Below are 111,374 nucleotides of genomic sequence, written 5' to 3' on the forward strand. Positions count from 1 at the left end.
AACGGCACCTGAAAACACAGGTGAAAGAACGCTGCCGAAAGCGGCTGTGGAATGATCGAGTTCCCTTGCCAGAGCAGGGTATCGGGGGTAATTCTTCGAGGGTGACAGTCGATCGGGCGCAGACATCCTCGCGCCGGCGCAACTGGGAACAACTACCCGCGGCGACCCGGGCGGCGGTCGAAGCGGTGACCGGTCCGGTCGCGCGGGCGAATTCGGTGATCGCCGGATTCAGCAGCCAACTCGCGACGGTGATCGAGACGGCCGAGGGCCGGACCTTCATCAAGGGTGTGCCGCAACGAGATCCGGAGGTCTGGACCCAGCACCGCGAGGCCGCGCTGGCTCGTCACGTGACTCCGGTAGGCCCGAGGTTACGGTGGCAGATCGCGGCCGGCGGGTGGGATCTGCTCGGATTCGAGTTCATCGCAGGACATTTCGCGGACTACCGCGTCGACGCCGATCTCGCCGCCACCGCGGCCGCGATGTCCGCGCTGAACCGGCTGCACCCGCCCGCCGAGGTGGAACTCAAGGACGCCGAGGTCCGCTGGGGCGCGTATCTCGACGACGACGCCGATACCGCGGTGTTCGCCGGTGACGCCCTGCTGCACACCGACTGGAACTACAGCAACGTCATCATCGACCATGCCGAGGCCCGGCTCGTGGACTGGCCGTGGGCGACGCGGGGTGCGCCGTGGATCGACCCCGGCTGCTGGATCGTCTGGCTCGTCTTCGCCGGCCACGATCCGGCCGCCGCCGAGTCCTGGGCCGCGCGGGTCCCCGCCTGGCACTCCGCGTCCGAACGCGACCTGCGCATCTTCTCCGGCGCGCTCGCCGCGGAATGGACCGCGACGGCCAACCGCAGTCCCAACGTGTGGACCCACGGCCTGCGCGACGCCGCCCGCCGATGGGCCGCCCACCGTGGCCGGTGAGCGGCGCCGGCCGCCGGGCTAGCGGCGTGCGCCGCCGGCCGCGGCGATCACGCCGTCGAGATGACTCGCGGTGATCTGGCGGGCGGCATTGGAAACGGCGGTGATCATCGCGCTGCCGAACGCGCCGTGCCGATCGAACAGGGTCGCGGTGCCGGCGGCGATTCCGTTGCGGCTCAAGTGATTATCGGCCTCAAGACCGATGTCGGCGCCCTCGGGCATGCGCACCAGGGCGAGCGTCAGATCGGTGTTGATGAAGCCCACCCCGGCACTGGACCAGTTGGTCACCATGCTGGTCTGCTCGGCGGCCATCGCGGCCACCACGAACGGCGAGGGCCGCTCCCCGTCGACCACGTTCACCGGATGCTGCCAGCTGCGTTTGCGGCTGCCGTTCTCGTGTTCCGAGGGCACCCGTGACCAGTGCGCCGAATCGTCGCTGTGCCACAGCGGCGCATTCGGCAGATCGGAGGGAGGCGCCACCTCGAGCGACGGCGGCACCGGCTGCTGCTCCCGGGTCCAGATCTCGCCCGGCGGTTGCTCGGACGGCTGCAGGAAGACCACCGAGGCGCGTGCCGCGGGTTCGCCGTCCTGGATGACGACCGCATCGGCGAGCCGGATGCGCTTCCCGTTGCGCACACGAGTCGTGGAGACCGACAGCTCGTGCATGCGCGCCGGCTTGAACAGGTCCACGGTCAACCGCGCCGGCACGAAGCCGTCGGTGGCGTGCTCGTTGTCGAGAGCTCGCGCCAGCAGCCCGCACAGCGCCGGCCCGACCACCTGATCGGCCGACCACTGGCTGGCCGCCATCCGGTTCGGGGTGAAGCCCCCGCCGTCCACCGCGAAATATCCGTGCGAGCTGTCCACCGCGCGTGCCTGTCTCCTCGGGTCGCCGCCCGTGAGCACCGCGGGCGGTCACCGTCGGCGACAGCCCGCGCTCGCCCTCGGCGACTGATCTTGCTGGTCCAGGCAGATATAGCACGGTAACGAGAACCGGTTCCACGCCGGGGCCGCTGCGCGGGACACCGCCGACACGCTCGGCAGCGCTTTCGATCAAGATCGGCGTGTCGTTTTCCGGCGCCGATACCATATTTTTTCGGCGAGGGAACCAGCCGTCCGGTCCGTGTGGAAACAGTGCAGCAAGCCACCTGCCCGCTCCGGCCGGCGTGCCGGTCGGTATATCACCCCCGCTATGGGAATCGGCGCCGGATCACCTGCCCGACTGAGGGCTCCCGCGAAGGTCGGCAGCAACCCGTCAGCAGCCGAAAACCGGCCCCTGACCGGGGATTCGATGTTGCAGATGTGCTTGCATCTGATCTCGCGGCCACCCTAGACTCGGGCTGCAAGGCAATGCAGGGGACTACCCGTGAGCCGTAGGGTGAACCGGAAGCCAATTTTCGCTGAAGGAAACCATGCGGCCTGGCGTCAGGGGCGTTCGTATGAACCAGCCAATGGGCCTCGGTCGGCTCGGAGTGATGGACAGGAACCGGACCGGGCATCACAACAATTCGCGGGAAACCGCAACATCTTTCGTCATCAGTGCGGTCGAGTCCACCGGCGCGGCCACACGCGACGATTTCGATATCGATCGCATCGTCACCACCGCGCACGCGATGGTGAACGATTGGGATTTCGACGCGATGCAACCGGAAGCTTTCTGGCGCATCGCATCCAGTTGCATCAAACAATAGATCGGGACGGAAGTGGTAGCCGCCGACCCTGGGGTCGGCGGCTACTGCTGTCTTCGAGGCATTGCCGTGTTCGAGGCATCGATCGATCGCAATGCCGGATCGGCGGGTCTAGGCGGAGTCGGACAGGCCGGCCGCGGCCTTCTTCATCATCTCCCGCGACCGCTCCGGCGGTTCGGCCTGCACACTGAGCCGGTCCATGACCTGGCGGTAGAGCTCCAGATCTTGCTGGCGATCCAGATACAGTGCGCTGGTGAGCTGTTCGAGATACACGATATCGGGCAGTTCGGGTTCGGCGAAGCGCAGCATCGTGAACGAGCTGCCCGCCGCCGCGTGGCCGCCGGCCGCATACGGCAGCACCTGGATGGTCACGTTCGGCTTCATCGAGACCTCGACCAGGTGCTCGAGCTGTGCGCGCAGCACCTGCTCACCGCCGATCGGCCGGTGCAGCACCGCTTCGTCGAGGACTGCCCACAGCGTCGGCGCTCCGGAGCGGTCCAGGATTTCCTGGCGCTTCTTGCGGAGTTCCACTCGGCGAGCGGCCTCGGCGTTCTCGTGACCGAGCGCCACCACCGAGCGGGTGTACTCCTCGGTCTGCAGCAGACCGGGAACGAGCTGTCCTTCGAAGGTACGGATCGACTTCGACGCGTGTTCCAGACCCAGGTAGGTCTCGAACCATTGGGGCAGCAGATCGTTGTAGCTGTGCCACCACCCCGGCTGGTTCGCGCGGCTCACCAGATCGAGGAACATCTCACGCTCTTCGGCGTTGTCGACGCCGTAGAGCGTCAGCAGATCACGAACGTCGCGTTCCTTGAAACCGGTGCGCCCCAACTCGAGTCGGCTGATCTTCGCGTGCGAGCCACGGATGTGCTCGCCGGCCGCCTCACGCGTGATACCGGCGGCTTCCCGCAGTTTGCGGAGCTGTCCGCCGACCGCGATCCGAAGCGCTGTCGGACCGCGTTCGGCGACAAGCGAATCCACACGGCCGATCCGGACGGGCTCTGCCATCATGAGGTCTACTCCGATGCTCGACGATCACCGGCAATGAGGGTACAGCCATCGAGAGCAGCTGGTCGAACATCAGGAACTCTGCCTCGTCGCGTACCGACACCGCGCCGAGTGCCATGCTACCGCCGATCAGGCCAGATCGTCGAACTCTCCACTCTTCGCGCCCCGGAGGAACGCGTCGATCTCGGGGCGGGTGTAGACGAGCACCGCTCCCTCGGGATCACGCGAGTTGCGCACGGCAACCAGGCCATTGGACAAATCGGCCAATTCGACACAGTTCCCGCTCGGATTGCTGAACGTGCTCTTGCGCCACGCGGCTTCGGACAGGCGGCCGGCTGTGGTGGCAGTGGAATCGGTCATGACTGTCTCCAGGGTTCGTGGTGGCCGAGCTCGGCAGCAGGGGCCCACACTCGGCGATCCGGATTGATCGAGCTGATGCCTATCTTCAGCTCTTGCATATGTTCGAGCAAATGTACTTGCATTTGAAACCGACGCTTTGAACGATAGCACGGGGGTTGGCTCGGATCGAGCCCTCCGGAAAATCGCAAAAAACCAAGGGCAACAAGGGCTTTTCCATCCTTTTTCGATTGACTCGTCATCTTTCGAACCGGCCTCCGAGCACCCGAAAACGGTGTCCGACCGGTCGGTTTCGGGCCTCGACCGGGGCGGATGGCACATTCCCAGCCGATCCGCACACCGAATGCGACCGTTTCGGTTACCGTCTCGCGCACCCGGCATCGGCAACCGCCGGACGGGACTCGAGCGTCGGAACCGGGAGCAGGAGGGAATCGGTGCCGCCAAGACAGCAGCAGCCGTGCCGCGAGCGTGAGATTCGGACCGATATCCCGCACACCGCGCGGATCTGGAACTACTGGATGGGTGGACGGCAGAATTACGAGGTCGATCGCCGGGTCGGCAGCGCGGCAACGGAACTCGATCCCGGTATTTCCGCCTTGGCGGCCGAGAGTCGCCGCTTTCTCCGGCGCGCGGTCGAACATCTCGCCGGCGACCTCGGGATCACCCAGTTCCTCGACATCGGCGCGGGGCTGCTCGCCACGGACAACACCCACGAGGTCGCGTGCCGGCGCAATCCGGCGGCCCGGGTCGTCTATGTGGACAACGATCCGCTGGTGCTCACCCACGGCCGGACGCTGCTGACCGATCCGCGAGCCGTCTATCTGGATGCGGATCTGCGCGAACCGGATCGGCTGTTCGCCCGTGCCGCAGACATTCTCGATCTCGACCGTCCGGTCGCGGTGATGTTCATGGGCGTGCTCGGCCACTGCGAACGCATCGGCGAACTCCGCGCTGTCGTCGCCGACTCGATGGCGCGGGTCTGCCGCGGCAGCTACCTCGCCTACTGGGACGGCACCACCGACAGCGCCGATTTCGTCCGGATGTGCGCGACCTACGAAAACGTCACGGCCGTACCGTATTTCCCGCGCGACCATTGCGAGTTGCGCTCCATCTTCTCGGAGCTGGAGTTGCTCGAACCGGGCTTCGTCCCCCTGACTCGATGGCGCCGGCCGGCCGGCGAACCGGTGCCGACCGTGCCGGTGTCGGGCTACGGCGCGGTGGCGCGCAAACCTTGATCACCCCTTGGGGCACAACACTTCCGATCACCGACGAGTGTGCAGATGTACTTGCATTTGCTCCTTGCAGCGCCGTAAACTCGACCGCACGACATGGCCGGACCACGCCGGAGCAGGCAGGCCGGAAGCAGCGGAAGGCCGTGCCGAAAAGTTCGCTTCCGCAATCTTTCGCCAACGGTCGAGGGCATTCCATGAACCAACTGCTCCAGCATTCCGGTACATGCGATCACGGCACATCCGAGCACCGCACGTCCGGCGCCGATCAGGTCGGTGACTGCGCCACCGAACCCCGGGAACTCACCTACCCCCGCGCCCGCGCGATTCTCTACGCACACGACCGGCACCTGTCGTGCCGGCAGTGGATCGCCGCCGCGGCGTATCTGTCCGCCGGACTCGACGACGAGTAGATCGCCCCGCGTTCGCCACCCCCGTCAAGACGGCTGAACGCATCGAAACCGGTCCCCGACAGCGCGATTCCGCACTCGGGTTCGCAATCGCCTGTCACCAGGACGAATACGCGCCCTACGATGGTGGTACCCGCACCACACCATCTTGTGGAACGAGGGCATCATGATCCTTCTGGCGATGCACGACGTCATAGTGGCCCAGGTCGGCAACCCGACGCCCGAGACACCTCCGGCGGCGGACAAACTCCTGAAACTGGTGCGCTACTTCACCTGGTTCATGCTGCTGTCGGGGACCAGCGCGATCATCTTCGCCGGCGGCCGGTTCGCCTGGGAGAAGTGGAACGGCGGCCCGCTGGAGTCACCGAAGATGGTGGCCGGGGCCCTCGTCGGCGGCCTGGTGGCCACCAGCGCCGGAACCTTGATGAATTCGATTCTGGCGCAGTGATTCCCGACATTCCGGACGATTCACCCGGAACCCGTGTGTTCCGGACCCCGCCTCCGGACGCCGCCCCAGTAGGCTGAACGCGGACCACCGGCGGATCCGGTGCCGTCCCTCGGTCGAGATGGGAGGCTCCGGTGGCCGGCAGGCGGACCGACACACGGGACCGAATCCGCTCGGTCGCGATGGAGCTGTTCTCCGCGAACGGTTACGAACACACCTCGATCCGGGAAATCGCCGATCGGCTCGGCATCACCAAAGCCGCGGTCTACTACCACTTCCGATCCAAGGAAGACATCGTCGTCAGCCTCGCCGACGATCTGCGCAGGGGCATCGACGACCTGCTGGCCTGGGCCGCCGACCAACCGCCCGGACCCGGCACCGGCCGCGAAATCCTGCGCCGCTACGGCGCCGTGCTGCACCGCACCGGGCGGGAGATGACCCGGTTCATGTACGAGAACCAGCCCGCGTTCCGCCGGCTCGGGGTGGGATCGGACCTGCGCTATCACTTTCGCGCGGTCGCCGACGCGATGACCGCCCCCGACCACGAACCCCTGGCGGTCTTCCATGCCCGCCAAGCTCTGCTGGCCATCTCATGGAGTATCGGGATGATGGGCGACGTCGACCTGACCGACGAGCAATGCCGCCGGGCGGCAGAGGATATCGCGCTGGCCATCTACGAACGGGCACAATGAGAGCCTGATGAAGGCCGGCCCGAGGACATCATGAATACACGCGTAACCCTCCTGGCCGCTGCGATACTCGCGGCGCCGCTGCTGATATGTGGGTGCTCCCACCAGAATTCGTCACCGGTGAGCCAGGCGGCACATCCGGTTCCCATAGCCCACCAGGGCGCCCCCGCGGTCGGCCCCGGCCCGTCGGGCACCTACACCGTCGCCGCGCAACCGGCACCCGGCAGCTGCCATTTCGGCAAAACCGCTGACGGACAGCCACTTCCGGATCCGCACTGCACGCCGGGGGCGACCAATCCGAAGGTCACAGCCGAAACCGTCAAGTCCACGATTTGCGTAGGCGGATACACCCAATCCATCCGCCCGCCGGCGAGTATCACCGACCGGGAGAAGAAGGCGAACGCCGAATCCTACGGTTACACCGGCAATCTGCACGATGCCGAATACGACCATTTGATCTCGCTGGAGCTCGGCGGCGATCCGAACGATCCGCGCAATCTGTGGGTCGAACCGCCCTCCCCCGACCACAAGGCCGGGTCGGGGCCGAACAACCCCAAGGATTCGGTGGAGAACAAACTGCATTCGCTGATCTGCTCCGGCGCGGTCGGCCTGACCGACGCGCAGAACGCCATCGCGGCCGACTGGACCACCGCGTTGGCGGCGGTCGGCCATCCGGACGGAAAGTAGGTCAGCTCACCGCGGATGCCCGGCGGCGGCCCAACCGGTTCACCACCGGGTATCCGGCGCAGACGACCACCGCCCACCCCAGGCCGACCGCCAGCGCGGTCCGGCCGCTGTCGGTCCAGAACAGCAATACGACGACCAGTCCGAGGAAGGCCAGTGCCAGCACCGAGCTGACCGGCGCCCCGGGCAGGCGGTAGTCGCTGGCCGGCAGTTCGCCGCGGCGCACACGGGCCCGGTAGATCATGTGGCAGACCAGGATCATGCCCCAGACGAAGATGATGCCGATGGTCGACACCGAGGTGATGTAGTTGAACGCCTTGTCCGGGGAGACCAGGTTGACGATCACGCCGATCACCATCATCGCCGCCGAGAGCAGGATGCCGGCGAACGGCACCCGGCGATTGCTCAGCCCACCGAGCGCGACCGGGGCCTCACCACGCAGCGAGAGACTGCGCACCATACGGCCGGTCGAGTAGATGCCGGAGTTGCACGACGACAGCGCCGCGGTCAGCAGCACGAAATTGATGATCCCGGCAGCCCCCGGAATACCGATCTGCTCGAACACCTCCACGAACGGGCTGCGCCCGGAGTGGAAGACCTTCCAGCTCGACACCGACATGATCACGATCAGCGCGCCCACATAGAACAGACCGATGCGCAGCGGGAGCGAATTGATCGCCCGGCGCAGGGTGCGGCGCGGATCGGCGGCCTCGCCCGCGGTCACACCGACGAGTTCGACGCCCACATAGGCGAAGAGCACGATCTGCAACGCCAGTAGCGCTTGGCCGAATCCGTTCGGGAAGACACCGCCGTCGGCCCACAGATTGGTCACCGTCGGATCGGGGGCGTGGCCGAAACCGAAGATCAGCACGCCGATACCGATGGCGATCATCGCGACGATCGCGGTCACCTTGATGGTGGAGAACCAGAACTCACCCTCGCCGAACAGCTTCACCGAGATCAGGTTCGCGGCGAACAGCACGCCGAGCACGACGAGTGCGGTGACCCATTCCGGGATCGCGAACCAGTACTTGATGTATTTGCCGGCGACGGTGATCTCGGCCATGCAGGTCGCCACCCACACCGCCCAGTAGGTCCAGCCGGTGACGAAGCCGGCGAAGCGACCGAGGAACTCGTGCGCGTATTCACCGAAGCTGCCCGACACCGGCCGGTAGGTCAGCAGCTCCCCCAGCGCGCGCATGATCACGAAGATCGCCAGGCCGGCGGCGAGATAGCACAGGATCAGGGCCGGACCGGCCTGTTCGATGGCCCCACCGGATCCGTAGAACAGTCCCGTGCCGATCGCCCCGCCGATGGCGATCATCTGGATGGTTCGGGGGTTGAGGCCGCGCTGGTAGCCCTCTTCACCCGCGGACGCGAGGGCGGGCGCGTCCGTCCCCTCGGGTTTGCGGTCGGTCGTCATATCGCAGCACCGTACCGGGTCGGGGCCGGGGCGCGACCGGTGCAACCGTGCAGTGAACTAGTTCACAGCTCTTGCCGCCTAATAGTTGTGGGCGCACAATCATTGTGTGTCTACAACTGTTTCCGGGCTGACGCCGCGCCACAAGACGATCGTGCTGGTCACCTGCTGCCTGAGCCTGCTGATCTCGTCGATGGACGCGACCATCGTCAACGTCGCGATTCCGACGATCCGCAGCGATATGGCCGCGCCCCTGTCGCGGCTGCAGTGGATCGTGGACGTCTACACCCTCACCCTGGCGAGCCTGCTGATGCTGTCGGGCGCGACCGCCGACCGCTTCGGCCGCAAGCGCATGTTCCGGATCGGGCTGAGCATCTTCGCGCTGGGCTCACTGCTGTGCAGCGTCGCTCCCGATATCGACATGCTGATCGGGGCGCGCTTCATCCAGGCCATCGGCGGCTCGATGCTCAATCCCGTCGCGATGTCGATCATCACCACGGTCTTCACCGGCCGCGTCGAACGAGCGCGAGCGGTCGGCGTCTGGGGCGCGGTGGTCGGCATCTCGACCGCGATCGGCCCGATGGTCGGCGGCGTGCTGATCGACGCGCTGGGCTGGCAGTCGGTGTTCTGGATCAATCTGCCGATCTGCGCGGTCGCGCTCGTGCTGACCACGCTCTACGTCCCGGAATCGAAGTCGCGGACCGCACGCGGAATCGACCCGCTCGGCCAGGTGCTGGCTGTGGTGGTGATGTTCACGCTGGTCTTCGGGCTGATCGAACATCGCCCGGAGATCTTCGGCATCACGGCCGTGGCACTGGCCGGATTCCTCTACGCCGAACGGCGGCACCGCTCGCCGTTCATCGACCTGCGGTTCTTCCGCAGCGTGCCGTTCGCGGCGGCCACCGTCACCGCGATCTGCGCGTTCGCCGGACTGGGGGCCTTCCTCTTCAGCGCTTCGCTGTATCTGCAAGGCGTACGGCATTATTCGGCTGTGCACACGGGACTTCTCTACCTGCCGATGGCGCTGGGGATGCTGATCTGCTCGCCGCTGTCGGGCCGGCTGGTCGGCCGCTTCGGCACCCGGCCCTCGTTGGTCGCCGCCGGAATTCTGATGACGACGGCCGCGGCGCTGCTGACCACGCTGCGACCCGATACCCCGGTCTGGCAGCTGGTCGTGATGTTCGCGATCTTCGGCGCCGGTTTCGGCACCGTGAACCCGCCGATCACCACCGCCGCGGTCAGCGGGATGCCGATGGATAGGGCGGGCGCGGCCTCGGCGGTCGCCTCGACCAGCCGCCAGATCGGCGTCAGCGTCGGAGTCGCGCTGTGCGGGCTGCTGTCCGGGGCGGGACTGTGGTGGGTGGTGGCCGCTCTCGCGGCGGGCGTCGGGGTGCTGGGCATCGCCGCCAATACCGGATGGGCACTGCGCTCGCGTGACCGGATCGCGCCCCTGCTCGAACACAAGGAGCCCGCCCGTGTCTGACGACGAGCTCACCGTCGCCGCGGAGCCGACGCCCGACGAGGTCTGGCGCGTGCTTACCGATGTCGTCAAGGACACCCGCGACACCTGGAAGCGCGCGGTGGTCGATCGAATGGGCATGCCGTTCAGCAGATTCCGCGTGTTGCGGCGACTGTTGCCCGGTCCGCTGCCGCTGAAGGAACTGGCCCGGGTGGCCACCATGGACGCGCCGGCCACCACCGTGGTGGTCAACGATCTCGAGGCCCGCGGTCTGGTCTCGCGCGAAACCGCTCCGGACGATCGGCGGCGCAAGCTGGTGACCATCACCGATGCCGGGCGGGAGGTGATCGCGCAGGCGATGGCCACTCCCGATCCGCCGCCGCCCACGCTCACCGCGCTGTCCGCCGAGCAGTTGCGCACCCTGCACGATCTGTTGCGGCTGCTCTAGGCTCGGGTCGTGGCCGAAGAGACAACACCGGAGTGGGCGCCCGGCCTGTCGTCGGGTTTCGAACTGGGCACCGACGGGCCCCGGGTGATCATGGTCGGCATCGATGGTTCGGATGCCTCCTGGCGCGCGACCGCCTATGCGGCCGGATTGGCCCGGCGTCAGAACTCCCTGCTGGCAATGGTTTACGTCCAGCCGTGGATGGCCATGGCCGGCGCCTACGGCGTCGACGTCCAGGGCGCGACCGCCGAGATGGCCGAGGATCTGGCCCGGCAGGTACGCGAGCACGCGGAGAAGGTCAAAGACGTCTACCGCACCCGCTGGAAGTTCATCACCCGCCGTGGCGATCCGTTCACGGTGCTGGCCGAGGCCGCCGACGAATTGAAGGCCGACGGCGTCGTGGTCGGCGCGTCCGAGAAGGCCGGGCATCGAATTATCGGCTCGGTCGCGGTGCGTCTGGTGAAAGCGGGGCGCTGGCCGGTTACTGTCGTGCCCTGAGCTCCGTCGGCGTCCCGAAGTGATTGGGACGCGGCATCGGGGGAACCCGCCGGAACGAGACCGTTGAGGAAAGGGTTTTCACTATGTTGATTCGCCGCCTTGCCCGACCGCTGCTGGCATCGGTGTTCGTCGTCGACGGAGTCGACACTCTGATGCATCCCGAGCCCCGGGCGCAGGCCGCCACCACCTTGGTATCCCATGGGGAACAGCGGCTGCCGGATTCGGTATCGGCCAAACTGCCCTCCGATCCGGCGAAAGTGGTGCGGATCAATGCCATCGTCCGGGTCGGCGCCGGAACGCTGCTCGCGCTGAATCGCGCGCCCCGGCTCTCGTCGCTGGCGCTGGCGGTGACCGTCATCCCGGCCACCGTGACCGAGCAGGACTTCTGGAACGAATCGGATGCGCAGCAGCGTGCCGCCAAGCGCACGGCCTTCCTCAAGGACGTCGGTCTGCTCGGTGGCCTGCTCATCGCCGCGGCCGACACCGAGGGCAAGCCCTCGCTGGGCTGGCGGGGTCGCCGGGCCGCGCGTAAAGCCGCCGCCGCCCTGCCGTTCACCGCCGCCACCACCGACACGGTGCGGGATCGCCTGCAGCAGCAGGCCGTCCGCGGCCGGGAACTGGCGGCGGTGGCCGCCGACAAGGGCGCCGATCTGGCCTCGGTGGCGCAGTCGCGCGGCGCCGAACTCGCTTCGGTGGCCCAGTCGCGCGGCGGTGAACTCGCCGAGGCCGCCCGCGAACACGGCACCGAATGGGCGGAACTGGCGCGCAGCCGAGGCGCCGATTTGGCCGGCACCGCTCTCGACCATCGCGGCGAGTGGGCCGAGCTGGCCAAGCGACGCGGCGCGGATCTGGCCGAGGCCGCCCGCGAACACGGCGGCGACTGGGCCGAGCTGGCCAAGCGCAAGAGCGCGGAACTCGCCGACACCGCGGGCGATCACCGGGGCGAATGGGCCGAGATCGCGAAGCACCGCGGCAGCGAATGGGCCGAAGCCGCCCGCGAGCACGGTGGCGAATGGGCCGAGGTGGCCAAGCAGCGCGGGTCGATCTTCGCGCGCCAGGCCCGCAAGCGCGCCGAGAAGGCGGCCGAAGCCGCCCGCGAGCGTGCGGAGAAGGCCGCGGAGACGGCTCGCGAGCGTCTGGCCGAAGCTCGAAACGGCAAGTGACACATCGTTTCTCACCGGCGCCGGATCAGGCGCCGGTGAGAAACGCCGTCATCGCCGCGGCTACGGCATCGGGTTGATCGAGCATCGACAGCACGTACGCGTCGTCGATCTCCACCAGCCGGCCCGCGGGCAACAGTTCGGCGAGGCGGCGCCCGTGGTCGCGGGGCATCGGCGCGGCCTGCGGGGACCACAGCACCAGCGCACGTCCGGGGAAGTTCCGCAAGGCTTCGGTATCGGCGATCAGCTGCGCGGCCGGTGGCAACACCCGGCCATATTTGCGCACGTCCCGGCCGATATCCGGATTTCGCAGGGCGGGTTCGGTCCAGCCGCGCATCAGTTCGTCGGGTACCGGATAACGCGCCATCTGCCCGTAGATCAGCGACGAGCGGCGCAACAGCCCGATGCGCAACTGACGCAGCACGATCGGTAGGCCGCCCGGGACGCGCAACGCCAGCACCGCCAGCTTCCCGGGCAGTCCGGGCGGGAAGTTGTCGAAGGCCTCGCACGGCAACACGATCAACTGGGCGACCCGTTTGTCGAGGCCGTACGCGGTGAGGAACAGCCCGCCGCCCCAGTCGGAATGCACCAGGGTGACCTCGCGCAGGTCCAGTGCGTCGAGGAAATCGGCGAGCACCACGTTCTGGCCGCGCATACTCAGATCCGCGTCCGCCCGCATCGGTTCCGGATGAGAGCCGAGCGGCAGCACCGGCCGCACATAGCGAAAACCACTGGGTAGCAACGGCATCACCCGGTCCCACACCGTGTGATCGATGAGCAGTCCGTGCAACAGCACGACCGGCGGCCCCTGGCCCTCCTCGGCGTAATGAATCGGACCGGCGGGAACTTCGACGACCGGCATACCCCTGTCACCTCCGCATCGGAATCGCGCGACGACGCTGTGAACAACGCGTTCACCTTGTAGAACGTTCGCTCTAGAGCGTGTGTTCTAGTATGGGAGGATGTCCGAGACCGTGTCAACCCCGACCGTCGAGCGCATCGTCACCGCGACCGCGGAACTGATGCGCCGCCAGGGCTACGGCGCTACCAGCGTCAAACAGATCACCGCCGCCGCGCGGGCCCCGATCGGGTCGCTGTATCACCACTTCCCGCAGGGCAAACAGCAGATCGCGGCCGCCGCGCTGCGTACCAGCGGCGCCGCCTACATCCAGCTGCTACCGCTGCTGATGGACCCGTACCCGGACCTGCGGGTGGCAGTGGTGGCTGCGTTCACCGCCGCCGCCGAACAGATCGAGCAGTCCGGCTGGATGAACATGTGCCCGGTCGGCACGGTCGCGGGCGAGATCGCCGACAGCGAACCGGCGTTGCGGGAGGTGACCGCCGAGGTGATGCAGTCCTGGATCGACCAGGGCAGTGCGTACTTCCGCGAACGCGGACTGCCCGCCCCCGCGGCCCACACGTTCGTGATCGCGGTCCTCGGCGCCCTGGAGGGTGCGTTCATACTCAGCCGCACCCTGCGCTCGACCACCCCGATCGAATCGGCCGGGCAAGCGATGGCCGCCTATCTCGACATGCTCACCGAAACCCACTCCCCCGCAACGATGTCCGAGGGATGAACCAACCGATCAGCCCACGCTGAATTCGGCCGTGGTGCCGGTGAACGGAACGGCGGCGTCACCGTCGCGGCGGTCACCGCGGTATTCGATGCGGTAGCGCCCGGTTTCCGCGTCGGCGGGCACGGTCCAGTGGATGGCGATCCGCGAGGCCGCGGGCTGGCCGGGCGGGCGCGACCAGTGCAGTTCGGTGCACCAGTCGTTGTCGTCGAAGACCGCCCGCCATTGCTCGCCCTCGGCGCGCTGCACCTCGAAATAGCTTCCGCCGGTGTGCAAGTCGTTGGCCGGGTGGGCACCGCAGAACTCGACCGTCACCGTATCGCCGTGACCGTAGCCGGGCTTCGGCCCGGTGATCACCTCACCGAATGCGCGCCCGGTCATCGGCACATCGGCCGGTACCGGCGGCAGCAGATTCGGCTGCACGCCCGCGGTCCAGTCCAGCGGGGCCGGGCCGCGGCCGAGGTCGACGCGTGCGGCCACCGCACGGGCCAGCCGATCGAATTCCTGCACATAGGCGGGCAGGGTCCAGCGGCCGAACAGCGTTTCCCCGCCCTCGTACTGCTGGGAGGCGTATTCCTCCGGCGTGGTCACGTAGCCGCAGTACCCGTTCGAATAGCCTTGCAGCAGAACGTTTTCCAGCGGGACCGCCAGGGCGTGCGCCACCACCCGCCGGATCCGCAACCCCGAGACCACCGTGTATTCCGCCGGCCCCGAGGCCAGCACCAGATCGCCGATCCGCAGAATCTGGATCGGCACCGTCAGCGGGACCCACGGGCGCGGCGGCAGCACACCCAGCGGCGCCACGATCAACTTGGGCGCCTGCACATCCCGCATCCACTGCTCGATGGGGCCGTCCAGTCCGCCCAGCGCGGCGACGACCGGATCCGCATCGCCTTCCTGCAGGAACGACAGCTGGGTCTTCCAGTTGTCCTCCGAACTGGTCGCGGCGGCCGCGGCGCCCATCATGGCGGGCGCGGTGCGGGCCGGTTTGCCGTCCGGCGTGTAGGACCCGTCGATGGCGGTATCGGCCATGTTCAGATAACGCAGCGCGGCGTCCACTCCCCCGCTGCGCATCGGCCGCGCCGCATCGAAAGCCGCACGGCCCGCGCGATATTGGCGCTCGCCGATGAGAGAACAGTTGAGCCGGTTATCCTCGGTGGGCCCCGACGGATGCCACGGCGTGAGTCCGATATTCGGCGTCATATCACCGGCGTTGGTCTGCGCGAACGCCGCCACGAAGCCGGGCTTTCCGGCGCCCGGACGCACTCCCATCTCGTCGTGCTCCCAGCGGTAGCTGGCATAGCCCTTGTTGTCGGCCGAGATGAGCGTATTGGCGTCGGTGAGCGATGTCCCGTGCGTCGCGAACCAGGTGATCGCGCCGATGTCCTTGCCGCCCTGCCGCAATCGCAGCACCGTCACCTGCGGATCGATCGCATTCGGGAATGCGGCCTTGTCGTCCGGCGGGTTCAGGTCGAAGGCCACCCGGGAGCGGTTGGCCGAGGCGTCGTGCAGTTCGCCGTGCCCGAGCGACAGCGTGCCCGGCGCCAGATTCTCGTGCGCCGCCACCAGCGCCGCGACGATACCGTCCACCTCGGCTTGATGGGAATTGTTCTGAAAGCCGTATGCGGCAAGGGAATAGGCGTATTCGCGAGCGGTGCCACCGCAGGAATTGTGATTGTGGGTGGCGTTCAGGTTGACGTTGCGCTCGGTGTACAGGGCACCGAATCGCTGGGCCAGCCGCTGCATCACGGCAAGATGGACCGACTGGAACAGGCATGCGATATCCGCGTTGACGAAGGCCACCCGCTCGCCACTGGCCCGGTCGACCACGATGTAGGCGCGCGCCCAGGTCCGCATGAGCAGCCCGGTCGCGACCTGGTCGAGTTCGGAGTAGCCCATCATGCCCTGCCCGGCGACCGCGCCGGTCACATCGGCGATGCCGGCGCCGACCAGATATCCCGCCTCGTCGCCGGTGACCCGGATCGGTGCCGCCCCCGCGGAAGCGGTGGCACCCACTCCCGCGGCCACGGCCGCGGTGAAGGTGCCGGCCAGCATCGATCGCCGGGTAAACGTCACTGATCGCTCCTTCGATTCCGGCCGCCACGCTGCGACCGCCTCCTCCAACCGTGTGCACCGGAGATTACTGGTCACTCGTCCAGTACGCCAGCCCCGATTTCCCCACCGGGCCGGGTTACTCGATGGGCGCGGTCAGCGGCAGTGCGATCACCGAGGTGCCGACGTGCACGGTGAACGGACCGGGTTCGGTGTCCCAGCCCGCGTCGGTCCAGTGCTGAAAGGCTCGCTGCGGCAGTGAAATTCGCACCCGGCGCACCCCGCCCGGTTCGGCGGTGACACTGGCGAACGCGGCCAGCCATCGCACCGGCCGCTCGATCGCACTGTCCTCACGGGACAGATAGACCTGGACGACCTGCTTACCGGTCCGCTCGCCGATATTGGCCACGGTCACCTCGACGTCGTGGCCGTCCACCGCGAGATCGCTCAGCTCCCACACGGTGTAGCCGAGTCCGTGGCCGAACGGATACGCCGGCTGCACACCGGCCCGCAGCCAGGCGCGGTAGCCGATGTGCACGCCCTCGTCGTAGCTCAGGGTGCCGTCGGAGTCCGGCGTGGTGTCGCGGACCGGCACGTCGGCGAGTTCCTTCGGCCAGGTGGTCGGCAACCGGCCGCCGGGTTCGGCCGCGCCGGTCAGCACGTCGGCCAGTGCGGCGCCGAATTCCTGACCGGGGAACCAGGACAGCAGCACCGCGGCCACGTCGTCACGCCACGGCATCTCCACGGGGGCACCGGAATTCACGACCACCACGGTGCGCGGATTGACGGCGGCGACCGCGGCGACCAGGTCGTTCTGACGGCCGGGCAGCGCGAGGGTGGCCCGGTCGCGCCCCTCACTCTCCAGCTGTTCGGTAGTGCCGACGACCACCACGGCCACCTCGGCCCGGCGCGCGGCCTCGACCGCCGCGGCGAATTCCTCCTCGGGCGCGCGTTCCGGCCGCGCCACGACCAACCCGACGCCCAGGATCATGCCCAGCCCCGCGGCCGCCGACGCACCCGATCCGACCGTGATCCGGACGTCGACCTCCTGGCCGGCGGCGAGTTCGCGCGCCACGCGGCGTTGCGGCGGATCCAGCAGTGCCGCAACGGGATCCGAACCCTCGAAGGCGATATCGGTGTCGATCACGGTCGCGCCGTCGAGCTCCATCACGCAGTGACCGAGCGCCGCGACACCGAGCTGCCACTCGCCCGCCACATCGGCGCGCAGTCGCGCGCGCAGTTCGATCGCCGACGCGGCCGCCGCGTGCGGATCACCGAACAGCACCAGCCGGCCCGCCGTGCGGTGCTGGGTGTCGAGGACACGCTCCCCGTCCAGATAGCGCAGGCACAGCCCCGGCGTCCCGGTGGCCGGGTCGGTGACCAGGTCCAGCGGCGCAGGTATCAGGTCGTCACCGGTGCGCACCCCCGGCGTGTGGGTGACCGGCAGCACCGCCGACAGACCCTCGACCGGCGTGACGGTGTGGTCGGGGATCACGGTCGCGCTGCCGCCGCCCATGTACCGCGGCTGCCCGGCAGCGGGCCCCAGCAACGCCACCGAGGTCTGCGGCGGTAGCGGCAGCACACCGTCGTTGTGCACGAGCACCATCGCGGCCGCGGCGGCGCGGCGCACCAGATCGTGGGCCTGTGTGGCGGTGAAGTCGGGCACCGGCTCGGGCTCGTGCGGGGACAGGGCGCCGACGCGCTCGGCGAAGCGCAGGATGCGCCGGACCTTGTCGTCGATCGCGGACTTCGGCACGGTGCCGGCCGCGAGCGCGTCGGCGAGGGCCGGACCCCACAGCGGCGACGGGCCCGGCATGCACAGGTCGGTGCCGCGCGCGGCGCCTTCGGTACTGCGCACGGCGGTCCAGTCCGAGACGACCACGCCGTCGAATCCCCAACTGCCCTTGAGAGGTTCGTCCAGCAGCGGCGATTCGGTCATGGTGATTCCGTCGACGCTGTTGTAGGCGGCCATCACCATCCACGCCCCCGCCTGCACCGCGCGTTCGAACGGATACAGGTACAGCTCGTGCAGGGCGCGCGCGGCGACGCGGACGTCGACGGTGAACCGGTCGGTCTCGGAATCGTTGGCCACGAAGTGTTTCGGGCAGGCGGCGACGCCGTGTGCCTGCACCGCACGCACATACGCGGCCGCCATCTCCGCGGTCAGCATCGGGTCCTCGGAGAAGCATTCGAAATGTCTTCCGCCGAGCGGAGATCGGTGCATGTTCACGGTGGGCCCGAGGACGGCGTAGACGTTCTTCTGCCGGGCCTGCGCCGCGATCAGGGCCCCGATCTCGGTGAGCAGGTCCCGGTCCCAGGTGGCGGCCAGCGCGGTTCCCGACGGCAGGCTCGCCGAGGGATCACGTTCGTCCCAGTTCTCGCCGCGCACACCCGACGGCCCGTCGGATACCGGCATCTCGGCGAGGCCGATCGCGGAATCCCCGGCCAGACGGAACATTCCGGCTCCGGAGATGAGTCGTAGTTCGGCCGCCGGATCCAATTGCGTTGCCAGCTGCTCGATCCGGTCGTGCATCGGCTGCCCCGTTTCGTCTCGACTGCGCATCGGCCTCGACGCTACGGGATATCGGCGGGTCGGCGCCGTATTACCCGGCGCGCGTCGGGGTTAGCGCAACCGCAACCGGACCATCGGCAGCGTATCGACCGGCGCGCCGGTCGCTCGTTCGATCACCGCGCGCAGGTTCTGCCAGGCCCGGGGGTGGTCGTGGATGTAGTGCGCGAGCGCCGCCGCCGATTCGGCCTCGGTCATCGCCGTAGCCGTCGCGGGTACCGCGCGCCGGGTGCCGACCCACAGCCGGACGTTCGAGTCGGCCTGGATGTTGCGGTACCACTGGGCGCGCGTGCCGAAGCCGGACACGATGACGTACTCGCGGGCCCCCGGGTGGTCGACCACCTCCAGCACCACGTGCCGCTTCGCGCCGCTCGTGCGGCCGATATGTTCCATCATCAACAGCCGGTGCCCGAAGACGAATCCGAGACCCGCGCGATACAGCCCGATCGGGGCGCGGACCAGGATCCTGGTGTGCAGTGCCCGCGCACCCGGCCCTGCGGCGAATTCGGCGAATGCCATGGTGATCTCCTAGTCGACAGTGAACCGGGGCCGCTCGTCGCCCGAGTCGCCCCGCACGCCCGCGATCCGCAGCAGCGGCGTCCCGAGGTCGAGTGCGCGGGTTCCGGGGTCGATGAGGCGATGCAGAACCAGGCCGTCCAGCGCGGCCACCAGCACGACCGCGGTCGCCTCCGGATCGGGGACGGATTCGTCGGCGCGCAGCCGGGCGGCGATCGCGGCGCGGAATTCGGCGAGTACGGCGGCCAGGCCCGCGCGCAGCCGGTCGTGCCGGGTGGCGGCGAGCAGCATTTCGCTGAACACCCGGGTATCGGTGTCGGTGTCGTCGTAGCCGCCGATCAGCGACAGCAGTGCGGTGATGCCGGCCGCGGTGTCGCCGAGCAGGTCGGTGGGCACGTCGTCGACCAGCCGCCGCATCATCCGCAGCGCCGCGTCGATCAGCAGGTCGTCCACCGATCGGAAGTGATAGTGCACCAGCCCGGCCCGCACCCCGGCCCGTTCGGCGACGAGCCTGGTCGTCACCGCTCCCCAGCCGCGTTCGGCGATCAGTTCCGTCGCGGCGTCCATCAGCCGGGCCCGCGTCTCGCGGCCCTGTTCTTCCGCGGTGGCCAACGCACCCCCTTGGTCGTTCGCCTTGGGCGAATGACCAAACTATACCGCGACGGTGGGAACCTCCACAAGAGGCCGTCGACCCGCCGTGCGCCACGCTCGCGGAGTTGGTCCCGGGTCAGGACGGTGTGATAGGGAATTGTCGTGTCATGCACCCCTTCCGTTCATCCCCTCTACACCGCCGCGCCGCCATGCCCGCGACGGTGACGGAGGCGGCCGTCGATCGCGCGCGAGCGCTCGGCTACCGCAGGGACCTGGACGGATTGCGCGGACTGGCCATCGCGCTGGTGGTGGTGTTCCACATCTGGTTCGGCCGGGTGTCGGGCGGGGTGGACATCTTCCTGGTGCTGTCGGGCTATTTCTTCACCGGTTCGCTGCTGCGCCGGGCCGAGTCGAGCGGTGAGGTCGGCATCGGCCTCACTCTGCGGCGCACCGCCCGCCGGCTGTTGCCCGCGCTCGTGGTGGTGCTCGGCGCCGTCGTGGTCGCGACCGTCACGCTGCGGCCGTACACGCAGTGGGGTGATCTGGCCGGCCAGACCCTGGCCTCGCTGCTGTACTACCAGAACTGGCGGCTGGCGACGACCTGGTCGGACTATCTGGCCGCCGATCCGTCGGTGAGCCCCCTGCAACACCTGTGGTCGATGTCGGTGCAGGGGCAGTACTATCTCGCGGCCCTGCTCGTGGTGGCCGCCACGGTATGGGTGTGCCGGGGACTCGGGCGCGAGCGCGCGATGCGCCCGGCGCTGGCCGCGGTGATCGTGGTCGCCGCGCTCGCCTCGTTCCTGTACGCCGCGCAGGGTTCGGCGACCCATCAGGGCTGGAACTATTACGACAGCGCCGCGCGGGCGTGGGAACTACTGGTCGGCGCCGGATTGGCACTGGCCGCCGCCTCGCTGCGCGTGCCGCGGGTACTGCGCGCGGTGCTGGCGGCCGCGGGCCTGCTGGTCGTCGCGGTGGGCGGCTGGATCACCGACGGGGCGAATCAGTTCCCGGGCCCGCCGGCGCTGCTGCCGGTCGGTGCGGCCGTGGCGCTGATCCTCGCCGGCGCCGGGGTGGGCGCCGAGGAACAGCCGCGGCTCACCCGGATGCTCGCCTCGCCTCCCCTGGTCCGGCTCGGCGACCTGGCCTACTCGTTGTATCTGTGGCATTGGCCGTTGCTGATCTTCCTGCTCGCCGAACGCGGCGGCTCCCGCGCCGGGGTGGCCGGCGGTGCGGCGGTGATCGCGGTGTCCCTGGGGCTGGCCTACCTCACCCATCGCTATATCGAGCAGCCGCTGCGCCTGCGCCCCCGGCAGGAGACCACCGCGCCGGCGTTCGGCCCCCGGTATCGCCGCACCGCCGGAGTCGCCCTGTCGGTGACGGCGGCGGTGGTCGCCTCGGCGGCGGTCACCTGGAGCGCGGTCGTGCAGACTCATCCGCCGCGGGCGGTGGGCGCCCTCGACCCGGTGCAGTATCCCGGCGCCGAGGCACTGGTCGGCGGCGCGTCGGTACCGCAGGCGCGCATGCGGCCGACACTGTACGAGGCGCCGGCGGAACTGCCCCGCCCGACCGTCGACGGATGCATCGCCGACTGGGATCACCGCGAGGTCGTCAGCTGCACCTACGGGCCGGCCGATGCCCAGCACACGCTGGCGGTGGTCGGCAACTCCCACGCCGAGCACTGGATGCCGGCGCTGCAGCAGCTGGCCGAGCAGCACCATTTCAAGATCCTGGTGCATCTGAAGATGGGTTGTCCGCTCACTCTCGATCAGAACGCCATGTACAAGGGCGAACCGAATCCGGACTGCCGCGACTGGTCCCACGAGGTGATCGACCTGCTGGGCAACGAGCGGCCCGAGTGGGTCTTCACCACCGGCACCCGGCCGGTCGACGCGGGCGGCGACGAAACCCCGCCCGACTACCAGGACGTCTGGAAGGCGTTGTCCGACAAGGGAATCCGGGTGATCGCGATCCGCGACACCCCATGGCTGCGCCGCGACGGTGTGCGCTATCGCGCCATCGACTGCCTGGCCCGCCACGGCGATCGGATCAGCTGCGGAATGCACCGCGCCGATGCGCTCTCACCGGTCAACCCGGCCCTCGACGCGGCCGCAGCCTTCCCGAACGTCTTCCCCATCGACCTCACCGACGCCGTCTGCGAACGAGACGTCTGCCCGGTGGAAATCGGCAATATCCTCGTCTACCACGACGAGCACCACTTCACCGCGAGCTTCGCGCGGTCGCTGGCCCCCGAACTCGGCCGGCAGCTCAGCCCCCTGCTGGGTTGGTGGTGAACAGCGAGGCCAGCGGTGGACGCTCGGCCGACGACACCGGACTCGTCACCCGCCGCCACCCCGCCGCCTCGGGCCGGAACTGAGTCAGCCCCACCCCCGAATCGGGAATGTCGAGGCGCGCGAGCAGGGTCGCGATGATCTGACGGCTCATCACGGCCAGTTCGTGGGTCGGCCGGTTGCGATGAATCCGGATCCCCAGATCGACCTCGTCGATCGCCGCGCGGCCGTAGCGGTGCAGGGTGTCGAGCAGGATGCCGATCTCGACGCCGTAACCGGGCGCGAACGGAACCGCGGTGAGCAGTGCGCGGGTGGCGGCGTATTCACCGCCGAGCGGCTGCCGCACATCGGCCACCTCGGGAGCGAGTGCGGTCAGCAACGGCCGGGCCACCAGCTGGGTCACCCGCCCGCCGCCGTCGGTGTCGCCGTGCGGATCGTCGCCGAGCGGCCGGCGATAGAACCCTTTCACCAGCTGAATGCCCGGATCCCGCAGCAACGGCGCCACCAGCGCGGGCACGAAGCCCGGGTCGGGATCGTGCAGGTCGGAATCGATGAATACGACGATATCGCCGGTCGTCACCGCCAGTGACCGCCACAGCACCTCCCCCTTGCCGGCCCGCACCGGCACTCCCGGCAGCGCCTCCTCGCGGGTGTACACCGCACTCGCACCCGCGGCGCGGGCGCGGGCGATGGTGTCGTCGGTCGAGCCGGAGTCCACGACGACCAGTTCGTCGACGAGTCCGCCGATCAGATCCCGAATCGAATCGATCACTCCCGCGATGGTGGCGCGCTCGTTCAGGGCCGGGATCACGACCGACACGGTCCGGTCGCCTTTGGCCCGGATCAGGTCGTTCACGCCGACATCGTGTGCGGAAGAAGCGGTTCCGGCGGCGGGTGCGGCATAGGTCATCGATATCTCCTCAGATACCCGGGTCCAGAATGTCGGTCGTCAGCTCCGGCCACAGCCGCGCCCAGGTGTCGCGCGGCTCGGCGCACCGCCAGATGGTCACATGGGCGTCGATACCGGGGAACCCGCGCGGATCGTCGAGGCGCACAAGGGGCTCGACGGTGGAAAATGTTCGGCGCAAACGCATTTCGGCAATGTCGGTATCGACATAGATGATCGTGGTGGTGCCGGGTGGCGGGCGGCCGAACTCCGCGAAACCGCGATCGGGACTGTAGACCGGCGGCAGCCCGGGCGGCCCGAAACGATCCAGCGCCGCTGCCTGCCAATAGGTGCGGGTCAGTATCGCGGTCCGGGCGTGATCCGGACCGGCTCGTTCGACGGCCAGCGCCGCGCCGGCGACGAGGGTGTCCCAGCCCGTAGTCCCCGAAACCCGCATGCGCGTGGATAATTCGGCGCGCGTGGTCACCGGTCGCGGTGGGCTGCCGGACGGCAACAGCAGCACCACCGCGAGCGCGATGACGATCGACACCGTCGCGGCGGTGAACGCGGCGGCTCGCGACCATCGCACCGGAAAGCGCTCGGCCAGCACACAGGCGCCCGCCGCGAACAGCACCGGCAGCAGCCCGGCGACGTAGTAGGGGCGCCCGCCGGTGACGGCCACGAACAGCACCACGACGCAGGTGGCAACCGCCAGGAAGCGGTGGACACGCAAGCGGCGACTCGCGAAACCGTAAGCGGCACAGCCGATCAGCACCACACCCAGCACTCCGGCCATGGTCACCAGCTGCACCGGCAATCCGGCCGTGCCGCCCGTCGCGGCATGCTGCTCGTCGCGGATCACCGCCCCCATGGCCAGCTGCGGCCAGCCGTGGCGCTCTTGCCACAGCAGCGCGGGCGCCGCCGACACGGCCGCGATGGCGGCGGCGGCCCACAGTGCGGGCCGGCGCATGAGCTCACGCGGTCCGCAGCAGGCGATGCCGAGGGCGAGGGCGGCCACGACGACGGGCAACAGCAGTTTCACCTGTAGATCGATCGCCGCGACCACTCCCGCGATCAGCAGCAACCGGTCCACTCGGGTCCGCACCCAGCGCGCCGACAGCCAGGCGAGAACGGCGACGGCCGTACTGTCGAGAGCGAACGTCGACAGCGACGCGGTCTGAGTGACCACATACGGGCAGCACGCGTATCCGATCGCGGCGAGAATCCGCGCGGCGCGGCCGCCGCCGAACTCCCGCGCCAGCGCCGCGGTGACGACGATCGCCGCCACTCCGGCCAGAATGGCCGGCAGTCGCAGCACGGTCGGGGAATCGGGCGCGACAGCGTGCGCGGCACGCGCGAGCAGCGGAACGAGCGGTCCCTGATCGACGTATCCGGCGGCCGGATGATATCCGGCGGCGACGAAGTACAACTCGTCGCCGAACCAGTCGTACCGCGCGGCCCGGGCCACGAGGATCGCTGCGGTGAGCACCGAGACCACACCGACCCATATCGCCGCTCTGTACCGTGAGACCGTTTCCGGCACAGGGTCTTTCAGCACGCACCTCGCCGGTCGACGGCCCGGTGCGATCCGAGGTGTCACAGTAATGCGGCATCGACCCGTTCGGCGCCGGTCAGAGCGATATCGCGGCACAGTTTCGTCAGGGTCGAAAGGTAGTGCGCCACGGCCTCGTGCGCACGCGGGGTATCCGGGAACACCATGCTCAGCTGGGTGACGTCGGGGAAGCGGTTGATCCACAGGTAGACCTCGCTGGAACTGGCCCGGTTGCCGTACAGTCCGCCGTTGATGCGGTCGAACATCTCCGCGCCAGCCATCCGCCGCACATCCACGTAGGAGACCATCGGCGCGGAGAAGCCGAGCCGGGTGCGGATGCGCGGATCGTCGGCGGCCAGCTCCAGCACCCGGTGCACGCACACCTGTGCCAGCTCCTTCGCCGCATCGGCCTGAGCCTGGGCGCGGCCCACCAGCGAGGTGAACGTCTCGTCCGGCCGCACCGCCACCGCGACCGGCACCAGACTGGTGTACCAGCCGATCGCCCCCTGCTCCCCCGGAGTCGAGCGAGTGTTGACCGGCGTGAACACGAAATATTTGTCCCTGCCGGTCAATTCGTATTCGGTGAGCGCGATCGCGGCGAACACGCCACCGAGGAATTTCCCGCCGAAGTCCTGGCACACCTGCTCGAACCGCAGCGCCTCGGCCTCCTCGAACAGCGGCACGGTGATCTGCGCGCCGCGAGTGAATCCGCTCGCGCCCGGCGCCACGCCGAGGTCCATCGGGAACGACGGCACCGCGCCGCCGTGGCGGATCAGCAACTCCAGCCAGCGCTGCACCGGCGCGGATTCGGTGGTGAGCTCGGCGTTGTAGCCGAGTTCCCGCGCACAGTAGGCGAGGTGCCCGTCGACCGGTGCGATGGGCACCTGTCCGCCGGACAGTTCGTTGCCGTAAAGCAGCAGCAGATCCACGCACGACAGCGCCTGCCCCACACCGTCGGTGTGCAGGTGGTCCACGGCCGCGTAGACGGTGAACGAGTCGCCCCGATCGATCACACCGAAACCGAAACAGTCCCAATCGAATACGTCGCGCGCGTGGCGCTGCACATGGTCGCGGACGGCGTCGCTGTCGGTGATCTCGCCGTAGTCGCGCGGCTCGAAGTCGATATCGGCCGGGTCGGCGACGTGGCGCGCGATCCGCTCACCGGGCTCGCAGGAGAACCAGCTCCAGAAGGTGTCGTGGCGGCGGGCGAACGCGGTGATCGTGCGGGTCATGGCGTCGCGGTCCAGCGGGCTGGGAAAGTCGAAGGCGATCATGCACAGCCGGGACGCGCGAGATCCGCTGTCGCGCTGCCGATATGCCGCGCGCAGATATTCGCGCTGCTGGTACGACGGGCCGACCGGGTGCTCCGGGGCGGCCAGGACCGCCGCACGCGACTGCGACGTGGGTGCCCAGGCGATCAGTCTGCCGGGCTGCGGATGCCAATCGTCGAAGAAACCGAAACCGACCATGGAAACCCTCGTTTCGTCCAGATGTGACGACGCGCCGGCGCCGGCCGCGCCGCCGAATCACGCGGACCGAGTCAACGGCACCCGCGCCGATCCGCCAACCGTCGCCGTGGAAGTTTGTGACCTTCCCCAGATCCGGTCGAGTCCGATAGGCCGTCGGTCCCAACAGTCGGCGCGACACCTTGCGACCGCCACCTTCGCGGGCCTACCTTGACCGCCGTCCAGTCCCGCCGAAACGAGAGAGGTAGGCGGATGATTCGCCGCTCACTGCCCACCGCCCTGCTGGCGTCGGTGCTGACCGCGGCGCTGTGCGCGGCACCCGCGGCGGCCGACGATCCACCACCCGCCCCGGTGAGCATCGCCGCGCTCACCGCCGCCGCCGAGCCCGCCGCCGACGGCGCCCACCTGCTCGGGGTCGAGCAGGAAGCCGACGGCATGCTGAATCTGCGGGTGCACTCCGCGGCGATGAACCGCGAGATCGAGGTGAAAGTCCTTCGGGCGCCGGACGGTTCGGCGCCGGCGCCGGTGTTGTATCTGCTCAACGGTGCCAGCGGCGGTTCGGAGGCCAGCAGCTGGCCCGAGCAGACCGATATCGTCGATTTCTTCCGCGGCAAACAGGTCACGGTCGTGACCCCGATGGGCGGCAACGGCAGCTATTTCGCCGATTGGCGCTCCGACGATCCCGTACTCGGCCGGCAGAAGTGGTCGAGTTTCCTCACCGCGGAGCTGCCGCCGATCATCGATTCGGCCTTCCACGGCTCCGGAGCGAATGCGGTGGCCGGTATCTCCATGGCCGGCACCTCGGTATTCCAGCTGGCCCTGGCCGCGCCGCAGTTGTATAGGGCGGTCGGGTCCTACAGCGGCTGCGCGCGCACCAGTGATCCGCTGGGCCAGGCGTTCGTCGACGGTGTGGTGCTGCGCTGGCGCGGTGATCCGCTGAATCTGTGGGGTGCGCCGGACGATCCGCTGTGGGCGGCCCACGATCCGTACGTGAACGCGGATCGGCTGCGCGGGCTGGCGATCTACGTCTCGACCGGCAACGGAATTCCCGGCCCCTTGGACAATCCGGACGGGCCCGGAATTCACGGCAATACCCGCAAACTCATCGAGCAGCTCGTCTACGGCGGGGTGCTCGAGGCCGCCACCCACAACTGCGCGATCGCGCTGCGGGACCGGCTGACGCAGTTGAACATCCCCGCGACATTCGACCTGCGCGCGAACGGCACCCATTCCTGGGGGTACTGGCAGGACGATCTGCACCGCTCCTGGCCCCTGTTCGAGCAGGCTCTGAACCGCTAGCCCGCCGCCGCGATTCTCCGTGCGGCGGAGACTGTTTCGCGCACGTACTCGGCGCGCTCGGCCGCACCGACGGCGGCACTGAGCGGGCCGATCTGGACTTCCATCGCCACCCGGTCGCCGTCGAGGACCGGGACCGTGAGATAGCTGATCGGCAGTCCGCGATCGCTGTCGAGATCGGCCCGGCTGTGCGCCGCGCCGCCGATCGTGGCCAGCAGTGCCAACACCCGCTCACGCAACGCCTTGTCCGCGGGACGGTCGGACAGATGGTCGACCACCTCGGCCAGCACCCGCAGCGTCGGCAGGCTGACCGCGTCCAGCCCCCACGCGCAATATCCCAGTGCGCGAACGGTTTCCAGCACCTGCTCGAATTCGGCCCGGCGCTCGGGTGGCGCCTGCTGCAACCACGCGCGTTGCGCGGGCAGGCCGGCGTGGGCCAGTACGGCCGCGCCGGCCGGGGGGCGCAAGGGAATTCGGGTGCCTGCCTCGATGCCGGCCGGGATCAGACCGGGCCCGCCCGCCACGGCGACGAAGATGACCTCACTGCCCGCGATGGACGTAAGGGCGGCACCGCAGCCCACGCGTTCGGCCAGCCGGCGCAGCTCCGCCTCGAGGCGGTCGTGATCACGCAGGCGATCCCGCAGCCGCCCGCCCAGCACCAGCAACGCCGGACCGGGCTCGTAGCCGAGATCGGGAAGCCGCCGGACCCAACCGGTTTCTTCCAGGGTGCCCAGGATCGCTCCCATCGTGGAACGGCTCAATCCCAGCGTATCGGCGATTTCGGCCGAGGTCAGCGCGCCGTCGTGCGCGGCGAGCAGTTCCACCACCGACACCACCCGCCGAGTCGGGGGCGAGCTTTCGGCCCGTCCGGTGTTGCCAGTCGGCACGAGGTCTCCTAACCTGTCGCGATACGAATAATTGAATCATTCGATACGAATAATCATATCGAGGAGTGCTTGTGCGACGTAAGGGCTTTACCGGGGGCGCGGTCACCTCGATCGCGGCCGCCGCGGCGGCGATACTGACCATCGGCGCGGGTACCGCGAACGCCGCGTTCGGCCCACCCCCTCCGGTCGATCCGTATCTCGGGCCGGTCGGCACCGCCACCATGCACGGCGATGCGGAATCCTCCGACAGCACTCGGCTGCCGGGCGTCGGTACCGGCGCGGTGAACGCACAGTTCCGCGAACTGGCCGCCGCGTGCCCGACCATTCTGCAGGGCGCCGACGGCATGCCACAGGCGTTGTGCACCACCGTCACCGACCGTTCGCCCAAGATATTCCTGCTCGACCCGAACAACGGTCAGCCGCTCACCTCGCTGTCACTGCCCAAGGGCGGACTGCTCGGCGGGGTCTATGCCTATCTGGACAACGCCGACCACATGGTGATGGTCGACGGTGACGACAATCTGGTACGGGTCGCGCATACGAAGGAGGGCAACGGCTGGAAGCTGGCCATCGCCTCCTCGACGCCGCTCGGCGCCGCCGTGACCGGCCACTGCGGCGGGAACGGCTGCGACAGCGTCGCCTCGCTGATGCCCGATCGCGACGGCCGGGTGTGGTTCGCCACCGCCAACGGCGCGGTGGGCGCGGTCGACCCGAAAACCGGCTCCGCGCAATCGATCACGCTGCCCGGCGAGCACGTCGACAACAGCATCTCGACCGCCCCGGAGGGCACCGCGGTCACCACCGATCACGCCACCTATCTGTTCACCGCGGAAGCCGCGGGCACTCCGCACCAGGTGTGGCGGCAGCCCTACGATCGCGGCCCGGCGCGCAAACCCGGGCAGCTCAGCTGGGGCAGCGGGGCCAGTCCGACCTTCTTCGGCCCGCGTGACGGCACCGATTATCTGGCGATCACCGACAATGCGGTGCCGCAGGAGAATCTGCTCGTCTACGACACCCGCACCGGCCGCCAGGTCTGCTCGGTGCCCGCGGTGGACGGCACCGAGAACTCGCCGATCGGCTCGGGTAACAGCGTCTTCGTGGCGAGCACCTACGGCTATCCCTATCCGGCGCTGCCCGACAACGCCGGTCCGAGCGAACCGGACAAAGCCGATTTCACCGGCGGCATGGTCCGCATCGACGTGAATGCCGACGGTAACGGCTGCACCCGGAAATGGAGCAGCGATGTGAAATCCGCCGCCGTCCCCCGGCTTTCACTGGCGGACGGCAAGATCTACACCGTCGCCCGCAAGAATCGGATCGCCGGCATCGATACCGGCAGCGCCGGAGCGGTGATCGACACCTATCACCTCGTCGTGATCGACGCGGAAACCGGCACGGAGAATTCCAGCCGGTTGATCGGCACCAGCACCGTGCACGACACCCTGCAGATGGTCGGCACGATCGCGCCGGGACGCGTGCAATACCAGGGCACCACGACCGGACTGTTCCGGATCACACCGAGCTGAACGGGAATTCGACCGCGCAGGGGCGAGACCGCTACCGGTCTCGCCCCTGCGTTCTTTCGGATCGCTCGAAGATTGCTACTGTGGTTGTCCGGTACGCGCGATCGTCTACTAAATGCGTACGTACATAGTCGAATAGTCGCAGCGATGTCCGGAATCCGCTCGGCCCATTGGCTTCTCACGTTAAATGCTTATTACGCAGCTGTATCCGCTTGGTTAGCAACATTTCTCAACCGTAAACGTTTCTGCGTCGCACCTTTACGCCCGGTTGGCACTCGTTAATCTCAAGTTCGCGCGATCCGGATAATCCGGATTTCGCACCGGCAGCGGATAATTCGGCAATTCTCCCCCTGGAATTCCCGATCGCTCGCCGCCTTATCCGATCGACCACGATGAGGATCCGATGAACAAGACCACCCGTTTGGTCTCCGGCGCGACCATAGCTCTGATGGTGACCGGTGCCGTAGCCACCACCGCCACCACTGCCAACGCCGCCACCGGCACGCCCGCGGCCCCCGCCGCCGGCGCACCGATCGCCGCCGACCCGTTCACACTGACCACCGACATCCTTCCGGGCGTGCGCTACACCAGCAACACGCAGGACGGCTCGGTCAGCATTCAGACCGGACTGGGCTCGCTCACCACGGTGGGCACCCAGTTCCAGGTCAAGGACGGCAACGGCGCCCTGGTCGCCGGTACCGCCCTGGCCACCTCGCCCAAGGCCGAACAGGCCGCCACCGCACCCGCCTCGCTGCCCGAGACCCAGCAGGCGGCCGCCGAGCAGCCGGCGCCCCAGTCGGCCGCCGTCGAACAACCGGTCACCTCCGCCCAGCCGATCTATACCCAGGACGAGTTCAACTCCGCCCTGAGCGTGGCCGCCACCCAGTTCGGGCTGGCGACCGGTATCGGCAGCCTCGCCGGCGGCGCGGTGGGCGGCATCACTGGCTGCGTGCTCGGCGCGACGATCGGCTTCGCCCTGGTGCCGGAGTTCTTCCTCGGCAGTGGCGCGGCGGGCTGCCTGGTCGGCGCCGGACTCGGTGCCACCGTGGGTCCGCTGATCGGCGCCGCCATCCTCGGCGTGCCGGTCGGTATCGCCAGCGCGGTGCAGATGTACAACACCCTCAACGCACCTGCTCCGGCCGCCTCCTGAGTCGGCTCTCCCACCCTGTGGCCCCGTCGTTCCGGCGGGGCCACAGCCGTTCCCGGGGGCCGGGAATGGGTACTATCCCGGTACGTAGTCGATGGTGGAGAGGTGCGATGGCACATCGTTTCGGGGATCTGGAGGCGGTGGTGATGGACCGCATCTGGTCCGCTCCCGACACCATCACCGTGCGGACCGTGTTCGAGGACCTGCTGCGCAGCCGGGAAATCGCCTACACCACGGTCATGACCACCATGGACAATCTGCACCGCAAGGGCTGGCTGGAACGCGAACGCGACGGCAAGGCCTATCGCTATCGAGCGCGCCTGAGCCGCGAACAATACAGCGCCCAGCTGATGCGCGAGGCGCTCGGCGGCGGCCGCTCCGATCTGGTGCTCGCCCATTTCGTCGAGCAGATCTCCGACGACGACACCGCCGCGCTGCGCAAGGTGCTGCGCCGCGCGAAAACCCGCAATGCCCACACCGAGCAGCCGGGTACCGAGGTCGCCGAGTGACCCTCGCGCTGTGCCTGCTGGGTTATTCGGCACTGGTCTGCGTTCTCGGCCCGCCGATCCTGACCCGGCTCACCGCGCACGGCAGCGTCCCCGCGCTCGGCGTGCTGGCCTGGCTCACCGCGATCGCCGCCGTCCTCGGCGCCTGGGCGGCCGCCGCGGTGGCCCTGACCGTGCAGGTCGCCCACACCTGGGATCTGCCGATGGCCCACCTGTTCGACGACTGCTGGGTCGCCGTACACGCCACCGCCGACGGCAGCCACGGTCCGATCGCGCAGTTCGCCGCGCTGATTTCGGCCCTCGCGCTGATCGGATTCGTCGTGGTGCGCGGCGTGCGGGTGATCGGTGCGGTGGTGCGCGCGGGACGCAGCAGCGCCCGGCACGCCCGCTCGGCCTCGCTCATCGGGCGGCGACTCGACGACGCCGGCGCGGCCGCGGCCGTGGTCATCGATGCGCCGCAGCGGGCGGCCTACTGTGTCGCGGGGCGACCCGGGACCGTGGTGGTGACCAGCGCCGCGGTGGCCGCGCTGGATCGGCCGCAGCTGGCCGCGGTACTCGCCCACGAGGACGCGCATCTGGCCGGGCGGCACCATCTGATCCGGGCGTCGACCCGCGCGCTGACCATCACCCTGCCGCGCATTCCTTTGTTCGCCGCCGCCGACGACCGCATCGCCCAGCTGCTGGAAATGTGCGCCGACGACCGCGCGGCCGGTCGCCACAGCCGCAGCGCCGTCCTCACCGCACTGCTCACGCTGTCCGGAGCCACCGGGGACGCCGAGATCGGCTCGCTGCTCCCGGATTCAGCGCTGGGCACGAGCACACTCGCCGTCGCCGACCGGGTGCATCGGCTGGTGCGCTCCGAGTCGCGCACGACGCGCGCCGGCCGCGGAATTCCACTCGCGCTGTTCGCAACAGCGGTCGCCGCGGTGCCGGCCTCCGGATATCTGCTGGTGCATTTCGGGATGGCAGGCTGTCTGCCCTTCGTCCACTGACACGGCGCGGGGACCGGCCCATTCGAAACCGGTCCCCGCGCAGGGTCGTTCAGTTGTAGACGGCGCCGAACGACGGGACGGAGATGGTGCCCAGCTGGTACTGGAAACCGTCGGGGTTGGCGTCGGAAACCGGAACCGGCCACCGGTGCCACAGCGTCCCGTACACCGCGGCCACCACCATCCCCGCCCCCGGATCGAAAACAGGGGTGCGGATGGTGGTGTCCACCGGCACGTCGTTGTGTTCGATCAGCGTTTGGGTGCCGCTGCGCCCGTTCGACAGGTTGTACCAGACGACCTGCAGATTCGCCCCGCCCTGATTCGGGGCGATGGTGCCCGGCCCGCCGAAGAAGCCGAGGCGGAAGCCGTCGTAGTTCAACGCGATTCCCGACCCGTAGACGCCGGGGCCGGTGCCGCGCCCGATGTCGGATTGGGCGGGTATCTGGAACGGCTGGGCGGGCAGCGCCGCCTGCTCGACGGTCGGTCCCGCGGCGAGCAGCCGATCGATCGCCTGTTCGGCCGCCGGATTCCCGGCCGCCGCCGCGCGCAGATGGGCGGTCGCCGCGGACCAGTCCACGGCAGCCGGTTCCGCCGCGACGGGACCGGCGAACACCGCGGCCGCCGCCGCTGCTGCCGCCGCTGCGGCGGTGAGACGATGGGTGACACTCAGTCGACGCATAACCAGTTCTCCTCGAGTATTCCGGTACAGCTTGCTGAGAAATTGCGATATATCCTGTCACCGTAGCTTTTTCATCCCCGAGTGCGCGGGTGCGGCGCGCTGCAATCGGGCGGCGAGTTCGCGGACATGGTCGGCGACCTCGGGCGGGGAGTCGACGCGGAAGTCGCAACCGAGCCGCAGCAGCCGGAAGACCAGCCACTGCATGGTGTCGGCCTCGGTGCGCAGCCGGCAGGTGTGGTCGTCGACTTCCTCGACCTCGCCGAGCGCAGCCGCGGACGCGCGGATATCGTCCGCCGGGGCGAACACGGTGACCTCCGCGCGGTACACCGGTGCGAGCGAATACAACGAATCGCGGACGTAGGTGGCCGCATCCTCGGCGGGCAATTGCCGTGCCTCGGTGCGCAAGCCGATCGCCTGCGGATTCTCGATCCGGTCGATCCGGAAGATCCGCCAATCGTCGCGCTCGCGATCGAAGGCGACCAGATACCAGCGCTGTCCCGCAGCCACCAAACGATGCGGGTCGACCAGCCGCCGGGTCCGCGCACCGACGTTCGAGCGGTATCCGAACCGCAGTTGTTCCCGCCCGCCGATCGCGGCCGCCAGCACCGTCAGTATCCCGGTGTCGACCGGCGAATCCGATGCTGGGGCAAGGGTTTCGGTGGCAGCGCTCACCGAGCGGACCCGGCTCCGCAGCCGGGTCGGCAGCACCTGCTCGAGTTTGGCGAGCGCACGCACCGCCGCCTCGTCCGCACCGGGCAGCGCATGCGCGGCGACGGTCCGCAGCCCGATCGCGGTCGACACCGCCTCGTGGTCGTCGAGCAGCAGCGGCGGCATCGCCGTGCCGGCGGCCAGCCGATATCCGCCGTATACCCCCATCGTCGCCTGTACCGGATAGTCGAGTTCGCGTAGCCGATCGATATCGCGGCGCACGGTCCGGGGACTGACACCCAGCCGCTGCGCCAGCTCGCTGCCCGACCACTCGCGCGGTGTCTGCAGCAGCGACAGAAGGGTGAGCAGGCGCTGCGTCGTATCGGTCACCACGTCATTCTGCCCCGGAACTAGGACAGTTTCCGACCGTTATGTGCGACGCTCGCCGAGCGCGTGATCCGCCACGTCGCCGGTTCAGCGCTGGGGACAGCGACCGGTCTGCGGCAGAATGCCTGTGCCGCAACCTGATCGGCAGGTCGCGGCACAGTGGAGGCGGGAATGACCGAGGAAATTGTGGGCCGGCATGCCGAGGTCGAGGTAAACGGTTCACCGATGACGGTTTATCTGGCGCGGCCGGTGCGCGGCGGCCGGTTACCCGTGGTGCTGGTCGGCGCCGAATTGTGGGGTCTGACAGCCGAAGTGCGGGCGGTGGCCGACCGGGTGGCCGCGCTGGGATATGTGGCGGTGGTCGCGAATCTGTATCACCGATGCGGACCCGAGACCGCCACCGGCCTCACCGAATCCGACGAGAACCGGGCGCGGGCCTTCGAGCTGCTCGGCACGCTCACCCGCGACGGCGTGGAGGCCGATCTGCGTGCGGCCGTGGACTTCGCCCGCGAGCAGGGCGACGGCAGCGACACCACCGGCGCTCTCGGATTCAGCCTCGGCGGGCACATCACCTACTTCGCCGCGACCCGGCTGGATCTGGCCGCCGCGGCGATCTTCTACCCCGGCTGGCTGCCGGTGGCCGGTACCGCGCTGAGCATCCCGGATCCGCTGCTGTCCTACACCTCGTCGATCGCCGAACGCGGCACCCGCCTGCTGATCCTGCTGGCCGAACGTGACCACGTGATCGACGCCGAGCAGCGCACGGCCATCGACGCCGCACTCTCGCAAGCGGGAGCGGAGTACGAACTGGTCGTCTATTCCGGCGCACAGCACGCCTACTTCTTCCCGGGGCGGCCGGTGCACGACGCGGCGGCCGCGGCCGATTCCTGGCAGCGCGTGACCGAGCTGTTCGCCGCGAGGTTGGGTTCGGCGACCGATGAATTTCCGGCGCGCGCCTCGTCCTAGGAGCATGCAGACACAGATCCTCAGTACCCCCGAGGCCGATCTCACCTACGACGTCCGTGGTCCGCTGCCCACCGCCGACGGGCGCGCGCCGCTGCTCATGGTCGGCCAGCCGATGACGGCCGACGGTTTCGCGACCCTGGCCACCTACTTCCCCGATCGCACCGTGATCACCTACGACCCGCGCGGGCTGGGGCGCAGCGTGCGCAAGGACGGGCGGGTCGACCATTCGCCCGTCGTGCAGGCCGAGGATCTGCACGCCCTCATCGAGCAGGTCGGTGGTCCGGTGGAGATCTTCGCCAGCAGCGGCGGAGCCGTGACCGCGCTGGCCCTGGTGGCCGCGCACCCCGGCGACGTGACCACACTCGTCGCGCACGAGCCGCCGATCCTGCCGGTGCTGCCCGATGCGGAAGCGGCCCGCCGGGCACAGATCGCCGTACGAGATGTGTACGAGGCCAAGGGATTCGGCGCGGCGATGGCCGCCTTCATCGCGATGGCATCGTGGCAGGGCGAATTCACCGACGAATTCTTCGCCCTGCCCACCCCCGACCCGGCGCAGTTCGGCATGCCCACCGAAGACGACGGTTCCCGCGACGATCCCCTGGTCTCGGATCGCTCCTGGGCGGTCAGCGGCTACGTCCCCGACGCCGCCGCACTGACAGCGGCCCCCACCCACATCCTCATCGCGGTCGGCGAGGAGTCTGCAGGCGTACTGACCGCCCGCACCGCAGCGGCCACAGCCGCCCTCCTCGGACAAGAGCCCACCGTTTTCCCCAGCCACCACAGCGGTTTCGTCGGCGGCGACGCCAGCTATGCGGGTCAGCCGGAGGCTTTCGCGAAGCGGTTGCGAGAGGTACTCGACGCCCACCGCTGATTCGAAAACCGTTCACGGCGAGCGCTTTTACGATCACGCGATCTCGCCGTGGCGGTCTCGTCGCCACCGCCCGCGCTCAGTTACTACGCGCTCGCACACGGTCAGCAATCGAGCTGAATGACCGCTCCTGCCGATGAGGGCGAACCCTCGGCGGTGCTCGATCGGCGGCGTGCGGCGTGTGGTCGGTCCTATCTTCGGCAGCCGTCGAGTAGCAAGCGGAGCGTGAGGCGGGGGTCGTAGTTCGGGTCGGTCATCTCGGCGCCCGCGCAGATGTCGCCAATGGCGCGCATCAGTTGGTAGGCAGTGAAATCTGTGGTGACCTCGCCCGCGCCGCGGGCGGCGGTGAGGAGGTTCTCGAAGACGGGGACCAGGCGGTCCAGGAACAGGGCGTGCAGGGCGGTGATGCCGTCGGGGTCGCTGCGCATCGCGGCGGCGAGCCCGTGTTTGGTCGCCAGGAAGTCTGCGAAGAGGTCCACCCATCGGCGCAAGGCTGCGAAGGGTGAGGAAGCTGTCGCGAGGAGAGCGGGGCCGGCCTCGGCGCAGGCGTCGACCTGATGACGGTAGACGGCCGCGACAAGGTCTGCGCGTGTGGGGAAGTGCCGGTAGATCGTGCCCATGCCGACCCCGGCCTCGGCGGCGATACGGCGCACGGGAGCGTCCACTCCGTCGGTGCGGAAGACCGCGGCTGCGGCGTCGAGCAGCGCTTTCGCATTGCGTTGGGCATCCGCACGTTTCGCGGTCGTCGGTGACGGCTCACTCACCCGTTGCTCCTTCCTCCGGCAGTACTTGCTAATCGGAACACCGCTCCGTATATTCGGAACAACGCTCCGATTAGGAGTTTAGCGTCCTCGAAGGGAATTTCTCATGTCCGCACCAACCACCCCGATCGTCAGCATCGAGCCCGTCACGCTGGCCGCGCCCGAGCGCGGCGTCGACCTGCAGGTCCGCGTGTCCGCGCCTGTCTGCGGATCCGGCCTGCCGATCGTCGTCCTCGCCCACGGCTTCGGCCAGTCCATGTCCTCCTACGACCCGCTCGTCGACCACTGGGCCGCCAATGGATTCGTCGTTGTGCAGCCGACTTTCCTGGATGCGCGGACGCTCGGCGTTACTGCCGACGATCCGCGGTACCCGGACATCTGGCGCATCCGCGTCACCGACGTCGTACGGGTACTCGACGACCTCGATCAGGTCTGCGCCGCGGTTCCGGGCCTCGGTGAGCGCATCGATCGTGAGCGAATCGCCGTCGCGGGGCACTCCTGGGGCGGGCAGACCGTGAGCATGTTGCTCGGTGCTCGCGTCCTCGGCGCGGACGGTCGGCCCGGTCCCGATATGACCGACCCCCGCGTGAAAGCCGGTGTGCTGCTTGCGACTGCCGGCCTGGGCGGGGACGATCTGACCCCGTTCGCCGTGGCGAACTTTTCCTTCATGAACCCGGACTTCGACGGTCTGGCCACACCGGCGCTGGTGGTCGCGGGTGATCACGATCAATCCCAGCTCTCGACCCGCGGACCCGACTGGTTCACCGATGTGTACACCCACAGCCCCGGCGCACAGAGCCTGCTCACCGTGTTCGGGGGCGAACACTCGCTCGGCGGAATTCACGCCTACAACGCCGCGGACACCACCGACGAAAGCTCCGAACGCGTCGCCCTGATCCGCGAGGCCGCCTGGGCCTATCTGCGCAGCACCCTCGGAATCGACACTGCCGCATGGGAAAAGGTGCAGGCCGAGCTGGCTGGAACCGCCGACCCGATCGGACGGATCGACCACAAGTGACGCCTGTCGCGCTGATCCCGCCCGCCGTCGCCGGCGCCGAGGTGGACAACCGCGTCGGCAGCGAGACGTCCGGCCATGAGCAGGGACATCCTCCCCTGGGTGAACTCTCGATATCCGAGTTACGGGAACGCACGGGGCCGGCGTCCTCGGCGCTGGGTTCGCCGGTCCGGCCGATAGCATCTAATCAAATTGTCGTGCAATGACATCGGCTAGGTTGCGGCAGCTCGATGAGCACGTCGAGCAGATCCAGCAGGGCCAGGGGCTCCAACCTCGATCGGCTCCCGAACGACCGGAACGCGGCAATATCGGATGTACTGAACAGTTGGGGAGAACGATCGGTCGAATATCTCCTCCCAAGGTCTCGGGGCGAGGTTACCTTCGGCCCTGGGGCGACTGCGGAACTGTGCCGACGATGGATCTATGACCACGGGATCCGGTGTCGGCCCCATGCTTATCGAGTCCGCGGTGCCGGCCTTCGACGCCGACCTGATCGAGCATCTGGTGGTGCACGCCGATCCGCGTGCGACCTATCAGGCAGCGCGCGACCTGGATCTGCTGAGCGTGCGTACGCCGCTGACGACGGTCTCGATGTGGGTTCGGGGGCTGCCCGCGCGCTGGAGCGGCCAGGCGGTCCCCCCTCCGCAGCGACTGGTGGTGGGTGAGGGCGTCGGGCTGCCGGGCTGGCTGCTGCTCGGCGAGATCCCGGGACGTGAGATCGCGTTCGGTGCGGTCGGCAAATTCTGGCGGCCGGATATCGAATGGCGCGACGTAACACAGGCGGACTTTGCCGGCTTCGCCGAGCCGGGATGGGGGAAGATCGCGGCGAACTTCACCGTCACCGGTTATGGCGAGCATGCCAGCCTGCTCGGCTACGAGGTTCGCACCGTCACCACCGATCCCGTATCGCGGCGGCGATTTCTGCGGTACTGGTGGTTGATCCGCCCGTTCGTGGCGCACATAATGCGGGCCACGTTGCGCACGATCGCTAAGGACGCCGAAACACGGGGGTGAACGGATATCGACCGACAGTCGTTGCGAGCCAGCGGATTCCGATCCCACGCTGACAGTTCACGCCCAGGCCTGATCGACCGAGCCGAGCCGGGCCGGCGGACCGCTCGCTCATCGGCATGGACAGACGTTCCATGGATGCCCAACGGCTCGAGTCGATCTCAGGCCATCGAGAGCGCAGAGGCCGTCCTCTCGACGTTGCGCTTCAGCACGGCCAGCATGCGCGCCTGCATGATCCACACCACCACGGGAAAGGCCCAGTCGTACATCAACCGCTCGAACCATTTGGGGCGGGCGGCTTGGTAGCCGCCGATGACCAGGCGGGTGCGTCGGCCAGGCAGCTCGGTCAGGCGAAAGCCCCAGAGCCCCTCCATATAGGCCGAGGGCCGCGGCCGGCTCGGATCGAGCAACTGCCCCCGGAGATCAGCCAGCCAGTAGAGCCCCAAGAATCGGTTCGGCTCGAGAGTTACCACCGCGTAAGAGGGGAGGCCGAGGCACTTCATTCGGTCCCCGACGCCGAGGCCCTGCCACTCCGGGTGAACCTCCCGGGCGCTGGGACGGCCCGCGTTGTCGAGGAGGTCCCAGGAATAGAAGCCTCCGCGGTCCCAACCCATCTGAACCAGCCACGGCCATACCTGCTCTGCCGGCGCCTCGATGGTGACGGCCATGGTTGCTCCCCGCTCGCCCTCAGGGACGAAGTCGCCACCAGGAAAGGGGCCGGCAACTTCGTCATCGGTCGCACCCCACGTCATCAGTCGAGGCGCCAGAAGGCGCCGGTAGGCCACCGTAGCCGCTATTCCCACTGCCGCGGCACCCGCGCTCCCGAGCACACCGGTCATACGACAACCATGCGACACCGTGCAGGCAGGCCACCAGGGCCAAATGTCATAGCGTTCGAGCGGACCCAAGATCTCGGTCGGCGACTCGGCACACGACGCCCGACGTGATACGTAGCCCCCGCTTCGAATACCGCGCCTCGATAATCGGATCGGCGCAATCCCCCTCGCTATCACCCGCCACGCCAAGAGGGACACTCTGCTGGCAGCCGGCGCCGCCGCGGTCATCTTCACCGACCACGACGATGTCGTCGAGGCGACGCACCGGTACACCGACGACGTCGGCGCCGACATCATCATGGATTCCATCGCGCCCGACACCATCTTGTCGCGAACGAATGCACGAGCAACGCCCGACAGACCTTCTCAGGCGCCGACACCATCGGCAGACGGCTGAGATATTCCTTGACAAGAATATTCTTCCAAGTGAATACTTAGCTCATGGATCAGATCTTCTCCGCCCTGGGCGACGGTGCGCGGTGGCGGATCGTCGAGCTGCTGGCCGAGCGACCTCGCTCGGTCGGGGAATTGGCGGAGGCGACCGGGTTGCGGCAGCCGCAGACGACCAAACATCTGCAGACGCTGGCTCGGGCGGGGGTGGTCACCGTCTTTCCGTTGGGGCAACGACGGGTGTACGCCCTCGAGGCGGGACCGCTGCACGAGCTGGCTCGGCGGCTGCGCGAGGTTGCGGAGACGGCCGAGGCGCATGCCGGCGAGCGGGACGTGGTTGCCCGCTACCGCGCGGCGATCGACGCGGAAACCGCTGCGGCGCACCGTGATCGGTGGGCAGACGGGCGGACGTTCAGCTTCGAGCGCACCCTGGCCGCGCCACGTAGCACCGTGTGGCGGCACTGGGTCGATCCGGATCTGCTGGCGGCCTGGTGGGCGCCGGCGCCCATGCGCATCACCGAATGCGTGCTCGAACCCGCGGCCGGCGGCCGGGCCGTCCTGGACTATCGCGACCCCGAGGGGCAGCGGTATCGCTCGAAGGGGCACGTGCTGGCGGCGGAGAAGAACGAACGCCTCGTCTTCGAACTGTCCGTCCTGGACGACGCGGGCGCGGTGGCTTTCACCGCCCGCTACACCCTCACCCTCACCGAGACGGCCGAAGGCACCCGGCTGCACCTGGCATCGACCATCACCGACACGACCGTCGACGCGGCCGCCTTCATCGCCGGAATCGAAACCGGTTGGGCCGCAGTCCTCGACAACCTCGCCGACGCCGTCGGCGCATCCATGTCCACCGAATAACCAGACGAACAAAGGAGCCATCATGAGCAGCACGAATGCCCGCAGAGTGACCGCCAACCTCAGCATCACCCTCGACGGCCGGTACCGCGGACCCGGCGGCCCCGCCGATATGGGCCCCATCGTTCGCTATGCGACCACCGAGGTCGCGCGCGATCACCTCACCCGGATGCGGGAGAACGCCACAACGGCGGTGCTGGGCCGGCTCAACGCGGAGGGTTTCCTCGGCTTCTGGCCCTCGGTCGCCGCCGACGACACCGCCGACCCGCGCGACCGCGGATATGCGAAGTGGCTGGTCGATACGGAGAAGGTGGTGCTGTCCCGGACGCTGACCGACGCACCCTGGGCCCGCACGCGCATCGTGAACGCCCCCGCCGCCGACGTGATCGCCGACCTGCGCGGCACCGGCACCGGCGACATCCTGGTCAACAGCAGCGCGAGCGTCATCAAGGACCTGCTCGCCGCCGATCTGCTCGACCGCCTGTATCTCATCGTCTGCCCCGAGATCGCCGGTGGCGGACCGCGCCTGTTCGACGACGGTCTGCCGGCGACGACATGGTCACTCTCCCACCAGGAAACGGGTGAACTGGGCGAGATGGCCGTCGTCTACGATCGCGTGCGCTGACTCGGGCAGCTCTCACGCACCGAGGGCGTCGGCGAACAGCGGCCACGAGGTGTGCAGGTCCTCCTGCCAGTAGCCCCAGGAGTGGGTGCCGGTCGGCCGGAAATCGAAGGTCGCGGGCACGCCGAGTTGCTGCAGGCGGTCGTGCAACTGGTGAGTGCAGAGATTCGTGACGCCTTCGAGTGCCGCACCGAAAACGAGTTGATAGGCGAGCTGCGTCGCGTCACCGTGTGCGCCCTGGAAAGTGTCGAGCGGTCCCGGGATTCCGGTGCCGGTGGAGACGTAGATCGCGGTGCCGCGCAAGCGATCCGCGTGCACGTAGGGGTCGTTGGCCGCCCACGCCGGATCCGTCGGCGGCCCCCACATGTTCACGGTGTTCCCCATCCGATTTCCGACCACGGCGTCGACGATCAACTGCCCCTGCGGGTCGCTGGTGCGCACACATCCGGAGTACGAGCCGACCGCCTTGTACAAACCCGGCGCGGCCAGTGCCAGCTGAAAGACCGACGTCCCCGCCATCGATATTCCGGCGATCGCGTTCACCCCGGTACCGCCGAATCCGGAATCGATGATCGGCGGCAATTCCTTGGTCAGGAAGGTGCGCCACCGCTGCCGGCCCAGCACCGGATCGTCGGCGCGCCAATCGGTGAAGTAGCTGCTGGCACCGCCGAACGGCACCACCACGTTGACCTGCTTGTCGGCGAAGAATGCGGCGATATCGGTGCGATCGGCCCAGCTGCCGTCGCTGATCCCGCCGTTGGCTCCGTTGAGCAGATACAGCGTCGGCGCCGGCCGGTCCGGGTCGGCGGCGCGAATCAGTTGCACGCGAGTCACATTGCGCATGGCCGCCGAGTACACGCCGATATCGAGGATCCGGTCGTCGCGCCGGTGGATGTCGCTGATGTGCGAACCGTCGGGTGCGCCGGCCTCGGGGGGATCGGCGATCGCGCGCTCGTTCGAGGCGGTGATTGCCGCCGCCACGGTGATCACGGCCGACAGCACGGCGACGGCACGGGCGATGCGCATTCTCGGCGGACGGCTGACCATCCTCGCACTCCGATCTCGACATGTGTTCGCGGCCCGACTCCCCGACGGCCGACCACAGTCAACGACGCCGGCCGCTGCCCCGGCACCCGATAGCGCGGAATTTGTGGCCATTACCAGACCGGGCGCGTCCGCGCTGGCATACGGGCCAAAGCCGGCGCGCGGCGATTGCCGGGTAGCACCGCGGCGGCCTATCGTCGGCGCCGGCGGTTCCGCGGTTTCGGACCCAGGAAAGGCGGCGCGTGAATTCTGCTGTGTTGCATGGGAATTCTGGTGTGTTGCAGGGCATCGGCCGCATTTCGGTGCGGCTGGCCGCGGCGCTGTCGATGACGGCCGGACTCGCCTGCGGTTCGGCCACCGCCCAACCGCCCGCCACCGCACCCGATTCGCCTGTACCCGCCTCGGTTTCGGCCACCCAGGCCCTGACGGACGCCCGTCCCTCCGCCGACGGGTCCGTCCTGACGACGGCCACGCCAGGTTCAGCACGCGCCCTCACGGTCACCGTCCATTCCGCGTCGATGAACATTCCGATCCGGCTGGAAGTGCTTCCGGCGCCGGACCGCTCGCGGCCGGCACCCACGGTGTACTTGTTGAACGGCATCGACGGCGGCGCCGACGGAAACTGGATCAACCGGACCGATATCGCGCAGTTCTTCGCCGACAAGCAGGTGACCGTAGTGGTGCCGTTCGGCGGCGCCAGCAGTTACTTCACCGACTGGCGCGCCGACGATCCGGTGCTGGGCCGGCAGCGGTGGACGACGTTTCTGACCGAGGAACTACCACCGATCATCGATTCCGGCTTCGGCGGAAACGGCAGGAACGCGATCATCGGAATATCGATGGCGGGGACCTCGGTCTTTCAGCTGGCACTGGCCGCCCCGGGCTTGTACAAGGCGATCGGGTCGTACTCGGGCTGCGCGCGCACCAGCGATCCGCCGGGTCAGCTCATCGTCGACGCGGTCGTGGGCGGCGGCAGGGGCAACACCGTGAACATGTGGGGCCCGCCGACGGACCCGGTTTGGGCGGCCAACGACCCCTACCTACACGCGGACCGCTTGCGCGGCACCGCGATCTACGTCTCCACCGGCACGGGCCTACCCGGACCGCTCGACACCCTCGACGGTCCCGGAATCCGTTCCAGCCCAGCGAAATTGGCCGATCAGATCCTCGTCGGCGGCGCCCTGGAAACCGGCGCGGTTCGCTGCACCCGCGAACTCCGCACCAGGCTCACCGAGCTCGCCATTCCCGCCACCTTCGACATGCGTCCCACCGGCACTCATTCCTGGGGCTACTGGCAGGAGGATCTGCACCGGAGCTGGCCGGTGTTCGCTCGGGCACTGGGACAGTGAGCCCACCCGAGTTCGGCGCGGACCCACCGCTCCGGTCCGGCCCGAGCACGGCGCGCGGGCGCTACGCTGCCAAGAATGGGTAGTTCCGCCGATTCGGACGCCGAACGCGGCCCGCAGGGCAAGCCGTCGGTCCCGGAGCCGATCGCGGCAGCCGAACGCGCGGCCTCCGAGTCGGCCGGCGCGCAGCACCCGCACGGGCGGCCGGGCCCGCGGTTCGACCGCAATTCTCCGTTCGTGATCGGCGTGACCGGCGGCCTCGGCGTCCTCCTCGCGATCGGCATCGTGGACATGCTGGCGACCGCACGACAGGCCCTCGTGCTGGTGGGTGTGGCGCTGTTCCTGGCGATCGGGATCGAGCCGCTGGTCGCCTCGCTGAATCGGCGCCGGTTGCCGCGCTGGGCCGCCGTCGCCGTCGTATTCGGCTGTGCCACACTGCTCGTCGCCGGATTCCTGGCCGCGGCGATCACACCGCTCGTCACCCAGGGCGGCGATCTGGTCGACCACGCCTCCGACCGGCTGCACGACCTGGAGAACCAGTACCCGCTGATCCGATCGTGGTCGCAGCGTCTGCACCTGGATCAGGAACTCGAACACGGCCTCACCGACAACCCCGAGCTGCGCCACGGTCTGCTCGGCGCCGGTGAGCGCGTCTTCGGCGTCTTGGCCAGCGCTTTGATCGTGGCGGTGCTGACCATCTACTTCTCGGCGAATTTCCCGCGCATCCGGCACAGCCTGTACCGGTTCTTCCCGCAGTCGCGCCGCCCCCGCGCCATCCTGCTCGGCGACGCCATCTTCGCCAAGGTCGGTGGATACGTCCTGGGCAATCTGCTGATCTCGCTGATCACCGCGATTGCCACGTTCATCTGGCTGACCGTGTTCTCGGTGCCGTACCCGCTGATCCTCTCGGTGCTGGTGGCTTTGCTGGACCTGGTGCCGCTGATCGGCTCGACGGTCGCCGGGCTGATCATCACCGCCGTCGCGCTGACCGTCTCGCTGCCGGTCAGCATCGCCACGGCCGGATTCTTCCTCGCGATGCGGCTGCTGGAGGACTACCTGCTCGTCCCGCGCATCATGGACCGCACCGTCCGGGTGCCGGCGGTGGTCACGGTGGTGGCGATCATTCTGGGCGGCGCGCTGCTCGGCATCCTCGGCGCACTGCTGGCGATCCCGTGCGCCGCCGCGGTGCTGCTCATCGTGCAGGAGGTGGTCTACCCGCACCTGGACGCCACCACCGAGCGGCCACCGGCCGGTTCCGGCGCGTAGGGCCCGAATCAGGCGGGCCGGCGCACCGGCGTGGACGCATCGCGGTCGGCGATGCTGAGCCGGGCGATCAACGCCGAACGCAAATACCACAATCCGGTGGTGCGGGACGGATCGAAGCCGGTCAGCTGGCCGATGCGGCGCAGCCGATAATCGATGGTGTTCGGGTGGATGCACAATTGCCGCGCGGCGCGCTGCCGGTTGAGGTCGGTGTTGAAGAAGACGTGCAGCGTTTCCAGCAGCTCGGGGTGGTCGTCCAGGGGTGCCAGCCGGGCGTCGAGGATGTCGCGGCCGATGCCGGGCCGGGTGAGCTGATACTGCAGCGCGAGTTCGGCGAAGCGATGCACTCCGGGCCCGCGTCCGAGCCGGCGCACCGTGTCGAGCAGGTCGTGCGCCCGCTGCGCCGCGGCCGGGACGTCGGCCGCGGCGGCGCCCACCATCGCGGCGGTCAGCGGCACGCCGGCCAGCTCGGACAGCCTGGCGAGCAGATCGTCCAATTCCGTTTCCGTGCAGGCGGTTTCGGGGATGAGCACCGTGCCGCCGTCGACCGAGAGCATCGCCAGCGGCTGATCGCGCAGCAGCTTCGCCAGCGCGGCCTGCACCCGCCGCAGTTTTCGGCGCGCGACCACGTTCCGGTCCAGCCGCGGATGCGTTTCGTCGGGATGCGGCGGAATCCACAGGGCGAGAACGTGATACCGCTCGGCGATCCGGATCCCGCATTCGCGCGCCAGCTTCGTGGTGGCGTGCCCGCCGAGCAACGCCGAGGTGAGGGTGTGCACGGCGGTGTGGTGTTCGACGGCGTCGGCGCGGCGCTCCTGGACGTAGACCTTGCTGACGGTCGCTGTGATCAGGTCCAGCAATTCCAGCGCGGTGGCGGTGCCCCGGACGACGAGTTCGGCATCGCTGGCCTTGGCCCGGGCGAACAGCAGGTCCAGTCCGGCCTTGAATCCCTCGTGGACCGCGTGCACGACCACCTCGATCGGGATGCCGGCGCGGCACCAGCGCGCGGCCGCGGCCCGCAGCCGATCGGTGCGTTCGGGAAGATCCCCGCCGTTGACCCGGCGGATCGACCATTCCACGCAGATCCGCGCGACGGCCGACACCTCACCGGACATCACATCGGCGGGCAGGGTGGTGAACGGCGCCACGGATCCGCCGAGGTGCAGGACCAGTTCCCGGGACATGGCCTGCGCGTCCCGCATGGACAGCGAGGTGGCGCGGCCGGACATCGCGCGCTCAGCACCGACCGTGCTTGCTGTAGTCACTCTGACCTCCTTGTCACGGATCGGTGACCAGGCGATATCGACACCGCCCGATCACCGGCCGTAGGTGTTACCTGATGGAACGGTAATGCGAGCCTCCGCTCACCTTCTACTCCGTTTTGGACATTTTCGACACCCCGCCGCATAGCCTCTGACCTGCTCGAATCGGTGACTGCACGAGCAGATCTGCACATTTGGCGACAAAATATGGGGAACCGCTCACTTTTTGCCCCACTCCCGTCGCCACACTCTCGCCGCCGGAGATCGTCGCCGGCACCGATGACTTCCGCGCGCTCGCGCCGTCGGATCGTGCAACAGGGACTTATCGGATCCAGGAGACATCATGCGCACGATCACGGCCGGCTTGTTCATCGCTCTCGACGGTGTCGTCGAGAATCCGCAGGACTGGCACTTCCCCTATTACAACGAGGAGATGGGCGCGGCGGTCGATGCCCAGCTCGGCAGTGCCGACACGCTGCTGCTGGGGCGCAAGACCTACGACAGCTTCGCCGACGCCTGGCCCGAACGCGAAGCCGCGGGTGGGCCCGACGCGGAGTTCGGCCGCAAGCTGGGCGACGCCCGCAAGATCGTGGTGTCACACAGCGAGCACACCTTCACCTGGCGCAATTCCGAAGTGCTGCAGGGTGATCTGATCGCCGGGGCGACGGCACTGAAGCGGGAATCCGGCGGTGATATCGCCATCTCCGGCTCGGTCTCGGTGGTGCGGGCACTGCTCGGCGCGGGACTGCTCGACGAACTGCATCTGCTGGTGCACCCGATCGCGGTGCGGTCCGGCATGCGCCTGTTCGACGACGCCGAGGCCACTCTCCCGCTGACTCTGCTTCGCTCGACCGCCTTCCGCACCGGCGTCGTCCATCTCGTCTACGGACCCGGACACCACCTCGAGGGCGACTACGACCAGGCCAAACAACATCTGGCCCACGACGAGGACTGAGCACCGCGACCGGGTGACGTACACCGATTGCGTCACCCGACGGGCGCGACGGCGTGGCCGACATCACCTACACCGCAGTCGCGACCTCGACCGCCGAGGGCCGCAACGGCGGTCGCGCGACCTCCGACGACGGCGCACTGGACATCACCCTGGCCGTGCCGAAGGCGCTCGGCGGCGCGGGCGGTGGCAGCAATCCCGAACAGTTGTTCGCCGCGGGCTGGGCCTCATGCTTCGTCGGCGCGGTCCGGCGGGTGGCAGCGGCGAAGAAGGTGACGCCGAGGGACCTGGCTGTGGTCGCCGAGGTGACCCTGCACCACGAAACCGAGCGCGACGAGTTCCGGCTCAGCGCCGCACTGCATCTGGAAGCATCCGGGATCGACCAGCAGACCGCGGACGAGCTCGTCGCGGGCGCCCATCTGGTCTGCCCGTATTCCAAGGCCACTCGCGGCAATATCGAGGTCGAACTCGACGCCACCGTGGCCTGACCGGAAGACCGCGCGGCGCAATGGCTTTCGCGCCGGGCGGTCCTCTCGGGCGAGCAGGGTCAGGCTCCGACCGTTTCGGCGGCGGCCGTGCGGTGCACCGGTGCGAAGCTCGACGCCGGCGGACGACGCAGCATCCGGGCGTAGGTACGCACGGAGGCGGGCCAGGGGTTGGTGATCGCGCCGCTGTCGTGGGTGTACCAGCTGGGCACATCCGCCGACCACACCGTGGTGGCGAGCGCGTCGGCCAGCCATGCTCGATACGCCGCCATCGCGTCGGCCCGCACCTCGATCGCCGCCGCACCGATCTCGTCGCGCCAGCGCAGGCAGCGCATGATGTAGGCGATCTGATGCTCCTTCATCGCCGGATTGCTGCCCGCCGGAGTGAACGAGTTGGGTCCGGCGATGAGGAAGGCATTGGGAAACCCCGGCACCGCCAGGCCCATGAAAGCGTCAGCGCCCGAACGCCATCGGTCCTGCAGAGACTGTCCACCACGCCCGCGCACGGTGATCGGGGCCAGGAATTCGGCGGCGCGGAATCCTGTCGCGTAGACGATGACATCGGCGTCGTAGCGTCCGCCGTCGGCGGTCACGACGCCGTCGCGGGTGATGCGGGCGATCGCCGAGGTGGTCAGTTGCACGTTGTCGCGACCCAGCGTGCGATAGAAGTGGCTGTCGAAGACGATGCGTTTGGCGCCGATCGGATAGTCCGGGGTGAGCCGTCCCCGTAGCACCGGATCGGCGACGGTGCGCCGAAGGTACTGCCGCGCAATCCATTCCGCGGGCCGGGCGGGCCAGCGGCGGTGCATGATCGGCGCCAGCAGCGAGTCGGCGGCCTGGTGCAGACCCCAGCGGTAGGCGCGCTGCGCCCCGGGCAGCCGCAGCGCCGCTCGCGTCGCCGGGCCGAATTCGGCGGCCGGTTTGGGAAGGATCCACTGCGGAGTGCGCTGGAATATCCGCACGGAGTCGGCCGTGTCGGCCAACGTCGGAAGGCATTGTGCCGCACTCGATCCGGTGCCGATCAGGGCGATCCGCTGCCCGCGCAGCTCGGCCGCATGATCCCAGTCGGCGGTGTGGAACGACGCGCCGCCGAATTCGTCGCGGCCCGGGATCTCCGGAATGTTCGGCCGATGCAGCTGACCGACGGCGAAGACCACGACATCGGCGGTGAACCGAAGCCCGTTCGCGGCCCGCAGTTCCCAGCACGAACCCGATTCCGAGTAGGTCGCCTCGGTGACGGCGGTGTCGGTGTACAGATGACCGGGTAGCCCTTCCGCGCCGGCGACGGCCCGCAGATATTCCAAGGTCCGGCGGCGCCCCGGGAATCGGATGCCGGTACTGCGGTACGGCGCGAACGAGAACGAATACAGATGCGCCGGTACATCACAGCTACATCCCGGATAGGTGTTGTCTCGCCACACGCCCCCCAATTCGGGCGATTCCTCCAGGATGACGAAATCGTCCATCCCCGCGCGCCGCAGCGCCGCTCCCATGCCGATCCCCCCGAATCCGGACCCGACGACGACCACTGTGCTGTGCAAGCCCTCTACCACCTCCGTGTGAGACGAGATACTCAGTAACCGATCGGCAACCTTACGTGCCGAGGGGCTGAATACCTAAATGCCCGATCGCACCGATGGAATGGCAGCCACCGAACTCGAGTGTCGATATGGACAACGTTCCAGATTGGACGCTTGATTAGTGTTGCGACGCGCCAGGCTTCCACCTATCCGAAGGCGGGTGTCAGACATACTCCCCGACAGCCGCGACCGCCAAACCGAGCCGACTAGCACATTCTTGGCTAATTTACTGTCGCTGTCGAGTTCTCCGCGAACGACGTTGCCGCACACGAGCCGTCGCACATGGTCGCTCGCGCCGCACACGCGCTCCCCCACTCCCGGTCCGAATATCTCGGCCCTGCAACATATTCCGGCACAACCGTTGCGCGGAGGTTTATAATCGCGTGGTTCGCACCGACGAGATGCCGCGCGGTTCGGCGGCGCCCACACCTACGGGGAGCTCAGCACATATGGCCATCGACGATCCGGCGCAGATCCGCACCGATATTCCGCACTCGGCGCGCATCTGGAATTTCTGGATGGGCGGCAAGGACAACTACGAGGTCGATCGCGCCGTCGGTGAGGCGAGTCTGCAGATCGATCCGGATATCGCGACCATGGCGGTGCAGTCGCGGCAATTCCTGATCCGGGCGGTGCGCCATCTGGCCGGCGAGGCCGGAATCCGGCAATTCCTCGATATCGGTACCGGTTTGCCGACGATGCAGAACACCCACGAGGTGGCCCAGAGCGTCGCGCCCGATGCCAAGGTGGTCTACGTCGACCACGATCCGCTGGTTCTCGCGCACGCTCGCGCGCTGCTGACCAGCACCACTCCGGAGGGTGTGACGACCTACGTCAACGCCGACTTCCACGAGCCGGAGAAGATCATCGCCGAGGCGCACGCCATCCTGAATCTGCAGGAGCCGGTGGTCGTCATGTTCATGGGCGTGCTCGGTCACGCCCGCAGTTACGAGGACATGCTGCGCATCGTTCGCACGGTGCTGGCGGCGGTGCCGTCCGGTAGCTATCTGGTGCTCTGGGACGGCACCGACGACAGCCAACCGTATGTCGACCTGTGCGCCGAATACGCGAAAACCGGTGGCACGCCGTATTATCCGCGCACGCGCGCCGAAATCGCCGCGGCCTTCGACGGACTCGAGCTCGTCGATCCCGGCTTCACCTGCATCACGCAGTGGCAGCCCGACTCCCGTGAGGTCGGCCGCGCCGCCGACATCGCCGCCTACGGCGGTGTCGCCCGCAAACCCTGACGGGCGTTCATCGAGCCGCCACCGCGCGCGCCCGCTCGATGACGCGCAGGGCCGCCACGGCATCGGCGGGGTCGACCGGTGGTTCGCCGCCGTCCAGCAGGGCGGCGGCGACCCCGGCGTAGAAATCCGGATAGGCGCCGGGTTCGCTGGGGGTCAGGCGCAGATCGCCTTCGGCACCGAGCTGACCCCAGTCGACGGGATCGACACTCCCCCACGACTGTCCGTCGCCGGGACGCCGACCGGCTCGCAGTGCCGCCTCCTGCGGATCCAGTCCGTAACACACATACCCGGCCTCGGAGCCGAGCACCCGCAAGCGCGGGCCCAGCTGTGGCGCAACAGCACTCATCCAGAGATGCGACCGCACACCCGAGGCATGGGTGAGCGCCACGAAGGCATCGTCGTCGGCCAGCACACCGGGACGGCGGGCGTCGAGCTCACAGTAGACGTCCTCGACCGGGCCGAACAGGTCGAGCGCTTGGTCGATCAGGTGACTGCCGAGGTCGTAGAGGATGCCGGCGCCTTCGTCGGCGCCACCGACCTCTCGCCACCCGCCCTTGGTGTGCGGGCGCCAGCGTTCGAAGCGGGATTCGAAGCGGCGCACCTCACCCAGCGCGCCGTCGGTCATCAGCCGGCGCACCGTGCGAAAGTCGCTGTCCCAGCGCCGATTCTGAAAGACCGTCAGCATGACGGGGGCCCGTCGAGCGGCCTCGATCATCGCCTCGCCCTCGACGGCGGTCAGGGCGAAGGGTTTGTCGACCACCACCGGCAGCCCGGCCGCCACGGCCCGCAGCGTCAGTGGTCCGTGGGTGCGGTTGGGGCTCGCGATCACCACCAGATCGATATCCGTTGCGGCGCCGAACAACTCGTCGACTGTTGCGAATACCCGTACGCCGGGGTGGTCGGCGCGCGCCTGGTCGGCTCGTTCCGGCGAGGAGGTCACCACCGCGGCCATCCGGAGCCGAGGGTCGGCGGCGATCAGTGGAGCGTGAAAGACCGCTCCGGACAATCCGTATCCGATCACCGCCACATTCACCTGCGCCATCGCCGCTCCTCGATTCGACTTCCGCTTGCGGGCCGACCATCACACCCGCGGGTGACCGGTGCCCGGCCCGCGACCATCACAACACGGCCGCGTACTGCGGCGCGGGGACGACGGGCCCGACACTCCGACTCACCGCTTCCCGACTCCGGCAGCCGATTCGGAGTCGGCGGAGTCGGACCCGACAGATCCCGACCCGGCAGAGTCGTCCCCGCCAGAGTCGGATGCCGCAAATCCGGCACCAGCAGATCCCGACCCGGCAGATCCCACCCTGGCAGAGTCGGATCTGACAGATCCGGCATCGACAGGTCCCTTCCCGGCCGCGTCGGCACCGGCAGATTCAGCACCCGGCGATTCGGCACCGGATCGTGCTCTGGAGGGCGCCCACACTGCGAGGATCGCCGCGACTACCAGAGTCACCACCCCGAGCACGAGGGTGGCCTGGTGCAACCCGTGCGCGAATGCGGATTTCGCTTGGTCCGCAAGCGGTTTCGCCTGCGGGCCGATGCGTTCGCTCACGGCCAGCGCGCCCGCGAGCGAGCCGGTGACGGGCCCGCGGATCGGTTCGGGAATCCGGTCGGCGATCTCGGCGATGCGGTGGCTGTAACCGGCCGCCAGCACGCTGCCGGCCAGGGCGATCCCCAGCGCGGCGCCCATCTCGCGAGCGGCGTCGTTCACCGCGGCCGCCACTCCCTGTTTGTCCGCCGGCGCCCCGTCCACGATCGCCGCGGTGGCCGGCGCCGCGGCCAGGCCGAGGCCGGTGCTCATGATCAGCAGCGGCCACAGCACATCCACGAACGTGCTCGCGGCCGTCAACCGCGACAGGCACAACAGGCCGATTCCGACGACGACCAGACCGACCGTGGTGGGCAGCCGCAGTCCGAACCGCTGCGCCAGCCACGGCGCGATCACCGACAGGGCCACCATCGGCACGATCATCGGCGCCATCGCGACCGCCGACAGCAGCGGCGAATAGCCCAGGATCAATTGGAAGAACTGCACGATCACCATGAACAGCCCGAACGAAACCAGGAACTGCACCGCCACCGACAGCGTCCCGGCGCCGAAACCCCGCCCGGCGAACAGCCGCACATCCAGAAGCGGTTGCTGGGCACGCAATTCGATCACCGCGAAGGCCGCGCCGACCGCCAGCCCGGCGACCACAGCGCCCAGCACCAGCGGATCGGTCCAGCCGCGTTGCGGGGCCTCGAGCGCCGCGATCACGATCAGGCCCACCGCGCCCGCCCCGCTCACCGCTCCCCAGGGATCGAAGCGCGCGCGCTCGCCGTCCTGCGATTCGGGAACGGTGCACGCCGCGACCGCCAGAATCGCACCCGAAATCGCCATCGCGAGCGTGATCGACAGCCACGACCAGCGCCACAGCAGCACTCCGGAACCCAGGATGCCGATGACCGCGCCGCCGCCGACCGTGCCCGCCCAGATGCCGACCGCGACATTGCGGCGATCCGTTTCCACCCCGGAGGTGAGCAGCGACAGCGTCGACGGCATCACCAGTGCCGCACCCACTCCGGCGATCGCTCGCGAGCCGATCAGCCATTCCGGGCCGTGGACCACCAGCGGGATCGCGGAGGCGATCGCGAACACCGCCAGCCCGATGATCATGACGATGCGGCGGCCGTAGCGGTCGCCCAGAGCGCCGGCCGGCAGTACCAGACATGCCAGCGCCAGCGTGTAACCGTCGATGATCCAGGTCAATTGGGACTGCGTGGCACCGGTCGCCGAGGCGATCTGCGGCAGGGCGGTGTAGAGCGCGGCCATCGACGCGACGACCAGCGCGACGGCCAGGCAGGACACCACGATCACCCATCGGGTGCGCCCGGGAACGAGCTCGGTCTTGGTTGCGTTCATCGCGCCTCCCGAGAAACGATACTTTCAGTTTCGCTATGCTACTCGCAGTATCGTTTCTGTCCCGTGCGGCCGTCGATCTTGCCGAGGAGGAATCCTGAGACCATGACATCGACTGCCGGGACGGGATCCGAGGACGATCCGCGCAAGGCGCGCTCGCGTCGCCGCCTCCTGACCGCCGCGGCCGAGCTGTTGCGCGACGGCGGACTCGACGCGGTCACCATCGACGCGGTGACGCGGCGTTCGGGCGTCGCGCGCACCACGCTGTACCGGCATTTCGACACGGTGGCACAGTTGCGTACCGCGACGCTGGAAGAGCTGATGCCGCCGGTGGTCGAGATCCCGGACGCGGGTCCCCTGCGCGAGCGGCTGATCGAACTGCTCACCCGGCAGGCCGCGGCGATCAACGACGTCCCGCTGCATCTGACCACGCTGGCGTGGCTGGCGACCGGGGACGCGCAGGCGCACGGCGAGGGCGTGCGGGCAGGTTCGCTGCGCACTCATCTGATCGACACCTATCGCCGCCCGTTCGACGAACTGTTCGACGACCCGCGGGCACGCGCACTGCTCGGCGACCGGGAGCTCACGGCGGTGCTGGCGCAGCTCGTCGGGCCGATCGTCTTCGTGCGGCTCACCGGCATCGGCCGCGCCGGACGCGACGACTGTGCCCGCATCGTCGACGATTTCCTCGCCGCGTGCGAGCGCGATCGCGACTGAAAAGATCTGCGTGCGAGGCGGTTTCGCGTCAGTAATACACGGGTCCCGGCACGCCGCCGCCGGCCGCGACGGCATCGCCGGTGATCGCGATGCTGCGCGGCGAGGCCAGGAAGGTGACGACGTCGGCGACCTCGCGGGCGTCGATCACCCGGCGGATCGAGTTGGCGGCCAGACCGGCCTCCAATTCTTCGACAGTGGCACCGGATTCAGCGGCCTGGGCGGCCAGGCGTGCGGTGAGTCGTTCGGTCCGGGTGAGCCCCGGGTGCACGACCGTCACGTTGATCCCGTGGGGGCCGAGTTCGTCCGCGAGATTCTTCGTCAGGGCGGAAACGCCGACGTTGCGCACCGTCTGGGCGATCGAATTCGCTTGCCGCGCACCGAGTCCACTGATGTTGACGATTCGCCCCCAGCCCTGCGCGATCAGATGCGGCGCGACGGCGCGGGCGGTGCGCAGATAGCCGAGCACCTTGATCTCGACCTCACGGCGCACGATGTCGTCGCTGGTGGCGTTCAGATCCGCGGGCGAGCCGGCACTCCACGGCGTGGCCGCGGCATTGACCAGGATGTCGACCCCACCCAGCTCCGCCACGGTGCGCTCGACCAGTGCCCGCACCTGTTCGTCGTTGCCGGTGTCGGTGGGCACCGCCACGATCCTCCGTCTGCTCTCCCGGGCGAGTGCCTGCGCGGCCGCCGCGAGCGGTTCGGCGGATCGGGCGGCGAGCACCACGTCCACGCCCTCGGCCGCGAGTCCGCGCGCGACGGCCAGCCCGATCCCCTTACTGCCGCCGGTGACGATGGCCCGCTTACCGCTCAGCTGCAAATCCATGGGAGCGACGGTAACAACGCCTGCCGTGCGCGTCGCGGATCCGGATCGGAGTGAATGGAATCCGGGCACCGCCATCGAATCGATCGTCCATCTGCGCGCGGTGGAGGTGGTCAGCAGATCGCGCAGCGCACCGCGCCCGTCTCGCAGGTCACCGTGTAGCTGCGCTCGGCCGGACCGCGCCCGTTAGGCTGAACAGATCGTGCAAACCCCGCCGTTTTTGGCGGTTTTCGCGCATTTCCGTGGAGGTTTGCACGGAAAATTCGGGGTGTGCGGACTGTGGGCCCGCGATCACCGACGTCGCCGCCTACCACAGGCACGTCATCACAGCGGCCTTTCCGGACTACCAATCCGGCTGGTAGCCCCAGTGCCACGTGTCTGCGGGCTCCACCGTGACCAACGCGGCGAATCCGCACACCGATCTCGGGCTACCCCCGACATGCTCCAAGTCGTGAATGATCACCGCGACAGCGTCGACCCGGCGCAACGCGGGTAGCAGATCAGGTACCGGCACGTCGGCGACGATGTCCATCAGGCGATATCCCGCTTCGACCGCGCGCCGGAGAATTGCAGCTTCGATCTCGGTTCGCCGATCGCCCGCTGGATCCGAGCGAACGTATCCGATTGCCTTGGGCCACTTCGTCTTGTCCGGCTCCGCGCTCATCCGAGGTACCGCATCATGGGTGCAGACTCCGAATCGCGGTGGCCCGGTATCCATTCCGTCCACATCTGGTGCGCGACGCGATCCCAGACGGCGGCCCAGCGGCACGACGTTTGTTCCCGTGCCGCCGCGAGATCGGTGCCCGGCGCGAACTCGATCACGTCGCCGGTGGCCATGTCGCGCGCCTGCCTGATCTCGATATGACGGTAGTTCTGCATCGTCCACACCGCTTCCAGGCCGTTCACCTCGGTGCATCTGGTCCTGTCGTCCATCACCGGCTACCTGTCCCGCATGTCGGCGACCAGCCCGTCCAGCACGCTGAGTAGCGTGCCGAGGTCCGCGCCCGTCGTCACCGGCAGTTCACTACCGATCGGGTCGAGCCGGATACCGCGCGCCGCCGCACGCTCGCGCAGCGTGTGAACCGGGGAACGATCTTCCCAGCCTGCACGAGGAACCCGAACGCGGCGGCTTTGCGAGGACACCGATGGGCGCTACACCCCTTGTGCTGCTGCATGATTCGCTGGGCGATCGATTCGGTGAGCGGGTGCGGTGGCCCGGCATGCTCCGGCGCGATCGGGCTGCGCGCCCACGTCTCCGGCGGGCACACCGTTTCCAGATCACACCAATCGCACATGCGCGCCGGACTGTGATCGACGGTGCTCGAGTCGTAGACCACGACCGCGGCAGCGTCGACACCGAGGGCGATCGCCAGACCGTAACCGACGGGGTCCAGACAATCCTCCGGTGGCCGCACGGTGTAGACGTAGTCATACCCCAGCCGCACGGCATGGCGTTCGATCGCGAGCGCATGCCGCGACGTGTCCGCACCGGACACGCTTGGTCGTATTATTCCGATAGCTTTGGGGCGCTGATTATTTCGTCGATCTCCATGGGTGTCCGGCTGCGTGTCCGACGGTTCGAGCATGGGAAATTTCGACATGTTCGGCTTCCGAAGACGGGGATGTGGTTGAGGTGCTTACGGATTGCGAGGTCGGCCACCCTCCCGCTCGGCACACACCGAGTACACCACCGTTCGCCGCGAAAGTGGAGACATAACAGAACAATTGAGGTCAGATAGAATCCTTCCAGATCAACTGGAAGGCTCCGCAGCTTCACTGACGAAAGTGATCGCGATGGCAGAACACACGACCACACTCCCGCGACGGTTGCTGGCCCGGCGACTGACCGAGCTGCGCCAACATGCGAACCTGACCAGAGACAAGGCGGCGAAACTCGCCGAGATGAGCTCACAAACGCTGTGGCGCTTGGAAAATGGCCAAATAGGCCAGGTCAAGAAGATGGTCATCCGGGCGCTGTGCGATACCTATGACGCCAGCGACGAGGATCGGCGCGCGCTGCTGTGGCTGGCCGAGGAAGCCCGCAAGACGGGGTGGTGGCAGTCGTACAGCGACGCGATTTTCGCGAATGTGGACTTGTTCATCGGGCTCGAACAAGGCGCGCGGCGCATCACATCGTTTCAGCCCAGCCTTCTGCCGGGTTTGGTGCAGACTGCCGACTACCGGCGTGCCGTGTCGCGGGCATACGTTCCCCGCCTGACCGATGACGAGATCGACCGCCATGTCGAACTACTCACCAAACGCCAAGAGCGCCTTCACGAATCGCGTGAGCAGTTCAGCTTCCACGCCACCCTCAGCGAAGCAGCGCTACGGCACCGCGTTGGAGGCACCGCGGTCATGGCCGCCCAGTTGCAGCACGTTGTCCAACTCAGCAAACTCCCGAATGTCTCGGTCAGAATCATCCCGTTGGCAGTCGGCGCTCACATCGGACTCGACACGGGGCCGTTCGTACTTCTGGAATTCCCTCAACACGTGAACCCCACCCTCACAGAGCCGCCCGTGATCTACATCGAGGGCTACACTGGGGCGCTGTACCTGGACAAACCCGACGAGATCGAGCAGTACCGCACAGCTCTGTCAGCTATCGAACGCGCTGCACTCAATCAGTCCGAGTCCAGGGCGTTGCTGATGAAGATTGCGGAGGAGTACGAAGAGTGAGCGCCGACCTATCCACTGCCAAGTGGTTCAAGAGCAGCCGCAGCGGAGCCGGTAAGGATTGCGTCGAGGTTGCACATCTCGCCGAAGGCAGGGTCGGAGTGCGCGATTCCAAAAACCCCACTGGTCCAGCTCTCATCTTCACCCCCGCCGAATGGGATGCTTTCACCACTGGCGTACAGGACGGCCGATTCGAAGCCCCCGCATAGCAGCCGGAATGGCCGAGGCCAGCAATCCGGAGCCAGAGGAGTAGAGGGCATGAACGGCCACCTGTCCACTGCCCAGTGGTACAAGAGCCGGCGAAGCCACGGCAAAGATACATGCGTCGAGGTTGCACACCTCGCCGAAGGCACTGTCGGAGTGCGCGACTCGAAAAACCCCACCGGCCCAGCGCTTCTCTTCACCCCGGCGAATGGGACGCCTTCACCACCGGCATTCAGGACGGCAAGTTCGAGCGACCGGCGTAGCAGCACGGAGTTCGAGCAGCCGCTCACCGAGTACGGCACAGGACAACCGGTCACCCGCTCCTGGATCGCGTTCGACCACTGATCGAGGCTTCGGACGTAATCGTTCAGGAGGGCAGTGCCCTGTCGATTCCGAGGGTGGCAATCAGATCTTCGTGCAGTTCGAACCACACTCGGTGGGCCGAGTCGTGTTCGGTTCCGGTGACCATCTCGGGATTATCGGCGGCCAGAGACAGGGCCGCGGCGAAGCGAGTGTCGTAACCGGCGAACCGGGCAAGCCGTTCGGTGAGAGTATTCGTCAGCGGAGCCAATTCCATTGCGAGGCTTTCCAGTTCGGCAAGGATCGGCCTGTCCCGCTGTGCGTCCTGGTGGTCGTTGTCCTGCATGCTGCCATCGGGAAGGATGGTCAGTTGCCAGGCGGTGCACGCCTGCACCAACCGTGCGTTGAGCGGGAGAAACATGCGATAGACGTCTTCGACCAACGCTTTCGCCCCACACTCGGAAAGCTCCTCGGCGAGTTGCCGCTCGTTCTGCGCACGTCCGCTCTCGGTGAGCGACCACCCTGCGTCCGTCCCGAAACGGAAGCGGCTGATCCAGCCGCGCTCCCGGAAGTCCCGCATGTGCGACTCGGTGAGGTCGACAGGCATTCGATATCGGTCGGCCGCCGCGTGCGTATCAACGAACCCGCCGAGGCGAATTGCGTGCAACGCGAGCAGCGAACTGCGTGAAACGTGCGTCATCGCGGACTTCCCTTTCGTATCGAGTAGCCATGCCTGGTGAAGCGACGTCAATGGTGGGTCGAGCGAACGGCATGAACGTGCCCCTTGGTTCCATCGACCGAGATGTTCCGATGATTCGCCAGGGTCTCCATCGCTCCCTCGGCCGCCACCACGGCTGGAATCCCGAACTCGCGGGCGACGATTGCCGCATGGGACAGAATTCCCCCGGTTTCGGTCACCACCGCGGCGGCAACACCGAAAAGCGCTGTCCACGACGGATCTGTCACGCGACAGACGATGACATCGCCCGGCTCCACCGCGTCGAAGTCGTCGACACCGCGCACCAGCCGGACCGGGCCGGCGACAACACCACGACTGGCCGCAACGCCGGTGAGAATGGGCGCTTCCGGCATCTGGTTTCTCCTGTCCACCGCGATTCGACTCGTCAAACATAGGTTGACGCTCACGCGCCCGTCAACTATCGGTTGACGGCAGGGTCCGCGGGGAAAGTTGGGATCGGTAGGAGGCGCGCGCGGCGTCTACTCACCCCATGACATTTTCTCAACCTCCCGCGAACCAACCGCAGTCCGCCGGCCTGGACAAGAAGACCAGCGCGATCCTGTCGTACGCGCTGGGCTGGCTCACCGGAATCATCTTCCTCTTCATCGGAAGGCACGATCCCGATGTGAAATTCCATGCCTCGCAATCGATCGTCTTCTTCGGGGCGGTGTCGGTGCTGAATATCGTCCTGAGCATCCTCGGCTCGCTCCTCGGAGCCCTGGGCATCCTCTTCAGCCTCGCCGGACTCGTCGTCGCGGTCTTCACGGTCGTCGTCTGGATCATGGCCATGGTCCAGGCGAACAACACCGGCGGTGTCCGCGCAGCGCTGCCCATCGTCGGACGATTCACCGCCCCTTACGCCGACCGGTTGGCCAACTCGATCAAGTAGCGGCGAAGTCGCCCCCGCATGACAGCCACATGCGACAGCCCGAAGACCAACGGCCCGAGACCATCTCGGGCCGTTGGCGTCCGCGGAACAGTCCGGGCATCCGCCCCGGAGGTCACCGATTCGGCCGGGTCAGGCGGGTACCACCTCCTCGCGGCGGGTCGTGATGGCCTGGTGCACGGCGACGAAGAACAGCACGAATCCGATGGTCAGCAGGACGTGACCGACGCCGGCCAGCTCCGCCAGTGGCATGGATTCGCCGTACCCGAGGACGGTCCGGGAACCGATGATCGTCATGCAGGCCACGGTCCAGAGGACAGCGATGTTGTAGACCGCGAAGAACCAGCGATAGGCGCGGGTGTTCGACAGGGCGAGTTGATGTTCGAGCACCAGGACGATCAGGAAGAACAGCGTTCCCAACGCCAGCAGGTGCGTGTGGACCACGGCGAGTTCGGTCTTTCCGGTGAACTGATGAGCCTTGGTGAGTTCGCGATAGACCAGGCCCGACGGCAGTCCCAATGCGGTGTAGCCGACGGCGGCCCAGTAGAGCTGTTTCATCGAGTCCTCGTTCGCGAAATATTGTGCGGTCGTTCGAAGGTGGAGTGGTCAGGCCGACAGCTGTGCGGTGGGCGCTGGGTGTCGGCCTGCTGGGCCTGGGTGCCTTGCGGTGTGACATGGTTGTTCTCCTGGGACACCCAGGCGGTGAACCGTTGTCCGACAAGCCATCCGGCCTACCGGGACAGCACGTCACCAGGTCCCAATTCGACGGTGAGATGGAAGATCATCGGCCGTGCGGTGAGGTCGAGATCGTTCTGGATCCGCAGCGTCAATTCACGCCATTCCGCAGTGCCCAGTGCGTTACGCAAGGCGGTGCCGCTGTCCCAATCCCCGACGTTGACGAAGATCACCTCGGCCGCCGCGCCGGCCGCCTGGAACATCCGGGTTCGGCGGAAACCGGCGGCGGCAGCCATGTACTGGGCGCTGTCACGCCAGCGTTGCAGGAACAGGTCCCGCTGCGCCGCGGGGACCGACATCGTGTTGATCACTGTGACCGGCGCGTCGGTGTCAGGGACGAAGGGAGCGCTGGGATTTGTCATATTGTCACATTAAGTGACAATCACATTTTTTGTCAATATGCTTAGATGGCAATAATGTTGGATTGCTAGTGTGGTTGTCATGACGAACCGGCCGCTGGACTCACGCGCGGCATTCCTGTTGTCGCAGATCGGTTTTCACGTGTCGTACCAGCTCACCGAGCAGCTGGCGCGATTGGATCTCGACCCGGCCCACTTCGCAGTCCTCACCCAACTGGCCGTTGCGGATGGCCGCAGCCAGCAAGAACTCGCGGATCTGCTGCGGGTCCACCGCAACGCGATGGTGGGACTGGTCGACGAGCTCGAGGAACGCGCACTGGTGACCCGGCAGCCGCATCCGGCCGACCGGCGCGCGCACGCGGTCCACCTCACCGACAATGCCCGCGAGGTACTCGAGTCGATGCAATCCGAGGCCGACGCACTGGAATCGGAAGTTCTCGCACCGCTCGACGAGAGCGAGCGAGCTCAGCTCCTTCCGCTCCTTCAACGCATCGCCGCCCACGCCGGTCTTCCTCCCGGCGTACACCCCGGCCTCCAGCGACGGCGCCGCGCACGTCGAGCACCGCGGTGAACTCGGCCACCGACTTCCCAGCTCGATGAGCCCGGAACGCAAACCACGCGACGCTGCCGCAAAGTTCGACGCGCTGACCGAACCGAGTATCGAACAAACGTTCGAGCATGCGCTACGCTAGCCGGCGTGAACACACATTCGACTGCATTGGCACCGAATGCTCCGGCACAGAGCTGGTCGGACCTGGCCGATGTCGACTTGCTGCGCACCCTCGTCGAAACCGAACGCCGCCGGCGTCGATTGGGTGCGGCCATGGTCGCGGCCGTCGCCGAGGCCGAGCGCCGCGGCCTCGCCGCCGACACCGGCTACCGGGACACAGCGGAGCTCTTGAGCGATCTACTGCGGATCAGCGCCTCCGAGGCGCGTCGGCGCATCGAATACGCCGCCCCGCGAGCCCGTTCCCGCGCCAGAAAGGCATGGCGGGCGATGGCAGCGGCAGGCTGAGGCCGGGCACGGTTCGGGACCGCGGAATTCATCGCCGGACAGCTGCGACGCGGCGGTGCCGCCAGAACATCTGGCCGCCCTGCCGGTCCGCATCGCGCTGATTCGCGGCCGCGGCCCGCTAGCGTGGTCGAGAAGCGCGGCCCATGAAGTGCCCGGCACGTCCTCGGAGGTGATGAATGACCAGCGGCCCAGCCGTCGAACTCGTGACGCTGACCGACGCCGATGAGGTACGTGCGGCGGGAGAGATCTTCCGTACCGCGATGGTCGGGCTGCCGCCGCTGCCGGACGGCGCCGGCGGACTGGTCGAGCCGGGGCGCACGCTCGGTGCGCGCCTGGACGGGCAGCTCGTCGGGGCCGTCGACTCCTACACCAGTTGGCTGGCGGTGCCCGGCGGACAACGTCTTCCGCACGCCGCCGTCACACATGTCGGCGTGCTGCCGACCCACACGCGCCGGGGTGTGGTGAGCGCGCTGCTGCGGCGTCAGCTCGCCGATATCGCCGAGCGCGGTGAAGTGGTCGCGAGTCTGCGCGCCACCCAGGGCGGCATCTACGAGCGGTTCGGCTACGGCGTGGCCGGCTCGTACGCGACGCTCGAGGTGGATCGGCGACAGGCCCGGTTGCGTGACACCGTGGCCCAGGGCGGGCAGGTGCGCTACCTCGATCCAGAGAACCGGTGCGAGGCGCTGGCGAAAATCTATGCGGCCGCCGACATTTCGTGGAACGGCGCGATCGACCGGCCGCCGTATTGGTGGCGTTTCCAGGAGTTGATCGCAGGCAACGCCGGCTGGACGGTGGTGCACGGCGACCCCGGCGCCGAGGAGACGGATTCCTGCGCTACCGCCCCTCGGACAGCACCGGCTGGCCGCGCAATCCGCAGCGCACCATCGTCGTCGACGACTGGGTGGCCACCACGCCCGCGGCCTATCGCGGACTGCTGCGGCATCTGCTGACCCACGACATCGTGGACCGGATCATGGTGACCTTCGCGCCGGTGGACAGCCCGCTGCGGCATCTGTTCACCGATGAGCGCGTGGTCACCGTCGCCGGCGTGCACGACGAGACCTGGCTGCGGCTCGTCGATGTCCCCGCGGCGCTGGAACGCCGCAGCTACCGCGAGGCACCGGCGGTGGTCCTCGCGGTGACCGACGACATCCTGCCCGCCAACACCGGCTCCTACCGGATCACCGCCGACGCCGTCACCCGCGTCGACGCCCCCGCCGATCTCACCACCGACGTGGCCGCCCTCGCCGCGGCATACCTCGGCGGATCCACCTGGCAGCACCTGGCCCTGGCCGGCCGGATCGGCGAAAACCGCAGCGGCGCAATCGAAGACGCCGACAACCTGTTCACCACAACCTCCGCCCCGTTCGCCGGCACCTACTTCTGACCGGCGAGACGACCCACATCGGCGCCGGGCCCGCGCGGACGGGCCGCGGCCTCGCCGCCCAGTTGATCGCCCAGTCACTGCCACGATGATCGCGAGCCGAATCCGCCCCCCGGCATTAATATGACGCTCGTACGGTTTAGCATCTTCGGCGAGGGAGCAGCTCATGTGGGATCCCGAGAAGTACCGCAGTTTCGGCGACCACCGCTCGCGGCCGTTCTTCGAACTGATCGCGCGCATCGACGCCGAGAATCCACGCCGGGTGGTCGACCTGGGGTGCGGGCCCGGGCAGCTGACCGGCGTGCTCGCTCAGCGGTGGCCGAAGGCGCGGATCGACGCGTTCGATTCCTCGCCCGAAATGGTCGCGGCCGCACGGGAATCCGGTATCGACGCCGAAGTGCGCTCCGCCGAGGAGTGGCAGCCCGCACCCGATACCGACGTCGTGGTGACCAACGCGGTGCTGCAGTGGGTGCCGACGCATACCGAGCTGCTGCCGCGATGGGTGGCGGCGCTGCCGGCCGGGGCCTGGCTGGCATTGCAGGTGCCGGGCAACTTCGACGCGCCCTCCCATGTCGCCATCCGCGAACTCGCCGCTCGCGACGAGTGGCGGCCACGCCTGGAATCCAGCGGCATCCTGCAACCCCGCGACGTCCTCGATCCGAGCGGCTACGCCGCGGCGCTCACCGCCGCGGGATGCGCCGTCGACGCCTGGGAGACCACCTATCTGCAGCGGCTGACCGGCACGGATCCGGTCCTCGAGTGGGTGACCGGGACCGCCCTGCGACCGGTGCGCGGCGCCCTCGACGACGAGGAGTGGGCGCGCTTCACCGCCCAGCTCGCCCCACTTCTGCGCGCGGCCTACCCCCAGCGCGCCGACGAGACGACGTGGTTGCCGTTCCGGCGAATCTTCGCCGTGGCGCACAAATCCGGCGATTAGCTGTCGAGCACCTCCCCCGGACCGAACAGCAGCGTGGCGTCAACTCTTGTCGCCGGTCGTCACCGCGTTGTTGACCGGGCAGCTACCTTCGCTTCGGCCGCAGGCGTCGAAGTCGCAGAGGCGACACAGCCACGGTTGTGAACGGTCGTTGCCGCGGGTTGCGCGTTGTTCGGCTCTGGCGAGGGTCATCGTGGTCAGCATCGCGTCCAGCGTTGCCGCGAGATTGTCGATCTCGCCCGCGGACAACGCGGACAGCGCACTCGTCAGCGACTTCTCGCGCGTCCGGAGTATCCGTGCGGCCATGTCCCGGCCGTCCCGCGTGAGGACCACGGAGACCGCCCGCCCATCCTGTGCGCCGCCGCGCTCGACGAGCCCTTCGGCGACGAGGCGGTCGACAAGGCGCACCGTGCCCGAGTGCGACAGGCCGAGAACGGAACTCAGCTGCGTGACCGATCCGCCGTCCAGGAATTGATGCATCGCGGCAAGAGCGGCGGGGGCCGACGGGCCGAGCGCCGCGACCGCTTCGACGGCAGTGTTCATCCCGTCGGCGACGACGAGACTCAAGGCGCCCAGAACGTTGGCTGCATGGTGAAGGCTTGACTGGGTTTGCGTCACGGTCCTAGTTTATATGCATGAGTCACACATATTCCAGCGAAAACCGTTCTGCCTGAGCCCCCGCCCGGCGGCCATACCGTAGCGCCACGCCGTATCCGATCTGATCTCGCGCAGCCGCCCGTCCAGCAGGCCGAGGCGGGCACGCCGGCGGTAGATGACCGGCCCGGATGGGCGCACACAAACAACGAAGGACACAACCATGGAAGCACGCATGAAGAGCGTGGCGAATCCCGACTTGCTCACCGGAATCCAGCATCTGCACAAGGCAATTCACGCCGGTGGCGTCGATCCACTCGTGCTCGAGCTGGTCCATCTGCGGGCCAGCCAGATCAACGGCTGCAGCCCGTGCGTGTTCGCGGGCGTGGAGTCGGCGAGGAAGCTCGGGGAGACCGAGCAGCGGCTGCACAGCGTAGTCACCTGGCGCGAGACCCCGTTCTTCACCGAGGAGGAGCGGGCAGCGCTCGCGTTGACCGAAGCCGCCACCCGGATCCAGGACGGCTCGCCGGGAGTGACCGACGAGATCTGGGACGCGGCCGCCGACCACTTCGACGAGAACCAGATGTTCGCGATCATCCTGAACATCGCGATCACCAACTTCTTCAACCGGATCAACCACACGATCCGGGAGCAGGCCGGCAAGACCTGGTGAAGGTGGGCTTGCCACAACGGGAAGCGGAGAGGTAGGCGAAGCGCCGGCGTCACGAGCGCCGGCCGGCCTCGGCAATGCCGACCGCCTGCGACTGACGCCTCGTCGAATGCCCTCTGCCGCAACGCATGCCGCACCGGACGCATAACCCGGGTAGCCTGTGGTGAGACGATTCTGCGAGGGGGACATCATGACATCGAACAGTCACCGAGAGCAGGACGGCGATCCACGCGCCCAGTGGCGCCGCCTGCCCGCCGAACCTGCCTACTACGTCGAGGAGACCGATGTCGATGGGAGTTCGGCGAGCTACACCGTGCCCGCCGTCGACTCGACCCAGGACTTCATTCGACTCTACGGCGGCTAGTGCCGCTGCTCGCTGCGCCGGAAGGCACCGAGCCGGATATCCGCAGACCGCGTCGACTGCGCGCCGGACGCTCTCGGCGGCCGATTCCATGGTGGAGGGCAGTTCGGTGCGGGTCCAGTAACTGGTACGAGGAACCGGCACCGCACGCCGGGTTATCGAGTCACGCCCCGGAACGAACCCCTACCGCACAAACCCCCTACCGCCTGCGCCCCGGCACGCGGCGCGGCCGTAGCATCGAATGAGCTCCAACCAGTCTGATAGCCCCGACCGATCCGGAGGACATCATGACCACACCGGGCGATTTCACGTTCGAGGATGCGTACCAAGGCGATGCCGGCCCGTTCTCCGGCACCAAACCGCCCTGGAGTATCGGCGAGCCGCAGCCGGAGCTGAAAGTGCTTGCCGAACAAGGCAAATTCCACGGCGACGTCCTCGACGTCGGCTGCGGTGAGGCCGCGATCTCGCTGTATCTGGCCGAGCGTGGCTTCACGACGGTCGGGCTGGACTCCGCCCCGACCGCCATCGAACTGGCCCGCGCCGAGGCCCAGCGGCGCGGACTGTCCACCGCCACCTACGAGGTCGCCGACATCACCTCGTTCACCGGATACGACGGCAGATTCGGCACCATCGTCGACAGCACCCTGTTCCACTCGATCCCGGTCGACCAGCGGGACGGGTATCAACGTTCCATCGTCCGCGCGGCAGCCCCGGGCGCGTCCTACTTCGTGCTCGTCTTCGACCGCAAGGCGTTGCCGGCCTCGCCCGAGGGGTTCGGTCCCAATCCGGTGACCGAAGACGAACTGCGCGAGCTGGTTTCGAAATACTGGGTCATCGACGACGTCCGCCCCGCGCGCATCCACGGCAACGATCTCCCCCGCGACGATCGATCACCGATCCACTTCGAGGACGTGCGCGACGAGCCCGGCGGTCGCAGCTCGGTTCCAGCGTGGTTGCTGCAAGCCCACCTGGCTCTGGGCTGACAGCGCCTTGTCCTCCGGACGATAGGGCCGGGCCCGGTCCGGGCCCGGTCCGGGCCCGGCTCACACCATCAGTGGTCAGCGTTCGTCCGGGTAACGGCGATCGTCGTAGCGTCCCGGATCGGTGCCCTCGGTGTCGATACGCTCCTTGCGCACGGTGTCGCCGACGGTCTCCTGTTCTTCGACGTCGTCGACGGCCAGGCGCACCCGTTCGACCGGCACCGTCTCCTTGTCCACGGTCACCCGGTCGCGGTGCAGGGTGACCTCCTGTTCCTCGTCGCCCAGGGAAGTCTGCCCGTACGCCCCGGCGTCGGTGACCGGTTCGCGTTCCACACGGACCTCTTCGTGGCTGGTGGGCACCGTCACCGTCTGATCCTCGGTGACGACATACTTGCGCAGGCGCGCGGTGCCGACCTCCTCACGCTGGGTATCGACGTTCAAGCGTTCCTCGGAACGGATCAGGCCCTGGTCGCCGGTGGGATCTGTGGCGGCGTGGCGGCCGTTCGGGGCGGCATCGGGACGCGCGGTCCCCTGACCGTCGCGCATCGCACGGCCGTAGGCGTCCCAGCCGGAGTGGTTCGGGTCGACGTGATAGTGGCGGAACAGTTGTTCCTCGCCTTCCCGGCTGATATGCCCGTCCTGTTCCACAGCGGGAGCGGATTTGACCATTTCCTTGTCCACATTCACCCGCAGCGCGTCGGACTGCGGATTGTGCTGCGCCCCGACCAGCGGAACCAGCGAATCGTGGCGGAACAGGCCGGTGGACACCGATGCCCAGGTCGGCGAACCGGTTTCGTTGTCGACGTAGATGTTCTTGACCTTGCCGATCTTGTCGTCGTGCGAGTCGTACACGGTGCTGTCCATCAGAGTGTCGAGCTGTCCGGTCATGGTTGCTCTCCTCCTCGGTACGGATGGGATGGATTCATCGGGGAATACGCCGGCGTGACCGGCTGTCGCCCCCGGCAGCCCAGCAAGTTCGGCTACACGTCGGCAGGTACCCGGCAATCATCCAGCGAAACCCGCTGGGCTTGCATGGAATGCGATTCGATCCAGCTCGCAGGCGTCGTTGACGAGCCTGAGGCATCCGGCAACATACCCCTCGCGGCCTGATCCGACTTGGGGCGCGGTCGAATCCGTTCGACCACCCGGCGATCGCATCGTCGGCGATCGGATGCCGGTCCCCGCGTCGGGAGGGGCCACTCGGCAGGCCCGCGCCCACTTCTCCTGTTTCGGTGATCGACCAGCTACCGATACTCCGGGGGATGCGAGTGCCACGTGCCGTATGAAGCGCCTCCGCCCCGCGTCTCGGTGGCGAATACTGATCGGTGTCCGGGTGGCGTCATCACCGGGATACCGATTGTGCAGTGTGGAGTTGCGATGAGGCTGCGAGCTTCGACCCTGACCGTCCTCGCCGCCGCGTGTGTCGCGGCCGCCGCATTCGCTCCCGCCGCCGCGGGCCCACCGCTGCCGGGCACGGTGGATCTGCCCTGTGCGGCGACGACCCTGCATCAGGACGTCGCGTGGTATCGGCCCGCGGGTACGCCACGCGGCCTGGTCTGGCTGCAGCACGGCTTCGCGCGCACCGAGGGCAACGTCGCCGCACTCGCCGAAACGCTATCCGCCGCTGGGTATCTCGTCTTCTCCCCCAGCCTGCCGTTCGTGAACCTCGACGGCTGCACCCTGCAGAACCTCGGCGACAACACCGCGTTCCTGGATCAGGTGGCCCGGCTGTTCGCCACCGCCGACGATCCCACCGGGCCCCTCGCCACCTCGGCGACGCGCGCCGGAGTCGACCTGCCCGCGCTCCCGCGCTCGCTCGTGTTCATCGGTCATTCCGCCGGCGCCGAAGCCGTCGAATACGTCGCCCACCGCCTGCACACCTCCTCTCCGGCCGCATGGGCGAAGCTGCGCGGGCTCGTCTTGCTGGACCCGGTGAAATCCTTCCTCGGCGCCGATACCGATGTCGCACTCGACGACCTCGCCGCCACGGACCTGCCCGTCCTGACCGTCTCCGGTCCGCCCGCGCTGTGCAACAACTTCGGCAGCGGAACCACCGCCCTGCAGGCACATCTGCATCGCCCCTTCCTCGGGGTGCGCCTCGACACCGGCGAACACACCGACGCCGAAGGAACCTCGAGCGATCCGCTGGGCGAATTGCTCTGCGGGATACCACAACCGGCGAACGTGGCAGCACTCCAGCACCTCGCCACCGGTTGGACCGGCGACTACGTCGACGGCACCACCGACTATCCGGCCGCCGCCGCGGCGGCCTTCGCCGAACACCTCGCCGAGCCCCTCACCGGAGCCTGACCGCAACCGGCGGACCGCTGCGGCCCGGCCCGGATTGCGCTCGGCGGCAATCGGTTCCGACGACCGGCCCGCGGCCACCCGGTCGAGCGTCCAAACTATTGTTCACCTGCGAAAACATATGCGAGAACAAGACGGCCGTAAGGCGTTAACGGTATGATCACAGTAGGTTTACGGTCTCGCCACAATGCCCTCGGTACTCTGAAACGGACTACAGCGACGTACGAATTCACGCTCACCGCACAGCAATTCATGCTACAAGGGGACGCTACGTGTCGAATCCTGTGTATGCCCGCGTTCTGGGCCCTTTGACTCTCGCCCTCGACAATCGCAATGCGACGCCGACCGCACAGAAGCAACGGCAATTGCTGGCCTTGTTGTTGATTCGGCATTCGACGGTGGTTCCGGTCACGACCCTGATCGAAGAGCTGTGGAACGACGATCCGCCGCGCAGCGCGATAACGGTCGTGCAGACCTATGTTCTGGGTATCCGGAAGAAGATGGCGCAATATCTGGATGTGGACCAGGGCGAGATCGCGAACCGATATCTCCGCACCTGGAGCAAGGGATATATGTTCGACGCCCAGGACTGTGTCCTGGATTTGCGCGACTATCGCACGATGACCGACGCCGCCCGCTGCGCGCTGAATGCCGGTGACGACATGCGCGCGGTGGATCTGTTCACGGCGGCCGAAGCACTGTGGACCGGTCCGGCGCTGCTGGACGTGGAAAGCGGCCTGCCGCTGTCGGCCGAGCTGTCGCATCTGGAACAGGTGCGGCTGACCGACCTCGAGCTGCGAATCGAAGCGCAGCTGCGGCTGGGCCGCTTCCGCGAGGTCTGCCCCGACCTGGCACGACTGACCGCGGAACAACCCCTGCACGAACGGCTGCAGGCCTACTACATGTACGCGCTGTGCCGTTCCGGCCGGCGGCATCGCGCCCTCGAGTCCTACCATGAATTCGCCCGTTCACTGCAGCGGGAACTCGGCCTGGATCCCTGTGTGAAATTACGCCGATTACACAGCGACATTCTCAACGCCTCCGACGAATCGGTGACCCTGATGCTCGAGCGCCGCCATGCCGGATATCTGATCGGCTGGCAGGCGGGCGCGCAACGTTCCGCGACGCCCGCCTAATCCGGCCGCTCTCATTCCGGGGCGGTACCCTCGAACATTTCTTCCACCAGGGCGGTGGTATGGGTACCGGCTCGGAATTTCGACTGATCGAGGACGTCCAGCAGAAATTCTCGAGTGGTGCACAATCGTTCGCCCTCGACCCGGAATTCCGTCAGTGCCCGGTTCATCCGCGCTATCGCGGCATCGCGATCGGGCGCCCACACGATGACTTTCGCGAGCAGCGAATCATAGTTCGGCGGCACCGAATAACCCGCCCGGATATGTGTGTCGACTCGGGTGAACGGACCGCCGGGCGCGGTGAATTCGGAAATCGTGGCGGGTGTCGGCGCGAATCCGGCCGCCGGATTCTCGGCATTGATCCGGCATTCGATCGCGGCCCCCTTCGGCTGAATGCGATCCTGCGTCCATGCCAGCGGTTCGCCGGCGGCGATCCTGATCTGCTCGGCGACCAGATCGATACCGGTGACCATTTCGGTGACCGGATGTTCGACCTGAATGCGGCAATTCACCTCCATGAAGTAATAGTTGCCGGCCGAGTCGAGCAGGAATTCGACGGTGCCGGCTCCGGTGTATCCGGCGGCGAGCACCCCGTCGACCGCGGATCGGCCGATCCGCGCGGCCAGCCCCTCCGGCAGCCGCGGCGCCGGTGACTCCTCCACCAGCTTCTGGTGCCTGCGCTGCACCGAGCAATCCCGCTCGCCGAGATGGACACCCGCGCCGAAGGTGTCACACAGCACCTGCACCTCCACATGCCGGGCGTGGTCGAGATACCGCTCGACATACACCCGGCTGTCGCCGAAGAGCATGCGGGCCGTGGCCCGGGTGTCCCGGTAGGCGCGGGCGAAATCGGCGCCGTCGTGCACCACCGCCATCCCGCGCCCACCGCCGCCCGCGACGGCCTTGACGATCACCGGATACCCGATCCGGTCGGCGAGAGCCTGCGCCTCGTCGAATTCGAGAGCGTCGAGACTGCCCGGCAGCAGCGGCAACCCGGCCTTGGCCATCAGCGTGCGTGCCGACTGTTTGTCGCCCAGCTCGGCCATGACATCCGCGGGCGGCCCGATGAGGGTGACCCCGGCGGCCCGGCAGGCATCGGCGAAATCCGGTGATTCCGAAAGGAATCCGTAGCCCGGATGGATGGCGTCGGCGCCGGTGATCTCAGCCGCCGTCAGAATGACGGCCGCGTCGAGATAACTGCGTTTCGCCGCGGCCGGACCGATCCGCACGGCCTCGTCGGCGAAATCCACGACCGCCGAATCGTGGTCGGCCGCCGAATAGACCGCCACCGTGCGCACGCCCATTTCCCGGCAGGTGCGGGCCACCCGCAAGGCGATCTCGCCGCGGTTGGCGATCAGAATCTTGTCGAACATTCGCGCCGCCTCTCTCAGGCCGCCGTGCGAGCGGCCACGGGAAGTCCGAAGCGACGGAATCTGGCCCGCCGCTGCGCCGCCAGCTCCTCACCGCTGCGCCCGATCAAGGCTTGCAGCGTTTCGGCCAGGGCGCGGTGCAGCCGCTCGGCCGCCGCGTGCGGCGCCAGGGCATCGTCGTGTCCGAGCTCGGGCAGTACACCGTCGACGATGCCCAGGCGCAACAGGTCGCGGGCCGTGATGTGCAGTGCCGCAGCGGCTTCGGCCGAGGCGCTCGGATCGTTCCACACGATGGCCGCACACCCTTCGGGGCTGATCACCGAGTAGACCGAGTCGGCCAGCATCAACACGCGGTTGGCGACCGCGAGCGCCAGCGCACCGCCGCTGCCCCCCTCGCCGATCACGACACTGATCACCGGCACGCGCAAGGCCGACATCAGGCGGATGTTCTCGGCGATGGCGACGGCCTGGCCCTGTTCCTCGGCGGTCGCGCCCGGGTAGGCGCCGGGCGTGTCGATGAGCGTGACGACCGGCAGGCCGAGCTTTTCCGCCAGGCGCATGAGCCGGGCGGCCTTGCGATATCCCGGCGGCGTCGGCATGCCGAAGTTGCGGGCCATGAGCTCCTTGGGATCGTGACCCTTCTGCTGGCCGATCACCATCACCGGCTGGTCGCCGAGCCAGGCCGGTCCGCCGACGACCGCCGGACAGTCGGCGCCGATGCGGTCACCACGCAGTTCGACGAATCCGTCGAACGCGAGCGCCACATAGTCCAGCGCCGTCGGCCGGGTGATCTGCCGCGCCCGGCGGACCTGCTCCCACGCCTGGGTCTCGGGCAGCGACTGCGGATCGGTGACGATGCCGGCCGCCGCACCCGGTTCGCCGGTGGGATCGACCGGGCCCGCGATGCGCAGCAGCGAACCCAGCGTCGCGCGCAGGCCCGACCGCGGCACGATCATGTCGATGAGGCCGTGCTCGAGCAGGAATTCCGCGGTCTGGAACTGCGGCGGCAGTTCCTGACGGATCGTCTGCTCGATGACCCGGCGCCCGGCGAAACCCAGCCGGGCGCCGGGTTCGGCGATCAGCACGTCGGTCAGCGTCGCGAACGAGGCGGCGACACCGCCGTAGGTCGGATCGGTGATCAGGCTGACGGTGAGGATGCCCGCACGATCGAGCTGCTCGAGCGCCGCGCTGGTCTTGGCCATCTGCATCAGCGACAGCGGCCCCTCCTGCATGCGGGCGCCGCCGGAGGCGGTGACCAGCAGCAGCGGAATGCGTTCGGTCAGGGCGTATTCCGCCGCCACCGTGATCATCTCCCCCACCGCGGTGCCCAGGCTGCCGCCGAGGAAGCGGAAGTCCATGGCGACGATCACGACCGCGGAGCCCTCGATGCGGGCGGTCGCGCACACGACCGCGTCGCGTAGTCCGGTGCGCGCCCGCGCGCCGGCCAGCCGATCGGCATACGGCACGACGTCGTGGAAGTTCAGCGGGTCGTCCTCGGTGCCGGCGATCGGCAGCGGCTCGAACCGGCCCTCGTCGGCCAGCTGGCGCAATCGCTGCTCGGCGGACAGGGTGGTGTGCCGGCCGCATTCGCCGCACACGCCCAGGTCTCGCTCGAAACGCTTGCGATACAGCGGAATCCGGCAGCCCGGGCACAGTACCCAGTCCGCGGTGTGGGAGCTTGGCGGCGTCTTCACGGGGTGTCTCCTGTGCTCGATCGGCCACGGTCAGCCGGACCGCAGCGTCCGGTGTGCCCAGGTTCGCGCGGCGCCCTCGAGGACAGCTCGATCGCGCTGCTCGAGCGGGGCTAGAGCGGCCCGCTTCACCCTGATCGTGATCTCGGGGACTTTCGGGACTCTTCGGCGAGAAGGGACAACAGCTGTGTACGCCAATGCATTCGGAGGTTCGTTATGAACCGTCGTGTCGTCGTGACCGGGCTCGGAGTTCGTGCGCCCGGCGGTAACGGCAAGGACGAATTCTGGAAATTGCTCTCGGAGGGGCGCACCGCCACCCGCCGGATCAGCTTCTTCGACGCCTCGCCCTACCGGTCGCAAGTGGCCGGCGAAGCCGATTTCGACGCGGCCCGGGAAGGACTGTCACCCAGGGAGATTCGCCGCATGGACCGCGCCGCGCAGTTCGCGGTGGTGTGTGCCCGGGAAGCGGTCGCCGACAGCGGCCTCACCGTCGACGCGCTCGATCCGCAGCGCGTCGGCGTCAGCCTCGGCAGTGCCGTGGCCGCCGCGACCAGCCTGGAACAGGAATATCTGGTGCTGTCGGACTCCGGCCGCAACTGGGTGGTCGACGAGAAGCACGTCTCGCCCTACATGTTCGACTACATGGTGCCGAGTGTGATGCCGGCCGAGGTGGCGTGGAGTGTGGGCGCCGAGGGGCCGGTCGCCATGGTGTCCAACGGGTGCACCTCCGGGCTCGACTCGGTCGGGCACGCGGTGCAGTTGATCCGTGAGGGCTCCGCCGACGTGGTGCTGGCCGGCGCCGCCGATACCCCGATCACACCGATCGTGGTGGCCTGCTTCGACGCGATCAAGGCGACCACCCCGCGCAACGACGACGCCGAGCACGCCTCGCGCCCGTTCGACAACTCCCGCAACGGATTCGTCCTCGCCGAGGGCGCGGCGATGTTCGTGCTCGAGGAGTACGACAGCGCCCGCCGCCGCGGCGCGCACATCTACGCCGAGATCACCGGCTACGCGACGCGCTGCAACGCCTACCACATGACCGGCCTCAAGGCCGACGGCCGCGAGATGGCCGAGGCGATCCGGGTGGCCCTCGACGAATCGCGGGTCGATCCCACCGCCGTCGACTACGTCAACGCGCACGGCTCGGGCACCCGCCAGAACGATCGCCACGAAACCGCCGCGGTGAAGCGCAGTCTCGGCGAGCACGCCTACCGCACGCCCATGAGCTCGATCAAATCGATGGTGGGGCATTCGCTGGGCGCGATCGGCTCGGTGGAGATCGCGGCCTGCCTGCTCGCGCTGCAGCACCAGGTGGTGCCACCGACGGCCAATCTGCACGAGCCGGATCCGGAATGCGATCTCGACTACGTCCCGCTCACCGCCCGCGACCACCGCATCGACACGGTACTCAGCGTCGGCAGCGGTTTCGGCGGCTTCCAGAGCGCGATGGTGCTGCGCCGCCCGCAGGGGGTGCCGGCATGAGCGTCGTGACGGGAATGGGCGTGGTGGCGCCCAACGGGCTGGGCCTGGACCACTTCTGGGATGCCGTGCTGGCGGGGCGCGGGGCGATCGCACCGCTGACCCGCTTCGACACCACCGGGTTCGGTGCGACACTCGCCGGCCAGGTGGCCGAGTTCGACGCCGGCAAATACCTGCCGAGCCGGTTGCTGCCGCAGACCGACGTCTCCACCCGGATGGCACTGGTGGCCGCCCAGTGGGCACTCGACGACGCGAAGGTCGACCCCACCGCACTCACCGACTACGGCATGGGCGTGGTCACCGGAAACGCTTCCGGCGGTTTCGAATTCACCCACCGCGAATTCAACAAGCTGTGGTCGCGCGGCTCCGAGCACGTGAGCGTGTACGAGTCGTTCGCCTGGTTCTACGCGGTGAACACCGGCCAGATCTCGATCCGGCACGGCATGCGGGGACCGAGCAGTGCGCTGGTCGCCGATCAGGCCGGCGGCCTGGACGCCGTCGGCCACGCCCGGCGCACCGTGCGCCGCGGCACACCCCTGGTCGTCACCGGCGGCGTCGATTCGGCGCTCGACCCGTGGGGCTGGGTCTCCCACATCGCGGCCGGAACGGTCAGTACCGCAACCGATCCCGCGCGCGCCTACCTGCCTTTCGACGCGCAGGCGGCGGGCAACGTGCCGGGCGAGGGCGGAGCCATGCTGGTCCTCGAGGATGCCGCGGCGGCCCAGACCCGGGGCGTGCCCGACTGTTACGGCGAAATCGCCGGCTACGCGCAGACTTTCGATCCGCCGCCGGGTTCGCCGCGCCCGCCGGGACTGCAACGGGCCATCGAACTGGCACTCGCCGATGCCGGACTGCGCAGCGACGACATCGATGTCGTCTTCGCCGACGCCGCCGGTGTCCCCGACGCCGACCGTGCCGAGGCGGCGGCCCTCGAGGCCGTCTTCGGACCGGGCGGGGTCCCGGTGACCGCCACGAAACCGCTCACCGGGCGGCTGTTCTCCGGCGCGGGCCCCCTCGACATCGTCACCTGCCTGCTGGCCATGCGCGACGCGGTGATCCCGCCGACCGTGGCCACCACCGAACTCGCCGACGGATGCCGGATCGATCTGGTCCGCGGCGAACCGCGCTCGGCCGACCTCGGCGCCGGATTGGTGCTCGCGCGCGGCCGGTGGGGTTTCAACTCCGCGGTGGTCGTCCGCGCGCACCCGCGCTGACCCCGCAGCACAGCAATCGCACCATCCCTTCGAATGCACTCAGGAGCAGATCATGACCATCACCATCGACACCCTGCGCCGAATCCTCGTGGCCTGCGCCGGCGGCGACGAGGACGCCCCCGAACTCGCCGGTGACATCGCCGAGGTCGAGTTCGAGGAGCTCGGCTACGACTCGCTGGCCCTGATCGAAACCGCCTCGCGTATCCAGCGCGAGTTCGGGGTGACGGTTCCCGAGGAACAGCTCATCGACGTCAAGACTCCGCAGGAGCTGATCGACATCGTCAACCAGCAGCTGGCGGGTGTGGCATGACCATCCGCACGACTCACACCCGTGTCGTCGAGGCGCCCGCGGAGGATGTCTACGGGCTGGTCGCCGATGTCGGGCGCTGGCCGGTGATCTTCGAACCCAGTGTGCTGGTGCGGCATCTGCACCGCGGCGCCGACGAGGAACGGTTTCGGCTGTGGGCGACGGTGAACGGGCAGGTCACCGACTGGACCTCGCGCCGGACTCTGGACCCCGCCGGCCGCCGCATCACCTTCGAGCAGGAACGCAGCCGGGCGCCGATCGCCTCCATGGGCGGGCAGTGGACGTTCGACGAAACCGGCCCGCGCACAACGACTGTCACCCTCGATCACCACTTCACCGTGGCCGACGGTGTGGATCCGGACGTGATCACCGGAGCGGTCGACCGCAACAGCGTGGCCGAGCTGGCGGCGCTGGCTCGGATCGCCGAGCTGGGGCATCCGGTCGACGACATCATCGTCACCTTCGAAGATCGCGTGACCCTCGACGCGACGGCAGCCGAGCTCTACGACTTCGTCTATCACAGCGACCGCTGGCCCGAGCACGTTCCGCACGTCGGCCGAGTGGATCTCACCGAGGACGCCGACGGGGTTCAGCTGATGGAGATGGACACCGTCACCGAAGGCGGTATCCCGCACACCACCCGGTCGATCCGGATCTGTGTCCCGGCCGAACGCATCGACTACAAACAGCAGTTGCCGCCCGCGATGCTGTTCGGGCACAGCGGCGCCTGGGAATTCGCCGACGATCCCGCCGGCGTGGTGGTCACCGCTCGCCACACGGTGGCGATCAACCCCGCCGCCGCGCGTGAAATCCTCGGTCCCGGAACCGGACTCGCCGAGGCGCGCGCCTATCTCGGCGAGGCCCTCGGCACCAACAGCCGCAACACCCTGCTGTGCGCGGTGCGATACATCGCGGCCCGCCGCGCCGACTCCGCGAAAACCCCGTCATGACGGCGACCGGAAGTCCGCGCCTGGCAGAACCGGTGGTGCAGGAGGTGGCCGAGGGTGTCTTCGCCTACACCCACGGCCACGGCGGCTGGTGCGTCAGCAACGCCGGCGTGGTCGCCGGGCCCGACGGTGCGCTGGTGATCGACACGCTCGCCACCGAGGATCGCACCCGCGGCCTGATCCAGCACGTGGATCGGGTCGCCGGCGGGCCGGCGCGCACCGTGGTCAACACCCATCACCACGGCGACCACAACTTCGGCAACCATCTGTTCGGACCCGCCGCGGTGCTCATCGGACACGACCGGATCCGCGCCGAGATGATCGAGACCGGGCTGGCCCTGACGCAGTTGTGGCCGCAGGTCCGGTGGGGCGACGTGCGAGTCACGCCACCCTCGGTCACCTTCTCCGACCGGCTGACGCTGCACGTCGGCGACCGGCGGGTCGAGCTGATCCATCCAGGTCCGGCGGCGCACACCACCAACGACGTGGTGGCGTGGCTACCCGCGGAGAAGGTGCTGTTCGCCGGGGATCTGGTGATGTCGGGCGCGGCGCCGTTCTGCTTGTTCGGTTCGGTCGAGGGCACCCTCGCCGCGGTCCGGACGCTGGCCGGGCTGGGCGCGGAAACCGTTGTGGCGGGCCATGGTCCGGTCACCGGACCGGAGATCTTCGATCAGACGATCCGATATCTGGAGTGGATCCTCAGGTTAGCGCTCGACGGCCGGGCATTGGGGCTGACTCCGCTCGGCATCGCCCTCGAGGCCGATCCCGGCGAGTTCACCGATCTGGTGGATGCCGAACGGGTGGTCGGCAATCTGCATCGCGCGTATGCCGAGGCCGACGGCGCGGCACCGGGGGCGCCGCTGGACGTGCTCGCCATCTTCGACGAGATGGTCGGCTACAACGACGGCCGGCTACCGGCGTGCCTGGCATGAGCGAGCGCAGCGAGCGAGAGGCCGGCACAGCCGAGCGGGAGATGGGCACGGCCGAGATTGTGGATGTGTGTGTGGTCGGCGGCGGACCGGCGGGACTGGTCGCCGGTGTGCTGCTGGCCCGGTCCGGAGCGAAAGTTCTCGTGCTGGAGAAACATCCGGACTTCCTGCGCGACTTCCGCGGTGACACGGTGCATCCGTCGACGCTGACGGTGATGGACGAGCTCGGGCTCGCCGAGGAGTTTCTCCGGCTGCCACATGTGCGGGCTCCGCGGCTGCCGATGGCGACCGCGATGGGACCGGTCATGTTCGCCGACTTCCGCCGGCTGCCCGGCCCGTTTCCGTTCGTGGCGTTCATGCCGCAGTGGGACGTGTTGAACTTCCTCGCCGAAACCGGTCGCCGGTATCCGGGATTCCGTCTGCTGCAACGGGCGGAGGTCACCGAACTGCGCGAGTCCGGTGGCACCGTCACCGGCGTGCGCGCCGCCACCCCGGACGGTCCGCTCGAGGTCCGGGCCCGCCTCGTGATCGCCGCCGACGGACGCAATTCGCTGGTGCGCACCAGCGGCGCGCTCGCGGTGGCGGCGAGCCGGGCGCCGATGGACGTGTTGTGGTTCCGGGTGGGCAAACCCGCGGGCGAGAGCCTGCCGACGGTTCGCAGCGGCAAGGGATTCTTCATCGTCTGCATCGATCGCGGCGACTACCTGCAGGTCGCCTACATGATCCCCAAAGGCGGATTCGAGGCGATCCGGGCCGGTGGGCTGCCCGGTTTCCGGGGGCAGCTCGCGGCCATCTATCCGGTGCTGGCGCCGGGGCTCGAGGCCGCGATTCGCGACTGGGACGATGTGAAGCCGCTCGATGTGCGGGTGGACCGGCTGCGGCACTGGTGCCGGCCCGGCCTGCTGGCGATCGGTGATGCGGCGCACGCGATGTCGCCGGCGGGCGGTGTCGGTATCAACCTCGCGGTCCAGGACGCCGTCGCCGCCGCGCGGCTGCTGGCGCCCACACTGGCCGCGGGCGGCATGCCGAGTCTCGCGCAGTTGCGCGCGGTGCAGCGCCGCCGCGAATTCCCCATGCGGGTGGTGCAATTCGCGCAATTGCGCCTGCTCGCCGACCTGTATCCGAACGCCGGAGGACCCAGCACCGACAAGCCGCTGCTGGCCCGGCTGCTGCGTCGCTTCCCCGGACTCTCCCACGTGGTGGCACGGGTGATCGGCCTCGGGATCCGGCCCGAGCACGTCCCGCCGGCCCACGGCGACCATCTCATCGTTTCCGGTACCTAGTTTCGAGCACCCAGGAGGACCTGTCGTGTCGACCTATCTCCTCGTTCACGGCGCGTTTCACGGCGGCTGGGCCTGGCAGCGGGTTACCCCGCTGCTCACCGCGGCCGGCCACCGTGTCTTCGCGCCCTCACTCGCCGGTATGGGCGAACGCGCCGACGAGCTCACCCCCGACGTGGGACTCGACACCCACGTCGACGATCTCGCCGAGCTGATCGTCGCCGAGGATCTGCGGGAGTTGATCCTGGTGGGCCACAGCTATGCCGGGATCGTCGTCACCGCGCTCGCGGATCGGTTCCCGGACCGCATCGCCGAGCTGATCTACGTGGATACCTTCGTGCCACGAGACGGCGAAGCCATCTCCGACATCATGCCGGAGATGGTCGAGGCGTTCACCACCGCGGCCGCCGCCGTGGGAGACGGCTGGCGCGTGCCCCCGCCGACCGAGCCGATGGGGGACAGCGGAATCAACGGCGTCACCGAGGAACCCGATCTGAGCTGGGTGGCCTCGATGCTGACGGCCCAGTCGCTGAAGACGTTCCACCAGCCGCTGACGCTGCGCAATCCGGACTCCTTGGCGCTCGTTCCCGTCACCCACATCCACTGCAGCGAGGGCGGCGAGGCCTTCAAGGCGATGCGCGCGGCGATGCCGCGGACCCTTCCCCCGGCCGACCTGCCCGCCGAACGGCTCGAGATCCTGCCGACCGGGCACGACTGCATGATCACCATGCCGCGTGAATTCGCCGGGCTGCTGTTGAAATTCGCGTCTCAGCCGTCGCCCGCGTCGTAGGCGGCGCGAGCCGCCAGCACCTCCGCCAGGTGCTCGTTCGACCACCGCGCGAGACCGTCGAACAACGGAGTGAGGGTGCCGGCCAGCGCGGTGGCCGCGTACTCGACGCGAGGGGGGACCTCGGGATGGTAGGTGCGCTGCACCAGACCGTCGCGTTCGAGCTGGCGCAGCCGCTGGGTCAGCACCTTGGGCGTGACGCCCGGAATGCGTTGCTGCACTTCGTTGAAACGCATCCGCCCGTCGTGGATCAGCACCCACAGCACCTGGGTGGACCAGCGGCCGAAGAACAGGTCGACCACCGGGGAGATCGGGCACGGATCCGCGACGGGCGGCGGCGTGACGGGCGTCATGAGCACTCCTGGGCACTTTCCATTTGGTAACTACTATACTTTGGAAACTACTGTGTGACCAGAAGCCTTCACCGGCGCGAGAGGAGCACAGTGATGACTGCGACGGCACCCCACGGAAACCTGCGCTTGCCCCGGCGGCGCGGCGAACGCCCGCTCACCCGGCCACACAATCCGCATCAGCAGCTCACCCAGAATCCGGACGTCCGGCTCCAGGAAGCGCTGTGGACGCGCATGGCCACACTCGATGGTGTGCTGGCCGCCCGCAGTACGGTCTCGCTGCCCGACACCCGCGCCCTGCATCTGCACCCCGATCTCGCGCACGGCCCCGAGGACGCCTTCCTGGCCGGCACCGAATTCGCCCACCTGCACGGGCACGCCGACGGCAGCCTGCATCTGCGCCTGCCGGAAACCGCTGCCGCCGAGGCCGTTTCGGCCGGCTGGGCCGAACAACATCCGATGGCCCGCGCCGGCGTCCTGCCGGCGACGCTGCTGATGGTCTACGGCCCGCGCGACGCCGACGAACTGGAACAGGTCTGGCAGCTGGTACGCGCCTCCTACGACTACGCCCGCGGGAACGCTCGAGCATGATTCGAGCGGCGGCACGCATCGTGAGGACCATGACTGCGACTGATCTCGTCGGCACCTGGGAACTGCTGTCCTACTACGACATCGACGACGCGGACGTGCGCAGCGAAGGGCCACTGGGCCCGGCGCCGCGCGGTCTGCTCATCTACACCGCACAGGGCTCGGTCTCGGTGAGCATGATGCGCACCGGCGAGACCACCGCCGCGAACACGTTCATGGGCTACGCCGGAACCTGGCGCACGGCGGGAAAGGCGGTGGTGCACGCGATCAGCGTCTGCTCCAATCCCGCCTGGGCCGGCACCGAGCAGGTACGCCAGATGTCCCTCGACGGTGACGTGCTGACGCTGATCGGCGCCGCACAAATGGACGGGCGGACCCAGCGCCGCATTCTCACCTGGCGCAGGTCCGCCCGCCCGTGCTGATCACTCCGGCGAGTACGAGAACAGAGGTTCGTCGAATTGCACGGATTCCCCGTCCTGTTTGAGGATCGCGGTGACGACCCCGCCCACCTCGGCCGTCACCGGGATCATCAGCTTCATCGCCTCCACGATGCCGACCTGACGCCCCGGCGACACCCGGTCGCCGACCGCCACGAACGGCTCGGCACCGGGCTGCGGGCTCCGATAGAACACACCCACACTGGGTGCGCGGATCACCGGATCGGTCACCGCCACCTCGGTCGCGACGTCGGTTGCGATTGCCGGTGCTGCCCCGGCACTCACGCCCACCTCCCCCGAGCCCTGCGGCCACTGTGCCTCCACGGTCACCTCACCGACCTGGATCCGCAGGCCGCTGGGCTGGGCGGGAAAGCCGGCCAGCAGGCGCAGCGCACCCGACTGGATGGCGTCGAGTATCTGCAGGTAGTCGTGCTGGGCGGCGTCGAGTTCCGGTGTGGGCGTGACGTTTTCGTCCATTGCTGTCATGACGGCGCTCCGCGGTCAGTAGTTGCCCAGGCCGCCACAGACATTCAATGCCTGTGCGGTCACGGCGGCGGCGGCCGGCGAGATCAGGTAGTCGACCATCGCGGCCACCTCGTCGACCTGGACATAGCGGCCGATCGGCACCCGGGCGCTCACCCGCGCGTGCACCTCGTCGGTGTCGACACCCCACAGACCCGAATACACCTCCCGAACCCGTTCGGCCATCGGCGTTTCCACGAATCCGGGGCAGACCGCGTTGACCGTGATCCCGGTCTTGGCCAGCTCCAGCCCCAGCGCCTTGGTGAAGCCGACGACCCCGTGCTTGGAGGCGGAATAGGGCGCGCCGTGAAGCACACCCTGCTTACCGCCGGTCGAGGCGATGTTGACGATCCGGCCGCTGCCCCGCTCGAGCATGCCACCGGCGGTGAGCGCGGCCTTGGTGGCGTAGAAGACGCTGTGCAGGTTGGTTTCGATCACATCGAGCCACAGCTCGTCCTCGATCTGCGCGGTCACGCCGCCGCCGCTGCGGCCGGCGTTGTTGACCAGGATGTCGACGGGCCCGAACCGCCGTACCCCGGCGTCGACGTACTCCCGGATCCGGTCGGCGTCGCGAACGTCGCAGCCCACTCCGTCCACCGCGAATCCGTCGTCCTGCAACTGCTTGGCCGTATCGGCCACCCGCTGCTCGTCCCGGGCACAGATGAACACCGCAACACCCTGTGCCGCCAGGTTTTTCGTGATCTGCAAGCCCATCCCGCTGGTCGCTCCGCTGACCAGCGCCACGCGCTGACTGTCCGCCATATCTCCTCCATCGGTGCTGGATCCGGTTACGCCGGCCCGTCCGGCCACCAGCGTCGCGAAAGGCCCTATAAGACCGGTCAAACCGATGCGGGCTCGACCGAATCTCGAGTGCCGTCGGCGACCGTGGAGCGCGATCGAGGTCCGCCCGGAATCCCGGCGGCCACACCGTCTTCCGAGGAGCCGTCCATGACCACTGTCGCCAGCCGCGCCGAGCTGTACGCCGAGGTCCAGCAGTTCTACGCCGATCAGATGCAGCGCCTGGACAACCGCGACATCACCGGTTACGCCGAAACCTTCACCGAGGATGCCGAATTCGAGCACACACCCGGCCGCCCGCCCGCGCGCACCCGCGCCGGGATCGTGTCGGATCTGGTGGAGTTCCACAAGCGCTTCGACAGCGATCCGATGCAGCGCCGGCACTGGTTCAACATGATCAACCTCTCCCCGCGCGACGACGGCAGCATCGTCGCCACGATGTACTGCCTGGTGGTCAAGATCCGGCCCGGCGCGGCGCCGGAGATCGCGCCGAGCTGTGTGGTGCACGACGTGCTCGTCCGCATCGACAGCGAACTGCGCACCCGCTCCCGCCGCGTCACCCGCGACTGACCGAAACCGCAACCCCGACAAGGAGTTACGCTGTGAGCACCGCTCAGCCCACCACCCACCTCACCCTCGCGGCCGAAGCCCAGGACCTGCTGTTCCGCACGGCCCGCACCGCCAACACCTTCACCGACGAACCGGTGAGCGACGAGCAGATCCGCGACATCTACGACCTGGTCAAATACGCGCCGACCTCGATGAATCAGCAGCCGCTGCGCATCGTGCTGGTCCGCGGCGCCGAGGCCCGCGCCGCCCTCGTCGAGCACATGCTCGACAACAACAAGCCCAAGACCGAGAAGGCGCCGCTGACCGCGATCCTGGCCGCCGACCTCAATTTCCACGACCACCTGCCCAAGGTCTTCCCGCACGCACCCGACGCCAAGGACTACTTCGCCGACGACGACTACCGGGCCGAATCGGCACGGTTCAACGCGCTGATCCAGGTGGGCTACTTCATCCTCGGCATCCGCGCGGCGGGGCTGGCCGCCGGCCCGATGAACGGGTTCGACGCCGCCGGTGTCGACAAGGAGTTCTTCCCCGAGGGCACGCACAGCGCCCTGGTCGTGGTCAATATCGGCAAGCCGGGCCCCGACGCCTGGTACCCGCGCTCCCCGCGGCTGGAGTACGACGAGGTCGTCACAACCGTCTGACCTCCGCCCGCCCGAAGCCCGATCGGAATTTCCGATCGGGCATTTCGTGCTTCCTCGAAGGGACTTTCGGCCCTTGGGCGCCATCCTCCGCGTCGGCACAGTTGTCGTGCGTCGAAACGGGCCGGGTGAGCGAAAGAGGGCGAGCGGGTGTTGCGGGAATCTCAGGCATGGTCGTCGGCAGCGTTCCCGGACATCGTCATCTTCACCCGCGGGCCGGTACCCGCCCTCGAGGCCGAACGCGTGGCCGGGGCGGTGGGCCGGCTGCTGGCGCGCCACAGCGTCACCGGCGGCGCCCGGGTGCGGGTGACCGCCGCTCCTGGCGAGACCGAATCCCTGCTGGTCCAAGTGAATCTCGCACTACCCGCTCGCCCGGTCCGGATGCAGGTGCGCACCCGCGAGCCCCACGAGGTGCTGTCGGTGGTGGTCCGGCTGGAACGGCAGCTCACCGACCCGGCCGTCCGGGAGTGGCCGGATCCGGCCCGACCGGCGCTGGCCGACCCCGGCGTCGGAAAAGTCTTGCGCCGCAAGGCATTCCCACTCGACACCCTGCGCCCGAAGTCGGCCGCGGCGATGATGGACACGCTCGACTTCGACGTGCACCTGTTCGTCGACGCCGAAACCGGTGAGGATGCCGCCGTCTACCGGGCCGGCCCCTCGGGACTACGGCTGGCGCGCCGATCTCGGATGCATCCGCCCTCCGATACCGGCGGCCGGATCTTCACCGTGCACTCGCGTCCGACACCCATCCTCACCGAATCCGCGGCGGTGGAGCGGCTGTGCGAGCACGGCCTGCCCTTCCTGTTCCACATCGACGCCTGCACCGGGCGCGGACATCTGTTGTACCGCCGCTACGACGCGGATCTCACCCTCGTCACACCCTGTGCCGAGGTCGCATTCGACACGGAAAGGTAGATCACCAGCGTGGCACGAGAGTTGACACAACGGGAAATCCTCACCGAACTCGAACCGGTCGCCGCCACGGCACTGGACCGGCATCTGTCGATGGTCAAGGAGTGGCATCCACACGACTACGTCCCGTGGGACGCCGGTCGCAACTTCGCGATGCTGGGCGGAACCGATTGGGAGCCCGGGCAATCCACGCTCAGCGAGGTGGCGAAGGCGGCGCTGGTGACCAACCTGCTCACCGAGGACAACCTGCCCTCCTACCACCGCGAGATCGCCGAGAACTTCTCCCAGGACGGCGCCTGGGGAACCTGGGTGGGCCGCTGGACCGCCGAGGAGAACCGCCACTCCGTCGTGCTGCGCGACTATCTCGTGGTCACCCGCGGCGTCGACCCGGTCGCGCTCGAGAACACCCGCATGACCCATATGACCAACGGCTTCACCCCGGGGGTGGCCCGGCTGCTCGACGGCGAAGCGGGGTTCCTGTATTCGGTTGCGTACGTGAGCTTTCAGGAACTGGCCACCCGCGTCAGCCACCGCAACACCGCCAAGGTGTGCGACGACCCGATCGCCGACCGCATGCTGCAGCGCGTCGCGCTCGACGAGAACCTGCACATGATCTTCTACCGCACCATGTGCGCCGCCGCGTTGGATCTCGTTCCCGATCAGGCGATGACGGCCATCGACCTCATCGTCGAGAACTTCAAGATGCCCGGCGCCGGAATGCCCAACTTCCGTCGCAACGGAGTGCTGATGGCCAAACACGGCGTCTACGATCTGCGCCAGCACTACGAGGACGTGCTCGAACCGGTGATCCGGCAATGGAACATCTTCGGCCGCAACGACTTCGGCCCACGCGGCGAACAGGCCCGGGAACGACTGGGCGCCTTCCTGGAGAATATGGAACTGGTGCAGATCCCGCGCTTCGAGGAGCACCGCGATCGATCCCTGGCCCGCGAGCGGGCCCGCGCCTGATTCAGCGGGGGTGGCGCGGTATGCGGGTGTGAGCGGTGAGCAGCAGGTGGTCGAAGGCGGTGAGCGTCTGCGGCTGCGCCTCCGGCAGTGTCTCCAGTTCGGCGACCAGCTGGGCGGCCAGGTCGCGCAGTTTGGTGTTGGTCTCCTGCGAACGCCAGGACAGGATCTTGAACGCCTGCTCGGCATTGACGCGATACATCCGCATCAGCACACCCTTGGCCTGTTCGATCACCGCGCGATGCTCGATCACGTCGGGCAGGGCCGCCGACAGGGTTTCACGCTCGCTCTCGGCCAAGGTCTCGGTGAGGTCGATGTAGAAGCCGCCGGTACCGATGACAACTCCGGCATCGTCGTAGAGGCGGTCGGCGACCACCATCACGTGATGCACCTGTCCCGCGGTGTCGATGAACCGGTGCCGGCTGGAGAACGATTCACCCAGATCGACCGCGCGGGCGATGCGCGCCGCCACATCGTCGCGGTCGTCGGGATGCTTGTGGGCGAGCAGCAGCTCGGTGGTCGGCACCACGCTGCCGGGGGTGTAACCGTGCATCCGGTACACCTCTTCCGACCACTCCCAGCGCCGGGTCGCGAACCAGAACCGGAAGGATCCGACCCGCGGCACACTGCTCGGATCGACCGGTGCCGTTTCTCCCGTCGTGTGATCATGTTCGTTGTCCATGCTGTTGCGCCGCACGAAACAATTATGGCCGGTGGAGATCGTTGCGGTGGTGCGGTCAGCGACGACTGTTCACATGAAGGGCCACAGATCCGCGTCGCGGTGGGTGGTCTGCGCCAGCCGGGGATCGTCGGCCGAACGCAGCCAGCGCACCGGCACCCGGATCGGTTCGATCGAGGGCAGGCACGCCACCCGGCCGGTGCGGTCCACGAGCGATCCCACCACGCGATATCCCTGCTTCGGCGCCAAGCCCAGGGCCGCGGCCTGGTCGTCGCTGAGCGTGACCTCGGTGTGCGAGCGTTCGATGAGCCGCAGTCCCTCGACCGTCACCGGATCGGTGTCGTAGTCGACGTTGGAGACCGTGAGCCGGAACCGGGCGCCGGTGAGCAGGCTCGCCACCCACATCGATGTGCCCAGTCGCTCGCGGTCGGGATAGCGGGCGGCCGGCAGTCGATGCGGGACCAGCACCACGTAGGTATGCCCGATCTCCACGTCACGGGCGCGCATGGATTCCAGAATCGTCCTCCCGGCGTTCCGGTGCAACGTTGCCGTTACAAGGCTCGCCGCGCGGGCATAGTGTGTGGTGCATGACGGAGTCCGCCGCCCGGCGCGCGGGTGAGCGCGCCGCACAGGCAGCCGAGCGGGCCGAGGAGCTGGCCGCGCGGCAGGCCGAGCTGAGCGCGGGACGACCGATCACACACGAGGACGTCGACATGGCGGCCGAGCGGGCTCGACAGGCACTCGCGCGTGCGGAAAGCGCTCATCGGGCGGCCTCGGATCGGCACGAGGACGCCGCACGTGCCCACGAACGCGCGGCTGCCGCCTACGAGAAGGCCGCTGCTCACGCCAGGGCTTCGGCGTCCCGCACGGGTTCGGCGTCCGGCATGGATCCGGCGTCCGGCGCCGCGCACGCCTCCGCGGCCGACCGGTCTCGCCGCGATGCCGCCTTCCACCGCGCCGCGGCGGCACGGGATCGCGCCGCCGCCCGTGAACAGCGAATCGAGGCCGAGCGCGAGTTCGGCAACGCCGCGACCGAATAGCCGATCGAGGCCGCGTGGGTCACGTCACAACGCGGCCCGGAAATAGCTCGCCGGGTGTCTCGGTTGTATCCGCTGTCGGCGTCCGGACAGCCCCGGGCCGCACCCTTCAGTCGCTTCGAGCGACCACCCGCCGAGAGGCGCTTGTGGGACGTCGACCTCATACGGACGCCGCCGGGAACGCCACCCGGCGGCGTTCTGCTGTCGGCTCAGCGAGCGGTGACGCCGGCGCTGGCCAGATCGTCGTACACCGAGACCATCCTATCCAGGCCGGTGACCTGGATGACACGTTTGGCCGCCCCGGACGCGACCACCCGCAAACGCCGGGGAGTCACCGTGGTCGCGGCCGCGTGCAGCACGCTCAGACCGGCCGAACCCAGGAAACCCACTCCGGACAGATCGATGACCGGCGCGGCCTGGTCGGCATCCTCGAACGCCTCGCTCATCCGGTCCAGCACACTCTGCAGCTGGTCGGCCGTCATCGCGTCGACATCGCCGTACGCCGATATGACGAGCGCACCGCCGGTCCGGTCGACCTCGACGCTCAAGCCGCTGTCATCCACCAAGACACTCATCTCCTCGTCACCGCCATACATCACATTCGTATACAACCCCCGCCGCGAGAGCTCAAACCTCTTTTTTTCTCCGCTCGGTCGCGGCTGTGTGCTGTTCCGACGTCGGCCGCGCGTTTTCGTGATATCCACGCGAGTGGATCCGAACGGCCGAACACTCGCGGGCAGGCCGGTAGCTTGGCCTCGCCTCGCCCCCACTCGGTCCGGCGCGGTGAGCGGCAGGTCCGAAAAGATGGAGGTTTAGCAGTGAGCAACCGGGTTCCCCACGGCCGTATCTCGCGCGGCAGCAAAATGGGCCGGCTCGCTGCGGGACAGGCGCTGCGCGGGGTCGGCACCCGGCTGTCGATGGTGGGCCGCACCGAAGAAGCGCGCCGGCGCTTGAGCGAACGCTCGGCGATGCAGGCCGCCCAGCAACTGGTCACCGTGCTCGGCGGGATGAAGGGCGCGGCGATGAAGCTCGGGCAGATGCTGTCGGTGCTCGACCTCGACCTCCTCCCCGAAGAACAACGCGAGATGTTCCGCACCAAACTCGCCCAACTGCGCGACCAGGCCCCGGCCTTCCCGTTCTCCGCCATGCGCGCGGTGATTGAGAACGATCTCGGCCCGATGGCGCGGATCTTCGCCGACTTCGACGAAACGCCGATCGCCGCCGCCTCCATCGGGCAGGTCTACCGCGCGCGACTGCGCGACGGGCGAGACGTCGCGGTCAAGGTCAAATATCCCGGCGTCGACCGAGCCGTCGAAGCCGATATGCGCAACCTCATGATGATCAGCCGCCTGTGGAAGGCGGTCCTGCCCAGCGCCGCCGACGAAGAGGTGCTCGCCGAAATCGCCCGCAACATCGGCAGCGAACTCGACTACCCCCGCGAGGCCCGCACCCAGCACCACGTCGCGACCCGCTACCGAGGCCATCCCTACATCAGCGTGCCCGACAGCATCGAACAGTGTTGCGGCCCCGATGTTCTGGTCACCGAACTGGTCGACGGCGAACCGTTTCAGCACATGCGATCCCTGCCCGACGCCGATCGCACCCGCATCGGTGAGCTGATCTACCGCTTCTACATCACTTCCCTGTTCACCGACCACGAGTTCTGCGGCGACCCGCATCCGGGCAACATCCTGCTCACCCCGGACGGACGACTCGCCTTCGTCGACTTCGGGCTCTACACCGCCATGAGTCCCGCAGACGTCGAACTCGAACGCGAGATCATCCGCGCCGCAGGCGAATACCGCGCCGAGCACATCTACCACTCCTGGGTCGCCCAGGGCATCGTCGATCCCGACGCCGGAGTCACGCCCGAGGAATGCCTCGGCTACATCTGGGCAGCGACCGGCTGGCACCTGATCGACGAGGACATCACCGTCACCCCCGAATTGGCCACCAGCGCAGTCGTTCTCGCCGTCGACCCCCGCGCGGCCGAGTTCCGCGGCATGCGCCACCAGCGCCTGCCACCCGAGCACGTGTTCTCCCGCCGCGCGGACCTGTTCACCTATGCCGTACTCGGACAACTGCACACCACCAACAACTGGCATCGCCTCGCCCGCGAATGGCTCTACCACGAACCACCCGCGACCGACATCGGCGCCGATATCGCCCGCTGGCGGTTCACGGCACGATCGTCGTGATCGGCACCGCGCCGGGATAGCCTCGGTCGCGGGCATACCAGCACAGGAAGCCGTCGGTGTCGGCCGACAGATCGGTCACCCACCAGCGTTCCATCCCGTCACACAGATCCATATAGGTGCAGCAATCGCGCAATTCCGCGAACGAACCGCGCTGCCGCGCCGCACATACGAGTGCCGCGACGATCCGCCTGGCCGGAGGATGCCCGTAGACGACCCAGCCGTATCCGTCCTCGAGCGGCTGGAGCCGGACACCGTAGAAGTGGCGGCCGAACAACCGGCCGAGTGTGGAATCGATTGCGTAGCAGCGCACATCGCGCATGGGCACCTCCGAATTCGTCGTCGACACCGAACGCCGCCACGGACGCGCGGTATCGGGCCTGGAGAGCCGAGATGCCCACCGGGTGGTGGTCGATCCACCCGGTGGGCACGGCCGCCGCGCTGGGACGGCTGCGGTGGGTCACAGTTTGCCGCCGCCACCCACCAGCCACGGGTTGAAGCTGCAGGTCAGCGCCGGAGTCTGGGCCGGGTCGAGGGCATGCAGGATGATCGACAACACCCGCGGCGAGTACATCATCGTCAGGTGATCCGACACGTCCTGCTCACATCCGTCCTGCAGGGTGATGTTGTCGACCGTCGCACCCGGGCCGGGCTTCAGGAACGTCAGATCGTAGGGGTTGGTGATCTCGTCGTAGCGGCTGCCGACCACCGTGTAGTCCACCCCCGGCACGGTGTCGCCGCCGGCGTTGAGCTGGTTGACGAAATCCGAGCCGATCGTCTGCTGAATGCCGGCGTGACCGACGAAGATCTCCACCAGACCCAGCACGTCGATGCCGAGGTTGTTGATCATCCGGCCCAGCGCGCCGATACCGTCCAGTGAGGTGCCGTGGTTGGTGGCGCCGAAGGTCATCATGTGATGCACCTTCGCCGCACCACCGTCGAACTTCAGATACCACCGCGACATCGCACCGCCCTGGGAGTGGCCGACCAGATTCACCTTCTGTGACCCGGTCGCGGCCAGCACCCGATCCACGAACTGCGCCAACTGCTTCGACGAGTCCTGGATGTAGCCGGTGCCGTTGGTCCCCGGCAGCACCGACCCCAGACCGCCACCCTGGATCAGGTTCGACTTGCCGTAGTTGAACGTGAACACGCAGTAGCCGGCGTCGTGGATCGGCTGGCTGATGTAGGAGAAGTTGTCGTAGGCGTTCTCCCACGTCCCGTGCACCAGCACCACCGGCTCCGGATGCGCCGCAGTCGGTTTGCAATTCCAGTCGTTGGTCCCCGGCGGCGCGACATCCGGATTCAGCAGCCCGTAGCCGAAGGCGGCCAGGAACGAACTCTGCGCCGGGCCGTAACCGACTGTGTCGCTGAATGTTCCACCCGACGAGCCCGAACTCGAACCGGAACCGCCGTAGCAGTCACCGGAACCGTTGCCCGAGCCCGCGCCACTGCCCGAGGTGCACGCCGAACCGGTGCCCGAGCTGCCGCTGTCGGCGATCGCGTGGGCGGACGGATTCTTCAACCCGTGCGTGATCATCTCCGCGAGCTGCTGCTCCTGCTGCTGATCACCGACCGGGTCGGCGCCGGCGCCGACGCCGGTCAGCCCCACGGTGAGCGCGGCGGCCGCCGCGACAATGGCCGCACTCGTACAACTGCGGCGAATACTTTTCTTCATGGTGTTCCTGACATCGTCGAATTCGCTGCCCGGAAAGTCGTCGATCGACGTTTCCGGAATTCGCGAGCAAACGCTACGGAGACAATCGAGCGCGCTGCGACGGTTGTGGTGATGTCTTCATGGGTTCACGAAACTATTCAGGGACCGCCATGAATCCACACAGTCGATTCGTTCGGGGCCGGGGATATGGCGGAAGGGATATGCGAGGGCTCGCGCGAATTCGATGCTCACGGGTCGGACGTGCATTCTTTCCGGCGCGGTCACAGCTGCGACTCGACACCGGAGATTCGATCGTGCTTCGGGGGCCCAGGCCGGCACGGACCACGGCCCGCCGGGACAACTGGGCACCCGGGACAACTGGACGCCGGGAGGCCGGACGCCGGGACGCTAGGGAGGCCGGGGGATGCCATCAAGGCCGGGGAGGCCGGGACTCGAGCTTCGCGCAAAAAGTGAGCAGTGGGACAGTTATGCGCGTTCCGCACTCTCGAATTCGCCCGCAGTACGAGCATTTTCACACTTCAGAGCGCTGTCATATACCAGCAGCACGGTCCGCGAATCCGAGTAGAAGGTGAGCGAGGACTCGCATTAATCTTCGATTCCTGGACCGGCGGCAACATGTCGGCGGCCGGACACCACCCGCAGTCGTGACGAGGAGGTCACCCGTGACGATCCGATCAGCGCCGGAAACTTCGATCGCGCACGCCTCGAGCACCGGGCTCATCACCGCCGATGACACCGAACGCCTGGCCGATCTCCTGCTGTCGCATCTGCGCACGAAGATTCATCCCTTCACCGCACTGCCTCGCCCACTGCTCGACGGGGACGTGAAGGCCGTGATCCGCGTGTGCATGCGGTGGGCGAGCGAACGCGGCAGCGCGCCCGCAACGGCCGACCCGGCGACGTTCTTGCAGGTCGCGGCAGCTCGATGGGCTCGCGCCGACCTGCCGGTCGAGAAGGTGCTGCACGCGATGCACGTCGCGTTCGCCGAAGCCCTCGAGGTTGTCGTCCCGCGCTCGGGCGAGCCGAGTGGCGCCCGCGTCATCGCGTGGACAACGGCCGCGGTGGAGTTGTCCGACCTGTGCACCGGGGCCATCAGCAGGGCGTACGTGCGCGAACTGAAAGCCGCCTCCGGCGACCACCACAGCGCCGTGCACACGCTCACCTCGGCGCTGCTCGCCGGGCACGCGAGCTCGAAAGTGGCGCGGGAATGCGGCATTCCGATCGCCGACGAGTACTACGTGCTCGCCGTCCGGGTGGCCCCGCATCCGGACGAGAACCGCCCGGGTCTCGATCGGCACGTGGTCGCCGGCCGCAAGCTGCGCCGCATCCAATCGGCGCTGACCCGCCAATTCCAGGACCGCGCTCTGGCGATACTGTCGGTGGACGGCGGGACCGTCCTGCTGCCCTCCGGCGTCTGCACCGAACCCGAACTCGCCCGCGCCGTCGAGGTGGTGGGCGACTATGCCGCCGCGCCGGTCACCGCGGTCGTGACCCGATGCGCCACCGAGGCCATCCCCGCCGCCGCGCGGCGAACTCACGAACTTCTCGACACCACCGAATCCCTCGGAATCGGCTCCGGACTACACAAATTCGACGACCTGGCGCTGCAATATCAATTGACCCGCCCCGGAATCGGCCGCCGAATATTGGAAAATCGCATCGCCCCGCTCGACGATCACCCCGAACTTCTGCGCACGCTGCACGTTTTCTTCCACACCGATATGAATCGGCGGCGTACCGCACGGCAATTGAATATCCATCCGAACACCATCGATTACCGACTCCGGCGAATCGGGCAATTGACGGGTTTCGACCCTTCCCGCAGTCAAGGTCTGTGGTATCTGCGTTCGGCACTCATCGCCCGCGCCGCCGGTACCCCGTTGACAGCCGCATCGGAGTTCCCGGCTCAGGCGGAACAGCCACGCCGCTCCGCCTGAGCCGGCACGCGCCTGGTGATCAGGCGCCGTGATCGATGCGCAGCGTCATCAGTTCGGGCCAGATCTGCTTCCAGGGACGAATCGGGCCCCAGCACAACGACATCCGGATGCCGTAGTCCACCCAGCTCACGCGCATCACCACACGGTTGCACAAGTTAGCGGTGCACGATCTCCGGACCGGGCCTGACCGCCGCCGACGTCACCCCTGGGCGGTCGCACTGCCGTCGCCCATGGCGGCCGGGTCGTAGGCCAGCAGTTCCCAGCAGTGACCGTCCGGGTCGTCGATCGCCCGGTTGTACAGCCAGCCCATGTCCTGGGCCTCCCGCGGTTCGGTGGCACCCGCGGCCAGCGCCGCGTCGGCGAGGCGGTCCACTTCTTCACGCGACCCGGCGGCCAGCGCGTTGATCACCTCGATCGGACCGTCCGCGGTGTCTCGCTTGGTGAAGGTCGCGAATGTCTCGCGCGTCATCAGCTGCACCACGACCGCGTCGGCGAAGACCACCTGAGCGGAGGTGTCCCCCGTGAAGTCCGGGTTGATCGTTCCCCCCATCGCCGTGTACATCTTCTTGCTCGCCTCCAGGTCGGTGACCGGCAGGTTGACGTAGATCTGCGTGAGTGCCATGACGTGCCTCCAAAAGTGTTCGGGGTGCTGGGCTTCCGGCGTCACCGCACAATTTATGGGCGCACCTCGACCTCGGTCTTGTACAGGAGCGACAGCATCTCCTCGTTGTCGGCGCGGCGCAGCTGGGACGCTGTGCGGCCGGTGAACCGCGTCAGCGAACGCGCCAGGTGTGGCTGGTCGTGATACCCCGCCCGCTGTGCGACTTCGACCGCCGGCACCCCTTGCCGCCGCAGCAGCAGCACGGCCTGCCTCGCCCGCTCGATCTGCCGGATCGCACCCTGCGTCAGCCCGGTCGCCGCGGCCACCCGCCGCTGCACCGATCGCGGAGTGACCAAAGTGGTGCCATCACCGCGCAACACATCGGTGACCAGCGGATCACGCACCAGCAGTCCGGCACGAACCAGGCGGTCGACAAAAACGTCGGCATTGTCGTACGCCGGGATTTCCCATTCCTCGCCTTGCAGTACAAACGAGCGGGCTGTGGTGTGCGGACTCGACACCGCGGTGTCGACCAGCCCCGGCACCGGCATCGGCGCGAGAAACGCGCCGTGCCGGAAGATGATTCCGAGCGTTTCCCCGGTACCCGGCCCCAGTTCCACCACCGTGGGGCCGGTCTCGGGTCCGCGGACCGAAACGTGCGTCTGCCCACCGTCGCGCCACACGACCAGCTCCCAGTTCGAATTCGCGACGGACCGCATCCGCGCCGGTACCGCCCCGGCAACCGGCCCGGCCCGATAGACCAGCTCGACATAGGCGGAATCGGACGGGCGCAGCTCGATACCATCGGCCGGTTCGAAGCTCACGGCCAAGAAGCTAACACGGGGCAGGCGCGCCCGAAGCCGGTAATCACGGCCGGCGTGCGCAGCCGATTCCGAAGGACAAGGCGTGCGGTCGGTCAGCTTCCGAGGCCGACGCCGAGCAACGCGGTCACGATGCCGACACTGACATCGACGAGCCGGTCTCTGTCGATCGTCAGGTGCGCGTCGATCCATTCCAGGTACACAGCCGTCAGCGCGCCGGCCAACGCGGTGCCGATGGTGGCGAGGGCGGCATCGCTACTGGCGAACAGCGCCTCGGCGCCACTGCCGAGAAGCGGCGCCACCGCCCGCACCGCCTCGGGTGTGCGCTCGGTGATGTGCCGGCGCAGCATGTCGTCGGCCAGCGGCTCCCGCAGCAATACCCGCGCCCGGCGTGGATCCTCCTCGAAGAAATCGGCGCACGCTTCCAGCGCCGCCCGGATTGCCGCCTGCGGATCGGTACCGGGCGTGATAGCCGAAAGTCTTTGCCGCAGTTCGCCTTCGACGCGATCGTAGACGGCAACGACGAGCGATTTGCGACTGTCGAAACTCTCGTAGAAGTAGCGAGGGCTCAGATTCGCCTGCCGAGTGACCGCGCGCATGGTGACCGCGCCGGCGCCTGCTGTGCCGAGCAGGTCGAAAGCGCAGTCGAGCAATTGCTCGCGACGTTCGCCCGAACGGTCCTGCAGCGTCTGGCCGCGCCAGAGTTTGGGAGCACTCACCGAATCATCCTCGCATCCGCCGCGGACACGTATTGACATCATGTGATTCTACATGAATCATATGATTCACCTTGACCGGCTCGGGACCGCAACGCCGTGAGCGATTCGTCGTTCATCGCGGTACCGAGATTCCTGGTGGTACCCGCCCCCGCTCACAGGAAGCGGCGGTGCATTTGTCGTGGTGAAAGGGTGTTCATGTTCAACGAGGAACAGTTTCAGCAGGCTCTGCGGCAGCCGCGGTTGTCGAAGCCGGTTCCGGAATTCCTCAATTCCAATCGGGCAGTACCGATCCGGGCGATTCCCGAAGCCGAGCTACAAGCCACCACCCTGCAATGGTTCGAGGACTTCGATCGCAAACTCGAGCTCTACAAAGGTTTCGGCGTCGACGTCAGCTGGCTGATGGAGTGGGCGAAGAAGTACTGGTGGAGCTTCCTGGTGCGGGATATGAGCATCAACGACGAGCTCTACGCGCCCGACATCCGCTACACCGACGTCACAACCTTCGGACGCACCATCGTCGGCATCGACGAATTCGTCGAATACAACTTCGCCTTCTTCGACGCCATCCCCGACTGGCGCTACGACCCGCTCCCCGATCAGGTCTATCTGGATGTGACAACGGAAGGAACCGTGCGCACCGTCATCCGGTACATCGGTAGCGGACACTGGACCGGGCCGCTGCGGCTGTACCCCTACGACGAGTCGGCGCCGGTCATCTACGGCAACGGGCGTTTCATCCAGTGCCCAGCGGTCGACCGCTACCACTTCAACACCGACGGACTCATGGTGGAAGGCGAGACCCTCTACGACTTCCTCGACGCCACCCAGCGCGGCGGCATTCTGCCCCGAGACGACAGCTGGCAGTTCCGGGCACTGATGGCCGCGTCGAAGATCCCCGCCGTGCTGTCCCGATTCGGGAACAAGGCGTAATGGGCGGCCGGGGCGGGGGCCTGTCCAGGCCGTTGACGGGTTTCGGCGTGTTCGCCGTCGTCGCGGCCCTGGTGACCACAACGATCTGGAATACGCTCGCCCGCACCGTCTCCGGCCCCACCAACACCTATTCGGCGACCTTCGGTGACGTCCTCGGACTACAGGCCGGCGACGACGTCCGCGTCGCCGGTGTGCGAGTCGGCAAGGTCGTCACGATCGCGCTCGACCGAAACAACCACGCCACAGTCACATTCATCCTCCAGCGCGGGCAGACCGTCTTCGGCGACACCAGGGCATTGGTGCGCTACCAGAATCTGCTCGGCCAACGGTATGTGGCGCTCGAACCCGGCACCAAGGGCAACCCCGCGCCGCTTCCCGACAACGGTTCGATACCGCTCGAGCAGACCGAGCCGTCCTTCGATATCTCCGGTCTGCTCAACGGTTTCCAGCCACTGTTCGAAACCCTGAACACACAGCAGGTCAACGACCTCTCCAACACCTTGATCCAGGCCTTGCAGGGCGACGGCGTATCGCTGAGCAGCTTCATCACCCAGGCAGTCGCCCTCGCCGGCGATTGGCAGCGACGCGACGCCATCCTCGCCGACGTGATCACCCAACTCTCCACGGTCATGCAACGAATGGCCTTACGCGGCGGTGAGTTCGAAACACTGGTCACCCAGACCCGCGCGCTGATCGGCGGTCTCTACGACCAAGGCCAGGACCTGCAAACCAGCACCACCCGCATCGCGAAGACCACCTCCGCCATGGCCGACATGCTCACCCAGGTCGAGCCGAAGATCACTGCCGCACAAAATGCCACCACCAACGCCCTCGCCGTCCTGCTGGCCAACGGCGCCGGACTCGACCGCACCGCGGTGGACGCACAGAACATCTTCGCCGACATAGGAAAATTCAGCAGCGACGGCACCTACGGCAACGGCTTCATCTGCAGCCTCGACATCTCCCTCTACGGCGTGCTGCTCCCCCGCGGCCTCATTTCCCAGATCGGCGGAAATTCCCACTCCGCCACCTGCCGCTGACGCACGCTGCGGGGGTGCCGCGGTCGCGGGATTGCCGTCGCGGGTGATGTCGATCAACCGGTGGGTGTGCCGATTTGGTTGCGCTCCAACGTAACCCGTAGTTCCGCGATGGCGCGGACGGCGTCGGGGGAACCGTCGACAATGTCGCCGATCAGCTCGGCGAGGCCGGCCGCGACCGTCTGCTCCGCCGCGGCGAACAGCCGCGCGCCGTCGGCGGTCAGGGCCAGCAGCGAGGACCGGCGATCGGACGGATTCGGTTGCCGCACAACCCATCCCCGCGCCTCCAGACGGTCGACGCCCTTGCTGGTGGCACCGACTCCGATGGCGAATTCGGCGGCGAGGTCGGCCACGCGCGATCCCGGCCGATCACGCAGGAAGCGCAGGAACTCGAACTGTGAGGTGACGATCCCGTGCCGCTCGCGCAGACGGTCGTTGAGGGCGTTGTACAGACGCGTCTCGCACCGCACCAAGTCGGCGAAGAAGCGCGTGAGGTCGACGTCACCGCTCGATTTATATTCCACGGCATATAGTGTAATGGAATCTACTTCCGGGAGGAGCACCACCATGAGTGAGCAACAGCGGGCCCTCGTCGACGCGATGCTGCGGCAGCCGCGGCCCGCGGGCCCCCGGTCCGTCGAGGCGCTGCGCACCGGCTTCGCGACGCTGATGGCCCGGATGATCGTCCCGGCCGACATCCACACCGCGCCGACGACGCTCGGCAACCGACCCGCACTGCGGGTCGAGCCGGACGACGAGCCCGGCGCCGCGACGATCCTGTACTTCCACGGCGGCGGCTTCGTCTTCGGCTCCCCGGAGACCGCGCTGTCGCTGACCGGACATCTCGTGGCCAAGACCGGCTTCGCGGCCTACTCCCTGGACTATCGGCTCGCACCCGAGCACCCGTTCCCGGCCGCGATCGAGGACACCCTCGCCGCCTACCGTGCCCTGCTCGACACCGGAACGGATCCTTCGACCATCGCTTTCGCCGGGGACTCGGCAGGCGGCGGCCTCACCGTCACCACCTGTCTGGCCGCCCGCGACGCGGGCCTGCCGCTGCCCGCCGCCATCGTCGCGTTCTCCCCCGGCCTCGACGCCACCCGCACCGGCGACAGCATGCGCACCAAGGAAGACGTCGACCCGATCTTCACCCGGCAGGCCGTCGAACACACCGGAGCCATGTACCTCGCCGGCGCCGACCCGCATCAACCCCTGCTCAGCCCCGCCGTCCTCGCCGACCTCACCGGCTTTCCCCCGATGCTGATTCAGGTGGGCACCAACGAGATCCTGCTCGACGACTCGACCCGCCTCGCCGCGCGGGCGCGGGCGGCGGGAGTGGACATCATCCTGGACGTCACCGCCGACGTGCCACACGTGTTCCAGGCCTTCGCGGGCATGCTCGACGAGGCGGACGAGGCGCTCGACCGCGCGGCCCTGTTCCTCACCCAGCACACTCACACCAGGGCACCGGCACACTGATCAGCGAACGATCAGGTCGGCGCAGCCTCACGCAAGACGGCTGCGGTATCAAGGCTTCTCGGCGACGCCGGATACCTTCTCGTCGATGATGATCCTGCGATGCAACTCGGTGGTCATCTCGTGAATCGCACGGGTGAGTTCGGTATTGGTCTTGAGTTCCAGCTCTTCCTCGGCGAAGTCGTGGTCGGCTTTCAGCTGTTGGAACTCCGCCGCGCGATTCTGCCCGATCATGACGAACGTCGACAGGAAGATCGCCTCCAGCGACACCACGAGCGTCAGTGTCGGCCACGGGCTGTCCTCACAGAGAAGCATCCAACCGGCGAAACCCGCAGCGTGGAGATAGACGAACGGCATCGACCCGGCGAACCGGGTGATCCAGTCGGCCACCCGCAGCTGCCAGTTGTCTCTCCGCTTGGCCCGGAAGTCGACCACAACGGGATGCTGGTCGCCACGCGGTGGCTGTGACATGGAGAGCTCCTCTGCGAAATCAGGCGATGGCGGCCGCCTCCGAATGCTATCGGCGCCCGGCGAATGCTGTGACTCAGCCGAAGGCTCCGGCCCGGCCGCCGGCAGCCCAGATCGCCGAGTCCGTCGGCATGGGCCCGAACTCGAAACGCTCACCGAAGCCACCGGCAAGCACGCCCCTGAACTCCTCAGCCGACGGCCGGGTGGCCATCGAAAAAAGCTGATCACTCTCGTGCGCGTCTGGTCCTTCGAGGGCCGGCTCCTACGTAATTTGAGCTCATGGCAGACGAGACCCATACACCGAGGATTCCTCCAGAATCCGCCGGTCCGGCCGAACCTTCGGTCCCAGCGTCCTCGTTCGACTTGGCAGCACTTCAGCGCGATCTACGGATCGCGACACGAAGCGGACGATATGCACTGGTCACCGCGGTCGCTGCCGCTGTGATCTCGGCTGGGATATCAGCGTGGGCATCCACCAGTGTGAGCAACTCCGAGATGAACCGACAGGAGCACTTCACCGCAGCTCAGGCGGTGCGGAAGGATCGTCGTGAGGTGTACACGCAGTACGTCACTTCCTTCATGGACCTCGACGGCCAGCTGACGACAATCAGTGCCGCATTGAACGCCCATCCACCGGACCGTGCCGCTATCGCAGCGGAAATGAACAAACTTCCGCAGTTCATGCAATCGCATCTGCGCGCGGAAGCCGCAGTGCGGATCGTGGGCAGCGAGATGGGTCCCCTCCTCGCGCGCCGCGACCGCGCGCTGACAGCCATGCAGTCCGAACCCGGCTCCTCCTTGGCGGTAGTCCGAAGCTACCTCGATGATCATCCGGGTGCACTCACAGACGACGACGAATGGCGCCGAGTCGCGACCGTAGGGATCACGGCGATCCAGAAGCTCCTGAACGACACCAGCATCGACGAGATCGCTGAACGGGCGCGGGCAGACCTGGGATCTGGATGATTCGATGCCGACGGCGCAGTGAACACATCGGCCTGATTCGTCAGCTACCGCGATAACGGCGGCGCACTACCGTGACCTGGGTCCTGGATCAGCGAATCCGAACATCCTGCTGGTCGGGTGGCTGCCTGGTGTGTTGAAGGGCGACATGTCAGTTCGTGCCGAAGGGGTAGGTGGCACCGGAGTTGGTACGTCCGGTTTTCGGTCGTGTGGCAGAAATTCTGTGGTGGCGAATCGCCGTGAAGCGTTGTCGCTCAGGCGTTGTCGTGGTTTGTGGCCGTTCGATGGGGTCGTCCGGGCGCCCAGACGGTGAGAGCGATCGCGGTGATGAGGGTGAGGGCGGCGAGGGTGAGGGCGGTGAGGTGGAGGCCGTCGAGGAATGCGGTGCGGGAAACCTCGAGTAGTGGTTGTGCTCGGGGTCCTACTCGGTCGGCGAGTTGTGTTGTGGCGGCGAGGGAGTGGGCCAGCGGGGTGCGTGCGGGTTCGGGGATGTGTTCGAGGGTGGGGGTGATGGTGGACCGGTACCCGGCGGCGAGGACGGTGCCTGCGATGGCGATGCCGATGGCGGCGCCGATCTCGCGGGCGGCGTCGTTGACGGCGGCGGCGACGCCGTGGTGGTCGGTGTCGGTTTCGGTGATGATGGCTGCGGTGGCCGGTGCGGCGGCCAGGCCGAGACCGAAGCTGATGACCAGCAGTGGAACGAGAACTCCCGGATAGCCGGAGGCGGGGGTTTGTCGGCTCAGCAGCAGTAGTCCGGCGGTGAGAGCGATGAATCCTGCCGTGGTGGGCAGACGCAGTCCGTAGCGGGCGGCGAGTCGCGGGGAGAATATCGACAGGGCGACCACGCCGGCACCCATGGGCAGGACTGCGAGTGCGGAGCCCAGTGGGCTGTAGCCGAGCATCAACTGCAGGTATTGCACGTTGATCAGGAACAGCCCGAAGGTGACCAGGAATTGGATCGTGATCGAGACCGCACCGGCGGAGAATCCGCGCCGGGCCAGCAGCCGCAGTTGCAGCAGCGGTGAGCGCACCCGCAACTCGGTGACGACGAAGGCCACCGCGGCGACGGTGGCCCCGGCCATGGCGGTCAGGATCCAGCGGTCGCCCCATCCGCGATCGCCGGCGGCGATCAGTGCCCACACCAGCATGCCTATCGCGGCGATCGAGGTGATCGCTCCGAGTGGATCCAGCCGAATCGTGGTTGCCGCTCGCGATTCCTGCAGTGAGAACGCTGCCGCGAGCAGTACCACCGCTGCGACCGCGAGTCCGCTGAAGATGGACTGCCACGACCAGTGCTGCAGCAACAACCCGGACCCGACCAGACCCAGCATGCCGCCGACGCCCGCGAACCCGGCCCACATACCGATCGCCCGGGGTGCGGACCGTTCGGGGAATCCCGCGGTGATCAACGACAAGGTCGACGGCATCACCATCGCCGCCCCGACGCCGGCCACCACCCGAGCCGCGATCAGGCCGGCCAGTGCCGAAGTGAACAGCGGAACGGCGGAGGCGATGGCGAATACCCCGAGCCCGGCGATCAGTACCCGGCGGCGGCCGTAGCGATCGCTGATCGAACCCGCGGGCAAGACCAGACAGGCCAGGGCCAGGGTGTAGCCGTCGACGATCCAGGTCGCCTGCACCTGCGTGGCGCCGGTGTCGGTCGCCAGCGCGGGCAGCGCTGTGTAGAGGGCGGCCATCGCGGCGATGACCAGGGCTACCGCCAGACACGACACGACCACGGTGCGCCACTGACGCCCCGACCATCGGAGCACCTGTGTGTCCGCTTCCTGCGTGAGTGACGCCATTCCGGTCTCCGTTCACAGCTCAGCGGCGACTCGGGAGCAAGGCGCCGCGCACAGCTCCACCGTGTCGGCGCGGAAGTCTCACGGACAAGACATGCGAACGAAGTCGACACACACGGGCGTGCCCGGCGCGAATCGCTCGTCTCACCACTATCGACCGACGTGTGGTTTTCCCACCGTCCGTCGGCCGGTGTCGTCTCATACTGAGACGATGGGCATGGACTGGCTGCTGGCCACCGATCGGCACGATCGCGCCGCCGACCACATCTACAGCGCTGCCACACACCTGATCATCAGCGCGGGTTTCGACAACCTGACCGTCGATTCCGTGGCCCGGCGAGCCCACTGTTCGCGAGCCACCGTGTACCGCCACACCGGCGGCGTCGCCCACCTGCGCGAAACCGTGCTCGCCCGGGCCGCCACCAGCATCATCGAGAAAGTCGACGCCGCGATCGCCCGCCGCAGCGGCACCGACCGTACCTACACCGCGCTCACGGTCGCGTTACGCGAGGCCCGAGCCGAACCGGTCGTCACCGCGTTCCTGGGATCCGAGCACGGTCCCCGCGCTGTCACCGGGTTCTCCGAATCACCCGCGCTGATCGCGCTGGTGGCCGACCTGTTGGGCACCGACCCCGACGACGCGCTGGTCGCGACCTGGTTCATACGAACCATGGTCTCGATGCTGCTGTGGCCGGCCCACCCCGACACCGAAACACAACTGCTGCAACGATTCCTGATCCCCAGCCTCGATGCCCCGCCCCGCGAGGCACCACCGGCGACAGCTCACGGCACGAGTGTCTCCGGCGCGGCACCGGGCAAATAGTCGTAACCCGTTACGCGGACGATCCCGAATTCTCTGCGCAGCAACGGTTTTCGCTCACCTACAGCGGCGCGTACACACATGCGTTCGCTGCCGGATTCGGCCGGCCGAGGCGGCCACGACAAAGTGGGCACCTGGCCCACCGGCAGAGGAAGATCCGATCAGCTCGCTGCAGAAGATTTCAGCGATGGGCCGCACGAAAATGTCGGCGGAACGTTGTGTTCCGACCACGTCCGAACCGGCGGTTGTGGCTGCTACGGTGCCGGGCTGTGCGCGATATCGTGGTGCGACATCGGTTCCCGATTTCTGGAAGAGGCGGCAGTCGAGGTGAGGCGGGTGAACCGGCGCGAGTTCTTCGGTATGGCGGGCGTGGCGGTAGCAGCCGGGGGCGCAGCAGTGGTGGCGGGATGCAGCCGGTCATCAGGACCGGGCAAGGCTGATTACACGCTGCGTATCGGTCGGGGGCAGGTGGAGGTGGCGCCCGGTCGTTCGGTGTCGGCCACGCTGTACAACGGGCAGTTCCCGGGCCCGCTGCTGCGGTTCGCCGAGGGAAAACCGGTGGTGGTCGACATCCATAACGACACCGGCACCCCGGAACAGCTGCACTGGCACGGCCAGACGGTGCCGGTGGAAGTGGACGGCTCGGGCGAGGAGGGCACACCGTTCATCCCCGCGCACGGGATGCGGCGGTTGTCGTTCACGCCCGGTCCGTCGGGGCTGCGGTTTTATCACACGCACCTGATCGCCGGCGCGAACCTGGAGTTGGGCCAGTACAACGGCCAGGCCGGACCCGTTTACATCGAGCCGAAGCAGAATCCCGGTGCCTACGACCGGGAAGTCATCCTCACCCTCGAGGAGTTCGGTCCCACACTGAGCCAGGCCGGGGACATGGCCGCGAACTTCCTGGCCGGTGAACCGCTCACGGACCTGCGCGATCGAGGCGAGGCGGCGATGGCGGCCTCGCTCGCGTCGGGCCGCCCGCACGGGTACGAGGTCGGCTACGACACCTTCACCATCAACGGCCGCATGCTCGGCCACGGCGACCCGATCCGGGTCGCAGAGGGCGAACGGGTGCTGCTGCATGTGGTCAACGGCAGCGCGACCGAGAACCGCAGCCTCGCGCTGCCCGGGCACACCTTCACCGTGCTGGCGCTGGACGGCAACCCGGTGCCGAACCCGGCGCGGGTGCCGGTGCTGTGGCTCGGTGCCGCCGAACGTGTCTCGGCGGTGGTGGAGATGAACAACCCCGGCGTCTGGATACTCGGTGACCTGTCCGACGACGACCGCGCCAACGGCATGGGCATAGTCGTCGAATACGCCGGCCGCGCCGGTGAGCCGCAGTGGGCTCCGCCGCCGCCGTTCACGTGGGACTATCGCCTGTTCACCCGGCCCGCCGCGATCACGGCGGCGCCGGATCAGCAGATCGAGCTGCTGGTCGAGAAACGCAACGCCGACCGTGACGGGTTCAACGTGTGGACTCTCAACGGTGCCGCGTTCGACATGAACACCGGCGCACCGGCGTTCGACTTGGCGAGCGGACGCCGGTATCGGTTGCTGTTCCGCAATGCCACCGACGACATCCATCCGATTCACCTGCACCGCAATACCTTCGAGGTCACTCATATCGCCGGGACACCGACCGCGGGGTTGCACAAGGATGTGGTGATGCTCGGCGGCTACCAGGAGATGGCGATCGATGTCGTCGCCGACGAAACGGGGGCGTCGCTGCTGCACTGCCACCAGCAGCTGCACATGGACTACGGGTTCATGGCCTTGCTGCGCGTGAGCTGAGCACGCCGGGCCGGCGTCGCATCCAGTGACCCGGGGCCAAGCCCGACCCACAGCAGAACACCAACCCGAGCAGCATCGCGAAACCGATGCGGGCGCGTGCTGCGGTCACGGCGTAGATCCGCCCTGCAACCATCGGTGCCGCTACACCCCAGGGGTATGCGGCCACGGCTTCCAGGATTTACTCGCCATTTCGTCACCGGGCGCCGACCCGCCGCACAATACGGCGGCGAAGCACACATTTGTCGTCATGCATCCCCAACCCTGGAGGTGATGCGGTAAAACTATTGGCGCAGACCTTCTTTCAGCTGGCCAGCCGCGATAGTGGGCCAACGGCTGGGGCAGGAATGTGGCGGCGGGCCAGTGTGCGGTCTGTTCGCCAGGTCGGGGCACACAGACGCGAACCATGCGGGTGTTCGCGCCGCGCAGATCTGGAGAACAGATGTTCACGATGGAAACCGCCACCAAGTACGTCACCGGCCTCATCGAGTCCACCGGCGCCGCACTGGCCACCGACTTCGACGTTCCCGCCATCGTCGACACACTGCACCGCCTGGTCGAGGACTGGGACTTCGACATCATCGACCGGCGCACCTTCTGGGCCGTAGTCGCCACCCACATCCTCGTGCCTCGCACGAACTCCGCGACTCACACCGGCTCCCCCGTTGCGTCGCTCGCTCTCGTGAAGGATCCGATGCCGGTCACTCAGTGACCCCAGCGAGGGTGATCACGCCGACCGGCCAGCCGGCGTGACCACCCTCGCTGGGCCGCCGCGAGCTCTAGCTCCTCCCGTGTAGCCCGGTGCTTTCACCTCCACACTGCCCCTGCGGAGACGTCGGACCACTGCCGGCCACCGTGACGGTCCGGCGGCACAGCTTCCCGTTCGCCCACACGATCGATGACCGTCTCCTACGGTCGGCCACAGGGCCCCGGCGGACCGAGCCGCCGGGGCCCCTCATTCGCGCCTGCAGCACCCGCGGCTGCGCGCGCGTGAATCCGGTGCCGCCGTTGCCGATGTAGATCAACTCCACACCCTGAGTGTGGTCACCCGGGATCAGTGACCCGAACACCCCGCTGCGGGGGAGGCTGCCCGGTGCCGGTATGCCGAACTATCAAAACGTGTCGAATAGGTCGTCGGTACTGGGCCGAGCTTTGACGGTCGTGTTGGTCAGTTCGTGGTGTATGTGGGGAGCAGTTCGGCGATGAGTTGTTCGATGTGGGTGCGGATTTGGTCGCGGATGGGTCGGACTCCGTCGAGGCCGAGGCCGGCGGGGTCGTCGAGTTTCCAGTCGCGGTAGTCGACGCCGGGGAAGTAGGGGCAGTTGTCGTCGCAGCCCATGGTGATGACGATGTCGCTGGTTTGGACGGTGTCGGGGGTGAGGATTTTCGGGGTTTGGGCGGTGATGTCGATGCCGATCTCGGCCATGGCTCGGATTGCGCGCCCAGCGCCGTGACATCCACCCGTTGATTAGACACACATCGATATTGACCAAGATCGATATCGAGGGCGAGTGAACTCTGGGTGACACCTCCGGGCACCGGGACGCGGTTACCCGGCTGCAGTGTGGGTGGGGCGGGTGAGTGCGGCGAGTGCGGGGACCCCGACGGGTTCTTCGGCGAGTGCGGGGATGACCGCGTATCGGTCGGTGTAGGTGGTGGCCCTGTGGATCTGGTCGAGTTCGGCGGCGGCGCGGCGGCGCAGCAGCGGGTCGGTGGGTGCGGCAGCGGCGAGGCTGTTGTCGACGACCCACGCCCACGGGTGGATGCCGGCGCGTTCGAGGTCGGCTTGCAGCTCTGCGGCCTCGAGGACCGGGGTGGTTTCGGGCAGGGTGATCAGCAGAACTTTCGTGGCCTCAGGGTTTTGCAGCCGCATCAGCGGGGTGACGAATCGGGTGCCCGGCGCCATCTGGCGCACGATGTCGCGGTGGTAGGAGCCTGTGGCGTCGAGCAGCAGCAGGGTGTGGCCGGTGGGGGCGGTGTCGATGACGACGAACCGGCGCCGGGATTCGGCGATGACGTGTGAGAACGCTTGGAAGACAGCGACTTCGTCGGTGCACGGTGAGCGCAGATCCTCGGCGAGCGCGGCGCGAGCGGCCTCGTCGAGGCCCGCGCCCTTGCCGGCCATGACCCGGGCGCGGTAGTCGGCGACCGCGCGGGCGGGATCGATGCGCGAGACCTGCAGGTGTTCCAGGCTCCCGGCGACGGTTTCGGTGAGGTCGCCGGCGGGGTCGGTGGTCGACAAATGCACATCGTGGCCGCGCTCGGCCAGCGCGACAGCAACCGCGGCGGCCACGGTGGTTTTACCGACCCCGCCCTTGCCCATGCACATGATCAGGCACGGCCCATCGCGTTCGATCTGCTCGATCAGCCCGGCCAGCGGCGCATCAGCCACCGCCGCCACCATCGGCTGCGCCGCCTCCACGGCGGGCATCGCCGGCGTGGGGTCGAACAGGGTCGTCAGGACATCGATACCGACGATATTGGTGGGCTGAAGCTCGACCAGATCTCGCGGCAGCTCCCGCACGGTCGCGGGCATGGCCTCGATCGCGGCGCGTTCGCGGCGGCGGGTCGCGGCCACCAGCGGATCACCGGAATCGGTGGTGTCGGGCAGCACGCCGTTGATCACCACATGCTGATCGGCGAGCCCGACACCGGCCAATTCGCTACGGGTGCGGGCGATCTCGGCCAGTGTCGACCGCGAGGGGCGCGCCACCAGCACAAGGCGGGTGCGGTGCGGATCCGCCAGCGCGTCGACCGCGGCCGCGTACACGGCCTTCTGTTTGTCCAGTCCCGACAGCGGGCCCAGGCAGCTGGCATCGCCGCCGCCGGTGAGGAACTCACTCCAGCTGCCGGGCAACTGCAGCAACCGGACGGTGTGCCCGGTGGGCGCGGTGTCGAACAACACGTGGTCATAGCCGCTGGTCTCGTCGGTGAGCAGGGCGGTGAACTCGTTGAACGAAGCCACCTCCGTCGTGCACGAGCCCGACAACTGCTCGGTCATCGACGCGATATCGGCCTCCGGCAGCACACCGCGCATCGGCGCGAGGATCCGCTCCCGATAGGCGGCCACCGCCTGCTCCGGGTCGATCTCGAGCGCCCACAACCCCGGCACGCCCCCGATCGCGGTCACCGTGTTGCCGACCGTGACACCGAATACCTGCCCCACATTCGACGCCGGATCGGTCGACACCAGCAACACTCGCCGGCCCGCCCGGGCCAGCGTCACCGCCGCCGCGCACGCGATCGAGGTCTTACCGACCCCGCCCTTGCCGGTGAAGAACACGAACCGCGGCACCCCCGCGAGAAACTTCATCTCACCCACGCCACCACCTCCACAACCAAGACCGGCCATCCCGGCCCGTACGTTCCATTCGACCGCGTATCCCCCGCACCGCGGCAGAGGCAAACGTCCCCCACCCCGCACCGGCAGTGTCACCGCGCGGGCGGCCGCGCCCGCCGGTGTCAGCTGCAGCAGCCGGCGCCGGAGGCGATCGCCTTCTCTTTCGCCTCGCTGGTGCAGCAGGTACTCGACTCGTCGCGAGCGGTTTCGCCCTCAGCCGCGCTGCCGGTGCCGCAGCATGCCTGTACCGCCTCGCCGTCACCGGTGGCGAATTCTGGTGTGGTACCGAAGTTCTCGGTATCGGCGAGCACGGTGTAAACCTCCCAGCGCTCAGCGTTGGGGCCGGTGACCCACACCTTGTCCTGGGTGGCGAAACAACACGTGGTCGCGATCTGCTCCTCGGTGAACAACCCCGCCTCCGACAGGCGCGCGATCTCACCGTGCACCTGCTCGGAGGTCTCGACCTCCACACCGAGATGATTGATCGTGCCGCCCTGACCGGTGTTCTCCAGCAGCACCAGCTTCAACGGCGGCTCCTCGATCGCGAAGTTCGCATAGCCAAGCTTGCGCTTGGCCGGTTCGGTATTGAACAGGGTCGAGTAGAAGGTGATCGCCTGTTCGAGATCGTCGACATTCAAGGCCAGTTGCACACGGGACATGAGAACCTCCATAGTGAGACATATGTCGAAAAAGTGGATGCCGCCGAGTCTGCCACCTTTTCGACATATGTCAATCACGTAGGTAGTGTGGACGCCATGCCCAAAGCGTTGCCCGTGATCGACATGTCCGCCCCGGTCTGCTGCGCACCGGTCGCGGCCGGCCCGGTCGACGACACCGCCGCCCTCGAGGTCGCCCTGCGCCTGAAAGCCCTCGCCGACCCGGTGCGCGTGAAACTCATGTCACTGCTGCTGGCCGGCCCCGACACCGGCGAAAACGGAGGAGACCTCGCCTCCGCGGTCGGCCTGTCGGAATCCACCGTCAGCCACCACCTTTCGCAACTGCGCAAGGCGGGCCTGGTCGATTCGGAACGAGCCGGGATGAACGTCGTCCACCACGCCAAACGCGAGGCGCTCGCCGCGCTGTGCGTGGTCTTGGACCCCAACTGCTGCCGTTGAGAGACTGCGGCGCATCACCGTGCCCGGGCCCGGCGGGCGAGGACCTCGGCGGCATAGGCATTGCTGGAGGCAGGCCGCGATGTGGATCCATCGAACGGCGCCGGTGGTGGACAGACCGAGCAGGTCGCTGAGTAGCTTCGCAGGCACGGTGGCAGCGTTGTCCACCAGTGCGGTGTTGCGACCGGCCCGGACCGGAACGCCCAATTGTCGCACCATCCCACCTTCGATCAATCAACGCGCGAGTCATGCATCAGATGCAACTCTTCGCGGAAAATCCGTCCCGCGACAACCACACCCGCGGACCGGCGCAGCGCAGTCTTGATCCATGACCGCGGTCGCTGACCAGGCCGCCAGACCGAGTCCAGCCGTTTCGAGACGATGCTCTCGAGGCAGTGCTCGGCCGCCACGTCGAGCATCCCCTTCTACCCACTGGGTGGAGATATCCGACAACCGCCTCCGGCCGGCCGAGTGCTCCGACGTGGGTTGTGAACTGTTCGTGATCGGAGCGATCGGGCACTGCCGGCCACAGAATCCACCGCTGGGCCGGCGACAGCGTCCCGGCGGGTCACAGGGCATCGAGAGCCTGTTGGAAGGCTTGCTCGTGGGCCTTTTCGTCGGCCGCAATCTCTCGAAACAGGTCGGCCGCCTGGGGGTTTCCGGCCTTGTCGGCTTGGGCGGCATAGTCGGGATACATCGACTCGGCTTCGTGCTTCTCCCCTGCTATCGCGTCGGTGAGATCGGCGGCGACGTCGGAGGCCACCAGTCCGGCCGGCGTCGCTTCTTCGGCGAAGTGCTCGTCGAGCTCCACCTGGGCGGTGCGGGAGAACAGCTGCGCGATCTGCGGGTTCCCCGCCTCACGAGCCTGGCGGGCATATCGGCTGTATTTCGCGAAGGCGAACGCCTCACCCTGCATGGCCGTGCGCAGGTTGGCCAGGGTCGCACCCGACGACTTCGCCGGTCCCGGCGTGATCGACGTCGCGGTGACATCGGGCCCTGCCGGAACCCCGGCGCCCGCAGCGGGATCGGTGAGCGTCGCCAAGGCGATCGAGAAGTCGCGTGCGTGCGCTGCTTCATCGCCGGCGATCGCGGAGAACAGCTGCGCCGCAGCAGCGTCACCCGCCGCTGTCGCCTGTGCGGCGAAGCCCGGGTACATGGTCGTCGATTCAGTGGATTCGCCGGCGATCGCGTCACGCAGATTCGCCGCGGTGTCACCACCCAGACCGACCAGATCGGCCTCGCGGGTGAAATGATCCGACAGCTCGGTCTGTGCCGCGGTGCGGAATTCCTGCGCTACCCGAGGCTCGCCGCTGTGCTGGGCCTGATCCGCATACGCCCGGTATTTCGCATGGGCGAATGCTTCCCCGTGCATCGCCGCCATGGCGTTGGTTCGGGTCGACTCGGCCGGAACGGACTGCGACTGCTGTGGCGACGCGGTTCGCTGTGGCGTACCCGAACACGCCACCACCGGCACCAGAAGCGCGGCACACATCGCTATCGTCAGTCGCGACTTATTGTGCATTTCTGCTCCTTCGATCCCTCAGGGGTGGAACAGGACCCGGAAGTCGAGCAGCCCCGGATGATCAGCGCTCACGCGCGACCAGCGCACGCGCCGCAAGTCCGAACAGCGCCCCCATCGCAGTCACCTCTCGCCCAGCAAACGGAGACAATTCCATCGTCGCCGCCACTCTGCTCGACGCCCGCAGGCCGAAGTCACCGATCAACGAGCCTTACGCCACGCCACGCGGTGACCTTGGACCCCGAGCGATGGCTAACCTCACACCCACCACCGCTCACCCTCCCGGTGGTCGAACTCACGGTGAAATGATCGTGCCCGCCCGACTCGGCAGGTGTCATCGCTGCGCCGACAGCTGTCGATCGTCACCGCGAATTTGCCAGCCGCGCAACATGATTCGGCGCTCGTCACAGCTTCGCTGTGCCCGACCGCCACCCCAGCACGCACACGCGCACCCGCGCGCCAGCTCCA

Annotated in this window: 118 protein-coding genes and 2 pseudogenes; 68 read left to right on the forward strand and 52 right to left on the reverse strand. The window is 67.9% G+C overall.

Annotation, left to right across the window (positions count from 1 at the left end):
- Positions 1–101: 101 nt before the first annotated feature.
- Entirely contained in the window at positions 102–926 is an 825-nt protein-coding gene (locus ACPCUW_RS21260) for a hypothetical protein (protein WP_064908278.1), read from the forward strand.
- An 18-nt stretch (positions 927–944) separates the two neighbouring features.
- Here ACPCUW_RS21260 and ACPCUW_RS21265 read toward each other — a convergent pair whose 3' ends face one another.
- Entirely contained in the window at positions 945–1,787 is an 843-nt protein-coding gene (locus ACPCUW_RS21265) for an acyl-CoA thioesterase domain-containing protein (protein WP_064908279.1), read from the reverse strand.
- 545 nt (positions 1,788–2,332) lie between these two features.
- Between ACPCUW_RS21265 and ACPCUW_RS21270 the strand changes: the two genes are divergently transcribed.
- Positions 2,333–2,611 carry a hypothetical protein gene (locus ACPCUW_RS21270; protein WP_227463053.1) on the forward strand — a complete coding sequence of 93 codons (279 nt, stop codon included), beginning with the start codon at positions 2,333–2,335 and terminating at the stop codon, positions 2,609–2,611.
- Positions 2,612–2,719: 108 nt separating this feature from the next.
- On the opposite strand, the gene ACPCUW_RS21275 is transcribed toward ACPCUW_RS21270, so the two are convergent.
- Both ACPCUW_RS21275 and ACPCUW_RS21280 read right to left on the reverse strand, forming a co-directional pair.
- Positions 2,720–3,619 carry a helix-turn-helix domain-containing protein gene (locus ACPCUW_RS21275; RefSeq protein ID WP_423426635.1) on the reverse strand — a complete coding sequence of 300 codons (900 nt, stop codon included), beginning with the start codon at positions 3,617–3,619 and terminating at the stop codon, positions 2,720–2,722.
- A 126-nt stretch (positions 3,620–3,745) separates the two neighbouring features.
- Positions 3,746–3,976, reverse strand: coding sequence for a DUF397 domain-containing protein (locus tag ACPCUW_RS21280; protein ID WP_030515774.1), 231 nt, complete (start codon positions 3,974–3,976; stop codon positions 3,746–3,748).
- A gap of 431 nt (positions 3,977–4,407) precedes the next feature.
- Between ACPCUW_RS21280 and ACPCUW_RS21285 the strand changes: the two genes are divergently transcribed.
- From ACPCUW_RS21285 to ACPCUW_RS21305, 5 genes are all read left to right on the forward strand, one after another.
- Positions 4,408–5,208 (forward strand): SAM-dependent methyltransferase, encoded by an 801-nt coding sequence (locus ACPCUW_RS21285; protein ID WP_423426637.1) that lies wholly within the window; start codon positions 4,408–4,410, stop codon positions 5,206–5,208.
- A 191-nt stretch (positions 5,209–5,399) separates the two neighbouring features.
- A complete protein-coding gene (locus ACPCUW_RS21290) occupies positions 5,400–5,615 on the forward strand; it encodes a hypothetical protein (protein ID WP_036524801.1) in 216 nt (71 codons plus the stop codon).
- A 163-nt stretch (positions 5,616–5,778) separates the two neighbouring features.
- Positions 5,779–6,060 (forward strand): hypothetical protein, encoded by a 282-nt coding sequence (locus ACPCUW_RS21295; RefSeq protein WP_030515776.1) that lies wholly within the window; start codon positions 5,779–5,781, stop codon positions 6,058–6,060.
- Positions 6,061–6,191: 131 nt separating this feature from the next.
- Positions 6,192–6,749 (forward strand): TetR/AcrR family transcriptional regulator, encoded by a 558-nt coding sequence (locus ACPCUW_RS21300; protein WP_030515777.1) that lies wholly within the window; start codon positions 6,192–6,194, stop codon positions 6,747–6,749.
- Between the two features lie 117 nt (positions 6,750–6,866).
- Entirely contained in the window at positions 6,867–7,433 is a 567-nt protein-coding gene (locus ACPCUW_RS21305; protein ID WP_231953374.1) for a hypothetical protein, read from the forward strand.
- 1 nt (position 7,434) lies between these two features.
- Here ACPCUW_RS21305 and ACPCUW_RS21310 read toward each other — a convergent pair whose 3' ends face one another.
- Positions 7,435–8,853 (reverse strand): amino acid permease, encoded by a 1,419-nt coding sequence (locus ACPCUW_RS21310; protein ID WP_423426640.1) that lies wholly within the window; start codon positions 8,851–8,853, stop codon positions 7,435–7,437.
- Positions 8,854–8,959: 106 nt separating this feature from the next.
- Here ACPCUW_RS21310 and ACPCUW_RS21315 point away from each other — a divergent pair, with 106 nt between their 5' ends.
- From ACPCUW_RS21315 to ACPCUW_RS21330, 4 genes are all read left to right on the forward strand, one after another.
- Positions 8,960–10,333 carry an MFS transporter gene (locus ACPCUW_RS21315; protein ID WP_423426641.1) on the forward strand — a complete coding sequence of 458 codons (1,374 nt, stop codon included), beginning with the start codon at positions 8,960–8,962 and terminating at the stop codon, positions 10,331–10,333.
- A complete protein-coding gene (locus ACPCUW_RS21320; RefSeq protein WP_030515781.1) occupies positions 10,326–10,757 on the forward strand; it encodes a MarR family winged helix-turn-helix transcriptional regulator in 432 nt (143 codons plus the stop codon). The genes ACPCUW_RS21315 and ACPCUW_RS21320 overlap by 8 nt, the downstream gene beginning before the upstream one ends.
- A gap of 9 nt (positions 10,758–10,766) precedes the next feature.
- Positions 10,767–11,252, forward strand: a complete 486-nt coding sequence (locus ACPCUW_RS21325) for a universal stress protein (protein WP_227462811.1) — start codon at positions 10,767–10,769, stop codon at positions 11,250–11,252.
- Between the two features lie 83 nt (positions 11,253–11,335).
- Positions 11,336–12,415, forward strand: a complete 1,080-nt coding sequence (locus tag ACPCUW_RS21330; RefSeq protein WP_423426643.1) for a DoxX family protein — start codon at positions 11,336–11,338, stop codon at positions 12,413–12,415.
- Between the two features lie 25 nt (positions 12,416–12,440).
- Here the strand turns inward: ACPCUW_RS21330 and ACPCUW_RS21335 are convergent, their stop codons facing one another.
- Entirely contained in the window at positions 12,441–13,274 is an 834-nt protein-coding gene (locus tag ACPCUW_RS21335) for an alpha/beta fold hydrolase (protein ID WP_423426645.1), read from the reverse strand.
- 100 nt (positions 13,275–13,374) lie between these two features.
- Between ACPCUW_RS21335 and ACPCUW_RS21340 the strand changes: the two genes are divergently transcribed.
- Positions 13,375–13,989, forward strand: coding sequence for a TetR/AcrR family transcriptional regulator (locus ACPCUW_RS21340; protein ID WP_423426647.1), 615 nt, complete (start codon positions 13,375–13,377; stop codon positions 13,987–13,989).
- 9 nt (positions 13,990–13,998) lie between these two features.
- Here the strand turns inward: ACPCUW_RS21340 and ACPCUW_RS21345 are convergent, their stop codons facing one another.
- The 4 genes from ACPCUW_RS21345 to ACPCUW_RS21360 all read right to left on the reverse strand — a co-directional run bounded on the left by ACPCUW_RS21345 (position 13,999) and on the right by ACPCUW_RS21360 (position 19,735).
- Positions 13,999–16,062 (reverse strand): neutral/alkaline ceramidase, encoded by a 2,064-nt coding sequence (locus ACPCUW_RS21345; protein WP_423426648.1) that lies wholly within the window; start codon positions 16,060–16,062, stop codon positions 13,999–14,001.
- Positions 16,063–16,177: 115 nt separating this feature from the next.
- On the reverse strand, positions 16,178–18,601 hold the full coding sequence (locus tag ACPCUW_RS21350; RefSeq protein WP_423426649.1) for a beta-glucosidase family protein: 2,424 nt from the start codon (positions 18,599–18,601) through the stop codon (positions 16,178–16,180).
- 60 nt (positions 18,602–18,661) lie between these two features.
- Positions 18,662–19,126 carry a nitroreductase family deazaflavin-dependent oxidoreductase gene (locus tag ACPCUW_RS21355; protein ID WP_423426650.1) on the reverse strand — a complete coding sequence of 155 codons (465 nt, stop codon included), beginning with the start codon at positions 19,124–19,126 and terminating at the stop codon, positions 18,662–18,664.
- Positions 19,127–19,135: 9 nt separating this feature from the next.
- A complete protein-coding gene (locus ACPCUW_RS21360) occupies positions 19,136–19,735 on the reverse strand; it encodes a TetR/AcrR family transcriptional regulator (RefSeq protein ID WP_423426651.1) in 600 nt (199 codons plus the stop codon).
- Positions 19,736–19,923: 188 nt separating this feature from the next.
- On the opposite strand from ACPCUW_RS21360, the gene ACPCUW_RS21365 reads away from it, so the two are divergent.
- The gene (locus tag ACPCUW_RS21365) at positions 19,924–22,005 is read left to right on the forward strand and encodes an acyltransferase family protein (RefSeq protein WP_423426652.1); all 2,082 of its coding nucleotides are present in this window, start codon (positions 19,924–19,926) and stop codon (positions 22,003–22,005) included.
- Here the strand turns inward: ACPCUW_RS21365 and ACPCUW_RS21370 are convergent.
- From ACPCUW_RS21370 to ACPCUW_RS21380, 3 genes are all read right to left on the reverse strand, one after another.
- On the reverse strand, positions 21,980–22,912 hold the full coding sequence (locus ACPCUW_RS21370; protein ID WP_064908287.1) for a glucosyl-3-phosphoglycerate synthase: 933 nt from the start codon (positions 22,910–22,912) through the stop codon (positions 21,980–21,982). The two genes, ACPCUW_RS21365 and ACPCUW_RS21370, sit on opposite strands and share 26 nt — an antisense overlap.
- A gap of 10 nt (positions 22,913–22,922) precedes the next feature.
- Positions 22,923–24,377, reverse strand: coding sequence for an ArnT family glycosyltransferase (locus ACPCUW_RS21375; protein ID WP_423426654.1), 1,455 nt, complete (start codon positions 24,375–24,377; stop codon positions 22,923–22,925).
- Positions 24,378–24,484: 107 nt separating this feature from the next.
- Positions 24,485–25,909 (reverse strand): condensation domain-containing protein, encoded by a 1,425-nt coding sequence (locus ACPCUW_RS21380; protein WP_423426655.1) that lies wholly within the window; start codon positions 25,907–25,909, stop codon positions 24,485–24,487.
- A gap of 249 nt (positions 25,910–26,158) precedes the next feature.
- Between ACPCUW_RS21380 and ACPCUW_RS21385 the strand changes: the two genes are divergently transcribed.
- Entirely contained in the window at positions 26,159–27,205 is a 1,047-nt protein-coding gene (locus tag ACPCUW_RS21385) for an alpha/beta hydrolase (protein WP_063019430.1), read from the forward strand.
- Here ACPCUW_RS21385 and ACPCUW_RS21390 read toward each other — a convergent pair.
- On the reverse strand, positions 27,202–28,089 hold the full coding sequence (locus ACPCUW_RS21390; RefSeq protein ID WP_423426656.1) for an IclR family transcriptional regulator: 888 nt from the start codon (positions 28,087–28,089) through the stop codon (positions 27,202–27,204). The genes ACPCUW_RS21385 and ACPCUW_RS21390 overlap by 4 nt on opposite strands.
- Before the next feature lie 71 nt (positions 28,090–28,160).
- On the opposite strand from ACPCUW_RS21390, the gene ACPCUW_RS21395 reads away from it, so the two are divergent.
- The 4 genes from ACPCUW_RS21395 to ACPCUW_RS21410 all read left to right on the forward strand — a co-directional run bounded on the left by ACPCUW_RS21395 (position 28,161) and on the right by ACPCUW_RS21410 (position 32,257).
- Positions 28,161–29,615: a hypothetical protein gene (locus ACPCUW_RS21395; RefSeq protein ID WP_423426658.1), complete on the forward strand. Its 1,455-nt coding sequence runs from the start codon at positions 28,161–28,163 to the stop codon at positions 29,613–29,615.
- Positions 29,616–30,015: 400 nt separating this feature from the next.
- Positions 30,016–30,762: a hypothetical protein gene (locus tag ACPCUW_RS21400; RefSeq protein WP_030515797.1), complete on the forward strand. Its 747-nt coding sequence runs from the start codon at positions 30,016–30,018 to the stop codon at positions 30,760–30,762.
- A gap of 107 nt (positions 30,763–30,869) precedes the next feature.
- On the forward strand, positions 30,870–31,268 hold the full coding sequence (locus ACPCUW_RS21405) for a BlaI/MecI/CopY family transcriptional regulator (protein ID WP_030515798.1): 399 nt from the start codon (positions 30,870–30,872) through the stop codon (positions 31,266–31,268).
- Positions 31,265–32,257, forward strand: a complete 993-nt coding sequence (locus tag ACPCUW_RS21410; RefSeq protein WP_423426660.1) for a M56 family metallopeptidase — start codon at positions 31,265–31,267, stop codon at positions 32,255–32,257. The genes ACPCUW_RS21405 and ACPCUW_RS21410 overlap by 4 nt, the downstream gene beginning before the upstream one ends.
- A gap of 49 nt (positions 32,258–32,306) precedes the next feature.
- Here ACPCUW_RS21410 and ACPCUW_RS21415 read toward each other — a convergent pair whose 3' ends face one another.
- Both ACPCUW_RS21415 and ACPCUW_RS21420 read right to left on the reverse strand, forming a co-directional pair.
- Positions 32,307–32,933, reverse strand: a complete 627-nt coding sequence (locus ACPCUW_RS21415) for a hypothetical protein (RefSeq protein ID WP_063019297.1) — start codon at positions 32,931–32,933, stop codon at positions 32,307–32,309.
- A 57-nt stretch (positions 32,934–32,990) separates the two neighbouring features.
- Entirely contained in the window at positions 32,991–33,971 is a 981-nt protein-coding gene (locus ACPCUW_RS21420) for a helix-turn-helix transcriptional regulator (RefSeq protein WP_423426661.1), read from the reverse strand.
- 168 nt (positions 33,972–34,139) lie between these two features.
- Between ACPCUW_RS21420 and ACPCUW_RS21425 the strand changes: the two genes are divergently transcribed.
- Positions 34,140–34,934: a dienelactone hydrolase family protein gene (locus ACPCUW_RS21425; RefSeq protein ID WP_423426662.1), complete on the forward strand. Its 795-nt coding sequence runs from the start codon at positions 34,140–34,142 to the stop codon at positions 34,932–34,934.
- A gap of 4 nt (positions 34,935–34,938) precedes the next feature.
- Complete coding sequence (locus ACPCUW_RS21430) at positions 34,939–35,805, forward strand: alpha/beta fold hydrolase (protein WP_063019294.1); 867 nt, start codon at positions 34,939–34,941, stop codon at positions 35,803–35,805.
- 188 nt (positions 35,806–35,993) lie between these two features.
- Here ACPCUW_RS21430 and ACPCUW_RS21435 read toward each other — a convergent pair whose 3' ends face one another.
- Positions 35,994–36,566, reverse strand: a complete 573-nt coding sequence (locus ACPCUW_RS21435; protein WP_423426663.1) for a TetR/AcrR family transcriptional regulator — start codon at positions 36,564–36,566, stop codon at positions 35,994–35,996.
- Positions 36,567–36,669: 103 nt separating this feature from the next.
- Between ACPCUW_RS21435 and ACPCUW_RS21440 the strand changes: the two genes are divergently transcribed.
- Together ACPCUW_RS21440 and ACPCUW_RS21445 are read left to right on the forward strand one after the other, a co-directional pair.
- Complete coding sequence (locus tag ACPCUW_RS21440) at positions 36,670–37,581, forward strand: alpha/beta hydrolase family protein (protein WP_423426664.1); 912 nt, start codon at positions 36,670–36,672, stop codon at positions 37,579–37,581.
- Between the two features lie 420 nt (positions 37,582–38,001).
- Complete coding sequence (locus ACPCUW_RS21445; RefSeq protein ID WP_423426665.1) at positions 38,002–38,592, forward strand: hypothetical protein; 591 nt, start codon at positions 38,002–38,004, stop codon at positions 38,590–38,592.
- A gap of 158 nt (positions 38,593–38,750) precedes the next feature.
- Here ACPCUW_RS21445 and ACPCUW_RS21450 read toward each other — a convergent pair whose 3' ends face one another.
- Positions 38,751–39,257 (reverse strand): hypothetical protein, encoded by a 507-nt coding sequence (locus tag ACPCUW_RS21450; protein WP_423426666.1) that lies wholly within the window; start codon positions 39,255–39,257, stop codon positions 38,751–38,753.
- Between the two features lie 609 nt (positions 39,258–39,866).
- Here ACPCUW_RS21450 and ACPCUW_RS21455 point away from each other — a divergent pair.
- Positions 39,867–40,676, forward strand: coding sequence for a metalloregulator ArsR/SmtB family transcription factor (locus tag ACPCUW_RS21455; RefSeq protein WP_423426667.1), 810 nt, complete (start codon positions 39,867–39,869; stop codon positions 40,674–40,676).
- A 22-nt stretch (positions 40,677–40,698) separates the two neighbouring features.
- Entirely contained in the window at positions 40,699–41,298 is a 600-nt protein-coding gene (locus ACPCUW_RS21460) for a dihydrofolate reductase family protein (protein ID WP_423426669.1), read from the forward strand.
- Between the two features lie 12 nt (positions 41,299–41,310).
- Here the strand turns inward: ACPCUW_RS21460 and ACPCUW_RS21465 are convergent, their stop codons facing one another.
- Entirely contained in the window at positions 41,311–42,342 is a 1,032-nt protein-coding gene (locus tag ACPCUW_RS21465; protein ID WP_423426671.1) for an alpha/beta hydrolase, read from the reverse strand.
- Positions 42,343–42,665: 323 nt separating this feature from the next.
- On the opposite strand from ACPCUW_RS21465, the gene ACPCUW_RS21470 reads away from it, so the two are divergent.
- Both ACPCUW_RS21470 and ACPCUW_RS21475 read left to right on the forward strand, forming a co-directional pair.
- Complete coding sequence (locus ACPCUW_RS21470) at positions 42,666–43,688, forward strand: alpha/beta hydrolase (protein WP_423426838.1); 1,023 nt, start codon at positions 42,666–42,668, stop codon at positions 43,686–43,688.
- A 75-nt stretch (positions 43,689–43,763) separates the two neighbouring features.
- Entirely contained in the window at positions 43,764–44,951 is a 1,188-nt protein-coding gene (locus ACPCUW_RS21475; RefSeq protein ID WP_423426673.1) for an AI-2E family transporter, read from the forward strand.
- 8 nt (positions 44,952–44,959) lie between these two features.
- Here ACPCUW_RS21475 and ACPCUW_RS21480 read toward each other — a convergent pair whose 3' ends face one another.
- Positions 44,960–46,213 carry a PucR family transcriptional regulator gene (locus ACPCUW_RS21480; protein WP_423426674.1) on the reverse strand — a complete coding sequence of 418 codons (1,254 nt, stop codon included), beginning with the start codon at positions 46,211–46,213 and terminating at the stop codon, positions 44,960–44,962.
- Between the two features lie 340 nt (positions 46,214–46,553).
- Between ACPCUW_RS21480 and ACPCUW_RS21485 the strand changes: the two genes are divergently transcribed.
- Both ACPCUW_RS21485 and ACPCUW_RS21490 read left to right on the forward strand, forming a co-directional pair.
- Positions 46,554–47,165, forward strand: coding sequence for a dihydrofolate reductase family protein (locus tag ACPCUW_RS21485; protein WP_104407646.1), 612 nt, complete (start codon positions 46,554–46,556; stop codon positions 47,163–47,165).
- 53 nt (positions 47,166–47,218) lie between these two features.
- A complete protein-coding gene (locus ACPCUW_RS21490) occupies positions 47,219–47,650 on the forward strand; it encodes an Ohr family peroxiredoxin (protein WP_423426676.1) in 432 nt (143 codons plus the stop codon).
- A 59-nt stretch (positions 47,651–47,709) separates the two neighbouring features.
- Here ACPCUW_RS21490 and ACPCUW_RS21495 read toward each other — a convergent pair whose 3' ends face one another.
- Positions 47,710–49,188: a flavin-containing monooxygenase gene (locus tag ACPCUW_RS21495; RefSeq protein WP_423426678.1), complete on the reverse strand. Its 1,479-nt coding sequence runs from the start codon at positions 49,186–49,188 to the stop codon at positions 47,710–47,712.
- Positions 49,189–49,676: 488 nt separating this feature from the next.
- On the opposite strand from ACPCUW_RS21495, the gene ACPCUW_RS21500 reads away from it, so the two are divergent.
- Positions 49,677–50,474, forward strand: a complete 798-nt coding sequence (locus tag ACPCUW_RS21500; RefSeq protein ID WP_063012068.1) for an SAM-dependent methyltransferase — start codon at positions 49,677–49,679, stop codon at positions 50,472–50,474.
- 7 nt (positions 50,475–50,481) lie between these two features.
- On the opposite strand, the gene ACPCUW_RS21505 is transcribed toward ACPCUW_RS21500, so the two are convergent.
- Both ACPCUW_RS21505 and ACPCUW_RS21510 read right to left on the reverse strand, forming a co-directional pair.
- Entirely contained in the window at positions 50,482–51,516 is a 1,035-nt protein-coding gene (locus ACPCUW_RS21505; protein WP_423426680.1) for a Gfo/Idh/MocA family protein, read from the reverse strand.
- Positions 51,517–51,645: 129 nt separating this feature from the next.
- Positions 51,646–53,382 (reverse strand): MFS transporter, encoded by a 1,737-nt coding sequence (locus tag ACPCUW_RS21510; RefSeq protein WP_423426681.1) that lies wholly within the window; start codon positions 53,380–53,382, stop codon positions 51,646–51,648.
- Positions 53,383–53,484: 102 nt separating this feature from the next.
- Between ACPCUW_RS21510 and ACPCUW_RS21515 the strand changes: the two genes are divergently transcribed.
- Complete coding sequence (locus tag ACPCUW_RS21515) at positions 53,485–54,096, forward strand: TetR/AcrR family transcriptional regulator (protein WP_423426682.1); 612 nt, start codon at positions 53,485–53,487, stop codon at positions 54,094–54,096.
- 28 nt (positions 54,097–54,124) lie between these two features.
- Here the strand turns inward: ACPCUW_RS21515 and ACPCUW_RS21520 are convergent, their stop codons facing one another.
- From ACPCUW_RS21520 to ACPCUW_RS21535, 4 genes are all read right to left on the reverse strand, one after another.
- Positions 54,125–54,922, reverse strand: a complete 798-nt coding sequence (locus ACPCUW_RS21520; protein ID WP_423426683.1) for an SDR family NAD(P)-dependent oxidoreductase — start codon at positions 54,920–54,922, stop codon at positions 54,125–54,127.
- A gap of 340 nt (positions 54,923–55,262) precedes the next feature.
- Entirely contained in the window at positions 55,263–55,583 is a 321-nt protein-coding gene (locus ACPCUW_RS21525; RefSeq protein ID WP_104393173.1) for a hypothetical protein, read from the reverse strand.
- Positions 55,580–55,852, reverse strand: a complete 273-nt coding sequence (locus ACPCUW_RS21530) for a hypothetical protein (RefSeq protein ID WP_423426684.1) — start codon at positions 55,850–55,852, stop codon at positions 55,580–55,582. The genes ACPCUW_RS21525 and ACPCUW_RS21530 overlap by 4 nt, the downstream gene beginning before the upstream one ends.
- Positions 55,853–55,929: 77 nt before the next feature.
- Positions 55,930–56,520, reverse strand: a complete 591-nt coding sequence (locus ACPCUW_RS21535) for a hypothetical protein (protein ID WP_423426685.1) — start codon at positions 56,518–56,520, stop codon at positions 55,930–55,932.
- Positions 56,521–56,713: 193 nt separating this feature from the next.
- Between ACPCUW_RS21535 and ACPCUW_RS21540 the strand changes: the two genes are divergently transcribed.
- The 3 genes from ACPCUW_RS21540 to ACPCUW_RS21550 are packed head-to-tail and all read left to right on the forward strand — an operon-like array spanning position 56,714 to position 58,141.
- Positions 56,714–57,595 carry a helix-turn-helix domain-containing protein gene (locus tag ACPCUW_RS21540; protein ID WP_423426687.1) on the forward strand — a complete coding sequence of 294 codons (882 nt, stop codon included), beginning with the start codon at positions 56,714–56,716 and terminating at the stop codon, positions 57,593–57,595.
- Positions 57,592–57,801 (forward strand): DUF397 domain-containing protein, encoded by a 210-nt coding sequence (locus ACPCUW_RS21545; RefSeq protein ID WP_423426689.1) that lies wholly within the window; start codon positions 57,592–57,594, stop codon positions 57,799–57,801. Before ACPCUW_RS21540 ends, ACPCUW_RS21545 begins: the two co-directional genes overlap by 4 nt.
- 49 nt (positions 57,802–57,850) lie before the next feature.
- A complete protein-coding gene (locus ACPCUW_RS21550; protein ID WP_423426690.1) occupies positions 57,851–58,141 on the forward strand; it encodes a DUF397 domain-containing protein in 291 nt (96 codons plus the stop codon).
- Between the two features lie 22 nt (positions 58,142–58,163).
- Here ACPCUW_RS21550 and ACPCUW_RS21555 read toward each other — a convergent pair whose 3' ends face one another.
- Positions 58,164–58,703 (reverse strand): hypothetical protein, encoded by a 540-nt coding sequence (locus ACPCUW_RS21555; protein ID WP_423426692.1) that lies wholly within the window; start codon positions 58,701–58,703, stop codon positions 58,164–58,166.
- A 140-nt stretch (positions 58,704–58,843) separates the two neighbouring features.
- Positions 58,844–59,242, reverse strand: coding sequence for a PEP-utilizing enzyme (locus ACPCUW_RS21560; RefSeq protein WP_423426694.1), 399 nt, complete (start codon positions 59,240–59,242; stop codon positions 58,844–58,846).
- 83 nt (positions 59,243–59,325) lie between these two features.
- On the opposite strand from ACPCUW_RS21560, the gene ACPCUW_RS21565 reads away from it, so the two are divergent.
- Positions 59,326–59,724 carry a DUF4870 domain-containing protein gene (locus ACPCUW_RS21565; RefSeq protein WP_063012049.1) on the forward strand — a complete coding sequence of 133 codons (399 nt, stop codon included), beginning with the start codon at positions 59,326–59,328 and terminating at the stop codon, positions 59,722–59,724.
- Between the two features lie 129 nt (positions 59,725–59,853).
- On the opposite strand, the gene ACPCUW_RS21570 is transcribed toward ACPCUW_RS21565, so the two are convergent.
- Both ACPCUW_RS21570 and ACPCUW_RS21575 read right to left on the reverse strand, forming a co-directional pair.
- Positions 59,854–60,279 carry a DUF2871 domain-containing protein gene (locus ACPCUW_RS21570; RefSeq protein WP_064904084.1) on the reverse strand — a complete coding sequence of 142 codons (426 nt, stop codon included), beginning with the start codon at positions 60,277–60,279 and terminating at the stop codon, positions 59,854–59,856.
- A gap of 173 nt (positions 60,280–60,452) precedes the next feature.
- On the reverse strand, positions 60,453–60,818 hold the full coding sequence (locus ACPCUW_RS21575) for an antibiotic biosynthesis monooxygenase family protein (protein WP_082976768.1): 366 nt from the start codon (positions 60,816–60,818) through the stop codon (positions 60,453–60,455).
- A gap of 79 nt (positions 60,819–60,897) precedes the next feature.
- Here ACPCUW_RS21575 and ACPCUW_RS21580 point away from each other — a divergent pair, with 79 nt between their 5' ends.
- The 5 genes and pseudogenes from ACPCUW_RS21580 to ACPCUW_RS21600 all read left to right on the forward strand — a co-directional run bounded on the left by ACPCUW_RS21580 (position 60,898) and on the right by ACPCUW_RS21600 (position 64,151).
- Positions 60,898–61,386, forward strand: coding sequence for a MarR family winged helix-turn-helix transcriptional regulator (locus ACPCUW_RS21580; protein WP_064904088.1), 489 nt, complete (start codon positions 60,898–60,900; stop codon positions 61,384–61,386).
- Between the two features lie 126 nt (positions 61,387–61,512).
- Positions 61,513–61,830 carry a DUF222 domain-containing protein gene (locus ACPCUW_RS21585; RefSeq protein ID WP_063012041.1) on the forward strand — a complete coding sequence of 106 codons (318 nt, stop codon included), beginning with the start codon at positions 61,513–61,515 and terminating at the stop codon, positions 61,828–61,830.
- Positions 61,831–62,090: 260 nt separating this feature from the next.
- A pseudogene (locus tag ACPCUW_RS21590) lies at positions 62,091–62,345 on the forward strand (GNAT family N-acetyltransferase); the annotation flags it as partial.
- Positions 62,346–62,578: 233 nt separating this feature from the next.
- Positions 62,579–63,217: a sterol carrier protein domain-containing protein gene (locus tag ACPCUW_RS21595; protein ID WP_423426697.1), complete on the forward strand. Its 639-nt coding sequence runs from the start codon at positions 62,579–62,581 to the stop codon at positions 63,215–63,217.
- Between the two features lie 163 nt (positions 63,218–63,380).
- Complete coding sequence (locus ACPCUW_RS21600; RefSeq protein WP_423426699.1) at positions 63,381–64,151, forward strand: trans-aconitate 2-methyltransferase; 771 nt, start codon at positions 63,381–63,383, stop codon at positions 64,149–64,151.
- A gap of 39 nt (positions 64,152–64,190) precedes the next feature.
- Here the strand turns inward: ACPCUW_RS21600 and ACPCUW_RS21605 are convergent, their stop codons facing one another.
- A complete protein-coding gene (locus tag ACPCUW_RS21605) occupies positions 64,191–64,766 on the reverse strand; it encodes a MarR family winged helix-turn-helix transcriptional regulator (protein ID WP_423426700.1) in 576 nt (191 codons plus the stop codon).
- A gap of 199 nt (positions 64,767–64,965) precedes the next feature.
- Between ACPCUW_RS21605 and ACPCUW_RS21610 the strand changes: the two genes are divergently transcribed.
- The 3 genes from ACPCUW_RS21610 to ACPCUW_RS21620 all read left to right on the forward strand — a co-directional run bounded on the left by ACPCUW_RS21610 (position 64,966) and on the right by ACPCUW_RS21620 (position 66,756).
- On the forward strand, positions 64,966–65,415 hold the full coding sequence (locus ACPCUW_RS21610) for a carboxymuconolactone decarboxylase family protein (protein ID WP_104364211.1): 450 nt from the start codon (positions 64,966–64,968) through the stop codon (positions 65,413–65,415).
- A 187-nt stretch (positions 65,416–65,602) separates the two neighbouring features.
- Positions 65,603–65,776, forward strand: coding sequence for a hypothetical protein (locus tag ACPCUW_RS21615; RefSeq protein ID WP_423426701.1), 174 nt, complete (start codon positions 65,603–65,605; stop codon positions 65,774–65,776).
- A gap of 284 nt (positions 65,777–66,060) precedes the next feature.
- Complete coding sequence (locus tag ACPCUW_RS21620) at positions 66,061–66,756, forward strand: class I SAM-dependent methyltransferase (protein ID WP_423426703.1); 696 nt, start codon at positions 66,061–66,063, stop codon at positions 66,754–66,756.
- A gap of 75 nt (positions 66,757–66,831) precedes the next feature.
- Here the strand turns inward: ACPCUW_RS21620 and ACPCUW_RS21625 are convergent, their stop codons facing one another.
- Positions 66,832–67,641, reverse strand: coding sequence for a DUF2382 domain-containing protein (locus ACPCUW_RS21625; RefSeq protein WP_423426704.1), 810 nt, complete (start codon positions 67,639–67,641; stop codon positions 66,832–66,834).
- Positions 67,642–68,130: 489 nt separating this feature from the next.
- Here ACPCUW_RS21625 and ACPCUW_RS21630 point away from each other — a divergent pair, with 489 nt between their 5' ends.
- Together ACPCUW_RS21630 and ACPCUW_RS21635 are read left to right on the forward strand one after the other, a co-directional pair.
- Positions 68,131–69,063 carry an alpha/beta hydrolase gene (locus ACPCUW_RS21630; protein WP_423426706.1) on the forward strand — a complete coding sequence of 311 codons (933 nt, stop codon included), beginning with the start codon at positions 68,131–68,133 and terminating at the stop codon, positions 69,061–69,063.
- Positions 69,064–69,332: 269 nt separating this feature from the next.
- Positions 69,333–70,196, forward strand: coding sequence for an AfsR/SARP family transcriptional regulator (locus tag ACPCUW_RS21635; RefSeq protein WP_423426707.1), 864 nt, complete (start codon positions 69,333–69,335; stop codon positions 70,194–70,196).
- A gap of 11 nt (positions 70,197–70,207) precedes the next feature.
- Here ACPCUW_RS21635 and ACPCUW_RS21640 read toward each other — a convergent pair whose 3' ends face one another.
- Together ACPCUW_RS21640 and accA are read right to left on the reverse strand one after the other, a co-directional pair.
- The gene (locus ACPCUW_RS21640) at positions 70,208–71,566 is read right to left on the reverse strand and encodes an acetyl-CoA carboxylase biotin carboxylase subunit (protein ID WP_423426709.1); all 1,359 of its coding nucleotides are present in this window, start codon (positions 71,564–71,566) and stop codon (positions 70,208–70,210) included.
- A gap of 14 nt (positions 71,567–71,580) precedes the next feature.
- The gene (gene accA, locus ACPCUW_RS21645) at positions 71,581–73,257 is read right to left on the reverse strand and encodes an acetyl-CoA carboxylase carboxyl transferase subunit alpha (RefSeq protein WP_219824663.1); all 1,677 of its coding nucleotides are present in this window, start codon (positions 73,255–73,257) and stop codon (positions 71,581–71,583) included.
- 213 nt (positions 73,258–73,470) lie between these two features.
- Here accA and ACPCUW_RS21650 point away from each other — a divergent pair, with 213 nt between their 5' ends.
- From ACPCUW_RS21650 to ACPCUW_RS21680, 7 genes are read left to right on the forward strand one after another with little or no spacing between them, the layout of a single operon-like run.
- On the forward strand, positions 73,471–74,739 hold the full coding sequence (locus ACPCUW_RS21650; protein WP_063012016.1) for a beta-ketoacyl-[acyl-carrier-protein] synthase family protein: 1,269 nt from the start codon (positions 73,471–73,473) through the stop codon (positions 74,737–74,739).
- Complete coding sequence (locus ACPCUW_RS21655; protein ID WP_423426710.1) at positions 74,736–75,950, forward strand: ketosynthase chain-length factor; 1,215 nt, start codon at positions 74,736–74,738, stop codon at positions 75,948–75,950. The genes ACPCUW_RS21650 and ACPCUW_RS21655 overlap by 4 nt, the downstream gene beginning before the upstream one ends.
- 52 nt (positions 75,951–76,002) lie before the next feature.
- Complete coding sequence (locus ACPCUW_RS21660) at positions 76,003–76,260, forward strand: acyl carrier protein (protein WP_030515841.1); 258 nt, start codon at positions 76,003–76,005, stop codon at positions 76,258–76,260.
- Positions 76,257–77,207 (forward strand): aromatase/cyclase, encoded by a 951-nt coding sequence (locus ACPCUW_RS21665; protein WP_423426712.1) that lies wholly within the window; start codon positions 76,257–76,259, stop codon positions 77,205–77,207. Before ACPCUW_RS21660 ends, ACPCUW_RS21665 begins: the two co-directional genes overlap by 4 nt.
- Positions 77,204–78,136 carry an MBL fold metallo-hydrolase gene (locus ACPCUW_RS21670; protein ID WP_423426714.1) on the forward strand — a complete coding sequence of 311 codons (933 nt, stop codon included), beginning with the start codon at positions 77,204–77,206 and terminating at the stop codon, positions 78,134–78,136. The genes ACPCUW_RS21665 and ACPCUW_RS21670 overlap by 4 nt, the downstream gene beginning before the upstream one ends.
- Positions 78,137–78,177: 41 nt before the next feature.
- A complete protein-coding gene (locus tag ACPCUW_RS21675) occupies positions 78,178–79,416 on the forward strand; it encodes an FAD-dependent oxidoreductase (RefSeq protein WP_423426839.1) in 1,239 nt (412 codons plus the stop codon).
- Positions 79,417–79,441: 25 nt separating this feature from the next.
- Positions 79,442–80,203 carry an alpha/beta fold hydrolase gene (locus ACPCUW_RS21680; RefSeq protein WP_423426715.1) on the forward strand — a complete coding sequence of 254 codons (762 nt, stop codon included), beginning with the start codon at positions 79,442–79,444 and terminating at the stop codon, positions 80,201–80,203.
- On the opposite strand, the gene ACPCUW_RS21685 is transcribed toward ACPCUW_RS21680, so the two are convergent.
- The gene (locus tag ACPCUW_RS21685; protein ID WP_030515846.1) at positions 80,182–80,553 is read right to left on the reverse strand and encodes a winged helix-turn-helix transcriptional regulator; all 372 of its coding nucleotides are present in this window, start codon (positions 80,551–80,553) and stop codon (positions 80,182–80,184) included. The two genes, ACPCUW_RS21680 and ACPCUW_RS21685, sit on opposite strands and share 22 nt — an antisense overlap.
- 93 nt (positions 80,554–80,646) lie before the next feature.
- Between ACPCUW_RS21685 and ACPCUW_RS21690 the strand changes: the two genes are divergently transcribed.
- A complete protein-coding gene (locus tag ACPCUW_RS21690) occupies positions 80,647–81,141 on the forward strand; it encodes a luciferase family protein (protein ID WP_423426718.1) in 495 nt (164 codons plus the stop codon).
- 29 nt (positions 81,142–81,170) lie between these two features.
- On the forward strand, positions 81,171–81,560 hold the full coding sequence (locus ACPCUW_RS21695; protein ID WP_423426720.1) for a lipocalin-like domain-containing protein: 390 nt from the start codon (positions 81,171–81,173) through the stop codon (positions 81,558–81,560).
- Here the strand turns inward: ACPCUW_RS21695 and ACPCUW_RS21700 are convergent, their stop codons facing one another.
- Together ACPCUW_RS21700 and ACPCUW_RS21705 are read right to left on the reverse strand one after the other, a co-directional pair.
- Positions 81,561–82,061: an acetyl-CoA carboxylase biotin carboxyl carrier protein gene (locus ACPCUW_RS21700; RefSeq protein WP_423426721.1), complete on the reverse strand. Its 501-nt coding sequence runs from the start codon at positions 82,059–82,061 to the stop codon at positions 81,561–81,563. It lies immediately after the preceding gene.
- 15 nt (positions 82,062–82,076) lie between these two features.
- Positions 82,077–82,859 (reverse strand): SDR family NAD(P)-dependent oxidoreductase, encoded by a 783-nt coding sequence (locus ACPCUW_RS21705; RefSeq protein WP_030515850.1) that lies wholly within the window; start codon positions 82,857–82,859, stop codon positions 82,077–82,079.
- Positions 82,860–83,045: 186 nt separating this feature from the next.
- Between ACPCUW_RS21705 and ACPCUW_RS21710 the strand changes: the two genes are divergently transcribed.
- The 4 genes from ACPCUW_RS21710 to ACPCUW_RS21725 all read left to right on the forward strand — a co-directional run bounded on the left by ACPCUW_RS21710 (position 83,046) and on the right by ACPCUW_RS21725 (position 85,987).
- The gene (locus tag ACPCUW_RS21710) at positions 83,046–83,465 is read left to right on the forward strand and encodes a nuclear transport factor 2 family protein (protein WP_423426725.1); all 420 of its coding nucleotides are present in this window, start codon (positions 83,046–83,048) and stop codon (positions 83,463–83,465) included.
- Positions 83,466–83,497: 32 nt separating this feature from the next.
- Positions 83,498–84,109 carry a malonic semialdehyde reductase gene (locus ACPCUW_RS21715; protein ID WP_423426727.1) on the forward strand — a complete coding sequence of 204 codons (612 nt, stop codon included), beginning with the start codon at positions 83,498–83,500 and terminating at the stop codon, positions 84,107–84,109.
- A gap of 147 nt (positions 84,110–84,256) precedes the next feature.
- Entirely contained in the window at positions 84,257–85,021 is a 765-nt protein-coding gene (locus ACPCUW_RS21720) for a sigma 54 modulation/S30EA ribosomal C-terminal domain-containing protein (RefSeq protein ID WP_423426728.1), read from the forward strand.
- Positions 85,022–85,030: 9 nt separating this feature from the next.
- Entirely contained in the window at positions 85,031–85,987 is a 957-nt protein-coding gene (locus ACPCUW_RS21725) for an acyl-ACP desaturase (RefSeq protein WP_063011996.1), read from the forward strand.
- Position 85,988: 1 nt separating this feature from the next.
- Here ACPCUW_RS21725 and ACPCUW_RS21730 read toward each other — a convergent pair whose 3' ends face one another.
- Positions 85,989–86,681, reverse strand: a complete 693-nt coding sequence (locus ACPCUW_RS21730; RefSeq protein WP_423426730.1) for a PAS and ANTAR domain-containing protein — start codon at positions 86,679–86,681, stop codon at positions 85,989–85,991.
- 54 nt (positions 86,682–86,735) lie between these two features.
- On the reverse strand, positions 86,736–87,170 hold the full coding sequence (locus ACPCUW_RS21735; RefSeq protein ID WP_064904302.1) for a hypothetical protein: 435 nt from the start codon (positions 87,168–87,170) through the stop codon (positions 86,736–86,738).
- Between the two features lie 80 nt (positions 87,171–87,250).
- On the opposite strand from ACPCUW_RS21735, the gene ACPCUW_RS21740 reads away from it, so the two are divergent.
- A complete protein-coding gene (locus tag ACPCUW_RS21740) occupies positions 87,251–87,703 on the forward strand; it encodes a hypothetical protein (protein ID WP_423426732.1) in 453 nt (150 codons plus the stop codon).
- Between the two features lie 206 nt (positions 87,704–87,909).
- Here ACPCUW_RS21740 and ACPCUW_RS21745 read toward each other — a convergent pair whose 3' ends face one another.
- Positions 87,910–88,275 (reverse strand): STAS domain-containing protein, encoded by a 366-nt coding sequence (locus ACPCUW_RS21745; protein ID WP_063909364.1) that lies wholly within the window; start codon positions 88,273–88,275, stop codon positions 87,910–87,912.
- Positions 88,276–88,518: 243 nt separating this feature from the next.
- On the opposite strand from ACPCUW_RS21745, the gene ACPCUW_RS21750 reads away from it, so the two are divergent.
- Positions 88,519–89,898, forward strand: a complete 1,380-nt coding sequence (locus ACPCUW_RS21750; protein ID WP_063011988.1) for an ABC1 kinase family protein — start codon at positions 88,519–88,521, stop codon at positions 89,896–89,898.
- On the opposite strand, the gene ACPCUW_RS21755 is transcribed toward ACPCUW_RS21750, so the two are convergent.
- Entirely contained in the window at positions 89,879–90,217 is a 339-nt protein-coding gene (locus ACPCUW_RS21755; protein ID WP_423426734.1) for a hypothetical protein, read from the reverse strand. The genes ACPCUW_RS21750 and ACPCUW_RS21755 overlap by 20 nt on opposite strands.
- A 138-nt stretch (positions 90,218–90,355) precedes the next feature.
- Entirely contained in the window at positions 90,356–91,573 is a 1,218-nt protein-coding gene (locus ACPCUW_RS21760) for an esterase/lipase family protein (protein WP_423426736.1), read from the reverse strand.
- A 662-nt stretch (positions 91,574–92,235) separates the two neighbouring features.
- Between ACPCUW_RS21760 and ACPCUW_RS21765 the strand changes: the two genes are divergently transcribed.
- Positions 92,236–93,510: a PucR family transcriptional regulator gene (locus ACPCUW_RS21765; RefSeq protein ID WP_423426737.1), complete on the forward strand. Its 1,275-nt coding sequence runs from the start codon at positions 92,236–92,238 to the stop codon at positions 93,508–93,510.
- 199 nt (positions 93,511–93,709) lie between these two features.
- On the opposite strand, the gene ACPCUW_RS21770 is transcribed toward ACPCUW_RS21765, so the two are convergent.
- From ACPCUW_RS21770 to ACPCUW_RS21780, 3 genes are all read right to left on the reverse strand, one after another.
- Positions 93,710–94,132, reverse strand: a complete 423-nt coding sequence (locus ACPCUW_RS21770; RefSeq protein WP_423426738.1) for a VOC family protein — start codon at positions 94,130–94,132, stop codon at positions 93,710–93,712.
- 53 nt (positions 94,133–94,185) lie between these two features.
- Positions 94,186–94,935, reverse strand: coding sequence for a helix-turn-helix domain-containing protein (locus tag ACPCUW_RS21775; RefSeq protein ID WP_423426740.1), 750 nt, complete (start codon positions 94,933–94,935; stop codon positions 94,186–94,188).
- 92 nt (positions 94,936–95,027) lie between these two features.
- Positions 95,028–95,651 (reverse strand): TetR/AcrR family transcriptional regulator, encoded by a 624-nt coding sequence (locus ACPCUW_RS21780; protein WP_423426742.1) that lies wholly within the window; start codon positions 95,649–95,651, stop codon positions 95,028–95,030.
- A 195-nt stretch (positions 95,652–95,846) separates the two neighbouring features.
- Between ACPCUW_RS21780 and ACPCUW_RS21785 the strand changes: the two genes are divergently transcribed.
- Both ACPCUW_RS21785 and ACPCUW_RS21790 read left to right on the forward strand, forming a co-directional pair.
- On the forward strand, positions 95,847–96,581 hold the full coding sequence (locus ACPCUW_RS21785) for a nuclear transport factor 2 family protein (protein WP_423426743.1): 735 nt from the start codon (positions 95,847–95,849) through the stop codon (positions 96,579–96,581).
- A gap of 47 nt (positions 96,582–96,628) precedes the next feature.
- Positions 96,629–97,621, forward strand: a complete 993-nt coding sequence (locus ACPCUW_RS21790) for an MCE family protein (protein WP_423426744.1) — start codon at positions 96,629–96,631, stop codon at positions 97,619–97,621.
- Between the two features lie 53 nt (positions 97,622–97,674).
- Here ACPCUW_RS21790 and ACPCUW_RS21795 read toward each other — a convergent pair whose 3' ends face one another.
- The gene (locus tag ACPCUW_RS21795) at positions 97,675–98,142 is read right to left on the reverse strand and encodes a MarR family winged helix-turn-helix transcriptional regulator (RefSeq protein WP_423426745.1); all 468 of its coding nucleotides are present in this window, start codon (positions 98,140–98,142) and stop codon (positions 97,675–97,677) included.
- Between the two features lie 43 nt (positions 98,143–98,185).
- Between ACPCUW_RS21795 and ACPCUW_RS21800 the strand changes: the two genes are divergently transcribed.
- Complete coding sequence (locus tag ACPCUW_RS21800) at positions 98,186–99,097, forward strand: alpha/beta hydrolase (RefSeq protein ID WP_423426747.1); 912 nt, start codon at positions 98,186–98,188, stop codon at positions 99,095–99,097.
- 48 nt (positions 99,098–99,145) lie between these two features.
- On the opposite strand, the gene ACPCUW_RS21805 is transcribed toward ACPCUW_RS21800, so the two are convergent.
- Complete coding sequence (locus ACPCUW_RS21805) at positions 99,146–99,565, reverse strand: DUF1003 domain-containing protein (RefSeq protein WP_423426748.1); 420 nt, start codon at positions 99,563–99,565, stop codon at positions 99,146–99,148.
- A gap of 477 nt (positions 99,566–100,042) precedes the next feature.
- On the opposite strand from ACPCUW_RS21805, the gene ACPCUW_RS21810 reads away from it, so the two are divergent.
- Positions 100,043–100,528 carry a hypothetical protein gene (locus ACPCUW_RS21810; RefSeq protein WP_423426749.1) on the forward strand — a complete coding sequence of 162 codons (486 nt, stop codon included), beginning with the start codon at positions 100,043–100,045 and terminating at the stop codon, positions 100,526–100,528.
- Between the two features lie 251 nt (positions 100,529–100,779).
- Here ACPCUW_RS21810 and ACPCUW_RS21815 read toward each other — a convergent pair whose 3' ends face one another.
- Positions 100,780–102,330, reverse strand: coding sequence for an MFS transporter (locus ACPCUW_RS21815; RefSeq protein WP_423426751.1), 1,551 nt, complete (start codon positions 102,328–102,330; stop codon positions 100,780–100,782).
- 208 nt (positions 102,331–102,538) lie between these two features.
- On the opposite strand from ACPCUW_RS21815, the gene ACPCUW_RS21820 reads away from it, so the two are divergent.
- From ACPCUW_RS21820 to ACPCUW_RS21830, 3 genes are all read left to right on the forward strand, one after another.
- Positions 102,539–103,150, forward strand: coding sequence for a TetR/AcrR family transcriptional regulator (locus tag ACPCUW_RS21820; protein WP_423426753.1), 612 nt, complete (start codon positions 102,539–102,541; stop codon positions 103,148–103,150).
- 357 nt (positions 103,151–103,507) lie between these two features.
- On the forward strand, positions 103,508–104,938 hold the full coding sequence (locus ACPCUW_RS21825; protein WP_423426841.1) for a multicopper oxidase family protein: 1,431 nt from the start codon (positions 103,508–103,510) through the stop codon (positions 104,936–104,938).
- Positions 104,939–105,377: 439 nt separating this feature from the next.
- Positions 105,378–105,647: a hypothetical protein gene (locus ACPCUW_RS21830; RefSeq protein ID WP_423426754.1), complete on the forward strand. Its 270-nt coding sequence runs from the start codon at positions 105,378–105,380 to the stop codon at positions 105,645–105,647.
- A 456-nt stretch (positions 105,648–106,103) separates the two neighbouring features.
- Here the strand turns inward: ACPCUW_RS21830 and ACPCUW_RS21835 are convergent.
- From ACPCUW_RS21835 to ACPCUW_RS21845, 3 genes and pseudogenes are all read right to left on the reverse strand, one after another.
- A pseudogene (locus ACPCUW_RS21835) lies at positions 106,104–106,373 on the reverse strand (heat-shock protein HtpX); the annotation flags it as partial.
- A gap of 111 nt (positions 106,374–106,484) precedes the next feature.
- Complete coding sequence (gene arsA / locus ACPCUW_RS21840; protein ID WP_423426843.1) at positions 106,485–108,248, reverse strand: arsenical pump-driving ATPase; 1,764 nt, start codon at positions 108,246–108,248, stop codon at positions 106,485–106,487.
- A gap of 149 nt (positions 108,249–108,397) precedes the next feature.
- Positions 108,398–108,934: an ArsI/CadI family heavy metal resistance metalloenzyme gene (locus ACPCUW_RS21845; RefSeq protein ID WP_423426756.1), complete on the reverse strand. Its 537-nt coding sequence runs from the start codon at positions 108,932–108,934 to the stop codon at positions 108,398–108,400.
- Positions 108,935–109,030: 96 nt separating this feature from the next.
- On the opposite strand from ACPCUW_RS21845, the gene ACPCUW_RS21850 reads away from it, so the two are divergent.
- Positions 109,031–109,390 carry an Rv2640c family ArsR-like transcriptional regulator gene (locus tag ACPCUW_RS21850; protein WP_423426758.1) on the forward strand — a complete coding sequence of 120 codons (360 nt, stop codon included), beginning with the start codon at positions 109,031–109,033 and terminating at the stop codon, positions 109,388–109,390.
- 565 nt (positions 109,391–109,955) lie between these two features.
- Here ACPCUW_RS21850 and ACPCUW_RS21855 read toward each other — a convergent pair.
- Positions 109,956–110,909: a ferritin family protein gene (locus ACPCUW_RS21855; RefSeq protein ID WP_423426760.1), complete on the reverse strand. Its 954-nt coding sequence runs from the start codon at positions 110,907–110,909 to the stop codon at positions 109,956–109,958.
- Positions 110,910–111,374: the final 465 nt, after the last annotated feature.

The sequence above is a fragment of the Nocardia sp. AB354 genome (assembly GCF_049538315.1).
Taxonomy (GTDB): Bacteria; Actinomycetota; Actinomycetes; order Mycobacteriales; family Mycobacteriaceae; genus Nocardia; species Nocardia nova.

Bases quoted from the DNA above. Each gene is read 5' to 3' on its own strand.
- ACPCUW_RS21270 (WP_227463053.1), top strand. From the start codon at position 2,333: ATGCGGCCTGGCGTCAGGGGCGTTCGTATGAACCAGCCAATGGGCCTC.
- ACPCUW_RS21275 (WP_423426635.1), bottom strand. From the start codon at position 3,619: ATGATGGCAGAGCCCGTCCGGATCGGCCGTGTGGATTCGCTTGTCGCC.
- ACPCUW_RS21280 (WP_030515774.1), bottom strand. From the start codon at position 3,976: ATGACCGATTCCACTGCCACCACAGCCGGCCGCCTGTCCGAAGCCGCG.
- ACPCUW_RS21290 (WP_036524801.1), top strand. From the start codon at position 5,400: ATGAACCAACTGCTCCAGCATTCCGGTACATGCGATCACGGCACATCC.
- ACPCUW_RS21295 (WP_030515776.1), top strand. From the start codon at position 5,779: ATGATCCTTCTGGCGATGCACGACGTCATAGTGGCCCAGGTCGGCAAC.
- ACPCUW_RS21310 (WP_423426640.1), bottom strand. From the start codon at position 8,853: ATGACGACCGACCGCAAACCCGAGGGGACGGACGCGCCCGCCCTCGCG.
- ACPCUW_RS21330 (WP_423426643.1), top strand. From the start codon at position 11,336: ATGTTGATTCGCCGCCTTGCCCGACCGCTGCTGGCATCGGTGTTCGTC.
- ACPCUW_RS21335 (WP_423426645.1), bottom strand. From the start codon at position 13,274: ATGCCGGTCGTCGAAGTTCCCGCCGGTCCGATTCATTACGCCGAGGAG.
- ACPCUW_RS21340 (WP_423426647.1), top strand. From the start codon at position 13,375: ATGTCCGAGACCGTGTCAACCCCGACCGTCGAGCGCATCGTCACCGCG.
- ACPCUW_RS21350 (WP_423426649.1), bottom strand. From the start codon at position 18,601: ATGCGCAGTCGAGACGAAACGGGGCAGCCGATGCACGACCGGATCGAG.
- ACPCUW_RS21355 (WP_423426650.1), bottom strand. From the start codon at position 19,126: ATGGCATTCGCCGAATTCGCCGCAGGGCCGGGTGCGCGGGCACTGCAC.
- ACPCUW_RS21365 (WP_423426652.1), top strand. From the start codon at position 19,924: ATGCCCGCGACGGTGACGGAGGCGGCCGTCGATCGCGCGCGAGCGCTC.
- ACPCUW_RS21370 (WP_064908287.1), bottom strand. From the start codon at position 22,912: ATGACCTATGCCGCACCCGCCGCCGGAACCGCTTCTTCCGCACACGAT.
- ACPCUW_RS21380 (WP_423426655.1), bottom strand. From the start codon at position 25,909: ATGGTCGGTTTCGGTTTCTTCGACGATTGGCATCCGCAGCCCGGCAGA.
- ACPCUW_RS21385 (WP_063019430.1), top strand. From the start codon at position 26,159: ATGATTCGCCGCTCACTGCCCACCGCCCTGCTGGCGTCGGTGCTGACC.
- ACPCUW_RS21400 (WP_030515797.1), top strand. From the start codon at position 30,016: ATGAACAAGACCACCCGTTTGGTCTCCGGCGCGACCATAGCTCTGATG.
- ACPCUW_RS21405 (WP_030515798.1), top strand. From the start codon at position 30,870: ATGGCACATCGTTTCGGGGATCTGGAGGCGGTGGTGATGGACCGCATC.
- ACPCUW_RS21415 (WP_063019297.1), bottom strand. From the start codon at position 32,933: ATGCGTCGACTGAGTGTCACCCATCGTCTCACCGCCGCAGCGGCGGCA.
- ACPCUW_RS21425 (WP_423426662.1), top strand. From the start codon at position 34,140: ATGACCGAGGAAATTGTGGGCCGGCATGCCGAGGTCGAGGTAAACGGT.
- ACPCUW_RS21430 (WP_063019294.1), top strand. From the start codon at position 34,939: ATGCAGACACAGATCCTCAGTACCCCCGAGGCCGATCTCACCTACGAC.
- ACPCUW_RS21440 (WP_423426664.1), top strand. From the start codon at position 36,670: ATGTCCGCACCAACCACCCCGATCGTCAGCATCGAGCCCGTCACGCTG.
- ACPCUW_RS21445 (WP_423426665.1), top strand. From the start codon at position 38,002: ATGACCACGGGATCCGGTGTCGGCCCCATGCTTATCGAGTCCGCGGTG.
- ACPCUW_RS21450 (WP_423426666.1), bottom strand. From the start codon at position 39,257: ATGGCCGTCACCATCGAGGCGCCGGCAGAGCAGGTATGGCCGTGGCTG.
- ACPCUW_RS21455 (WP_423426667.1), top strand. From the start codon at position 39,867: ATGGATCAGATCTTCTCCGCCCTGGGCGACGGTGCGCGGTGGCGGATC.
- ACPCUW_RS21460 (WP_423426669.1), top strand. From the start codon at position 40,699: ATGAGCAGCACGAATGCCCGCAGAGTGACCGCCAACCTCAGCATCACC.
- ACPCUW_RS21465 (WP_423426671.1), bottom strand. From the start codon at position 42,342: ATGGTCAGCCGTCCGCCGAGAATGCGCATCGCCCGTGCCGTCGCCGTG.
- ACPCUW_RS21470 (WP_423426838.1), top strand. From the start codon at position 42,666: ATGACGGCCGGACTCGCCTGCGGTTCGGCCACCGCCCAACCGCCCGCC.
- ACPCUW_RS21475 (WP_423426673.1), top strand. From the start codon at position 43,764: ATGGGTAGTTCCGCCGATTCGGACGCCGAACGCGGCCCGCAGGGCAAG.
- ACPCUW_RS21485 (WP_104407646.1), top strand. From the start codon at position 46,554: ATGCGCACGATCACGGCCGGCTTGTTCATCGCTCTCGACGGTGTCGTC.
- ACPCUW_RS21500 (WP_063012068.1), top strand. From the start codon at position 49,677: ATGGCCATCGACGATCCGGCGCAGATCCGCACCGATATTCCGCACTCG.
- ACPCUW_RS21505 (WP_423426680.1), bottom strand. From the start codon at position 51,516: ATGGCGCAGGTGAATGTGGCGGTGATCGGATACGGATTGTCCGGAGCG.
- ACPCUW_RS21510 (WP_423426681.1), bottom strand. From the start codon at position 53,382: ATGAACGCAACCAAGACCGAGCTCGTTCCCGGGCGCACCCGATGGGTG.
- ACPCUW_RS21515 (WP_423426682.1), top strand. From the start codon at position 53,485: ATGACATCGACTGCCGGGACGGGATCCGAGGACGATCCGCGCAAGGCG.
- ACPCUW_RS21520 (WP_423426683.1), bottom strand. From the start codon at position 54,922: ATGGATTTGCAGCTGAGCGGTAAGCGGGCCATCGTCACCGGCGGCAGT.
- ACPCUW_RS21525 (WP_104393173.1), bottom strand. From the start codon at position 55,583: ATGAGCGCGGAGCCGGACAAGACGAAGTGGCCCAAGGCAATCGGATAC.
- ACPCUW_RS21530 (WP_423426684.1), bottom strand. From the start codon at position 55,852: ATGGACGACAGGACCAGATGCACCGAGGTGAACGGCCTGGAAGCGGTG.
- ACPCUW_RS21535 (WP_423426685.1), bottom strand. From the start codon at position 56,520: ATGTCGAAATTTCCCATGCTCGAACCGTCGGACACGCAGCCGGACACC.
- ACPCUW_RS21540 (WP_423426687.1), top strand. From the start codon at position 56,714: ATGGCAGAACACACGACCACACTCCCGCGACGGTTGCTGGCCCGGCGA.
- ACPCUW_RS21550 (WP_423426690.1), top strand. From the start codon at position 57,851: ATGAACGGCCACCTGTCCACTGCCCAGTGGTACAAGAGCCGGCGAAGC.
- ACPCUW_RS21555 (WP_423426692.1), bottom strand. From the start codon at position 58,703: ATGCCTGTCGACCTCACCGAGTCGCACATGCGGGACTTCCGGGAGCGC.
- ACPCUW_RS21565 (WP_063012049.1), top strand. From the start codon at position 59,326: ATGACATTTTCTCAACCTCCCGCGAACCAACCGCAGTCCGCCGGCCTG.
- ACPCUW_RS21570 (WP_064904084.1), bottom strand. From the start codon at position 60,279: ATGAAACAGCTCTACTGGGCCGCCGTCGGCTACACCGCATTGGGACTG.
- ACPCUW_RS21575 (WP_082976768.1), bottom strand. From the start codon at position 60,818: ATGACAAATCCCAGCGCTCCCTTCGTCCCTGACACCGACGCGCCGGTC.
- ACPCUW_RS21580 (WP_064904088.1), top strand. From the start codon at position 60,898: ATGACGAACCGGCCGCTGGACTCACGCGCGGCATTCCTGTTGTCGCAG.
- ACPCUW_RS21600 (WP_423426699.1), top strand. From the start codon at position 63,381: ATGTGGGATCCCGAGAAGTACCGCAGTTTCGGCGACCACCGCTCGCGG.
- ACPCUW_RS21610 (WP_104364211.1), top strand. From the start codon at position 64,966: ATGGAAGCACGCATGAAGAGCGTGGCGAATCCCGACTTGCTCACCGGA.
- ACPCUW_RS21615 (WP_423426701.1), top strand. From the start codon at position 65,603: ATGACATCGAACAGTCACCGAGAGCAGGACGGCGATCCACGCGCCCAG.
- ACPCUW_RS21620 (WP_423426703.1), top strand. From the start codon at position 66,061: ATGACCACACCGGGCGATTTCACGTTCGAGGATGCGTACCAAGGCGAT.
- ACPCUW_RS21625 (WP_423426704.1), bottom strand. From the start codon at position 67,641: ATGACCGGACAGCTCGACACTCTGATGGACAGCACCGTGTACGACTCG.
- ACPCUW_RS21630 (WP_423426706.1), top strand. From the start codon at position 68,131: ATGAGGCTGCGAGCTTCGACCCTGACCGTCCTCGCCGCCGCGTGTGTC.
- ACPCUW_RS21640 (WP_423426709.1), bottom strand. From the start codon at position 71,566: ATGTTCGACAAGATTCTGATCGCCAACCGCGGCGAGATCGCCTTGCGG.
- ACPCUW_RS21650 (WP_063012016.1), top strand. From the start codon at position 73,471: ATGAACCGTCGTGTCGTCGTGACCGGGCTCGGAGTTCGTGCGCCCGGC.
- ACPCUW_RS21655 (WP_423426710.1), top strand. From the start codon at position 74,736: ATGAGCGTCGTGACGGGAATGGGCGTGGTGGCGCCCAACGGGCTGGGC.
- ACPCUW_RS21660 (WP_030515841.1), top strand. From the start codon at position 76,003: ATGACCATCACCATCGACACCCTGCGCCGAATCCTCGTGGCCTGCGCC.
- ACPCUW_RS21665 (WP_423426712.1), top strand. From the start codon at position 76,257: ATGACCATCCGCACGACTCACACCCGTGTCGTCGAGGCGCCCGCGGAG.
- ACPCUW_RS21670 (WP_423426714.1), top strand. From the start codon at position 77,204: ATGACGGCGACCGGAAGTCCGCGCCTGGCAGAACCGGTGGTGCAGGAG.
- ACPCUW_RS21675 (WP_423426839.1), top strand. From the start codon at position 78,178: ATGGGCACGGCCGAGATTGTGGATGTGTGTGTGGTCGGCGGCGGACCG.
- ACPCUW_RS21685 (WP_030515846.1), bottom strand. From the start codon at position 80,553: ATGACGCCCGTCACGCCGCCGCCCGTCGCGGATCCGTGCCCGATCTCC.
- ACPCUW_RS21690 (WP_423426718.1), top strand. From the start codon at position 80,647: ATGACTGCGACGGCACCCCACGGAAACCTGCGCTTGCCCCGGCGGCGC.
- ACPCUW_RS21695 (WP_423426720.1), top strand. From the start codon at position 81,171: ATGACTGCGACTGATCTCGTCGGCACCTGGGAACTGCTGTCCTACTAC.
- ACPCUW_RS21700 (WP_423426721.1), bottom strand. From the start codon at position 82,061: ATGACAGCAATGGACGAAAACGTCACGCCCACACCGGAACTCGACGCC.
- ACPCUW_RS21705 (WP_030515850.1), bottom strand. From the start codon at position 82,859: ATGGCGGACAGTCAGCGCGTGGCGCTGGTCAGCGGAGCGACCAGCGGG.
- ACPCUW_RS21710 (WP_423426725.1), top strand. From the start codon at position 83,046: ATGACCACTGTCGCCAGCCGCGCCGAGCTGTACGCCGAGGTCCAGCAG.
- ACPCUW_RS21735 (WP_064904302.1), bottom strand. From the start codon at position 87,170: ATGCGCGCCCGTGACGTGGAGATCGGGCATACCTACGTGGTGCTGGTC.
- ACPCUW_RS21740 (WP_423426732.1), top strand. From the start codon at position 87,251: ATGACGGAGTCCGCCGCCCGGCGCGCGGGTGAGCGCGCCGCACAGGCA.
- ACPCUW_RS21745 (WP_063909364.1), bottom strand. From the start codon at position 88,275: ATGAGTGTCTTGGTGGATGACAGCGGCTTGAGCGTCGAGGTCGACCGG.
- ACPCUW_RS21755 (WP_423426734.1), bottom strand. From the start codon at position 90,217: ATGCGCGATGTGCGCTGCTACGCAATCGATTCCACACTCGGCCGGTTG.
- ACPCUW_RS21760 (WP_423426736.1), bottom strand. From the start codon at position 91,573: ATGAAGAAAAGTATTCGCCGCAGTTGTACGAGTGCGGCCATTGTCGCG.
- ACPCUW_RS21770 (WP_423426738.1), bottom strand. From the start codon at position 94,132: ATGGCACTCACGCAGATCTACGTCAACCTGCCGGTCACCGACCTGGAG.
- ACPCUW_RS21785 (WP_423426743.1), top strand. From the start codon at position 95,847: ATGTTCAACGAGGAACAGTTTCAGCAGGCTCTGCGGCAGCCGCGGTTG.
- ACPCUW_RS21800 (WP_423426747.1), top strand. From the start codon at position 98,186: ATGAGTGAGCAACAGCGGGCCCTCGTCGACGCGATGCTGCGGCAGCCG.
- ACPCUW_RS21805 (WP_423426748.1), bottom strand. From the start codon at position 99,565: ATGTCACAGCCACCGCGTGGCGACCAGCATCCCGTTGTGGTCGACTTC.
- ACPCUW_RS21815 (WP_423426751.1), bottom strand. From the start codon at position 102,330: ATGGCGTCACTCACGCAGGAAGCGGACACACAGGTGCTCCGATGGTCG.
- ACPCUW_RS21820 (WP_423426753.1), top strand. From the start codon at position 102,539: ATGGGCATGGACTGGCTGCTGGCCACCGATCGGCACGATCGCGCCGCC.
- ACPCUW_RS21825 (WP_423426841.1), top strand. From the start codon at position 103,508: ATGGCGGGCGTGGCGGTAGCAGCCGGGGGCGCAGCAGTGGTGGCGGGA.
- ACPCUW_RS21830 (WP_423426754.1), top strand. From the start codon at position 105,378: ATGTTCACGATGGAAACCGCCACCAAGTACGTCACCGGCCTCATCGAG.
- arsA (WP_423426843.1), bottom strand. From the start codon at position 108,248: ATGAAGTTTCTCGCGGGGGTGCCGCGGTTCGTGTTCTTCACCGGCAAG.
- ACPCUW_RS21845 (WP_423426756.1), bottom strand. From the start codon at position 108,934: ATGTCCCGTGTGCAACTGGCCTTGAATGTCGACGATCTCGAACAGGCG.
- ACPCUW_RS21850 (WP_423426758.1), top strand. From the start codon at position 109,031: ATGCCCAAAGCGTTGCCCGTGATCGACATGTCCGCCCCGGTCTGCTGC.
- ACPCUW_RS21855 (WP_423426760.1), bottom strand. From the start codon at position 110,909: ATGCACAATAAGTCGCGACTGACGATAGCGATGTGTGCCGCGCTTCTG.